Source organism: Streptomyces sp. MNU76, assembly GCF_020982545.1.
Lineage (GTDB): Bacteria > Actinomycetota > Actinomycetes > Streptomycetales > Streptomycetaceae > Streptomyces.
The window spans coordinates 56,643-171,469 of the sequence record NZ_JAJKLK010000030.1 but is presented as its reverse complement, the minus strand read 5'-3'; the positions used below and the strand labels follow the sequence as shown (position 1 = coordinate 171,469).

Annotated in this window: 90 protein-coding genes, 1 tRNA gene and 14 pseudogenes (2 of these 105 cut by a window edge); 29 read left to right on the top strand and 76 right to left on the bottom strand. The window is 70.7% G+C overall.

Annotation, left to right across the window (positions count from 1 at the left end):
• Window positions 1–286, top strand: the 3' end of a protein-coding gene (locus E4N62_RS44430) for an endonuclease domain-containing protein (RefSeq protein ID WP_230223949.1). 809 nt of this gene lie to the left of the window's left edge; 286 of the gene's 1,095 nt are visible here — the last part of the coding sequence; its start codon lies off the left edge, out of view; the stop codon is at window positions 284–286.
• A gap of 42 nt (window positions 287–328) precedes the next feature.
• Here the strand turns inward: E4N62_RS44430 and E4N62_RS44425 are convergent, their stop codons facing one another.
• Window positions 329–1,882, bottom strand: coding sequence for a cutinase family protein (locus E4N62_RS44425; protein WP_230223948.1), 1,554 nt, complete (start codon window positions 1,880–1,882; stop codon window positions 329–331).
• A 386-nt stretch (window positions 1,883–2,268) separates the two neighbouring features.
• Entirely contained in the window at window positions 2,269–3,219 is a 951-nt protein-coding gene (locus E4N62_RS44420) for a 5'-nucleotidase (protein WP_230223947.1), read from the bottom strand.
• Between the two features lie 166 nt (window positions 3,220–3,385).
• On the opposite strand from E4N62_RS44420, the gene E4N62_RS44415 reads away from it, so the two are divergent.
• Window positions 3,386–4,566 (top strand): IS3 family transposase gene (locus E4N62_RS44415; RefSeq protein ID WP_230215740.1). Its coding sequence is split into 2 segments (ribosomal slippage): window positions 3,386–3,650 and window positions 3,650–4,566, totalling 1,182 coding nucleotides; the frame shifts between segments, so codons are not numbered across the junction.
• A gap of 991 nt (window positions 4,567–5,557) precedes the next feature.
• Here E4N62_RS44415 and E4N62_RS44410 read toward each other — a convergent pair.
• The 4 genes from E4N62_RS44410 to E4N62_RS44395 all read right to left on the bottom strand — a co-directional run bounded on the left by E4N62_RS44410 (window position 5,558) and on the right by E4N62_RS44395 (window position 9,876).
• A complete protein-coding gene (locus E4N62_RS44410; RefSeq protein ID WP_230223944.1) occupies window positions 5,558–7,771 on the bottom strand; it encodes a DUF262 domain-containing protein in 2,214 nt (737 codons plus the stop codon).
• 33 nt (window positions 7,772–7,804) lie between these two features.
• The gene (locus E4N62_RS44405) at window positions 7,805–7,981 is read right to left on the bottom strand and encodes a hypothetical protein (protein ID WP_230223943.1); all 177 of its coding nucleotides are present in this window, start codon (window positions 7,979–7,981) and stop codon (window positions 7,805–7,807) included.
• 168 nt (window positions 7,982–8,149) lie between these two features.
• A complete protein-coding gene (locus E4N62_RS44400; protein WP_230223942.1) occupies window positions 8,150–8,287 on the bottom strand; it encodes a hypothetical protein in 138 nt (45 codons plus the stop codon).
• A gap of 155 nt (window positions 8,288–8,442) precedes the next feature.
• Window positions 8,443–9,876, bottom strand: coding sequence for a hypothetical protein (locus E4N62_RS44395; protein ID WP_230223941.1), 1,434 nt, complete (start codon window positions 9,874–9,876; stop codon window positions 8,443–8,445).
• Between the two features lie 146 nt (window positions 9,877–10,022).
• Here E4N62_RS44395 and E4N62_RS44390 point away from each other — a divergent pair.
• Window positions 10,023–10,379: pseudogene (locus E4N62_RS44390) on the top strand (IS5 family transposase); the annotation flags it as partial.
• A 22-nt stretch (window positions 10,380–10,401) separates the two neighbouring features.
• On the opposite strand, the pseudogene E4N62_RS44385 reads toward E4N62_RS44390, so the two are convergent.
• Both E4N62_RS44385 and E4N62_RS44380 read right to left on the bottom strand, forming a co-directional pair.
• Window positions 10,402–11,941 (bottom strand): annotated as a pseudogene (locus tag E4N62_RS44385) (ISKra4 family transposase).
• A 2-nt stretch (window positions 11,942–11,943) separates the two neighbouring features.
• The gene (locus E4N62_RS44380) at window positions 11,944–12,423 is read right to left on the bottom strand and encodes a hypothetical protein (protein ID WP_230223939.1); all 480 of its coding nucleotides are present in this window, start codon (window positions 12,421–12,423) and stop codon (window positions 11,944–11,946) included.
• Window positions 12,424–12,612: 189 nt separating this feature from the next.
• Between E4N62_RS44380 and E4N62_RS44375 the strand changes: the two are divergent.
• Window positions 12,613–13,095: pseudogene (locus E4N62_RS44375) on the top strand (IS5 family transposase); the annotation flags it as partial.
• A 21-nt stretch (window positions 13,096–13,116) separates the two neighbouring features.
• Here E4N62_RS44375 and E4N62_RS49980 read toward each other — a convergent pair.
• Window positions 13,117–13,410: a DUF6207 family protein gene (locus E4N62_RS49980; RefSeq protein WP_374117249.1), complete on the bottom strand. Its 294-nt coding sequence runs from the start codon at window positions 13,408–13,410 to the stop codon at window positions 13,117–13,119.
• A 24-nt stretch (window positions 13,411–13,434) separates the two neighbouring features.
• Between E4N62_RS49980 and E4N62_RS44370 the strand changes: the two are divergent.
• A pseudogene (locus E4N62_RS44370) lies at window positions 13,435–13,533 on the top strand (cell division protein SepF); the annotation flags it as partial.
• A 159-nt stretch (window positions 13,534–13,692) separates the two neighbouring features.
• Here E4N62_RS44370 and E4N62_RS44365 read toward each other — a convergent pair.
• The 6 genes from E4N62_RS44365 to E4N62_RS44340 all read right to left on the bottom strand — a co-directional run bounded on the left by E4N62_RS44365 (window position 13,693) and on the right by E4N62_RS44340 (window position 20,443).
• Window positions 13,693–14,130, bottom strand: coding sequence for a hypothetical protein (locus E4N62_RS44365; RefSeq protein WP_230223938.1), 438 nt, complete (start codon window positions 14,128–14,130; stop codon window positions 13,693–13,695).
• A complete protein-coding gene (locus E4N62_RS44360) occupies window positions 14,102–15,271 on the bottom strand; it encodes a nucleotidyltransferase (protein WP_230223936.1) in 1,170 nt (389 codons plus the stop codon). Before E4N62_RS44360 ends, E4N62_RS44365 begins: the two co-directional genes overlap by 29 nt.
• Entirely contained in the window at window positions 15,268–16,197 is a 930-nt protein-coding gene (locus E4N62_RS44355) for a CBASS cGAMP-activated phospholipase (RefSeq protein WP_230223934.1), read from the bottom strand. Before E4N62_RS44355 ends, E4N62_RS44360 begins: the two co-directional genes overlap by 4 nt.
• A 240-nt stretch (window positions 16,198–16,437) precedes the next feature.
• The gene (locus tag E4N62_RS44350) at window positions 16,438–17,598 is read right to left on the bottom strand and encodes an SAVED domain-containing protein (RefSeq protein ID WP_230223932.1); all 1,161 of its coding nucleotides are present in this window, start codon (window positions 17,596–17,598) and stop codon (window positions 16,438–16,440) included.
• 101 nt (window positions 17,599–17,699) lie between these two features.
• Window positions 17,700–19,436: a ThiF family adenylyltransferase gene (locus tag E4N62_RS44345; protein WP_230223930.1), complete on the bottom strand. Its 1,737-nt coding sequence runs from the start codon at window positions 19,434–19,436 to the stop codon at window positions 17,700–17,702.
• Window positions 19,433–20,443: a cyclic GMP-AMP synthase DncV-like nucleotidyltransferase gene (locus tag E4N62_RS44340; protein ID WP_230223928.1), complete on the bottom strand. Its 1,011-nt coding sequence runs from the start codon at window positions 20,441–20,443 to the stop codon at window positions 19,433–19,435. Before E4N62_RS44340 ends, E4N62_RS44345 begins: the two co-directional genes overlap by 4 nt.
• A gap of 170 nt (window positions 20,444–20,613) precedes the next feature.
• On the opposite strand from E4N62_RS44340, the gene E4N62_RS44335 reads away from it, so the two are divergent.
• Together E4N62_RS44335 and E4N62_RS44330 are read left to right on the top strand one after the other, a co-directional pair.
• Complete coding sequence (locus E4N62_RS44335; RefSeq protein WP_230223926.1) at window positions 20,614–21,387, top strand: hypothetical protein; 774 nt, start codon at window positions 20,614–20,616, stop codon at window positions 21,385–21,387.
• A gap of 24 nt (window positions 21,388–21,411) precedes the next feature.
• Window positions 21,412–21,960 carry a winged helix-turn-helix transcriptional regulator gene (locus E4N62_RS44330; protein WP_230223924.1) on the top strand — a complete coding sequence of 183 codons (549 nt, stop codon included), beginning with the start codon at window positions 21,412–21,414 and terminating at the stop codon, window positions 21,958–21,960.
• Here E4N62_RS44330 and E4N62_RS44325 read toward each other — a convergent pair.
• The 7 genes and pseudogenes from E4N62_RS44325 to E4N62_RS44295 form a co-directional block, all read right to left on the bottom strand.
• Complete coding sequence (locus E4N62_RS44325; RefSeq protein WP_230223923.1) at window positions 21,957–23,492, bottom strand: caspase family protein; 1,536 nt, start codon at window positions 23,490–23,492, stop codon at window positions 21,957–21,959. The genes E4N62_RS44330 and E4N62_RS44325 overlap by 4 nt on opposite strands.
• On the bottom strand, window positions 23,482–23,865 hold the full coding sequence (locus E4N62_RS44320; RefSeq protein WP_230223922.1) for a hypothetical protein: 384 nt from the start codon (window positions 23,863–23,865) through the stop codon (window positions 23,482–23,484). The genes E4N62_RS44325 and E4N62_RS44320 overlap by 11 nt, the downstream gene beginning before the upstream one ends.
• Window positions 23,866–24,256: 391 nt before the next feature.
• Window positions 24,257–25,048, bottom strand: a pseudogene (locus tag E4N62_RS44315) (helix-turn-helix domain-containing protein); the annotation flags it as partial.
• A gap of 361 nt (window positions 25,049–25,409) precedes the next feature.
• Window positions 25,410–26,914, bottom strand: a pseudogene (locus E4N62_RS44310) (ISL3 family transposase).
• A gap of 132 nt (window positions 26,915–27,046) precedes the next feature.
• The gene (locus tag E4N62_RS44305; RefSeq protein ID WP_230223921.1) at window positions 27,047–29,137 is read right to left on the bottom strand and encodes a serine protease; all 2,091 of its coding nucleotides are present in this window, start codon (window positions 29,135–29,137) and stop codon (window positions 27,047–27,049) included.
• Between the two features lie 79 nt (window positions 29,138–29,216).
• On the bottom strand, window positions 29,217–29,978 hold the full coding sequence (locus tag E4N62_RS49110; RefSeq protein WP_308186315.1) for a peptidoglycan-binding protein: 762 nt from the start codon (window positions 29,976–29,978) through the stop codon (window positions 29,217–29,219).
• A gap of 87 nt (window positions 29,979–30,065) precedes the next feature.
• Window positions 30,066–30,899 (bottom strand): BTAD domain-containing putative transcriptional regulator, encoded by an 834-nt coding sequence (locus E4N62_RS44295; protein ID WP_230223920.1) that lies wholly within the window; start codon window positions 30,897–30,899, stop codon window positions 30,066–30,068.
• Between the two features lie 291 nt (window positions 30,900–31,190).
• Between E4N62_RS44295 and E4N62_RS44290 the strand changes: the two genes are divergently transcribed.
• The 8 genes and pseudogenes from E4N62_RS44290 (at window position 31,191) to E4N62_RS44255 (ending at window position 39,426) form a co-directional block, all read left to right on the top strand.
• Entirely contained in the window at window positions 31,191–31,583 is a 393-nt protein-coding gene (locus E4N62_RS44290) for a hypothetical protein (protein ID WP_230223919.1), read from the top strand.
• Between the two features lie 170 nt (window positions 31,584–31,753).
• Window positions 31,754–33,304: a S8 family serine peptidase gene (locus E4N62_RS44285; protein WP_230223917.1), complete on the top strand. Its 1,551-nt coding sequence runs from the start codon at window positions 31,754–31,756 to the stop codon at window positions 33,302–33,304.
• Complete coding sequence (locus E4N62_RS44280) at window positions 33,301–33,621, top strand: hypothetical protein (RefSeq protein ID WP_230223915.1); 321 nt, start codon at window positions 33,301–33,303, stop codon at window positions 33,619–33,621. Before E4N62_RS44285 ends, E4N62_RS44280 begins: the two co-directional genes overlap by 4 nt.
• Before the next feature lie 2 nt (window positions 33,622–33,623).
• Window positions 33,624–34,700 carry a M14 family metallopeptidase gene (locus E4N62_RS44275; RefSeq protein ID WP_230223913.1) on the top strand — a complete coding sequence of 359 codons (1,077 nt, stop codon included), beginning with the start codon at window positions 33,624–33,626 and terminating at the stop codon, window positions 34,698–34,700.
• 12 nt (window positions 34,701–34,712) lie between these two features.
• Window positions 34,713–35,009: a hypothetical protein gene (locus tag E4N62_RS44270; protein ID WP_230223911.1), complete on the top strand. Its 297-nt coding sequence runs from the start codon at window positions 34,713–34,715 to the stop codon at window positions 35,007–35,009.
• Between the two features lie 29 nt (window positions 35,010–35,038).
• Window positions 35,039–36,922 (top strand): DNA/RNA non-specific endonuclease, encoded by a 1,884-nt coding sequence (locus E4N62_RS44265; protein WP_230223909.1) that lies wholly within the window; start codon window positions 35,039–35,041, stop codon window positions 36,920–36,922.
• 518 nt (window positions 36,923–37,440) lie between these two features.
• Window positions 37,441–38,693 (top strand): annotated as a pseudogene (locus E4N62_RS44260) (IS256 family transposase).
• A gap of 109 nt (window positions 38,694–38,802) precedes the next feature.
• Window positions 38,803–39,426, top strand: coding sequence for a TetR/AcrR family transcriptional regulator (locus E4N62_RS44255; RefSeq protein ID WP_230223907.1), 624 nt, complete (start codon window positions 38,803–38,805; stop codon window positions 39,424–39,426).
• A 254-nt stretch (window positions 39,427–39,680) separates the two neighbouring features.
• Here E4N62_RS44255 and E4N62_RS44250 read toward each other — a convergent pair whose 3' ends face one another.
• The 3 genes from E4N62_RS44250 to E4N62_RS44240 all read right to left on the bottom strand — a co-directional run bounded on the left by E4N62_RS44250 (window position 39,681) and on the right by E4N62_RS44240 (window position 44,997).
• Window positions 39,681–40,877: an MFS transporter gene (locus tag E4N62_RS44250; RefSeq protein ID WP_230223905.1), complete on the bottom strand. Its 1,197-nt coding sequence runs from the start codon at window positions 40,875–40,877 to the stop codon at window positions 39,681–39,683.
• Between the two features lie 212 nt (window positions 40,878–41,089).
• Window positions 41,090–44,311, bottom strand: coding sequence for a cytochrome P450 (locus tag E4N62_RS44245; RefSeq protein ID WP_230223903.1), 3,222 nt, complete (start codon window positions 44,309–44,311; stop codon window positions 41,090–41,092).
• A gap of 305 nt (window positions 44,312–44,616) precedes the next feature.
• Window positions 44,617–44,997, bottom strand: coding sequence for a hypothetical protein (locus E4N62_RS44240; protein ID WP_230223901.1), 381 nt, complete (start codon window positions 44,995–44,997; stop codon window positions 44,617–44,619).
• A gap of 646 nt (window positions 44,998–45,643) precedes the next feature.
• Here E4N62_RS44240 and E4N62_RS44235 point away from each other — a divergent pair.
• On the top strand, window positions 45,644–46,705 hold the full coding sequence (locus E4N62_RS44235) for a zinc-binding dehydrogenase (protein WP_230223899.1): 1,062 nt from the start codon (window positions 45,644–45,646) through the stop codon (window positions 46,703–46,705).
• A 427-nt stretch (window positions 46,706–47,132) separates the two neighbouring features.
• Here E4N62_RS44235 and E4N62_RS44230 read toward each other — a convergent pair.
• The 7 genes and pseudogenes from E4N62_RS44230 to E4N62_RS44200 form a co-directional block, all read right to left on the bottom strand.
• A pseudogene (locus E4N62_RS44230) lies at window positions 47,133–47,558 on the bottom strand (restriction endonuclease); the annotation flags it as partial.
• A 105-nt stretch (window positions 47,559–47,663) separates the two neighbouring features.
• Window positions 47,664–47,737: transfer RNA gene (locus tag E4N62_RS44225), tRNA-Met, on the bottom strand.
• Between the two features lie 62 nt (window positions 47,738–47,799).
• Window positions 47,800–48,373, bottom strand: a pseudogene (locus E4N62_RS44220) (transcriptional regulator).
• A pseudogene (locus E4N62_RS44215) lies at window positions 48,373–49,153 on the bottom strand (transcriptional regulator); the annotation flags it as partial. The pseudogenes E4N62_RS44215 and E4N62_RS44220, both read right to left, overlap by 1 nt.
• Window positions 49,154–49,334: 181 nt before the next feature.
• Complete coding sequence (locus E4N62_RS44210) at window positions 49,335–50,306, bottom strand: CoA ester lyase (protein ID WP_230223898.1); 972 nt, start codon at window positions 50,304–50,306, stop codon at window positions 49,335–49,337.
• Complete coding sequence (locus E4N62_RS44205) at window positions 50,296–51,513, bottom strand: CaiB/BaiF CoA-transferase family protein (protein ID WP_230223897.1); 1,218 nt, start codon at window positions 51,511–51,513, stop codon at window positions 50,296–50,298. The genes E4N62_RS44210 and E4N62_RS44205 overlap by 11 nt, the downstream gene beginning before the upstream one ends.
• Window positions 51,514–51,694: 181 nt before the next feature.
• Entirely contained in the window at window positions 51,695–52,621 is a 927-nt protein-coding gene (locus tag E4N62_RS44200) for a LysR family transcriptional regulator (RefSeq protein WP_230223896.1), read from the bottom strand.
• Between the two features lie 183 nt (window positions 52,622–52,804).
• Here E4N62_RS44200 and E4N62_RS44195 point away from each other — a divergent pair, with 183 nt between their 5' ends.
• The 3 genes from E4N62_RS44195 (at window position 52,805) to E4N62_RS44185 (ending at window position 57,317) form a co-directional block, all read left to right on the top strand.
• Window positions 52,805–54,259: a CitMHS family transporter gene (locus E4N62_RS44195; RefSeq protein ID WP_230223895.1), complete on the top strand. Its 1,455-nt coding sequence runs from the start codon at window positions 52,805–52,807 to the stop codon at window positions 54,257–54,259.
• Between the two features lie 194 nt (window positions 54,260–54,453).
• Window positions 54,454–55,848, top strand: coding sequence for a prolyl oligopeptidase family serine peptidase (locus tag E4N62_RS44190; protein WP_230223894.1), 1,395 nt, complete (start codon window positions 54,454–54,456; stop codon window positions 55,846–55,848).
• A gap of 197 nt (window positions 55,849–56,045) precedes the next feature.
• On the top strand, window positions 56,046–57,317 hold the full coding sequence (locus E4N62_RS44185) for a discoidin domain-containing protein (protein WP_230224225.1): 1,272 nt from the start codon (window positions 56,046–56,048) through the stop codon (window positions 57,315–57,317).
• A gap of 110 nt (window positions 57,318–57,427) precedes the next feature.
• Here E4N62_RS44185 and E4N62_RS44180 read toward each other — a convergent pair whose 3' ends face one another.
• Entirely contained in the window at window positions 57,428–57,889 is a 462-nt protein-coding gene (locus tag E4N62_RS44180; protein WP_230223893.1) for a carboxymuconolactone decarboxylase family protein, read from the bottom strand.
• Between the two features lie 68 nt (window positions 57,890–57,957).
• Between E4N62_RS44180 and sigJ the strand changes: the two genes are divergently transcribed.
• Both sigJ and E4N62_RS44170 read left to right on the top strand, forming a co-directional pair.
• Complete coding sequence (gene sigJ, locus E4N62_RS44175; RefSeq protein WP_230223891.1) at window positions 57,958–58,842, top strand: RNA polymerase sigma factor SigJ; 885 nt, start codon at window positions 57,958–57,960, stop codon at window positions 58,840–58,842.
• Between the two features lie 249 nt (window positions 58,843–59,091).
• Window positions 59,092–59,550 (top strand): carboxymuconolactone decarboxylase family protein, encoded by a 459-nt coding sequence (locus E4N62_RS44170; protein ID WP_215453210.1) that lies wholly within the window; start codon window positions 59,092–59,094, stop codon window positions 59,548–59,550.
• 196 nt (window positions 59,551–59,746) lie between these two features.
• On the opposite strand, the gene E4N62_RS44165 is transcribed toward E4N62_RS44170, so the two are convergent.
• Complete coding sequence (locus E4N62_RS44165; protein WP_230223890.1) at window positions 59,747–61,276, bottom strand: MFS transporter; 1,530 nt, start codon at window positions 61,274–61,276, stop codon at window positions 59,747–59,749.
• 374 nt (window positions 61,277–61,650) lie between these two features.
• Here E4N62_RS44165 and E4N62_RS49975 point away from each other — a divergent pair.
• Both E4N62_RS49975 and E4N62_RS44155 read left to right on the top strand, forming a co-directional pair.
• Window positions 61,651–63,151, top strand: a pseudogene (locus E4N62_RS49975) (MFS transporter).
• Between the two features lie 106 nt (window positions 63,152–63,257).
• Window positions 63,258–63,995 (top strand): gamma-glutamyl-gamma-aminobutyrate hydrolase family protein, encoded by a 738-nt coding sequence (locus tag E4N62_RS44155; protein ID WP_230223888.1) that lies wholly within the window; start codon window positions 63,258–63,260, stop codon window positions 63,993–63,995.
• Here E4N62_RS44155 and E4N62_RS44150 read toward each other — a convergent pair.
• From E4N62_RS44150 to E4N62_RS44140, 3 genes are all read right to left on the bottom strand, one after another.
• The gene (locus tag E4N62_RS44150) at window positions 63,959–65,149 is read right to left on the bottom strand and encodes an FAD-dependent monooxygenase (RefSeq protein WP_230223886.1); all 1,191 of its coding nucleotides are present in this window, start codon (window positions 65,147–65,149) and stop codon (window positions 63,959–63,961) included. The genes E4N62_RS44155 and E4N62_RS44150 overlap by 37 nt on opposite strands.
• 216 nt (window positions 65,150–65,365) lie before the next feature.
• Window positions 65,366–66,832, bottom strand: coding sequence for an FAD-dependent monooxygenase (locus tag E4N62_RS44145; RefSeq protein ID WP_230223884.1), 1,467 nt, complete (start codon window positions 66,830–66,832; stop codon window positions 65,366–65,368).
• A gap of 85 nt (window positions 66,833–66,917) precedes the next feature.
• The gene (locus E4N62_RS44140; protein WP_230223882.1) at window positions 66,918–67,856 is read right to left on the bottom strand and encodes an alpha/beta fold hydrolase; all 939 of its coding nucleotides are present in this window, start codon (window positions 67,854–67,856) and stop codon (window positions 66,918–66,920) included.
• A 161-nt stretch (window positions 67,857–68,017) separates the two neighbouring features.
• Between E4N62_RS44140 and E4N62_RS44135 the strand changes: the two genes are divergently transcribed.
• On the top strand, window positions 68,018–69,097 hold the full coding sequence (locus E4N62_RS44135; RefSeq protein ID WP_230223880.1) for a transposase: 1,080 nt from the start codon (window positions 68,018–68,020) through the stop codon (window positions 69,095–69,097).
• Window positions 69,098–69,154: 57 nt separating this feature from the next.
• Here E4N62_RS44135 and E4N62_RS44130 read toward each other — a convergent pair whose 3' ends face one another.
• From E4N62_RS44130 to E4N62_RS44055, 16 genes and pseudogenes are all read right to left on the bottom strand, one after another.
• Window positions 69,155–69,991 carry an NAD(P)H-binding protein gene (locus tag E4N62_RS44130; protein ID WP_230223878.1) on the bottom strand — a complete coding sequence of 279 codons (837 nt, stop codon included), beginning with the start codon at window positions 69,989–69,991 and terminating at the stop codon, window positions 69,155–69,157.
• Between the two features lie 34 nt (window positions 69,992–70,025).
• Window positions 70,026–71,501 (bottom strand): FAD-dependent monooxygenase, encoded by a 1,476-nt coding sequence (locus E4N62_RS44125; RefSeq protein WP_230223876.1) that lies wholly within the window; start codon window positions 71,499–71,501, stop codon window positions 70,026–70,028.
• Window positions 71,502–71,685: 184 nt separating this feature from the next.
• Window positions 71,686–72,768 carry a ScyD/ScyE family protein gene (locus E4N62_RS44120; RefSeq protein WP_230223874.1) on the bottom strand — a complete coding sequence of 361 codons (1,083 nt, stop codon included), beginning with the start codon at window positions 72,766–72,768 and terminating at the stop codon, window positions 71,686–71,688.
• A 149-nt stretch (window positions 72,769–72,917) separates the two neighbouring features.
• A complete protein-coding gene (pcaB, locus tag E4N62_RS44115) occupies window positions 72,918–74,357 on the bottom strand; it encodes a 3-carboxy-cis,cis-muconate cycloisomerase (protein ID WP_230223872.1) in 1,440 nt (479 codons plus the stop codon).
• A complete protein-coding gene (locus E4N62_RS44110) occupies window positions 74,354–76,408 on the bottom strand; it encodes an FAD/NAD(P)-binding domain-containing protein (protein WP_230223871.1) in 2,055 nt (684 codons plus the stop codon). Before E4N62_RS44110 ends, pcaB begins: the two co-directional genes overlap by 4 nt.
• 175 nt (window positions 76,409–76,583) lie before the next feature.
• On the bottom strand, window positions 76,584–77,339 hold the full coding sequence (locus E4N62_RS44105) for an MFS transporter (protein ID WP_230223869.1): 756 nt from the start codon (window positions 77,337–77,339) through the stop codon (window positions 76,584–76,586).
• Between the two features lie 141 nt (window positions 77,340–77,480).
• Window positions 77,481–78,281 carry a response regulator transcription factor gene (locus tag E4N62_RS44100; RefSeq protein WP_374117247.1) on the bottom strand — a complete coding sequence of 267 codons (801 nt, stop codon included), beginning with the start codon at window positions 78,279–78,281 and terminating at the stop codon, window positions 77,481–77,483.
• A 132-nt stretch (window positions 78,282–78,413) separates the two neighbouring features.
• Window positions 78,414–78,818, bottom strand: coding sequence for a GNAT family N-acetyltransferase (locus tag E4N62_RS44095; RefSeq protein ID WP_230223867.1), 405 nt, complete (start codon window positions 78,816–78,818; stop codon window positions 78,414–78,416).
• Entirely contained in the window at window positions 78,802–80,088 is a 1,287-nt protein-coding gene (gene purB, locus E4N62_RS44090) for an adenylosuccinate lyase (protein ID WP_230223866.1), read from the bottom strand. The genes E4N62_RS44095 and purB overlap by 17 nt, the downstream gene beginning before the upstream one ends.
• A 161-nt stretch (window positions 80,089–80,249) precedes the next feature.
• Window positions 80,250–81,767: a glutamine synthetase gene (locus tag E4N62_RS44085; protein ID WP_230223865.1), complete on the bottom strand. Its 1,518-nt coding sequence runs from the start codon at window positions 81,765–81,767 to the stop codon at window positions 80,250–80,252.
• Window positions 81,768–81,771: 4 nt separating this feature from the next.
• Window positions 81,772–82,575, bottom strand: coding sequence for an amidase family protein (locus E4N62_RS44080; RefSeq protein ID WP_230224221.1), 804 nt, complete (start codon window positions 82,573–82,575; stop codon window positions 81,772–81,774).
• A 45-nt stretch (window positions 82,576–82,620) separates the two neighbouring features.
• A pseudogene (locus E4N62_RS44075) lies at window positions 82,621–83,165 on the bottom strand (amidase family protein); the annotation flags it as partial.
• 57 nt (window positions 83,166–83,222) lie between these two features.
• Complete coding sequence (locus tag E4N62_RS44070; protein ID WP_230223864.1) at window positions 83,223–85,133, bottom strand: hypothetical protein; 1,911 nt, start codon at window positions 85,131–85,133, stop codon at window positions 83,223–83,225.
• Window positions 85,130–85,459, bottom strand: coding sequence for a 4Fe-4S dicluster-binding protein (locus E4N62_RS44065; protein ID WP_184903552.1), 330 nt, complete (start codon window positions 85,457–85,459; stop codon window positions 85,130–85,132). The genes E4N62_RS44070 and E4N62_RS44065 overlap by 4 nt, the downstream gene beginning before the upstream one ends.
• A gap of 288 nt (window positions 85,460–85,747) precedes the next feature.
• Window positions 85,748–85,894 (bottom strand): annotated as a pseudogene (locus E4N62_RS44060) (hydrolase TatD); the annotation flags it as partial.
• A gap of 202 nt (window positions 85,895–86,096) precedes the next feature.
• Entirely contained in the window at window positions 86,097–87,242 is a 1,146-nt protein-coding gene (locus E4N62_RS44055) for an inositol-3-phosphate synthase (RefSeq protein ID WP_230223863.1), read from the bottom strand.
• Between the two features lie 441 nt (window positions 87,243–87,683).
• On the opposite strand from E4N62_RS44055, the gene E4N62_RS44050 reads away from it, so the two are divergent.
• The gene (locus E4N62_RS44050) at window positions 87,684–88,769 is read left to right on the top strand and encodes an acetylserotonin O-methyltransferase (RefSeq protein WP_230223862.1); all 1,086 of its coding nucleotides are present in this window, start codon (window positions 87,684–87,686) and stop codon (window positions 88,767–88,769) included.
• Between the two features lie 171 nt (window positions 88,770–88,940).
• Here E4N62_RS44050 and E4N62_RS44045 read toward each other — a convergent pair whose 3' ends face one another.
• From E4N62_RS44045 to E4N62_RS44000, 10 genes are all read right to left on the bottom strand, one after another.
• Complete coding sequence (locus tag E4N62_RS44045; protein ID WP_230223861.1) at window positions 88,941–90,476, bottom strand: FAD-dependent monooxygenase; 1,536 nt, start codon at window positions 90,474–90,476, stop codon at window positions 88,941–88,943.
• Window positions 90,477–90,574: 98 nt separating this feature from the next.
• Window positions 90,575–92,062: an FAD-dependent oxidoreductase gene (locus tag E4N62_RS44040; protein ID WP_230223859.1), complete on the bottom strand. Its 1,488-nt coding sequence runs from the start codon at window positions 92,060–92,062 to the stop codon at window positions 90,575–90,577.
• A gap of 2 nt (window positions 92,063–92,064) precedes the next feature.
• Window positions 92,065–93,009 carry an aromatase/cyclase gene (locus tag E4N62_RS44035; protein ID WP_230223857.1) on the bottom strand — a complete coding sequence of 315 codons (945 nt, stop codon included), beginning with the start codon at window positions 93,007–93,009 and terminating at the stop codon, window positions 92,065–92,067.
• 29 nt (window positions 93,010–93,038) lie between these two features.
• A complete protein-coding gene (gene fabG / locus E4N62_RS44030) occupies window positions 93,039–93,827 on the bottom strand; it encodes a 3-oxoacyl-ACP reductase FabG (protein WP_230223856.1) in 789 nt (262 codons plus the stop codon).
• A 16-nt stretch (window positions 93,828–93,843) separates the two neighbouring features.
• On the bottom strand, window positions 93,844–94,113 hold the full coding sequence (locus E4N62_RS44025; RefSeq protein WP_184903541.1) for an acyl carrier protein: 270 nt from the start codon (window positions 94,111–94,113) through the stop codon (window positions 93,844–93,846).
• A gap of 47 nt (window positions 94,114–94,160) precedes the next feature.
• Entirely contained in the window at window positions 94,161–95,375 is a 1,215-nt protein-coding gene (locus E4N62_RS44020) for a ketosynthase chain-length factor (protein ID WP_230223855.1), read from the bottom strand.
• Window positions 95,372–96,643 carry a beta-ketoacyl synthase gene (locus tag E4N62_RS44015; RefSeq protein ID WP_230223854.1) on the bottom strand — a complete coding sequence of 424 codons (1,272 nt, stop codon included), beginning with the start codon at window positions 96,641–96,643 and terminating at the stop codon, window positions 95,372–95,374. Before E4N62_RS44015 ends, E4N62_RS44020 begins: the two co-directional genes overlap by 4 nt.
• Complete coding sequence (locus E4N62_RS44010; RefSeq protein ID WP_184903535.1) at window positions 96,640–96,969, bottom strand: TcmI family type II polyketide cyclase; 330 nt, start codon at window positions 96,967–96,969, stop codon at window positions 96,640–96,642. Before E4N62_RS44010 ends, E4N62_RS44015 begins: the two co-directional genes overlap by 4 nt.
• Window positions 96,970–97,245: 276 nt before the next feature.
• Window positions 97,246–97,941 (bottom strand): antibiotic biosynthesis monooxygenase, encoded by a 696-nt coding sequence (locus E4N62_RS44005; RefSeq protein WP_230223853.1) that lies wholly within the window; start codon window positions 97,939–97,941, stop codon window positions 97,246–97,248.
• Window positions 97,942–97,992: 51 nt separating this feature from the next.
• Window positions 97,993–99,408: an FAD-dependent monooxygenase gene (locus tag E4N62_RS44000; protein ID WP_230224219.1), complete on the bottom strand. Its 1,416-nt coding sequence runs from the start codon at window positions 99,406–99,408 to the stop codon at window positions 97,993–97,995.
• 220 nt (window positions 99,409–99,628) lie between these two features.
• Here E4N62_RS44000 and E4N62_RS43995 point away from each other — a divergent pair, with 220 nt between their 5' ends.
• Entirely contained in the window at window positions 99,629–100,135 is a 507-nt protein-coding gene (locus tag E4N62_RS43995; RefSeq protein WP_230223852.1) for a nuclear transport factor 2 family protein, read from the top strand.
• Window positions 100,136–100,255: 120 nt separating this feature from the next.
• Here the strand turns inward: E4N62_RS43995 and E4N62_RS43990 are convergent, their stop codons facing one another.
• The 6 genes from E4N62_RS43990 to E4N62_RS43965 all read right to left on the bottom strand — a co-directional run bounded on the left by E4N62_RS43990 (window position 100,256) and on the right by E4N62_RS43965 (window position 106,390).
• The gene (locus E4N62_RS43990; protein ID WP_230223850.1) at window positions 100,256–100,675 is read right to left on the bottom strand and encodes a pyridoxamine 5'-phosphate oxidase family protein; all 420 of its coding nucleotides are present in this window, start codon (window positions 100,673–100,675) and stop codon (window positions 100,256–100,258) included.
• A 42-nt stretch (window positions 100,676–100,717) separates the two neighbouring features.
• Window positions 100,718–100,861: a hypothetical protein gene (locus E4N62_RS43985; protein ID WP_159041017.1), complete on the bottom strand. Its 144-nt coding sequence runs from the start codon at window positions 100,859–100,861 to the stop codon at window positions 100,718–100,720.
• 34 nt (window positions 100,862–100,895) lie between these two features.
• Complete coding sequence (locus E4N62_RS43980; RefSeq protein ID WP_230223848.1) at window positions 100,896–102,413, bottom strand: condensation domain-containing protein; 1,518 nt, start codon at window positions 102,411–102,413, stop codon at window positions 100,896–100,898.
• 240 nt (window positions 102,414–102,653) lie between these two features.
• On the bottom strand, window positions 102,654–103,472 hold the full coding sequence (locus E4N62_RS43975; RefSeq protein ID WP_230223846.1) for a 4'-phosphopantetheinyl transferase superfamily protein: 819 nt from the start codon (window positions 103,470–103,472) through the stop codon (window positions 102,654–102,656).
• Between the two features lie 204 nt (window positions 103,473–103,676).
• Entirely contained in the window at window positions 103,677–105,440 is a 1,764-nt protein-coding gene (locus tag E4N62_RS43970) for an acyl-CoA dehydrogenase (RefSeq protein ID WP_230223845.1), read from the bottom strand.
• Window positions 105,437–106,390, bottom strand: coding sequence for an aromatase/cyclase (locus E4N62_RS43965; protein ID WP_230223844.1), 954 nt, complete (start codon window positions 106,388–106,390; stop codon window positions 105,437–105,439). Before E4N62_RS43965 ends, E4N62_RS43970 begins: the two co-directional genes overlap by 4 nt.
• A 426-nt stretch (window positions 106,391–106,816) precedes the next feature.
• Here E4N62_RS43965 and E4N62_RS43960 point away from each other — a divergent pair, with 426 nt between their 5' ends.
• Window positions 106,817–107,062 (top strand): DUF6059 family protein, encoded by a 246-nt coding sequence (locus tag E4N62_RS43960; protein ID WP_230223843.1) that lies wholly within the window; start codon window positions 106,817–106,819, stop codon window positions 107,060–107,062.
• Here E4N62_RS43960 and E4N62_RS43955 read toward each other — a convergent pair.
• The 5 genes and pseudogenes from E4N62_RS43955 to E4N62_RS43935 all read right to left on the bottom strand — a co-directional run bounded on the left by E4N62_RS43955 (window position 107,059) and on the right by E4N62_RS43935 (window position 111,551).
• Window positions 107,059–108,417, bottom strand: a complete 1,359-nt coding sequence (locus E4N62_RS43955) for a beta-ketoacyl synthase N-terminal-like domain-containing protein (RefSeq protein WP_308186374.1) — start codon at window positions 108,415–108,417, stop codon at window positions 107,059–107,061. The two genes, E4N62_RS43960 and E4N62_RS43955, sit on opposite strands and share 4 nt — an antisense overlap.
• Window positions 108,418–108,419: 2 nt before the next feature.
• Entirely contained in the window at window positions 108,420–109,691 is a 1,272-nt protein-coding gene (locus tag E4N62_RS43950) for a beta-ketoacyl synthase (protein WP_230224217.1), read from the bottom strand.
• Window positions 109,688–110,089, bottom strand: coding sequence for a hypothetical protein (locus E4N62_RS43945; protein WP_230224240.1), 402 nt, complete (start codon window positions 110,087–110,089; stop codon window positions 109,688–109,690). Before E4N62_RS43945 ends, E4N62_RS43950 begins: the two co-directional genes overlap by 4 nt.
• Window positions 110,090–110,228: 139 nt before the next feature.
• A pseudogene (locus E4N62_RS49090) lies at window positions 110,229–110,366 on the bottom strand (thioesterase); the annotation flags it as partial.
• A 363-nt stretch (window positions 110,367–110,729) separates the two neighbouring features.
• Window positions 110,730–111,551 (bottom strand): AfsR/SARP family transcriptional regulator, encoded by an 822-nt coding sequence (locus E4N62_RS43935; protein WP_230223842.1) that lies wholly within the window; start codon window positions 111,549–111,551, stop codon window positions 110,730–110,732.
• Window positions 111,552–111,841: 290 nt separating this feature from the next.
• On the opposite strand from E4N62_RS43935, the gene E4N62_RS43930 reads away from it, so the two are divergent.
• Window positions 111,842–112,087 (top strand): hypothetical protein, encoded by a 246-nt coding sequence (locus tag E4N62_RS43930; protein ID WP_230223841.1) that lies wholly within the window; start codon window positions 111,842–111,844, stop codon window positions 112,085–112,087.
• Between the two features lie 204 nt (window positions 112,088–112,291).
• A complete protein-coding gene (locus E4N62_RS43925) occupies window positions 112,292–113,368 on the top strand; it encodes an AfsR/SARP family transcriptional regulator (protein ID WP_230223840.1) in 1,077 nt (358 codons plus the stop codon).
• Between the two features lie 351 nt (window positions 113,369–113,719).
• Here the strand turns inward: E4N62_RS43925 and E4N62_RS43920 are convergent, their stop codons facing one another.
• Window positions 113,720–114,535 carry an AfsR/SARP family transcriptional regulator gene (locus tag E4N62_RS43920; protein ID WP_230223839.1) on the bottom strand — a complete coding sequence of 272 codons (816 nt, stop codon included), beginning with the start codon at window positions 114,533–114,535 and terminating at the stop codon, window positions 113,720–113,722.
• Window positions 114,536–114,784: 249 nt separating this feature from the next.
• On the bottom strand, window positions 114,785–114,827 hold the final stretch of the coding sequence (locus E4N62_RS43915) for a ScbR family autoregulator-binding transcription factor (RefSeq protein WP_230223836.1). Its footprint extends 569 nt past the window's final position; the window shows 43 of its 612 coding nt (coding positions 570–612); its start codon lies beyond the right edge, outside the window — the gene reads right to left on this strand; the stop codon is at window positions 114,785–114,787.

Genomic DNA, 114,827 nt, shown 5'->3' with positions numbered 1-114,827 from the left:
CGGCTGCCGCCGCGACAGGACCGTGCCGCCGCGCCACCACCCCGACATCATGCTGCAGACGTTCACGCTCGACCCGCATCGCCCGTGTGCGAAGCGGCCCCACTCCGCGTGGGGTTCGGTCCAGGAAGACGGATCGGTCCGTTTCCGGATGCGCTGCTGGGGGTGCGCATCCTCTCCCCAGTGGGAGCAGGTCGTTCCGGCCGTACAGGTCAGGCAGCTGGTACAGGAGTTCGTCGACAAAGCCCTGGCCGCCGAGGCTGACGAACCCGGCCAGGACTCCGCCTGAGACCCCCGCCCTTGCCTTGCGCTCTCCAGGACCAGCACCGGCTCAGTCGCTGCCGCAAGGCAGGGGTTGAGTCAAGGTCTCATCCCCAGCGATGTAGCTGTACACGGTGTCGTTGTCGTCCATGGCGAAGGTGATGACCTTGCCAGCGAACTGGGCTCCGTCCGGCCTGAAGACGAGCTCGTCGGTGTTCGCTTCTTCGATTTCGCCCGCGTATGTCTCTAGTACCTCCTCTCGTGTGCTGCCCCGGTGGATTCCGGATGCGGTCGCGATGGACGACGGAGCCAGAACGTACGTTGCGACGAGCCGGTCGTCGTTACTGAACCGCAGCAGCAATCCGTCTGGGCCTCCCTCGACGGCCAGGTCCTTGCAGTTGGGGCCGCCCGGCCCATCGGGGATACGGGCGCCGATCGCCTGCTCAGCTTCGCTGCGGGTCATGCCGATCTGCAGCGGGCCGATGCCGTTGACGGTGACACGTTGGGTGCTCAGATCGATCCGGCTGGGCCTGTGGGCATCGGTTGCGGACTCCTGCACGAACTGGCTGCCGTCCCAGCGCCAGGTGACGTGCCGCAGTATCGACGGGCCGTCGGCGTGGCTGTCTTCGGGCGCGTAGAACTTGACGTCTGCGAGCAGGCGCCCGCGGCTGAATCGCACGGTGTCCGGCTGGTACTGCGGGGGTAGTTCGTCCACCTGGAACGTGGGTGTGCGGCCCACTTCCCGTCCGTCAGCCGTGCGGTACACGCGCAGTTCTTGGAGAGCGAAATTGCTCGGCTGGGGGCTGCAGAAGAACAGCACGGCGGTCACATCGCCCAGACGCGGCACGGTGCCACGGCGGATGCGCTGAATCTGTACCTGCCAGCTGTCGTAGTCTCCGATCCCACGCCCTCGTGCGGTCCCTTGACCGTTGCGGACCGTGACTGGCACCGCTGTGTCGACGACGTCGTCGCATGTCAGACGATAGGTGCGGTTGTTGAAGTCGACGTTGACCCTGGAGGCCAGGAATTGCCCGCCCTGCACGGTGGACCGGCCGGAGTAGCAGTGAGGCGAGCCGGGGCACTTCACCTTCACGGCATCGGCGATCCGGCGACTGAGGTCGAGTGTCCCGGCCCGGTATCCAGTTCCGCAGATCGGATCCCGGTGGTTGCACAGGCTCTGTACCCGGTCGGCGGACGGCGGGTAACTGGTGCGCAGGCCGCGGCCAAGGATGACGGCCAAGCCCTGTCCTTTTCCGGGATCGTTCCACTGCGGGTCGCCATACAGTTGGGCGGCGAGCACCTGGGGCCGTCGGCGGGAGTCAGTGATGAGGAACTTGTCGACCACCCATGCGCCCAGGGAGTACCCGGTGAGCACGAATTTCGTCGTCCGGCATTGCCTGACGGCCCGGTCCATGGCGCGTTGGACAGCCTGGACGCCCGCGTTGACGTCCGGCTCCATGCCGTTGTGGCTCTGGCGCGTCCTGTCCAGGAATTCCTGCGTCGTCACCTTGGGGAAGCTGATGGCGTCCCGCTTGGGTCGGGCGGCCTTCGTGGCGACCGCGGACTCGAATGTCTTCCAGGTCTCGTTGACGGGCGGAGAGTGCAGATCGCTCTGTTCGTTCAAACCGTGCAGGCCAAGGAAGTGGACCGGGCATGCCGTAGCTGCCGCGGCAGGGGTGGGCGGCACGCTCACTGCAAGTCCGGCTAGCACCGCCAGCACCGCGGCGAGGGCGATTCGCAGGCAAACGCTCCGTGTCATGTCCGGTGACTCCGTGCGTGCGGTCGGGCCACCCCGATCTGTGGCCTCGGACTTTCCAGCACACCACGGTGCTCGGCGCTGTGCATCTCAAGGCATGCGGTTGCTAGGCCTGTTAGCGCGGCCTGCACGGTGCCCTCGTTCCGCGCGTCCTGTCGTCTGCCGCTGCTCGGAAGCGCTTGACCAGGCGCACTGGTGCTGAACGAACGTCTCGTCCGCCCTCGGCGGGTAGCCTGTCTGCGTCGGTTGGGGATCTATCCAAGGGCTGGCGCCGGGCCTTCGTTGATCTTGCCGAAGGGAACATGGACGCTGGGGGTGCTTTGGGAGGTCCCTGTCAGGTGGCTGACCTGATCGTCGAAGAAGATGTGGGGCTTGAGCACTTGCATGATGGCGCTTTTGTCTATGCCGCCGAGGAAGAAGGCGTCGTTGACGGTCACGCCCCATCCCTTCAGACTGCGCACCGCACGCTCATGGGCCGGCGCGTTGCGGGCGGTGACGAGTGAGACGTGAACGCGGATCTTGTAATCCGGGTTCTGGGTGCGTTGTTCTTCCTCGCGCCGCTGGAGCCGGTTGAGGCTTGCGAGGAAATCTCGCAGCGGGCCCGGGTCGTGCGGTGTGGCGGCGTTCATGATCTCGTGGGAACGGAAACCTTCGATACCGCCGGCTTGGAAGACCTGTTCGGAGGAGTCGTCAGCAAGAACGCCGTCGAAGTCGAAGGCGATCCGCAGGTCCTGGTCATCGGTGTCGTCGGCTGCGGCGGGACCAAGCACGCGGCCGGCCGGCAGGCCCAGGGCGACCGCCTCGCGGACGTCGGTCTCGTTCGCGGACAGGAACAGTGACATGTTCAGGGCGGGCATGAAGCGGTAGGGCGAGCGTCCCTGCATGAAGATGGCCCGGCTGATAGCCAGGCCGTGCGACTCGATGGACCGCATGACCCGCAGGCCGGTGTCGGGGTCGTTGCGGGACAGGACGATGACCTCCACCAGGGGGTCGTCGGGTGAGCTCAAGTCATTCAGGGACAGCAGTCTGCGAATGAAGGGAAACGCAACCCCCTTGCTCAGGGTGTCGTCCAGGTGTTCCTCCTGGTAGGTCCGGTAGGGCTCTTCTCCCTGTTCACGGAAGACGGTGTCCGCCTCCGCCAGGTCGAAGAGGGCACTGGAGGCGATCCCGATCACCAGGCGATTGGCAAGCTCGTAGGGCGGCACGGGGCCCTCCTATCCCAATTCAAACATGCGTCTCAATTATGACATCTAGGCGCACGGGTGACCGCCGCGCGTCGCATGGGCAGCCCGGCGGCCTGCCGGTGAGGGGCCACGAAGTTTCCGGACAGGCACCCAATAGGGTTGTCCTGAACAAGGAAACGAGGAAGAAGTGGCGCCACCCAGTAAGTACTCGCCGGAGTTCCGCGAGGAAGCCGTCCAGATCGCGTTGAGATCAAGCAAGACGATCTCCGAAGTTGCCCGGGAGCTTGAGCTGAACTCGGAGACACTACGCGGCTGGGTGAAAAAGTACCAGAAGCAGCAGGAACCGGCCCCCGATGCGGAACTGACGGTGAACGAGCGGGCGCGCCTGAAAGAACTCGAACGACGCAACCGCGAGCTGGAGATGGAAGTTACCTTCCTGAAAAAAGCCGCAGCGTACTTCGCGAAGGATCCCCGGTAGCAAGCAAGTACGAGTTCATCGACGAGATGCGGCTCGACACCGAGAAGTACGCATACAGCGTCGAGTTCATGTGCGGCCGACTCGGCGTCTCCAGATCCGGCTACTACGACTGGAGATCCCGCCCGGAATCCGCGACAGCTCAGCGGCGCGAAGAACTGAAATTGCTCATCGAGAAAGCCTTCGACATGTCCGACAGCACCTACGGGCACCGGCGCATTCAGGCCCAGCTGCACCGCTGGGGTGTCGCCGCAGGCGTGGAGCTGGTCCGCCGCCTCATGCGCGAACTGGGCCTGGTGCCATGCCTGCCACGGCCGAAGAGGTTCAACCTCACTCAGGCTGCGGCCGGCCAAGTGCCGGACCTCGTCGGCCGCGACTTCACCGCGGATGCGCCCGGCAAAAAGCTTGTCGGCGACATTACCTATATCGCGACCGGGGAAGGCTGGCTGTACCTCGCAACGGTCATCGACTGCTGCACGAAGGAAGTCATCGGTTACGCGATGGACGACCACTACCAAACCCCACTGATATCCAGGGCGATCCGTAACGCGGCACGGAACAGGAACCTCTCGGCCGGCGCGATATTTCACTCGGATCGCGGAAGTAACTACATGTCAGCCGAGTTCGGGAGGACGCTGGACCGCTTCGGGCTCCGCAGATCTGCCGGCCGCACCGGGATCTGTTTCGACAACGCCATGGCCGAATCATTCTTCGGCTCCCTGAAGAACGAGCGCGTATCAAGGGTGACTTACCTTACCCGCGAGGCGGCCCGGCAGGACATCACTCGCTACATCGAATTCTGGTACAATCGCAAACGCCTCCACTCGGCGGTGGGTTACCGCCCTCCGTGCGAAGTCCACGCCGAGTACGAGAAGTTGCGAATTACCGCGTGAAATAAACGGTCAGAAGCCTGTCCGGAAAACGCGAGGCCCCTCACGGAGACTGGTGGTTGAGGGCTTCGGTGTGGCATCGGCCCTGGAGGTCTGGATGCGGGCACATGATCATTGGTGAAACAGGTGTCAGCGCCGTACCTGCGGACCACGGCACTGCACGGTCCTGGGACCCGGCGGGCCATCCCCTCAGCCAAACAGCAGCCCGGGGCCAGGCACGGGACGCGATCCATGCGAGCACCAATGCCTTGGGTGTGGGGATGCACGCCCAGAAGCGCGAACAGCTTTCGAGTCGGGTCTTCCCTCTTACATGCATTGAACGCTCGTGCGGCTGCCGAAATACTTACGGTCGCCGTGTCCCGGCCGCAGGAGAGGGGCACACCGATCGGTGGGACAGAAGTCGAAGGCACAGCGCCAGCGGGACAACGCCCGTGCGCGTGCCCGCGCCTTCAGCGTTGCCGTGCACGCCTACCGGTCAGCGGCTCACGATGAGCAGGAAGTTGGCGGTGCCGAGGGCGTGGCGGATGAGGGCCTCGGCGAGGACTGCGAGCGGACGGCGGCAGTGGCGGGCTTGCGTGAGGTAGTGGCGAGGCGCAGGCCGACGCGCTGTGCGAGTTGTGCGCCGGCCCGGGCCGGGCACGCTCGCGCCATGACCCGCCCGCAGGGTGGATGAAAACGGTGTGCGACGACTGCCACCGGGCCTGGTCCGCCAAGGAGATCATGATCGCCAACGGTGCGGTCCGTCACCCCAGGCGCGGCCGGGGCGACCTAGCGGTCTCTGGTGGGGGCTGACACCACTGGGACGAGTCACCGTGCACGGTCGGAGTGAACTCGGCGCAGGTGATCCGTCATGAGGCCGGTTTTGACGATCTGAGCCAGGGTCGCCCGGCCAGTCTGAACCTCTGCCCCTGGCGACACGAACGAGCAGCGCTGTTGTTCCAGCCGCCGCGCCACCTCGACGTCGTCGAGGTGGCGCGCGACGTCACGACGATGGCTACAGGGAGCCGGAGGCCACCGCGCGATCGCGCAGGGTTCGCAGGCTGATACGTGCCCCTGCTTCGTCTTCGATGTGCCATTCGTTCATGCCTTGGCAGGTCTTGGTGCCGCGGGCGACAGCGCCAGCTTCGTCGGCCCGGCCGTAGGGGGTGCCACCGGTCGCGGTGAGGACGATGCCGCCGTCCTCGTCGATGGTGGCCCAGTGGTCGGTGGAGCGGTAGGTGAGCACGATCCGTGCGCCGGCCTGGAGGATCTGGGCCGCGACCATGCGGGCGACGTCGGTGCGACGGCGCCCGGCGGCTGGCCTGCGCCGCGCGGCGGTCGCAGGTGTCTGGGCCGGCGGCTCGTCGGCGCCGCCCGGTTTGCTGGGCGGGGTGGCCGGCAGGCCGAGGCGCTCGGGGTTCCAGATTTGTTCGAACAGGCACAGATACAGTTCCTGGCGGGCCTGGACGACAGAGGTCATCGTCTCCCGGGGGCTGAACGGCCTGAGGAGTTTGTCGAGCTTGTGGGTTTTGATGAACTCTCGCAGTAGCGGGTTTCGCTGGTCGTAGCCGGGGGCGATGATGCCCAGCAGGACGTTGCTGCGGGCGTAGTAGCCGGCCTTATCGATCAGGGGCAGGTCGTTGATGCTGGAGTTCTCGCGCCCCATGAGCAGGCCCAGGCCGCCCAGTTGGTTGCGGCGGCTGCGGAAGACGACGGGATCGGGGATGTCCTCCTTCACGCGGTAGTGGTGGTTGGCCCACAGGTGCTCGATGTGGAACCGGTCCCGGTCGAGGTAGGCGAGCACGTCGTGGGGGCGGTGGCAGGCGTCTTCGACGTAGGCGGTGGCCCGGGCCAGCAGGTAGCGGATCTGATGGGCGTTGTTGCCGCGCAGCCCGAGCGTGACCGCGTCGCGTATCGAGCCTGCGTCCTGGGTGACGAGGCCGCCGAGCGCGGCTGTGACATCGGCGACGGTGCGGCACCTGCGCAGAAGGGGGACGAGTGTGTCGTGGGCCAGGGTGTCGGCGTCGGCCGACTGCACCGGCAGGTCCTGCAGGACCCTCAGGGCGTACCAGCGGTCCATGTAGTCGGCGACGAGGCGGCCTTTGTCCTTGGCGTCGGAGGGCTGGTCGTCGGGGTCGATGGCGGCGAGGAGGGCGACTGCCTGGCAGCTGAGTCCGTTGTGTTCGTTGAAGAGGACCGCCTCCAGGCGGTCGCCGCCTGTTTTGAGTGCGCGGCCGGCGGCGAGGAAGGGCCTGTACAGCCTGGCTGTCTTCAGCAGGTCCCGCACGAAGTGCAGGAAGTTTTCCGGGTGTTCGGGCACCAGTCCCAGGTGTTCGGCGTGCTGTCTCACCCACACGTTGAGGTTGCTGTCGATCTGCGTGCGGTCCTCGGCGATGCCTTCGCGTGCGCAGCGGGCCAGCAGGAAGGCTTTGATGAAGCGGGAAGCAGCTGTGGAGTCCTCCCGGTCAGTGATCAGTTCCCGCAGCATTTCGTGCCATTGAGTGTTCAGCTGGTCTTCGTTCTCGCCGACGTGGGACAGCAGGTGGCTCTTGAGGAGGTCTACGGCGGTGAGTCGGGCGCCGCGGTCGTTCATCGTCTCGAACATCCGGTAGCCGTGGTCGGGGCTGGCCGCGCGGATCCCGACCAGGACAACCCGGTCCAGCAGCCACTCGGTGAACCGGTGGAGGTTCTCCGCGTCGAGCTCTTCCGCAAGCTGGGACTCGATCTGCTCACTGCGCGCCCACAGATTGCGGCGGGAGAGGGAATCCCCCACGCCAGTCTCGTAGCGGCGGGCCTGGGCCACTGCTCGCAGGACGGGCTCGTGATCGGTGATGCCGAGTGAGAAGTGCTCGCCGTCGGTCGTGATGACCCGGTTGAGCCGGTCCACGGCCCGGGAGTCTGCGCGCTCCTGCGCCGCCAGGCGCAGCTGCAGGAAGAGCAGGTGCAGCGTGACGAACCGCTGCTGCCCGTCGACGAGGTAGCGCCGAGACTTGGAGGGCTCGTAGTAGACGAACGGCCCCAGGAAGTACTGCGGTGCGGTGTACGGCCGACGCAGGTAGGACGGGTTCGCCGACCAGTTCCTGAACGATCCGCACAGATCCCGCAGCAGCGTGCGGACTTCGTCCTCGCCCCAGGTGTAGTCGCGCTGGTAGTAGTCGATCTCATAGGTCACGTCACGGAACAGTTCCTTCAGGCTGAAGCCCTGAGACCTGATCTCGTCCGACCCCATGACACCACTCCCCCACCTGCCCGGCGTATCGCCTTATGATCCCAACTCCCCCCTGGCCCCGTACAGACAGCGTGCGGGCAGCCCTATCGGGTTCCAGGCGAACCAGTCGAGGTTCGCGGCGCCCAGTTCCCACGGGGACTCCAGCAGCAGTCTCCAGGTGTCCTCAAGATCTGCAGTGACCGGGGCGGGAGCAGGGCCGATGCGGGTCATCCAGTCACCGCGCGTGTGCCGTAGTGGTCCCGTTGGGTCCCGATCCGGGGAGCGCCGGCAAAGACGAAGAGTCATCTGGCGGCAGTCTCCTCTCGAAGTGGCTGAACGTGTCGATGCGCTGCTTCACATGTTTCTTGATCTCTCCGAGAAATCCTCAGCCGAAGTCCGTCAGACTCCCTTGCGCATCCCGGCCAGACCATGTCCCGGTCCAGGAGCAGGGGGCTCCAGCTCATAGAGGCGGAACTGGTCGTCGGAGCCCAGGATGTCGAATGCCTGCCGGGTGAGCCAGGTGTTGCGAGCGAGCATCGTCCCGTCGTGCAATGCCTTGCGCCGATTGGTCGGCCGAAAGGCGTGCGCGTCCTCGATCGGACCGTTGCGCCACACTGGTGAGGCGACCCAGAACTCCTCGGCGGGTTCCGTCGGGGCAGTGATGGAGCGGAGAACCGTCCCGCCCGCCCTGGTCAGTCGGAAGAGACGAGCTGGTCGAGCCAGACGCGGGCTGCGCCGACTGCACGGCGGATGACCTGTTCGTCTGCGCCGACTCTGGTGATGACCCCGACTCTGCGGTTGAGGCGCGCGTTCACTTGCCGGTGCGTGGTGTCGGTCGCTTTGACCAGGTCATTGACCATGGCCGTCAGCCGGGCGTGGGGGTCCGGTCCAGTGTCGGCTTCCTCTTCGTGTTGACCGTCACACTCGGGGCCGGTGTCGTCCCACGAATCGTTCTTCGAGCAGTCGGTGCAGAACTCGAAGGCTCCGTCGACCTTCGCCTGCCCGCAACTCAGGCACACCCACCCGCCGCAGTACGCGCATGTCACCGAGGCTCCGTCCGAGTCGTGGCCCCAGGCGCGTTCCTGGGAAGTGCATGCGCTGGTGCAGGGCCGCGGCGTAGAGCTGAGCTTCGCCGCATGCCTTGGCACGTCTTCGACAGACTCGCGCGCAGCATGTTCTGCCTGCCAGCGGGCGTTGTATTCCTTCGTGGCCCGGGCGCGGGCTTGCTGGCAGGCTGCCCACTCCTCGGGTGTGAGGTGGGTGAAGCAAGCAGCTACCGGGGATGGCAGGTCGTCGAAGAGCGGCCATTCGGCAGCTGGGCGGCAGCATCGACGTCCAGTGGTCTTGCCGTATCGGGTGCACCCTGGCGTCCGGTCTGCACTCGAGCCCTCCCTGCTGAGAGTCAAGGTGGCTTCCTCGGCGCGGGTCTGAGCCGGCTGGTCGGGGGACGCTTCCGTGGCCAGCCTTGTTTGCAGGACCTGCCTCCAGTCGTCACCGATCTGGGGAAGCGCGGGTGCGGCGGTGACTCCGTTGATCCTCAGTCCATGCCGCCCCGCCACGTGCTCGAACACCGGCTGGATCGCTGCGATGACGTCTTCAGTGAACCGGGGAACGAGATAGGCCGGCACGATGAGGACGGCGTCTACGGAGTGCCCCGATCGGTGTCCGGGGCCGCCCAGTTCCACGTTTCCTACATCGGCAAGCAGGGCCGCAGCCTGGTTGTTGCCCTGCTCGTGCATCAGGAACGCCGTCTGGCCCAGAACCCGGTGCAGGGTGGAAGTGGCAGGCTCACCCGGCTGGAGTGCCGGGTCAGGAGCCGTGACGGCGACAGATACGTGCAGTTGCGTCGCCGAGCTTTCGGGCGCGGGATGTACGAGGGTTGGTGGTGTGCTCTGTACGACCGATTCGATGGTGACCTGGTGGTTGTGGACCTCCTCGATCGCTTCCTCGAGCACGGGGCGGGAGCTGGAGCTGCTGAAGTTGTCCAATGCGCCCTGATTGACCCAGGCCAGTATCAGCGTGGCACCGTCATAGGAGAGCACTCTTACGTTCTGACTCAGCAGAATCCAGGTGAACCGCCGCCGCTTCTTGGCTGCTTCCAGCACCTGCGGCCACAGCTCCTGCATGACCGCCGTCCTGTCCGCCATCCCGCCTCCCGCAACATACCCGCTCTGCAGCGCAGAAACAGGCACCGACAACTAGGGTTACAACGAGGGCCGTTGGCCCTAGGGTGCGTTTCAGAAGTGGATCTTGATGTGTCAAGATCCACTTTGTGGGACGGCATGATCTGACGAATGCGCAGTGGGCGAAGCTGGAGCCCTTGCTCCCGGTCGGCAAGAAGCCTGGCCGGCCACCGGTGCACACCAAGCGGCAGTTGATAGACGGCATACGCTGGCGCACCCGCGCAGGTGCTCCGTGGCGGGACGTGCCCGAGCGGTACGGCCCGTGGGAAACGGTCTACGGCCTGTTCCGGCGCTGGCAGCGGGACGGCACCTGGCACCGCATCTTCGAGCAGCTCCAGGCCCGGGCCGACGCCGAGGGACTGATCACCTGGGACGTCTCGGTGGACTCGACCATCGCCCGCGCCCACCAGCATGCGGCCGGTGCCCGCAAAAAGGGGATGGGTGCAGATCCAATGGGGGTGCTGTTGATCAGGCGGTGGGTATGACCCGGTCGCGGTAGCGCGTCTGGTGGTTGCGGATGAACTCCTGCTGCTGGTGCCAGGCCCAGTAGGCGTCGAAGTCGCCGTTGGCACGGACGGCACGCAGCTTGAGCACGGCTTCAGCTCCGGACAGGCCCCAGCGGGCGCCGGTGATGTCCAGGCGGTCTTTGACCAGGTGCCGGCATGCTCCCTCGATGATTCCGGTGGCGATCGGCCAGCCGCGTTCAAGGGCGGTGTCGTAGCGCAGGTGCTCGGCCTTGCCGGTCAGGTAGTTCACGGCCTCGTCGATGCCCTTGCGCTGGGCGTCGCGCAGTCCGGCGGTGCGGGCGGCTTCCTCGAGTGCGGCGGCGGTCTGCTGCACGCCGCCGCCCAGCAGGACGCGGGCGTGACGGGCGACCCAGGTCTCGGCGGAGGCATCGCCGCTGCAGTGCAGGCACCAGGCTGCTCGCCACAGATATTCGAGCACGTGGATGAGGTCGACGATGATGTGGACGTCCACGCCGCGCTGTAGTGCTTCGGCTTTGATGAGGTCGATCTGATGGCGGGCGCCGTCGACCAGGACGACCCAGCAACGGCGGTGTCCGGGGTCGCGGTGCTCCGCCTGATCGAACACGGCGGCCACCACCTGCGCGGCGGTGTCGTTCACCGAGCCGCACAACCACTTCGACCGGGCCTTCGGCCCCTGGCAGCGCTCGGGCGCCGCGCCGTGGCCGGCGTCTTGCCGGTCGGGGTCGGCGATGATGTCGTCGGCTGTGCGCGGCGCGGGTTCGGCATCGTAGACGGCTCCCAGGGTGGCCATCCGTTTCCTGCCGTGTTTCTCCCCGGACGCCAGCCGGGTCTTCATCGCGTTGCCGCCCTTGGCCGCCGCGGCCTTCGCGGTGTCCTCGCGCAGCGCTTCGGGCCTTATCACCACGCCCTTGCCGTCGACCGACAAGATCAGTGGTGTGGTGTCGGTGCAGGGGGGCGGGTACCAGGGCGTCGTAGAACGCGTCGATGTCCACCGCGGCGCTGACAGCGAGTTCCTGGACCTGCCGGTGCCCGATGCCGGAGCCGGTGTGGGCGTTGATCCGCTCGCAGGCGTCGGCGAAACTGCCGCGGGAGGACTCGATCGCGGCGAGCCGGGCCAGCCCGTGCGAGTGCATTCCGTCCGGAAGGTTCAGCACCGCGTCGGCCGGGTGCAGGTCCGCCACCCTGGTGCCGCGGTAGGCGATCCGGACCACGGTGACCTTGCCGAACACCGTGGCCAGCCTCCGACGTCGGTCCCGCTCGATCCTCGAGCGCTCGACACCGGTGGCGTCCACGACCTCCTGCCGACGCACCTCCTCCCTGGCCCGCAGGGTCAGATGGTCCTGGAACAACTGCCGGGTGACCTCGCGCATCCGCGCTCCCAGCAGATCCTCCAACTGCGCATGCGTCATCACCGCCGCCTGAGGAGCCGCCAGCTCCGCACACGCCGCGGTGAACAGACCCGCCGAGGCGGCGAAGGCGTCCTCACACTCCGCGAGCGCACCCCGGGCCGGCCCGACCACGCTCACCACCCCTGCTTCCTGCCGTCGACCTTGAACAGCCCGGACGAAGGTTCAGCCAGGATCCCGCGCTCCACCAGCCTCTTCAGCTTCGAACGAATCCCCTCGACATGCCGCGGCTCAATCCCCAGACCCAGGTGCCGGCAGACCTCTTTGCAGCGCATCGCCGCCCCCGAGGTTGCGAACAAAGCGATGATCTCCCGGTACTCCGGCGACATCACCGTCACGTCCAGCTCTGCCTCGGCCTTCACCAGCGCCACAGCGACCCCGCCGTCACCCCCACCCGCGGCGTCCGTGCCCGGCACCGGCGAAGACGGCGCGGCCAGCACCTCCTCCACCGTCTCGCGCGCGATCTGCAACCGCGCCAGCCGCTCCTCGGCCCGCGACAACTCCTCGGACAGACCAGCGATCTGCTCACGCAGCCGCTCGGCCTGGCCCAGCACCTCAGCCCGCCTGGACTCCAACGCCTCCATCAACGACGGCACACCACACCCACCCTCACTCAGCACCCGCACGCTTCACGGCGCGCTCGACCCCAGCGACGGTAAAAGTCGGCACAACCGGCCACATCCCGAACCCCCTGCGAATCACCCCAACGAGGCACCCTCAGAAGATCTACACCCAAAGGGGATCTGCAGATCGAGCCGCCAGGCGGTGTGTTCACCGAGCCCGACGACCACGGGCTCGGACGGTCCCGGGGCGGGCTGACCACCAAGTTGCACCTGGCGGTCGAGCAGGCCCAGAAGCCGATGGCCCTGGTCATCACGGCCGGCCAGCGCGGGGACTCCCCACAGTTCCAGGTGGTCCTGGGCCGTATCCGGGTGCCCCGGCTCGGGCCTGGCCGCCCGCGCACCCGGCCGGACAAGGTGCGTGCCGACAAGGCGTACGGCTCCCGCGCGAACCGCACCTACCTGCGCAAACGTGGCATCCGCTGCACGATCCCGGAGAAGCGCGACCAGATCGCCAACCGCAAGAAACGCGGTTCCCACGGCGGACGCCCGTGGAAGTTCGACAAGGACGACTACAAGCAGCGCCACGCAGTGGAGTGCGGAATCAATCGCCTGAAACGGCACCGTGCGGTCGCCACGAGATACGACAAGCTCGCCGTCCGTTACGAAGCGACGGTGCTGGTCGCAGCCATCAACGAGTGGCTGTGACCAGCACTTTCAAAACGCACCCTAGTCACCGACTCTGGAGTTCCTGACGCAGGTCCACTCAGCAGCGCACGCACACCGGCTCACCTGGTTGTCGTGGTGCCCTCGGATTCGTGCGGGTGTGACCCGCCTCCAGGCGATCGCATCCTGGAATGCGAGCGCCGTGTCGTCATCCAAAGCTGCGAGGTTCACCACGAGTGGACCCCGCTCTGACACAAGTACGTGCCTGACCCGTCTCACGCCCTGGGCAATGTCGCCGCATCCCGCAGGTTCCGTCTGCGTGGCATCACTCGGGCGGGCACTGTCCTGACCTGCCATGGTCGCGTTAGCCACCGAATCGGCCGGACCTACAACGAGGCCCGTACCAACGGGGAGCACTTCCGTGCGGGAACTCCGGTGATCACTCATTTGACTGGGATGGACGATAGCGAAGCGAATCGCCGACGCACTTCCTCGGGCAGCACCCGCACAGTGACGAGCATCTCGCGGCCGTCGTTGATGACGGCGGCACAGCTCTCATGGCGCTCCGGGACGAGCAACATCCGGAATGAGTACACGATCCTGCCGCAGTCCGGTGATCCGGCATTGGCGGTGGGGCTCTCACCGGTTGGCTGTGGGTGGCCAGGCTGTCGGGAGGGCGTGCTCTTCGCCGCTTCCCGTCCAGCGTCCCGTGATGAGCCAGAGTTCGTAGTGCAGGAGCCATGCCGAGGTCCACGGCAGGATGGTCTGGGAGAGGAACATGTGGTCGTTCCACTCCCCGGGCAGGTACAGGCACAGGTTGCCGCTGGCGTAGACGTGCGGGAGGTGTGTGGCGTCCGGGTGCAGTGCCAGTGGCGGGTCGATGACGCTGACGCGGGGGTTGCCGCGGTGGCGGTAGGCAATCCTGACCCTGTAGCGCCTGCTGACGGGGGTGGGCTGCAGAGTGAGGGTGCAGACGAGTTCGCCGCCGCGCAATGTGGCTTCGGCTGTGGGGACAGCCGCTTTGACGGCGGCCAGCTGCCGGGCGAGGTTAATCGCGCGCGTCGGTGTGCTGGCCATGGAAGGTCTGGGAACGCCTGCGCGGGCCAACGGTGGTGGTGGAGAGCAGCCCGGTAGCGCTCATCCGCTGCTGGGTCGCTGTGTTCTTCATGCGGTTCGCGTAGCGGGTGAAGGAGTGCTGAAGAGGGCCGGGGTCGAAGGACTTGACGAGTTGGGAGTAGACGGCGTCCAAGCCCTCGGAGTGCCTCAGGGACGGGTTGTCCATGGTCTCCGTGAGCTCGCGGAACCACGTTATGAAAGCCTGGCGCCGCTCAGGGTATTCATTCCACTTGTCGGTAAAGTTCTCCTCCTTGTGGGCGGGGTTGGCGACCCACCACTGGCCGTTGCGCCGTTCGACGAAGCCGGGGATGGCGGCGAGGACGTTACGCAGGGCGGTGAACAGGTCGTCCTCCCCGCGGTAGGCGCGGCCGGCGAGGGTGGTGAGGAGGATGGACGGCGGACGGTTGTCGGTGTCGTCGCCGAAGTAGGTCATGCAGTGCCACTTCAAGACCTGCACGAGGCGCTGGAGAGTACTGCGGATGTGCCAGACGGGCACGTCCGCGATGCTGGCGCGCTTCGCCAGAAGGGCGTGCGAGAGTTCGGAGCGGGAGCTGAACCAGTCGGCGTATCCGATCGGGTTGCCGTGCTGCCACTTGTACAGGTTCTTGTCGGTCAAGAGGATGCCGGTGGGCTGGTGTTCGTCGTCCGGGATGGCGGGCAGGACGTCGAGGTGGAAGCCGGCGTATCCCAGGGTCCAGCACCGGCGGCGGGATTCCAGGCTGCTGGGGCCGTCGCTGTGGCCCTGGCTCTGCTTCCATCGCCGGTACGCGACGAGCTGGTCGCCCACTCGCTGCTTGAGATCGTCCTGAGTGGTGCTGGTCTTGTGCAGCGGGATGCGGCAGACGAGATCGATGTCGTACTCGCCGGTGGGTGTCTGGGGGCGGACGACGGTACCGAGGAGGAAGGATCCCTGCGAGTAGATCTTGCAGTCCGCGCTCTCTTGCAGGCCGAGCCAGGCGCCGACATCCTGGTAACGGCGAACGGCGGTGTCGTAGAGGTCCGGGGAGATGTCGAGGGTTTCCACGGCGCCGTCGAGCAGCATGGACAGCATCTGTTCGAGGGAATCGGTGTCCGCCTCCCCCGTCGGGTTGAGCGTGTTCACAATTCCTCACGGGTGGGGTGGCAGGGCGTGTAGGCGGGGGCTCGGTGGTCGCAGAAGGCGCGGTGGACGGCCGGTGAGACGTCGCGGCTGACGTGGCCTGCCAGTCCGGAGAGGGTCTGGGTGTCGACGTTGTCGAGCGCGACGGCTCCGGTGGGAACAGTCGGGTTGAGGCGTAGGACGTTGTCCTTGCCTATGAAGTGGCGCACCTGTTTGGCGGCGCTTTCGCTCTGGGCCCGCATGAGGACCTCGACGGCGTCGCCGGCCCAGGGCAGCAGGCCGCCGCGGTCCAGGCGGCGGTGGCGGCTTCGGACGTCGGTGGTGGTGCCGAGGCTGAAGACCTTGATGGCTTCGAGGGGGACGGACAGCGGTCCGACGGCCTCGGTGAGCGCGACCATGGTGGGGTTGTTGGCCCACACGCCGCCGTCGACGAGGCGGGCTCCGTCCAGGGGCATGCCGGGCAGGTAGGTGGGTGCGGCGGAGGTGGCGAGCGCGACGTTGACGGCCTTTTCCCGCCAGTCCCGTTTGAGGGTGGGCAGGTGCGGGGTCCGGAATAGGTAGACGTCGTCGGCGGCGACGTTGTAGGAGGTGATGACCAGGCGTTTGGTGCTCTCCCCGAAGGTCCGCTCGCCGAAGACGTCGGTGAGCGCCGCCCGCAGGGGCTCGGTGCTGTACTTCGCGCGCACGAGGTGTCGCAGGCCGCGCATTCTGGAGCGGTCGCGGAAGATCCGCGGGCCGTGCTCGGTGTAGAAGGTGAGGATTTCGCGGGGGGTGAGGCCCAGGCCGAGGCCGAGCGCGATGATCCCGCCGGTCGAGGTGCCGGCGATCAGGTCGAAGTGGTCGGCGATGCGGATGTCGAGGTCTTCCTCGAGGCGGGCAAGGACCGCGGCGGAGAACATGCCGCGGAAGCCGCCGCCGTCCAGGGCCAAGATCTGAAAACGCTCGGTCAGTTGAACCGCCCCCGTTGTGCTGCTCGTTGTAGGATCGGCCCGGCTGGGCCAGATCTTCGCCGTCGAGACTACGTCCCCTGGTGATCAGAACGTCAGTTCATCGATGGCCTCGCGTCGTGGGCAAGTGAAGGCCGCGTAGAGCCCTTTGGTGACGCTGGCGGAAAACTGTTCGTGCCGGGGCGTCGGCGCTCCCTTCGAGAGCATCCCTTGCCGACGCCATCAGGAGATCTCCAAGGCCGTCGTGTACTGGCCGTCGGTACGGTCGTAGATGACCAAGGTGGGGTGAACGTTGGCATCGTGTACGCGGCCGAGTGTCACTGCGGCCGAAACGGGCACTGCGGCCAGCACATGCAGTTGTTGCATGCCCTTGTGGCTGGCCTCCAGCTCAGACAGGAGTTGCCGAAGGACGGAGGTGAACTCGTCGAGCGTGGAAGCCGAATTGATCACGTCAACGGATGGTGTGATGTCCTGGGGGCGGATCGTCCAGCGCGGAAGGTGAGCAAGTTGTTCGGGTAGCTCTGCTGCCTGGATCGATCCGGAAATGTTCAAGAGCAGCACTGCCTCCCGTGCATCAGGGTGAGAAGTGCGGGGCGCCTCGGTGACGAAGCGCCTCGGTGCGTCGCCGGGGTCGGGCCAGCACCATGATTCGGTGCTGCGGTGCCGCTGGTAGATGGAGACGGTGAAGGTGTCGTCCAGACGGGAGCCGAAGTAGATGAGCAGGGGCAGGCGGGCGAAGGCGAAGACGCTCACGTGGTGCACTGAATCTTCGCGCAGTGCTTCTGCCAGCTTGTGTTCGAGGACCCGGTCGATCTGCTGCTTGCACTGTTCCCAGTAGGCGGGTCCGGCCGTCTTTTCATGAGGGAAACGGCGCAAGTCCACCTCGAAGCCGTCGCCGTGGAGGCTGAGGGGGAACTCGGGGAAGCGTTCTTCAGAGCGGATGACCGCATCCGCGGCAGTCGGTTTGGTGAGTTCGACTTCCTGGCCGCGGACTTGTCCGATGAGGCGGATCACCACGGTGCCGGCCTCGGGTTTGAGGGCGGTCACTCGTCGGATCCATTCCTCTCGGTCGCGTTTGATGTGTCGCAGCCGTTCGACCGTCATGACATCGAACGATCCCTTGCGGTCGATTTCGTTGTGCTCGCCGCGGCACAGCAGCATGAGATTGTCGGCGAGGTCGCGTTCGTCCTTCGGCAGGGGGTCCATGCCCCGCGGTGACTTGGCAGTGGCCTCCTGTCCGACGATGTGGGCGAGTTCTCCCAAGGTGAAGTCCTGATAGGTCAGTCTTCCTTCGAGAAGGTAGGTCCCGCACAGTTCGCACCGTCCGCCGGCGCGGACCCACACCTTGAGTCGCTCGACTTCGGGGATGGACTTGCGTGCCACGGGGGCGGCTCCTTTGGGTTGCCTGGCGCAGGCTGGATTGGTCGTGTGCTGTCGTTGGGGCTTGTGGCTCGGTCGGGTGGGTGGCGCCGCGTGACAGCGGGTTAGGGGGTAGGAGGGACGTAGTGATGATGGGGTCCGCTGTGGGCGTGCGGAAGGGCGATCAGGTGGGTTCCTGACGTCGATGCCGCCATCTGCATGCCGAGGAACGTGGTGAGCGTGGCGGCGACGGCTGCGAGGTCGGCTGAGGATCCGTGGAAGGTGGGGACGGAGCAGCCACGGGTTGGTACGAGTTCGTCGCCGTGTTCTGATTCTTGCCACAGAGGGTGGTACAGCTCCAGTCGGTGGTCACCGAGGACGGAGAGGCCGGCCTGAGAGTCCAGGGCGTGGGGTCCTTGGAGGGTGTCCGGGGCGCAGGCGGTGAGGATACCCAGGGTTCCGGTGCGGGTGTCTGTGGCGATCTGGGCGAGGGTGGCCTTGCGGTCGGGTGTGCGCGCGAGGACGTCCAGGGCTTGCCCGATGGCCAGGCTGATGGTGGCGTCGATGACGAGGTCGGCCTGGTGCATGACCTGTTCGGCGTCGTCTGGGAGGATGCCTTTGGCGATGTCGACGGTCAGGTTGTCGTCGATGTTGCGCAGGCGGTCGGCGAGTGCGGCGGCCTTGGTCTCGCCGATGTCGGTCTCGAGGAAGTTCTGACGGACGAGCAGTCCGCCGGTGACGACGCCGGGGTCGCACAGCGTGATGTGTGCAGCTCCGGCCCGTGCGATGAACTCCGCGGTCCAAGATCCGATGCCCCCGCAGCCCCAGATGTGGACGTGTTTGTCCTGGTAGTTGTTGACGGGGCGGCTTGCGTCGCGGCGGGTGGTGACGGCTTGGCGTTCGTCGGACACGCGGCACCATTCGATCGGGACGGTCGGGTTGACCGCGCTGGGCGTGATCTTGTTCAGAGAACCGGGATGGCACTGTGCGAGGTCGCGTAGTTCGTCGGCGGCGGTTGCGGGGATCCGGCCCGCGATCAGGTGGGGTGGCCCTCCGGCGGGGTGGGGCACGGCCAGGAGGAAGTACTGCGGTGTGCCGTCGGTGTTTCTGACCACGCTGGTCACCAGGGAGGTCAGCACGGCCGGTGCGAACGGAGCGGCGGCGCTGCCGGGCGATGCATCGATCTGCTGCAGGAATTGGACGAGTGTGGTGCCGGCTCCCATCGGCAGAGGTGCCGGGGCGGTGATGACCGGTAGGCGTGCCGCGGGAGGCTCTCGAGGGATGAAGGTGAGGTCCAGGCGCTGAACGGTCCTGGGGATCAGGTATCCGGCCTGCACGTTCTTTGGGGGCACGGGTTCGCGCACGACGATGGTGGGAGCTGCCGCGGACTGGTGCAGGACGCCGCCCACCGCGTGATAGAGGGCGGTCGAGGCGTCAAACCGGTTGTCCGCGGCATCGCTGAGCCAGCCCCACAGGCGGTCGAGGCTGGAGCGGATACCGTCGGCCGGGTTCCACTCTCGGGCGGGGTCCAGGTACAGGCACAGCCGGTGGCCCTGCAGGACGTGGGGGTGTCCGAGGAACCGCGTATGGGTGACATCCACCTGCGGGGGCAGCAGCGCGTGGGGCGGGATACGCAGGACGAACTGCTCGCGCGGCTGGAGCGGGAGCCCGCCCTCCACCCAGACGGTTCCCTTCGTGTCGATCTCGATCGTAACCGCCACAGCGCCGTCATCCGTACGCTCCGGCGTCCCCACCACGCGCAGGATGTCCGGCTGCTCGGCGGCGATCGTGCGGAGATCTGCGAGCGCCTTCTTCTGCCACGAAGTGGGGGCGTCAGGCCGCCCGGAGTTGCGCCTGCTCATCCAGCGCGCCCCGACCGTCCCGTCGTCGTCACGGCGGCCACGGACGTGGTCGCGGCGGGGAACTTCGCGCTGCTCTGCTGCGTCTCGGGCTCCTTGAAGCCGCTGCCGAACAGGTCCTGCCACAGCTCGATGCTGGTCTCCTTGTCCGGCTCGTGGTACGCGTCCTCGATCTCTGCGGCGTGCACGCGGATCCGCTCGCGGAAGTATGCGTAGGTGGCCTGGGTCCACCGGTGGTCGAAGGTGACCCCCGACCCGGAGGGGTCGGCGATCGACGGCTTGGTGGGGTTGGCCTGCAGGTAGGTGTTCAGGTCCTGGACGAGGTGGAGCAGGGTCGTGGGCACGTTGGCGTAGTAGCCGGGGTCCAGCAGCTTCTTCGTCTCGCTGACCTGGTTTCCGAGCAGGGTCGTCAGGATGATCGACCGGGTCCCGGTGAAGGAGTTCTTGTGGTCGCGCAGGTACTTCATCAGCCGGATGACCTTGCGCAGGTTCCCACCGGTGATGCCATCCTGCTGGCGCATCCAGGTCGTGAAGCCCTCGGGGTCCGTCGCCTCCCAGCAGTTGTCGTCCCGGTTGACAATGACGCTGCGGCCGTCGCTGAGCTGCACGTAGGGAACGATGTCCACGTGCATCGAGTTCTTGTAGACCAGACGCACGCAACGGCACTTGCGCGAGTGCGGCATCTCGCCGTAGCGACTGTGCCGGTGCAGCGCGGCGTAGACCTCGTCGATATAGGTCTTGGGGCTGTCGTGCCAGTCCGGGTTCTCCTCCATCAGGAGGAGGAAGTCGGCATCGAACTCGTTGTCACCAACCGGGTCGATGATGGTCCTCTGCGCCCACGACCCCTGAGAAATCTTGTCGAGGACGAGATGCCCGATTTCCTCGTCGTCCTTCAGGGCCCGGTAGACCTTGTCCACTCGCTCGTCGAGCAGCTCGAGCTTGAACCGGCTCAGGTTGACCGTGTCCGTGAGGAGCGTGTTGAAGTAGGCCGTGAGCCGCACTGGCACCATCCCGCACATCGTCTTCATTGAAATTCGTGAAACCGTAGCACGGGGGTACGACAGACGGCCGCGACACGGCCGAACGGATGGCATGCTGGTGTGTCGTGTTACTTGAGCTGCCCGGCCGCCACCCCTTGCTGCGCGGCACCCCGCGCCTGCGAGACCCCTCTCGGCCCGGATTGGTCATCGACGCCCGCCGTCTGGAGTTCGCCAGCCCTCTGGATCTCGCCGCCGTGGCCGCGCTCGCCCACACGCGCGCGGCCGGCGGTGCGGAGATCGCCCTGCTCCTGCCGGAACGCCGTGGCGTGGCCTCATACCTGCAGCGCATGGACCTGCTGAAGCAGCTGCCGGAAGGGTCCCGCATCACGGGCGCTCTCCCCGAGGAAGAGCGAAACGATCACTCGACCAGTCTGGTGGAGGTCACCCGCCTGACGGGCGTGACGGTCCGTGACGTGAACCAGCGTATCGGGCTCGTCGCGACCGACCGCCTGGGCAAACGCTTCGGCAGACAGGCTTTCACGGGGCTGGGCGAGCTCATCGACAACGCGATCAGCCACGGAACCAGTGAGATGGGTGCCTTCATCACTGTGCAGGCTTACAGCGGCAGGACCACCGGCCGCAGGCGACTGGAGGTCTCGATCTGCGATACCGGAGTCGGAGTGCTTGATCACCTGCGCCGCAACCCGCAGCACTCGGACGTGACCGAGAGCATCCACGCCCTGCAGCGCGCGCTCAGTCCCCGTGTCAGCGGAACCGACGAGGACCGCGGCTATGGTCTGCCTGATGTTCTGGACGGGGTGAGGGAGACTGCGATCACGACCCTGATCCTGCGCAGCGGCGACGGCGCCGTGACCGCCAGCCACTACCGGGAGCACACCTTCACTACCTACCGGCGCACCCGCGAGCGGGTGGAGGGCACCTGGGCCTGGCTGAGAGTCTCGTTCCCTGGATGACCCCACTGTGCTTCAATGCGTTCAATGAAGGCGAAGAAGCAAAGGCTCACCTTCCCCGTCAGCGATCCGGGTACGTTTTTGTCCACCCGCGGCACGGGGGCATCCAAACGCGGTGAGCTGGAGAACGTACTCAGATCGGCCGGCCCCGTTCCCGTCCTGGACATCGACTTCACCGGCACCGAGGCCATGACTCACAGCTTCGTGGACGAGTTTCTGGGCAAGCTGTACGTGTCCCTGGCGGCTGGTGACGTGCAGGCTGCCGCAGTCCGGCTCGTCGGGCTGAACGAGGAAACACGCGAGTCCGTCGCCGTCTGCCTGGAGCGGCGCAAGCAGTTCGCCGTGCAGGGCGAGGACCACACGCTGCTGGGCGAGACCACCGTCATGCCGGGCACCTACGCCCAGGCGCGCCGCCTGGGTACCTTCCGGGCCCAGGAGCTGGCCGAAGCACTCGGTATCTCCGTCACCAACGCCAACAACCGGCTCAAACGCCTTGTCCAGGCTGGAGCCTTGAGCCGCAACCGCGCACCCGGCCCGGAGCGGGGTGGCAAGGAGTTCACGTACACCCTGCCCTAGCAGTCGTCAGGGAGGCCGGCCGCCTTGCATACGTCAGGCATTTCAGTGATCGTCTGTGTGCCCGCGTAGTAGCGGATGGCGTTGGGATACCTCTTGTCCTGCTCCCGGTAGATCAGAACCTGGCCTACCAGGGCGCTGATCTGCCATGAGTCGCCCATGGCAGTGGCTAGCAGGCGGAAGGCCTGATCGGCGCTGAGAGAGCCGTCCGGGAGGGCGAGCCGCACATGGTCAAGTTCGGTTTCCCAGGGCTCGATGCGGAAGCTGTAAGGAAGTTGGGCTCGTAGTTGCGCGGCCATCTTGTGCGCCGTCACCTTGCGGGCTGGGTCGTCGAAGCGAACAGGCCATGACAGGTCGATGGGATGGAGTACGTCGAAGTCGTCGCCGTTGCGCCGGCGGGAGTCCCTCATCCTGCCCGCGTCGTTGTTTCCGAAGCCGGTGTTGTTCCACTGCGGAGAACGTCCCTGGGCGTGAAGGTGCCGGAGCACGAGGCGCTCCGGGGCCAGGACACTGAGGTCGTCGTCCAGTTTGAGATAGCTGAACGAGAGGTCGCGGGCGTCGATATGGCAACGTCCGCTGATCTTTCGCAGGTGTTGGCCGAGACGGGCGGCGATCGATCGATCATTCCGTGCGACGTAGAGGATCTCCGGGGCATCGTGGGACTCCCGGTGCAGAAGGTAGACGCCGGGCCAGTCCTCCAGCTTCTCGATACTCTCAGCCGTGAGGTCGTGGTGCGGCTGTGCGGCGAGGAACCTGAGGAAGCGGTCCACGTGCTCCTGAGGGAGCAGCCGGAATCCGGTTCCGCCGGTGTACGCGACGTTGCGGCTGAAAGGATAGGACTCGACAGTGTCGGTCCCCCGCTGGTTGGGTTCCGGAAGACCACGTGCCTTGAGCGTGCTCTTGAGCTTCGGATAGATGTCAGTCAGAGCGAGCGCCGGCGGGGCGCCTGGGATGCCGCTTCGCACGACGTCGCACAGAACCTGGGTGAAGGACGTGCTAGCGGTCTCGTCTCGCGAAGGCGCGTGCGCGACCTGGTCGGCCGCTGTGAGCGTATAGACGCCGCGGATGTCGGTGCTGTCCACGAGTTGGCTCTCACCAGTGCCCGCCAGACCGTGGATGATCCGGCCCGAGTAACAGCAGTCGAGAATCACCAACTTCACCTGGGCCGGTGAGTCCAGGAGAGCGCTGCGGACCTTGTCGTACTCCAGGCCGGTCAGGTCGGGATAGCGCAGCTGACTATCGCCAGCGGCCAGGCACAGCGCACCGGACTTGCTGACAACCCCGTGGCCGACGAAGTAAATCAGCAGGGTACCCGTGGTTTCCTCGGCCAGGCGGTGCAGTTCCAGGGCCATGTCCGTGGCCCCGGCGGGGTCCTCCAGAACGTGCACCTGGTCCTCGGACCAGCCGCACAACTCGGGGCTGATCAGCAGCCGGTGCATCGCGTGCAGGCTATTGCGCGCAGCGGGCACGTCCAAAAGAGAGGGATCTCGGTAGCTGGAGACACCAATGAGCACGGCGGCGTCGTCAGACTCCATCGGCGTCCTCCCCCAGGAACCGCCGGATCAACGCCTCGGCCTCGGCGGCGTCACCGGTCTCGAGCTCCAGGGTGCGGTCGGCCCGGGTGACGGAGATGCGGATCTTGGTCGGGGTACGCCGATTCTGCAACCAGGTGGCGAGGGAACCGGCCAGGACGGTGGCGACTCCTCCGGAACCGAGGGATACCGTGAGCAAGTCGAGCCCGGCACCAAGCTCGTTCTCCGCAGGTGCGGCGGGCAGGACGTGCACGCGCCCCTGGAGGCCGCGTTCACCGCGGAGCCACCCGATCAGTGCCAGGCGATCGTCGAGTTCACTCGCCGAGTCGAGCCCGATCTGAACATCCGTCGCCCCGGTGTCCTGGGTGCCGTGCATCGCGTACTCCCCCGCTTGCTGCGCGCATCTGATGCCCAGGGCTCCCCCGGGCTGGTACGAGAAGTCACCCTACGGCGACACGTCCGGCCGGTTCGGACCAGGCCCGACGAAGCGTCACGCCACGACACTGGGCCGACTCGGAGCCTGCATGTCCGCGCCCCACGACCGCCACTACCGGCGACCTCTTGCCCCTGAGCAGCCAAGGCTCCTGTTGAGCAGGCCGCGGGGCCACCCCACAAAACCGCAGGTAAAGCCGAGTCACCGAGGCACACACTCGATCTCCGGCACCAACCCTACTTTCCAGTAACTTCTATCGGACTCCGCTCTCTAAAACTGAGCAAGTCCCTGGCTGGCGAGCAAGGGCTGCTCACCTTCAAGAGGGCCGCAACATCAGCTGCTTGATGACCTTGTGGCCCTCCGGGATCCGGCCGGCCAGACGCTCCTGCTGTGTAAGCGTGACGGGCAGGCCGTAGTGCTCGCACGCGGCCTCGGTCAGCACGATCAGCGGGTCGGCGTCCTTGCCCGGCCCGGACAACTTCGGCTGGCCGAGCCGCCCTTCGCGGAGCGTCCACTCCACCAGGGCCGCAATCGACTTCGCCGGTACATCCAGGACCAGGCCGCCGACGCAGTACGCCAGCGCCTGACCGTCTTCGACGTCGACGACCGCCAGCGGCCCGTTCTCGAACCGCGCATCGGCACCACCGGCTGGGGTGCCAGCGGGGGCGGCCTTACGCGCGGGCGGCCGACGCGACGTCGGCCTGGTCGTGGCCGCCGGATGCGGCACAGCGGCGGGGCGCAGTGCGGTGTTCTCAGAAGCAGGCTCTGGGATCGGGCCTGTGGGTTCGGTGCGGGCTTTGGCCGGTTCGGCTCCCGTTGACGCAGGAGCAGCTGGGAGGGCAGGCGTCTCGGGGATCGCCGTGTCCTCAGAGGGCACCGGGGCGTTGGCGGGGTAGAGCTGGGCGAGCTGCTTGAGCATGCGGGCGTATGCCTCGCGCTCCGGCGGCCGCGGCTCGGTCTTGCCGGCCTCCCAGCCGCTGACCGTCGCGCGCCGCACCTGCAGTGCGGCGGCCACCTCGTCCAGCGTCAGGCCATGCGCCTGGCGCAGCCGCCTGCGCTCCGCCGGGGGCGGCAACGGGGAGCGGGACGCGATGAGCGCGTCGACCGCGTCGAACAGCTCGGACATGCAGCACCTCCTGCCCCGACCCTAGCGCGAAGCGCACATTTCGCGTACCAAACACGTACGGATAGCGTTCACGTCTTGATCTCGTGTAGCGGGGCAGCGGCTAGGACTAGCAAGAGCTCGCCAAGAACCCGGCGGTGGTTGTTGCTTGGTGAGCCCCTGGCTTGGCAGCAGCGTAGAAGCCAGAGTTGGGCGAGGCTCGCGCAGTTGGCCAGCTCGCTTCGATGCTGGTGGGTGTAAGTCGTACCGCGTCCGCAGTAGCGTCTCCCCAACTGACGTCGCACCAACCTGGGGGTCTGTGTAGCGAACGGCTCTGTCCCGTAATCGGCTCTGTCCCGTAATCGGTGGTAGCGCTGTGTGGTGATCACTGGAGGAGGATGCGGTGGCGGAGCAGGGAGAACCCGGCTCGGCCGTGCATCTGCCTCATGATCTTCTTGGTTCGTGTGTTGACGCCTTCGGTGCGGCCGTTGTGGTACGGGGTGGTGAGTCCGGCGTCGACGGCTGCGCGGTCGAGCTCAAGGCCGTTCGTGAAGGAGTGCAGGTGGGGCAGGTCGGTGGAGCGAACTGCGGTGATCCAGACGGTGAGCTTGACGTCGTTGCCCTCGGCCGGGGTCAGCAGCTGCGCGAACTCGCCGGTCAGGCGGGCGAGTCCAGTCATCTCGGGGCAGGCTTTGGTGAGTTCCCGCAGCAGTGCGGCGTCCTTGTCGCGCAGGCTCTCGGGGCGGGTCAGGAGGAGGCGGGCGAAGCGCTGCGGGGTGGTGACGGGCTTGTCGCCCTCGGCCCGGCCCTGGGTGATGTAGCGGTAGAGCAGGTTGAGGCTGCCCGTGTATCCCAGCTCCTTGACCTCCCGGAACAGTTGCTTGACGGGGACGGCCGGGTCGGCAGCGCGACGGGCGCGGAGGTGGTCGCGGTAAGGGTCGACGAGCGTGGGCCGGTACCGGGGTGCGCGACGCTCGGCGGTGGGCTCCTTCATGCGGGCGTACCGCTTGACGGTGTTCAGTGCGACGTCGAGGCGGCGGGCGCATTCGAGCAGGCCGACACCCTTTTCGAGCAGGTCGTGGACCTGCTGCCAGCGTTCGCGGGTGGTCTGCTCGCGGACGCCCCCGGGCGGCGGGTTCACGGCGGTCGCCCAGCACGCGGCGGGGAGCGGACCTCGGCCAGGACCTTGCCGCACAGGTTGCTCCACAGATGCCACCTGTCGCTGACCTGCACTGCTTCGGGCAGGGCCTGGCGGATCGCCTCGCCATAGGTAGTGGAGCCGTCCCGGCAGACGTACTCGGCCCCGGGATGCTCGCGCAGCCACACCGCCAGGGTCTCGGCGGTGCGATCGGGCAGGACGTCGATCCGCTCGCCGGTCTCGGCGTCAATGATCACGGTGGCGTAGCGGTGCTTAGGCGCTTGAGGGCGAAATCGTCGACGCCGAGCACGCGCGGGACGCGCAGCAGCAGGACCGCCCTGCGCATGAGTATGCGCAGGGCGGTCGAGCGAGATCCAGCAGGCCAGCACGCGTGAGAGGCGTTCACCCGCCCGGCCCGCTAACTCCTTGACCACAGAGCCGAGTTGGTCGGCCAGACGGTTGGTCCGGCGCTGGTAGCGCTCCACGACGCCGGGAACCTGCTCGCGGAACGTCTGCCGCGAGCAGCCGAGCACCGGGCACACCAGCCGCCGCAACCTCACCGAGACGACGACCCGCCGTCCGTCCATGGGCACGTCCGCGACTCTCCGCCCGTGGAACCCGTGCACCCGCCCTGTCGGCGTGCCGCACTCGGGGCACGGCACCAGATCGTGCCGGGTCCGCGCCGTCACCCGGATCAGGCCGCCCTCGTCCGCCACACCCTCGATGACCAGCGCCGACAACCCCGAAAACACCACGCTCACAAGCTCGTTGACATCTCGCACACCATGCCAACGATGCCCGTCACTCGTCGTTACCACCGATTACGGGACAGAGCCACTCACCGTACAGACCCCCGTTGCGCGTGGTCGACTCGGCGGCGTCGGTCAGGGCCGGCGGAGCGCTCCGCCGATCTCGTCGGCGACGCCCTTGTGGGCGAGGTATTCGTTGATGCTGTGGGCCCGGTCGCGTGCGTTGGCGACGGCCAGGTGCGTGACCTTGCCCCAACGAGGGTCCTCGAACGGGCAGCCGATGGCGACCGCGTCGGTCGGGCACCAGGCGTTGAACCATTGGCGCGCCTTCTCGGGGCGGTGGGGCCCACCGGCGAGGAGGCGCTCGTTCACGGTGTTCATGCCCAGGGGGCTGCCCGCGGTGACGAGCAGGGTGAGATCAAGCGCGGCCGGAAGCCGGCTGATGAGGTCCACACCCACGACGGTGCCGAGGCTATGGGTGATCAACACCAGTTCTCCGCTGGTCGGCATCGTCTCCAGGACGGTGTCCAGCACCGTGTCGCGGACCTCGCGGTCGTTGAGGTAGCGGCTGACATCCCGGAAGACGGTGGCGATCGTCCACGCGTCGACATCGGTCTTGGCCGCCAGCCAGCTGAGGGACCGCTGGAATCTGCCGACCAGGGCGCTCCCGAACCCCTCGGTGGCGACGGGACCGTCCTGCGGCATGCCGGCCTTGTTCGCCGCTTCTACGAGCATCTGCTCGTAGAAGCCCGACGGTGACTCGGCGGCGAACCGCTCGGCGGCCGAGGCCGCGGTGAGATCCTCGCACTCGACGCCACCATGGGCAGCCTCCTTCGCCCCCATGAGGGCTGCCAGCCGGTCGCCGTAGTACGGGAACCAGACATCCGCCGGATCAACCGTGTCCGATCCCGCACGCGTAAGTCCCTGGTTCAGGCCCGCCGTCCACTCCCGACGAAGTGCCTTGGGATCCTTGCCCTGTTGACTCCTGCCGTGCAGAAACACCAGGTGTCGCCCACCGCCGTCGAACGCACTGCCCCGAGCCCGTAGTCCGACGGCCTGCTCGGCGGCAACAACAGTGGCCGTCGCGGCGGTCGCCTCCGGAACAGGTGTGCCGCGCCGACTCGTCGCGCCGGCGGTCTGCGCCGGGAGTGGTGGTACCGCAGCCTCCTTCGTGCCTGGCGGGATGCCCTGCCCGAGTGCCGAGTCCGGCCCCAGCTCGGCCAGTACCGCACGTCGCGCGGGGTCGAGACGCAAAGTGGCCAGGTGCTTCAGGACGGAGCTGATGCGGACGCCTTCGTTCGCGATCCAGTCGATCGCTTCATCCCCCTCGCCGCTCTGCCAGAGCCCGCCGTCCTTGCGCAGTACTCGTCCCTGGGCATCCGTTCTCGGCACGCCGCTGTGGTGCAGGGCCACGACTTCCCATTGGTCGTTGAAGACGGGGGAACCCGAGTTGCCGGGTTCCGTGTCGGTCGTGTAGTGGATGAACTCGTCCAGCCGCACCAGAAGGGTGTTGTCGCGCAGGGCGATCTCTTTGAGACGGCCGTTGGGATGGCCGATGATGTTCACGCGTTCGCCGATCACCAGCTTGCCGACCTGGGCACTGAGCCGGTTCCAGCCGAAGACCTCTCCCGGGGGGCGGCCGTCCATGGCCGGGGTCACAGCCACCAACGCGAAGTCCAGCCGCTTGTCCGCGGCGAAGAAGGTGTCCGGATCGAACTCCATCCTGATCACCGAGTCCGGGGCGTTGTCGATGGTGACCTGAGCGTTGAACTCCAGGAAGCAGCGGTCGGCGAAGCTCTCGTCGGGCAGCACATGCTGGTTGGTCATCAGCAGTCGCGGCGAGACCAGAAAGCCGGTGCCGTGGGGGAGCTCGCGCCCTGCGTGACGCATGGTGATCCGGGCGACGGTGCCGGCCGCCCGTGTACCGCGTGGCAGGAAGCTCCAGGCCTGGAGCTCGTTGGACAGGTTGATGATCCGCTCATTGGCCTCAGGAAGGCCCAGAGCTTCGGCGTGGATGCTCGACACCACGGCTGAGGAGGAGACTCCGCCCCGGTCGAGGATCCGCTCTGCGCGCATGGCCAGGGCTTCCGGGGCATCGGGGAACGATATCCCCGCAGCCAGCTGTTCCTCGACCCGCTCCCGCTCCGTGGTCGATTCCCCGTACCGCCGTGCTGCGTCGGCGGCTTGCCGTCGCAACTCCTCGCGTGCGGTTTCCGTCGCGGGCATGGTCTCCACCGTCCTGTCCGGGTCTGTCGGCAATGGGGCAGTCGATCGCCAGGAGTTGGCCGGGCGAGTCACCTGCCTGTCATGCCTCGGCGAGCTTTTTCCAGGTCTTGTTTCCGACGATGCCGTCCGCGGAGAGGCCGTTTCTTTGTTGAAACAATTTCGCTGCCGCTTCGGTCTTGGGGCCGAATGCTCCATCGACGGCAAGAGCAGGCGTGTGTCCGAGATCATTCAGGGGCCGTTGAATGTTCTTGATTCCTTCCGCCTTCGGGGATCCTCGTCTGGCGAATGGCTGGTCGGCCGCCTCGCGCTCGGTTCGAGTGGGGAATCTGGTCAGCCACTCGCTCATTTGACTCGGCAGGTCGTCCGGACCGTGGCTCTGTCCTTCGCGCCATCCCTCGATCCGTTTGATCTCCCTCGCGAAAACGGTCACCTGCTCGTCGCTCAGTTGGCTGACCGGCGTATCCGTACTCATGCCGAGGGCGGCGGAGATTTTCTGCGCGTAGACCTCGGGGTTGTTCGAGCCGTGTCCACTGGGGGCGTAAACCTCCATCATTTGCAGGATCGTTTTGTCTTTGCGTCTCAGGAGAAAACGCCGGATGGCGTCAAATCCTTGCGCTTCACTCGGGAAGACGGCGAAGATGTTGTTGCGCTTTCCCCGGTATGCGCCGTAACTCTCCGCTTCTCCGGAGCTGACGATGTTTCCAGGGTTGTTGTTGTTCCAGGAGACGGTCCCTCCCGTTCGCATCACTTCTTCATAGAACACGTGGTCAATCCCCAGTATGTTGACCACATCACCGGGTTCTATTTCTTCAGCGATTCCCCAGGGCATGGATTCCTCCACGTGTCATTCTTTCCTCGGGTTCGTCCTTCTGCCGGACGGCGCTACCACCTTAGGTTCCGGCCGTCATGCCGGCGTTCGCCGTTGCGTTCAGAAAGCGTCGCGGGCACGTGAGCCGCCGGCCTGTCCGCGCAGCCGGTCGGACACGGGAGTTGCCGCCTGCGGGGGCGCACTGTGCTGCTGCCTGTGACGGTCCGTTTGGAGGGACGGCAGCCCCCGCAGCAGATCGGTCATCTGCGGCGACGGGCTGACCCTGAGCTCCCGCTGGAGGTAGGCCTCGTACTGCCGGTAGCACTGGACCGCACTGGCGACGTTGCCCTCGCTGAGATGGATCTCGATGACGATGCGATGGGCGGTCTCACGGAAGGGATCGATCGCGGTGGCCGCCAACGCGGCTTGGCGAGCGGGTAGGTACTGCTGGGCCGTCAGCAACCGCTGAGCCAGCCCCTCCAGTGCGTACAGGCGCATTTGGTCCCAGCGCTCGCGGTCCACGTGCAACCACTCGTCGGGCCAGCCCGGCAGCAGTTCCCTGGTGAACTCATCTATGAGCGTCCCGCTGTCGCTGGGCAGCGCTGCCTGCCCGTCGACGATCTGCCGGGCCGAGTCGCGGATCCGGAGCAGATCGACCCGGACGACCGGCGATACCCGAAGGCGCTGCCCGACACAGTCGATCAGCGTGACACACCAGGTACGCCGCGCCTGGCACAGCGCCGAGCGCAGGTTCGCCGCGGCCCGATGCGACGGGTAGTCAGGCCACAGCTGCTCGGCCGCTGCCCTTCGGTGGATGCCGTCCGGTCTGAGACCCAGGAACGCCAGCAGCCGCTGAGCTCCAAGAGCTACGGGGACGCTGCTCTCGCCGGAGGTGAGCTCGAAGGTGCCCAGCAGCCCGAGCGATACCTCGTTCGAAGCTTCGTTTCCTAACACGCTCACTACTGTGCGGGGGACATGTGCAGGGCGCATCCGGTTGCTCCCCTCATTGCGCAGGTGACGTCGGTGCGGCCTCCTGCTCACATTCTTTTTCGATGTCCGTACCAGCCACCGTTTCCTGCGGCGACGACGAGCTGCTGATGCCCGCGAAACGCTTGGGCAACGCGACTGCGCCATCTGTCCCACGTCGTCCGAACAGGGGTGGGGGATGCTCGGGAGCGGAAGACCAAGAGGCTCCCTCCCATGCGAATGACGAATGGCCGGGAGCCGTTCCTGAAAGGACAGAAGATGGTCGACACAAAGGCACCGGCACGAGCAGCGGAAGCGGACGCCGACTACGAGGCGTACGAGCAGGTCGTCCAGCTCATGAGCAAGGGGATCTCGGACGGGATCCTCGAATCGCTCCGTACTCTCAAGGACCCGGACGCCTTCTCCGAACAGGTCAGGGAAGCGGCGGCCGCTCAAGGCGTCGCACCGGAATCCGTGCGCGACACAGAAGAGCTCTTCGAAAAGTTCTGGGCGCTGGCCAACGGCGTCGACATGGAACTTCAGTGGCGGAGCAACTCCGGCGTTCCCGTCCGCTCCGCCCTGATCGCGGAGTCTATCGCGCCGCCCGATGGTCAGGAAAGGTTCTCCATCGGCGTCAGCGCCTTCGGCATCGGCGTCGGAGTCAGCTGGTAGGCAGCCGAATACCCCTCCACTCTCGGCGACGATTCACCGGGAGACGAGGGAATCGGTTTCCGGAATTCCACCGAGCTTTCCGGGGTGCCGGAAAGCTCGGTGCCGGTACGTGGATATCGGGGGGCCTGTCGTCATCGGCCAGGCGATTCACCCGACATTGAAGAGGCGTCATGTCACGTCACTACTACCAGCGTGGTCACCTCGTCGAGGCTGAACAGATCGACGATGTGGTCGCGGTAAGAATGGGCAGGGCGGCCGTCGGCACAGAAGCCGCCGAGATCGAGGCGGAACTGGGGAGTAGCGCCCGCGAGCAGGTACGCGAGGCAGGCGTCGACGACGAGACGAGCGAGGCCTTCGCCCGCGCGAACTGGGTGTTCGTCCGACCGAACCAGCGGACCCGCGAAGCGTTCACCGCGGGTGAGGCGATCCCCGGGACGGAGGCCGCCGGACAGGTCATCCGGCGCCCCAACGGCAGGATCGGTATCGCGACCGACGAGCTGACCGTCCAGCTGCGGCCGACACTCTCGGAGGAGGAGGTCGAGCGCGAACTCGAGTCGCTGGGTCTGACCGTGGTCATCAGACTCGACTTCGCGAAGCACCTCTATGAGGTGCGCGCCTCAGCGTCGCGGGACGCCCTCGCGGCCTCCGTCGAACTCCACGACAACGACCACTTCGTCTTCGCCGAGCCGTCACTCGTCGAGCACGTCCCGGCCCGGTTCAGGCCCACTGGTGCCCGGTACCCCGAGCAGTGGCAGTGGAGGAACGCCGGCACGGGCGGTGGCACCCCGGACGCCGACGTCCATATCGAGTCGGCGTGGGACCGTACCTTCGGGACCGGGATGCGCGTCGCCGTTATCGACAACGGCTTCGACACGGAACACCCGGACCTCGCCTCCGGGTTGGACCCGATGTCGGGATTCTTCGACGACGTGGGAGGTGCGGTCCTCGTCCAGGGCACCGCGGGGATGCCTGACAGCAACCACGGCACCTTCTGCGCCGGCATGGTCGGTGCCCGGCTCAACAACGGTGCGGGCGGTACGGGCGCGGCGCCTGAGTGCAGCCTGGCGCTTCTGGCGTGCCTCAAGGACCAGGTCGGTACGCAGACGACACTCGCCCGCGCCGTGGCATACGCGGCCGTCCCCTCCACGGAGGTCCCTGGGGCCGCGCCTGGCAGTGGGGCGGACATCCTGGTCAGCAGTCTGGGCCCGAACAGCGCCGACTGGGATCTGACCGGCACCTTGGAACTCGCTCTCGAATTCGCCGCCACCAACGGCCGCCAGGGCAAAGGGCTGGCGATCTTCTGGGCGGCGAGCAACGGCAGGAACGTCGACGTCACCAAGGACGAAGTGGTCTCCCATCCGGATGTGATCGCCGTGGTGCGCTCGAACAACAAGGATCGGGAGGACAACGCGGCACGGGGCCCGGAGGTCGAACTGATCGCGCCCGGTGTGAAGGTCTTCAGCACCAAGTCCGGGGGCGGTTACGGCACCAGCACCGGCACCAGCTTCGCCGCTCCCTGCGCGGCCGGGTGCGCCGCACTGGCACTGTCGGTGAACCCCGACCTCAAGAGAGACCAACTGCGTGAGGTGATGCACGAGTCGGCCGACAAGATCGGCGGACCGGAGGTCCGGTACGACGCCGCCGGACACAACGACGACTACGGCTTCGGCCGGGTGAACGCGTCCCGGGCCGTCGCCCTCGCCGACGGGATGCGGCCATGAGCGAGAAACAGGACGTCTTCCGCTGTCACGTCGTCGCCGAGAACACCGAAGCGCTCAGGGAGTTCCTCCACGAGACACAGCCCGATGTCGGCTGCCGCGCCGTCGCGCGTGACACCCGGGCAGGCGTCGGACTGGACCTCTACTTCCGCCAGGAGCAGCTCGACCAGGCCAGAGCAGCTAGATCGGCACCCTTGGTGGACATCACCGAGATCGAGAACGTCACGGAGAACTGGCGCGGCCAGAAGGAGGAGGTCGGCGGCGGCGACCGCTTCGCGCACCGGGACGCCGTCCCCCACGGCCTCGGCCGGAAGGAGTGACCGTGTACCTCAACGTGGCCGAGATCGAATCGGCGATCACCGCTCTGCACGACTCCTTCCCCGACGCCTCAAAGGTCATCACTCCTCCCCATCCCACCCACGAGGGCCGGACGACACGGCTGTTGCGGGTCGGGACACGCCAGACCGACGAAGTCCCCGGGATTCTGCTGCTGGGCGGGATCCACGCCCGGGAGTGGATCCCGCCCGACGCGCTGATCTCTTTGGCGGCAGATCTACTGGAGGCACACGATCTGGCCACGGGGCTCGGGTACGGGGCGTCGACGTTCACGGCGGCTCAGGTCGCACAGGTCGTCGAGAACCTCAATCTGTTCTTCTTCCCGTGCGTCAACCCCGACGGCCGGGCCTTCAGCCAAACCACGTCCGCGATGTGGCGCAAGAACCGCCGGCCGGCACCCGCCGGGTCCACGAGACCCTCGTGCGTGGGCGTGGACCTGAACCGGAACTTCGACTTCCTGTGGGATCACACCTCGAAGTTCGCTCCGGACGCGGACGTCCACACATCGAGCGCACCGTGCCATGCGCAGGTCTACCGAGGCCCGGCCGCCGCGTCGGAGCCCGAGACCCGCAACGTGGTCTGGGCTCTCGACACCCACCCCCGGATCCAGTGGCTGGCCGACGTCCACAGCGCGGTCCCCGTGATCCTGCACAACTGGGGATCCGACCAGAACCAGTCCACCACCCCGACCGACAACTTCCGCAACATCGATCTCGACGCGGTTCGAGGGCGACCGGACGACGGCATCGGCGAGTTCATCCCCGAACGGGACCTGGAGATCGCAGTCGGCCTGGCGGAGCGGATGAACGACGCGGTACGTGGGGTGCGCGGAGTCGATTACGGGGTCGAGGCGGCGTACGGGCTCTACCCCACCTCGGGGACGATCGACGACTACGCGTACAGCCGGCACCTCATCGACCCGGCCGCCACCAAGGTGTTCGCCTACACCATCGAGTGCGGCGACAAGTTCCAACCGGCGTTCAGCGAGGCGGAACAGGTGATGCGCGAGGTCTCGGCCGCATTGCTGGCGCTCGCGCTGAACGCTCCCGAAACGGCTTTCTGAAAGGAGATCCTCATGCATGCGCACTGGGGCACGTTCACCAAGCAGGCGAGTCTCAAGACCGGCTTGCGCTTCGCGGAGTCGGCCATGAGGCAGCAGGGTTTCACGATCTGGGACCAGTCGGCCGACAACAACTACCAGGTGATAGGCGGGAACAGCAGCGTGATCGCCACAGTGGTCTGCGTCCCTCAATCGGGAAACCTGTGGATGACCGTGAGCGCCTACTCGACCGACTCCGGACTCGCCGAGCGCATCAGGAACGATGTGCGGGCGCACATCGTCAACGCGGTTCTGTTCGACGACCACCAATGACGTGTCGGCAGCCGCCGGCATCCGCCTCCGTGAAGGGACTTCCCATCGTGGTCGCCAAGAAGAAGCCCACAGCAGCGAAGCCCGCCTCCGAGCAGGCCGAACGTGTCGCCTCAATCCGGCAGTTCGTCCGTACCAAGGGGCAGAGCTACCTCACCGATCCGAACGTGACCTCCATCGGCATCGGCTACCGGCAAAAGGAGGGAGAGACGGTCAAGGAACTCACGCTCCAGTTCACGGTGGGCGTGAAGACCTCCCAGCCCGAAACACTGGAGGCCCTGGGAACCACTGTGCTCCCAGGCACGATCGAGGTGGGTGGCGTCGAGGTGCCCACTGACGTGATCGAGCGCAGCTTTACGACACAGTTCCGTGTCGTCGCCGAGGCGGAGGGGCCGATCCGCAAGCGACGCCTCGACCCGATCATGCCCGGGACGAGCATCGGGCACGTCGACGTATCGGCCGGGACTGTCGGCTGCATAGTCTTCGACAAGAACGACGCGACCCCCTACGCCCTCAGCAACTGGCATGTGCTGCACGGCCCGGAGGGCGAACTCGGCGAGACCGTCGTGCAGCCCGGCCCGCACGACGACAACCGCACCACCCTCAACCGCCTCGGCATCCTGAAACGCTCCCACCTCGGTGTGGCGGGGGACTGCGCGGTAGCGACGATCGAGGGCCGCCAGTTCGACAGGGACATCTTCGAGATCGGCGTCGCACCGGAGGAACTGGGCGAGCCCGAACTCGGCGACAAGGTCATCAAGAGCGGCCGCACAACGGGCATCACACACGGAGTCGTACGGCGCATCGACACCCTCGCCAAGATCGACTACGGAGAGGGCGTCGGCGAGCAGACCATCGGCTGCTTCGAGATCGGCATCGACCCCGACAACCCGCCCGCCGACGACGAGGTCAGCCGAGGCGGCGATTCGGGCTCCGTCTGGCTGTTCAAGACCGCGAACGGCCGACCCAGCAAGGTCCTGGCCGGTCTCCACTTCGGCGGCGAGACCGGCGACAGCCCGGACGAGCACGCGCTGGCCTGTCTGCCGAACTCGGTCTTCGAGAAGCTCCACATCAGTCTGCGGCCCCCGTCGGTCGAGGAAGCCGAGCTCGTCAAGGGATACGATCCCGACTTCCTGACACAGCGGATCGACGTCCCGAAGCTCAACGCGGCCATCAAGGGCGACGCGGTCCTGCTCGACAGCTCCGAGGTCATCCCTTACACACACTTCTCCCTGGCCCTGAGCAGGTCGCGGTGCTTCGCCCGTTGGGTGGCCTGGAACATCGACGGCGCCACACTCAAGCGACTCAGCCGTACCGGCATCAAGTTCGTCAAGGACTCACGCATCGACGACGCCGCCCAGGTCGGCAACGAACTGTACGAGGCCAACCGGCTGGACCGCGGGCACATCGCCCGCCGAGCCGACCTGCTCTGGGGGAGCCCGGCCGAGGCCACGAGGGCCAACCTGGACTCGTTCATCTACACCAACATCACCCCTCAGATGGACGACTTCAACCAGAGCAGCAGAGGCGGAGTGTGGGGCCGGATCGAGGAGGCCGTCTTCGCCGATGCCGAGGTCGACGATCTGAAGGTCAGCGCCTTCGGGGGGCCGGTGCTCCAGGACGACGACCGCAGCTTCCGCGACGTACGCATACCCCGTCAGTACTGGAAAGTCATCGCATTCTCCGAGAACGGCCGCCTCAAGGCCAAAGCCTTTCTCCTCACACAGAACCTCAACCAGTTCGAAGCCCTGGAACTCGACGAGTTCCGCGTCTTCCAGGTCAGCCTGAGCGAGATCGAAGAACGCTGCCACCTTCGCTTCCCCACCGCGCTGCGCACGGCGGACACCCTGTCCGTGCCCGAATCAGTGGCAGAGCGAGCACCGTTGGAGTCCCTTGCCGACATTCAGTGGCAGTAGGACGCCCTGGCGCGGGGCGCCCGGAACTTCAGCCGGGCCGGTTCACCCCGGGGCTCCGAGGCGCTCGGAGCCGGCCAGTCAGGCCGTGCCCTCCGCGTAGAGCTGGACAACGGCATCGCCCACCAGGCCCGGTAGGCCGGGCTTCACCGTGAAGCCGGCCTTGGTCTGCACGTAGCCGAGGTGGCGACCCTCGTCCATCTGGAGGACGACGCTGCCTGGGACCAGGTGGAGGACACCGTGGCAGCCGGGCCCTCCCCGGCGGATCCTGAGCGTTGGATCACCGCGGCGTGGCTCCTCATGTCCTCCCTCGCCCGACTTCCTGGAAGCTGGCCACACCTACGCCGCGCGTTCACCGACGACGCCGGCCTGTGCCATGCCGTGATCGACCGACACGTTGCCGACCCCGGAGGCCATCATTCCTTGCCCCATGGCCTTTCACAGACCGCGTTTGAGATCTCGTTCCGTGCCCCGGGTCTGTACGGTGAGCCGTGTAACTCCCGTTCCTACTGGGAGAGTTGATGCCGGAGGCGGCAGCGGCCGGACTGGACATGGAGCTGGTGGGCCGGCTGATGGAGCAGGTCCGTTCGCAGGGGCTGGAGCTGACCGGCGAGGGCGGTCTGCTGCAACAGCTGACGAAGGTGTTCCTGGAATCGGCCCTGGAGGGCGAACTCACCGCTCACCTGGGCCATGAGAAGGGCGAGCGGGCCGAGGGCGGCAGGAAGAACTACCGCAACGGACACGGCGAGAAGACCGTGAACACCGATTCCGGCCCGGTCCGCATCGCGGCCCCCCGGGACCGGGCGGGCAGCTTCGAGCCGCAGATCGTGAAGAAGCGTCAGCGCAGGCTGGGCGGGATCGACGAGATCGTCCTGTCGCTGTCCGCGAAGGGCCTCACCCATGGTGAGATCAGCGCTCACCTGCGGGTGATCTACGGCATCGAGGCGTCGAGGACGACGATCTCCACGATCACCGACAGCGTGATGGCCGACATGGCGGAATGGCAGAGCCGCCCCGCTCGACCCGGTCTATCCCGTGGTGTTCATCGATGCCGTGAACGTCAAGGGTCCGCGACGGGCAGGTCGCCAACCGGCCGGTCTGCATCGCCCTGGCGGTCACCGCGGACGGGCAGCGCGACATCCTCGGACTGTGGATCGGCGACGGCGGCGAGGGGGCGAAGTACTGGCAGCAGGTCCTCACCGAGATCAAGAACCGCGGCACCCGCGATGTGCTGATGCTCGTCTGCGACGGCCTGTCCGGACTGCCGGACGCGGTGAACAACGTGTGGCCCCGCACTGTGGTCCAGACCTGCGTGGTTCACCTCCTGCGGAACTCGTTCTCCTACGCGGGCCGGCAGGACTGGGCGAAGATCGCCGCCGACCTCAAGCCCGTCTACACCGCGCCGACCGAGGACGCGGCCACGACACAGTTCTTGCAGTTCAGCGAGAAATGGGGGACGAAGTACCCAGGCATCGTGCGCCTGTGGGAGAACGCCTGGGCCGAGTTCGTCCCCTTCCTCCAGTTCGACGTCGAGATCCGCAAGATCATCTCCACGACCAACGCGATCGAGAGCGTCAACGCCCGGATCCGCAAGGCCGTCCGAGCCCGCGGACACTTCCCCACCGACGCAGCAGCTCTCAAGTGCGTCTACCTCGCCGTCATGAGCCTGGACCCCTCCGGCAAGGGCCGCCAACGCTGGGGCCGCCGCTGGAAGCCCGCCCTGAACGCCTTCGACATCGCCTTCGACGGCCGCCTCACCGCAGCCCGCGACTGACCACCACCAAACCGAGTTCCACGGAAGCCTTCAGACCCCGGCCTTCGGTTCGGAAATCGTGACCTGATCGAACGATTCATTCACTGGACTGAGTCGCTATTATGTCTTCATGGCTCACGTTTCCGCGGCAGAGCGCCGTCCTCAGCTGATCAAGGCCGCCATCGCCCTCATGACGAGGGAGGGCGTGGCTGCCGGAAGCACCCGTGCCATCGCCGCCGAGCTGGGCGTGGCCCAGGCAACGGTGCACTACACCTTCGGCACCAAGGAAGACCTGTACCGGGCCGTCATGGAGCAGCTCACCCATGATCTGATCGCACAGGTCGAACGGGCGGCGCCCGCGGACGCCGGCTTCGAGGAGACGGTCGCGGCACTCGCCGCCGCCCTGTGGCAGACCCTGCGCGAGCAGCCGACCACCCACCAGCTGCTCACCGAACTGTCCATGCTCGCGCTCCGGACACCACGGCTGCAGGAGGCCCTCGATGGCCACTACCGCGAGGTGACGGCCGTGACGACGAAGCTGGTGACCGAGGCGGCCGAGCGCACCGGTCACCGGCTCGCCCAGCCGGCGGAGACCCTCGCCCGGTTCTTCCTGGCCGGCTTCGACGGCCTCTCGGTGCAGCATCTCTCACTGCCCGACGAGGAGGCCGAGCTCACCTGTCTGCAGGCCCTGGTCTCCGCTGTCGTCGCTCTCGCCGGAGGCCGAATGGAGCTCGTGCCCCTGCCGAAGAGCTGACAGCAGGGCGGAACGGGCCGGCCTCGCCCTTGTCGCGGTTACCCGGCGATGAGCCGCGGACGTCGGCCGGCCGGAAGGTGCCAGGATCCGCGGTGCGGGGCCGGTCGTAGACCTCCGGTCCGGCGGCGTCATCTCTTCGCCGGAGCAGCGTCTGCGCCCCGTGGCCAAGGCAACCGGTCCTGAGCGCCCAGGCAGCCGCTGCCCCTGACATCGGTCAGGGGCAGCGGCCGTTCCGCGAGGTCGGGACGGTGTCTTCAGACCGTCGGCACGCGCCTGGGCTGCGGTTCGTTGGTGGCCTCGCCACTGGCCACCGTCATCCTCAGCAGGGGCAGCGAGGCGAGGAAGGTGCCGATCGCCAGGACGGGACTCAGTACGCCGGCCCCGGCACCGTCGAGAATGGCGCCGACGGCCAACGGTCCGACACCGGTGCCCAGCGCGCCCGCGCCGCTGAGGGAGGCGACCAGGCGGCCGGTCGGGTCGATGAGTGCCGCGGCGGCGAGCATCTGCACCAGGACGGCCAGTTGGCAGGCCTGCCAGAGGACGGCCGCGACGGTGAAGAGCACGGGGTCGTGGGTGACGATCAGGACCGCCATCGCGAGGGCCTGCGCCGCGACGAAGACGGCCATCGACCGCATGCGTCCGAAGTGCCGCGCGGCGATGGGTCCCACCGCGGCGCCGACGAGTGCCACCACGCTGGAGATCGCGAGGACGGCCGACACGGCGGAGTGCGACATGCCGGTGTGCTGGCGGCCCAGGACCGAGGCGTACGACCACGCGCCCTGGGTGACGGCCCACAGGAGCCCGGTGCCGGCGAGCAGCACGGCCGACGGTCTCGCCGGGGCCGCCCCTCGCGTACCGGCGGAGGCTGTGCCCGGTGCCGTGGGACCGGCGGGGCCGTCGGGGAGTCGGCGCAGCAGCGGCCAGGCGAGCAGGCAGCACAGCGCCATGAGGAGGAAGCCGGTGCCCTCCCCCAGGTCGTGGTTGGCCGCGGGGACGCCCATGATCAGCAGTGCGGTCACGCCGACCACGCCGCAGATGGTGACGGCGGAGGCCTTGTCGGCGTCGTCGGTGGCGGCGAGCGCGGCCGTGGCCGCTGCGTAGACCGTGCCGAGCCCCGCGCCGATGACCAGGTTGGCCAGGACCAGGGTCACCGGGCCGGTGGCCGCCGTCGCTCCCAGGAAGCCGGCTCCCGCGAGCGCCAGACCGAAGCGCGTCATCAGCACCCGCCCCGGTCGTGCGGCCCGCTTGGCCAGCAGCAGGGTGACGATGGCGGTCGCCATCAGCTGGGTCGCGGCGACGAGTCCGGCGGCGGAGTCCGACAGCGCGAAGCGTGAGGCGAAGTCGTCGACGAAGACGGGCATCACGTTCGCTCCGCCGTTGCCGAGGGTGACTCCGGCGATGAGGGCGACCGCCACGCCGAAGGTCAGGGCGGAGCCGCTGCGCGCGTTCACCGGCCGCTCCTCTGCGGGGAGTTGGGGACTGCGACCGTTCCCCGGCGGGGTGCCGAGTGTGCGACAAGCATGAGGGCCTCACGAGTTCAGGAGGGGCGGGAGACGTTGCGAAGGAGACAGGGCCACGGACGTGGGGAGTGGGTGTCCGTGGCCCTGTCGGTCAGCGGGGTCGGCGGGGTGTGCGGTGGCGTGGGCCACCGCACACCGGGTGGTCAGCCGGCCCAGACGTCCTCGACGTAGGTGCCGGACTCGATCAGGGCGCTCAGCCAGGCGCCCGCCTCGTCATCACCGCTGCCCGTGCGGTCGCGGTAGATCGCCATGAACGCCTCCCGCACCGCCGGGGCCATGCGGCGGCCGTCGCCGCAGATGTAGACGCGTCCGCCGGCCTCCAGCACCGCCCAGACCTCGTCGCTCTCCTGGGCGATGCGGTCCTGGACGAAGCGGGCACCGTCCTCGGGGGCGCAGGAGAAGGTGGGCCGCAGGCTGACGGCTCCGGCGGCCTCGGCCGTCTCGAACTCCGCGCGGTGGAGGTAGTCGACGTCGGGGTGGTCGCAGCCGAAGTAGCACAGCAGGGTGCCGGTCGACCGGGTGTGGTGACGGTCGAGGACCGCGCCGCGGAAGGGAGCAAGGCCGGTGCCCGCGCTGACCAGGATCACCGGCACCGACTCGTCCTGCGGCAGGCGGAAGGCCTCACTGCAGGGCAGCACCCGGGCCTGGACGGTGTCGCCCGCGTGCACGGTCTGCAGGTAGTGCGAGCCGATGCCGCGGAAGATGCCCTCACCGCGGCGGTGGGGCGCGGCAAGCAGCGAGACCATCAGGTCGACCTCGCCGGGAGAGGCCGCGGCGGAGGAGGAGATCGAGTAGTGGCGCGGGCGCAGCACGGGCAGCAGCTCCAGGAAGACCTCGAACGGCAGCTCGCAGGCGCGGTAGCGCTCCAGCAGGTCCAGGAGGCTGTGTCCGGCGGCGGTGACCTGCGCGTGGAAGGTGTCCGCGTCGGCCGCGGCGAGTTCGGCCAGGGGGCGCTTCTCGGGCGGGCAGGCGGTGTGCTCGGCGAGCACGGCGACCTGCTCCTGGGTGGCGGGGTCCTGGAGTTCGACGAAGTCGGTGAGCAGGCGGCGCAGGCTCAGCGGCCGGTCGACGGGCAGGGCGCTCCGGCTGCGGCGGCGGGCACGCAGCCGTACGGTGCGGTCCAGGTCGAGGCCGAAGCGGTCGGCCACCCGCTGGACGAGGTCGTGCGGGTTGCTCGGCAGGACGGCGATGTGGTCTCCGGTGCGGTAGGTGACGCCCTCGGGCAGCCGCAGCCTGAGGAAGCGCTTGGAGCGGCCCAGCTCATGCTCCATGTCGACCAGTTCGTAGGCGTCGAGGACCTCCATCGGCTGCACGCCGTGGCGTGCCGCGAGCCCGCCGATGACCGAGTCGGTGGTGTCCTGAAGCTCGTACAGGCCCGTCTCCTGGTCGGCGGCCGGCTCGGTCTCCTGTATGTCTGCGGCGGTCCCGTACTGCTCCAGCAGGGCGGTCCACAACTCGCCGGTCCAGCGGTCGACGGTGCCGGCGAAGTCACCGGCGGCGTCCGCGGCGCCGCGCTCCAGCAGTGAGGTGGCGCCCGCGGCGGCAAGCCGCTCGTCGATGAGGGTGGGGACACGCTGGTAGGTGGCGGCCCAGTTGCGGTCGCCGACACCGAGTACGGCGTACTGCAGGCCGTCGAGCGCACCGGGCTCCAGCCCCTCCAGCCAGGCGACGAACTCCGTGGCGTCGTCGGTGGGGCGGCCGTTGTAGGAGGCCGCCACGATCACCACCGGCCCGCCCCCCGCGGAAAGCTTGCCCACGGCGTCGTCGAGGGACGCAACAGACGGGGTGAACCCGCGCTCGTCGCCGTCCTCGGCGAGGTCGCTGGCGATGCCCGCGCAGGTGCCCAGGTTGGAGCCGTGCAGCAGGGTCAGCGCGGTTCCGGTGGCACGCCGGACGGCGGGCCGGTCCTGACCGGCGGGGGCGTTGCCCGCGGCGAGGGCCGCGGCGGCGGGCAGGCGCCGTTCCCCGCTGGTGCGCCGGGCCAGGTTCAGGGTGAACTCGTCGGGCTTGAGGGTGAGCGACTGCTTGATCTTCAGCTGGTAGTTGGTGTGGTCGATCAGGCGGTAGCGGTGGATGACCAGCGCGAGGACCAGGGTGGCCTCGTGCAGCGCGAACTGGCGTCCGATGCAGGCGCGTTCGCCGTTGCCGAAGGGCTTGAACAGGTGGACGGGCCGCTGCTCCTCCCGCTCGGGCAGGAACCGGTCGGGGTCGAACAGCTCGACGTTCTCGCCCCAGGCGGGGTCGCGGTGCAGCTGCGGGATGAGGATCTGGATCGACTCGCCCTTGCGCACGGCGTACTTCCCGCCGATGACCGTGTTCTCGATCGGCTCCACCGCGAAGGCGGGTGCCGTCGGCCACAGCCGCAGGCTCTCGTTGAGCACCTGGCGGATGTACGTCAGCTTGCCGATGTCCCCGTAGTCGGGCTCGGGGGTGTCCGAGTCGCCCCACAGGGCGTCGACCTCGGCCTGGGCGCGGGCCAGGACCTCGGGGTGCTTGGTCAGGTAGTAGAGGGCGAAGGACAGGGCGCCACTGGTGGTCTCGTGGCCGGCGATGAGGAACGTGATCGCCTGGTAGCGGATGTTGACGTCGTCCAGGGGCTCGCCCGTCACCGCGTCACGGGTGTGCAGCATCCGCCCGAGCAGGTCGTCGGTGCTGGTGTCGCCGGACGCCCGGCGCTGCCGGATCACATCGTCGACCAGGCCCTCCATCAAGGCCACGTCCTCGCGGAACTGCTCCGCCTGCTTCCACTTGAACAACTCCGCGCCGGGAATGGACTCCCCCTTGTCCTGGGCGAAGGCGAGCGCCCGCGACAGGGCGGTGATGAAGGGGTGCGGCTCGTCGCGGTTGAAGGACTCGAAGTCGTAGCCGAAGCCGCACAGGCCGATCGTGTCGAGGGTCAGCCGGGTCATGTCGTCGGCGACGTTCACAGCCTCCGCGCCGGCGGCCTGGTCCCACTTCCCGATGAGCTCGCGGGCGACCTGGAGCATCGTCGCGTGGTAGCCGCGCATCGCGCCGAGCGAGAACGCCGGCATCAGGACGTCGTGCGCCTTGCGCCAGTTGGGCTCGTCGTTGAAGGCGGTGAAGAGCCCGTCGCCACCGATCCCCCGGAGGATCACCAGGTCGGGGTGGACGTTCTTGCGGAACCGGCTCTCGTCCGCCAGCTCGGTGACCAGGTCGAGGCCCGAGGCGAAGTTGATCTCGTTGCCGAAGACACGGAGCTTGAACAGCGGCCCCAGCTCCTTGGCCTCCTTCATCACATAGAGCAGGCCGTCGGCGCCGCTGGGGATGTCGAACGCGTGGCCGACCAGGGGCAGGGCGGGACGCTGGGGAATCGGTTCGGTTCCGCGCAGGGTCTCGTGAGTCATGAGCTTGCCTTTCGTTCCGCACAGGCTGTCGCTGGGCAGAACCATACGCGCGACATTGTCGTCCGACAATGTCGCTCGATTGTTGCATCTGACACAGTCGACTGAGGGAACGTTCGGAGGCCTTGAAACGTCAGGCCGGACCAAGGCCGCGGGAAACGCCTCTCCACCCACCGGACCGCCACAGGGCACGAAGCCCCTCCCACGACTCCGCCGTCGCCGGAGGGCCTTCTCAGACCTTTGCCGGACCACGTCGACGTCCGGACCCGTTCGATCGAACCGTGGCCCTGGGCCGGCGTCAGCGGGCATCAGGAGGTGAGCACGGACCGGATCGGGCCGCCGGTCTTCTTCTCCAGCCGGGTGACGGCGTCGGCGGCCTCGGCCGGCGGGATGTGGGCGGTGATGGACGGGGCCAGATCGATCCGTCCGGCGCAGGCCAGGCCGATGAGCTGTTCCACGTACTCGAACCCGGAGCCGTGGTGGCCGCGGATCCGGTTGCCCCGGAAACTGAACCCGGTGCCGTCATGGACGACGATCGACTCCGGAGTGAGCCCTGCGAGAACCAGGATTCCGCCGGCCCCCAGCGCGGCAGCCGCCTGAGCGCGAGCGGCCGGCACGCCGGCGAAGTGGGTGGGGCGCGGCGGTCGCAGGCTGAACACCGCCGTGGGGCGGGTGTCGTGCGGTCCCACTCGCCCTGAACCCGTACTGACGATCGCGATGGGTCATGCCGCTGAACGGCCGCCCGCAGGCCACGACCAGTTCGACGGGCACCGAGTATGTGGTGCCGGTGTCCCCGCCGCCGGAGCCTGGCCCGCCGGCGTCCGGGACATATCGGCTCGGCCGGTGACGCCGGCAGCAAGCAGCACGAGCCAGGCGGCTGGTGCCCACTTTCGGCGCAGGTGGGGTGTGGTGACCCAGGCGGTGAGGCGGTGACGCAGGACAGCCGGCCAACTCCCCGGGACGGTACGGGGCTCTATCGCGCCTGAGGGCAGGCGTGCGCCGACAGGGCCGTCGGCGCGAGAGCCGATCGGCCTCCCCGGCATCGGGGAGGCGCGGACGCAGGTGGTCGCCTCACTGGATGCCGACGTCCGGCGGCTCGCCGGTGACCCTCCGGCCTGCCGGGAAGGGGAAGCGTTCACGCAAGCGAGTCGACCAACTTAATCAAAGGACATTGTCGAATGACAATGTCGGATGTATGTTGGCTTCATGCCGCCACGTCCTGCGGGCACAAAGGCAGACCCGTGATCACCGAGGCCTGCCTTCCCCAGTGCGTTACCGGGGTCATGGCGACCTCGCGGCCCTGCCCATAGACATCCAAGAAATCGAGGTCACACCATGCACACCATGCTCGCCGGACGTCTCCACCTGGACACTCAGACGTTTGCAGTGGAGGAGGTGGCCATCCCCGTTCCCGGCCCTGGAGAGGTGCTGGTCGAGGTCAGGGCCGCCGGAGTCTGTTTGTCCGACGTCCACCTGATCGACGGCAGCCTCAGCTCGTCCTTCCCTGTCGACGAGGTGGTCCGCTCGCGTGCGGTCACCCTCGGGCACGAGGTCGCGGGCGTTGTCCACACCCTCGGCCCGGACCTGATGGGGGATTGGGCCCCCGGCATGCGTGTCGCTCTGCAGGCCGGGCAGGCGTGCGGCCAGTGCGACGACTGCATGCGGCGCTCATCGTGCCGGATGCCGCTGACCCGTGGAGTCGACTACGACGGCGGCTGGGCCGAGTACGCGATCGCCCGCGAGGACACGCTCGCCCCGATCCCCGACCACTTGCCGTTCGACCAGGCCGCGATCATCCCCGACGCGGTCTCCACCCCCTACGCCGCGATTGTCGGGACGGGTGCTGTCCGCCCGGCGCAGGCCGTCGGCATCTGGGGTGCGGGCGGCCTGGGCGCGCACGGCATCCGGCTCGCCCGCCTGGCCGGGGCGACCCCCGTCATCGCCATCGACCCGCTGCCGAAGGCCCGCGAGCGCGCCCTCGCCTTCGGCGCCGACTTCGCGCTCGACCCTGCCGCGGCGGACTTCGCCGCTGCCGTGGACCTCGCCACTGGTGGCCGTGGCCTGGACGCCGCCTTCGACTTCGCCGGCGTCCCCGTGGTCCGTGAGCAGGCCGCGGCCGTCCTGGGCCCCGGCGGGGTGCTGGTACTGGCTGGACTCACCCCCAAGCCCCTCACCGTCACCGACAGCACAGAGTTCTGCTTCCGCGGCAACCAGATCCGTGGCCACTACGGCTCCGGACCTGAACACGTGACCCAGCTCATCGGCCTGGCTTCCACCGGCCGGCTCGACCTGGCCCCCTCCATCACCGCCCACATCCCGCTGGCCGAAGCCGCCGACGCCGTCAGCCGGCTGGAGAAGAAGATCGGCGACCCGATCCGGTTCGTGCTCACCCCTTGAGCCTCTGCCCTACGTGCCGAGCGGGGGCCCGGACGATCGGAGCACAGGGTCGGTGGTGCCCAGAGCTCCACGTACCCAGTACTCACCGCCGTCCGATGGCTACACGGATGAGCCGCAGGAGAGGAATGAGCCTGTGCCCGTTCCCCCACCGAGTGCCCGGATGGTGTCAGGCCGGCACACCGACGTCGACCAGGAGAGTCGAGAGTCACAGGCCGAGCAAAAAAAGACGATACGGCCCCCGAAGAGTCCGGCGCGTACGAGCCCTCATCCCCCGCAGGCACGGACGAACACGCCCCTGCTCCTGTCCCCAACCAGGAGACAGGAACGGGTTCAGCGGTTCGCCCCGCAAGAATCCGCGAACGCGCGCGCTTCTTCATGCGGCCCTGCGCAGGGGCGTCTTGCGAGCCGCGGGCAGCCGCAGAAGGTCTTACAGGGGCGTGCCATGTTCGGCCCACCGGCGCAGCCGGTCCCGGTCGACCCAGTGCACCTGGTGGCGTTCGCCCCATGCTCTGGCGTCCCGGGTGAAGGAGCCGTTGGTGACCACGACTGCGGTGTCGGCTCCGTGCGCGGGGCCTGCGGTGCCTTTGACCTGGTACATCACTGATGAGCCGACCTTGCCGGCGACGGTGGTGTGCTTGGCCTGCAGGACGATTCTGCCGCGTTGGCGGTCCTCGCCGATGACGTCTGCGGCCTGGTCTCCTTGTCGGCCGACCTGTCGCGCGTTCCAGCCGTCCCGGAGGAGCAGGTCACGCAGCGCGAACTCGAAGGCCCGGTCGTCCATGGCGTCGAGCTGTGCGAGCGTGATCCGCAGCCGGGCCAGCGTCTGGGCCCGCACCTTCCGGGCCCGTACCTCGCGCATGACTTTCCAGGCTGGCGGCGCCCGGCCGAATCTGGGGGTGGGATCGTCCAGGAAAGGTGAGAGGGCCCGGATCGTGTTGATCCGGGCCCTCTTCGGCAGTAGCGGGGACAGGATTTGAACCTGCGACCTCTGGGTTATGAGCCCAGCGAGCTACCGAGCTGCTCCACCCCGCGTCGGTGTCCCCCACCGTACGCCATCACAGCAGGTACCGAAGACCACCTACCGGCGCAGGGCTCTATGCGGCGAAGCCGACGTTGGTGACGTACTCGTACTGGCCCCACTGCGAGCCGAGGTCGACGATCGTGTCCTGCCACGCTGCGTCGAGGCTCTGGTGGTCGCCGGCCGCCCAGGAGCCGACGATGCGGTCCCAGCGGCGTACGTTCATCGTCCGGTGCTCCACCACGCGCTGCAGTGGCCGCGGCACTCGGGACTGGTCGAGCGGGTGGATCTCCACCCGGGTGCCGCGTCCGTCGCGGTTGAGGCGCTTGAGGAGGTAACGGGCGACGTTGTGGCGGCGCACCGCCCGGTAGACCTGGTCGATGCGTTCCAGGTTGGTCTTGGAGGGGCGGCGTTTGCCCTCCAGCCAGGCTTTCAGCGTCCGGGGGGGGCACGGTGAGTCCGGCGTCCTGTGCGGCTTTCAGGGTCTGGGGCGACTTGGTCAGGTAGTGCAGGCGCGCCATCCAGCCGCGTCGGGCGGTCACGGGGGTGGCGATGCCGCCGGCGAGTTCGTCGAGTTTGCGGGCGACGGCTTCGCTACCTTTGACGCCTTGGGCGCCGAACTTCCCGAAGTCGATGTTCTTCTGCGGCACTACCCCCCCTCGCCCGCGTGCTCACCGGCGTCGGTTCCGGCGGTGTATGTGTCTTTGACCTTGACCTCGGTGACACCTCGGCCTTCGGCGAAGACACGGCGCCAGTCGCCGATGACGTGGAGTTCGTCGGTGCCCATCGCGCGGACGACGGTCAGGCCCTCGTCGTGGGCCTTGAGGGCCTTGAGCCACAGGTTGACGAAGGCCTGGCTGCGGATGAGGTGCATCCAGTCCGGGCGGTAGAGCTCCCGGTCGTAGTTGGACTCCCCCATCGTGGAGACGAACTTGGAGTACATGGCCTTCACGTACTCCAGTGTCACCGTATCGCCCTGTTCGATCGCTGTGCCGCGGGCGTCCTTGAGCGCGATGCGGAACTTCTCCAGCAGGTTCTCCGTGGCGCCGGAGGTGTACGACTGGTGGATCTGCGGAGGCTCGCACAGTTGGTGTTTCGGGCCGGACAGGCGCAGCAGGAGGCGGAGGGTGGGCTCGGTGACCCACAGGGGCCGGGTTCGTCCCGCTGGCCGAGCGGGTTGGGCAGCACTGCCTGGTGCGGCCACTCGGGCGGGTGATCAGGTGGACTCAGCGCGGCGGCGGTCGTGGGTGGGGTGGGTGGAGTGCTCGAGCCACCCAGGGGAGGTGTGTCTTGAGGGCGGAGAGGTAGGCGCCGTTGATGTCGAGGGCGGTCACGTCATGGCGGCCGGGCGGCAGTTGGTGGCGGGTCCACTTGGGGCGGGCCTCCCAGATCTGGTCGGCGCCGCGTGCGGTCTGCTTCTTGAGGATGTCGCGGGCAGAGAACGCGTCGGTGCCGAGAGGAGCATCCTGCACACTCTCGAGCGCTACCGGACCCGCATCGAGTGGTTCGACCGCGAAGCGCTCCACACCCGCTTCGACGCCGACCGCGCCCACGGCGAAGAGGTCTGCAACCTCGACCTGCGACGGCAAGATCTTCGACGGCAAGGTACAACTACGGCATACGCGCCACGCGAACCTGCGCCCGGTGTCGTTCCAGAACAAGGCGGGCCGTGCGGGCCATGGCCTCGTCGACCATCTCGCCCTGGAACGTCACGGCGCCGGTCCCTTCTCTCTGTGCCGCCTCGACGGCCGCGATCAGCTCTGCGCAGCGGGCGAGTTCGGCCAAACCGGGAGAGAACACCTCGTTGATCACGGGGACATGGGAGGGATGGATCGCCATCATGCCCTCGTAGCCGAGGGAGCGGTTCTGTTCGGCGAAGGCGCGTAGTCCCGGCAGGTCGCCGATGCGCGTCCACAGTCCGCTGACCGGGCACGGCACTCCGGCTGCCCTGGCGTCCAGCAGAACCCGGGAGCGCAGTGCAGCCGTTTCGGTTCCCTCAGGGCTCCAGCGGTAGCCGACGGCACGTTCCGCATCGCCGCCGGGGGCGGTGAGAGCGCCCAGGTAGGCGATGCGCGTGGCGGCTCGGGCGATGTCGTAGGCCTCGCGCAGGCCGCGCGCCGTCTCCAGCAGGGGCACCAGGGCGAGCCGTCCCGGTGGCAGGCCCTGTTCCTGTTCGCACCAGGTGAGCAGCCGGTCGGCAAGCCTCACGTCCTGGGCGCAGCGGACCTTGGGCAGCACGATGCCGGCGAGCCCGGGCGTGACGACCGCGCGCAGTTCCTCGGCCCCCGCCCAGCCGTCCAGCGGGTTGACGCGGACGAACAGCGCCATCCGTCCCGCCTGTTCGGCCGGCGTGGCGGCGGCCCGTGCGACGGCGTCGGCCACCTGTGCGCGGGCGGCGTGCTTGTCCGCGGCGGGCACCGCGTCCTCCAGGTCGAGGATGGCCGCGTCGGCGCCCGCCGCCCGGGCCTTGGGCAGCCAGTGGGTTCTGGTGCCGGGGACGAAGAGCAGGGAGCGCAGCGGCGGCCGGCCGGCCGCTTGCGCGTCCGCCTCGGCAGGGCTCGTGGAGGACTCCTCAGATGACATGGCTCTTCTCCAGGTCGGCCAGCTCGTCCGCGCCGAGCCCGAGCCACTGCCCGTAGACCAGGTGGTTGTCCTGCCCGAGGGCGGGCCCTGTCCGCCAGACCCGCCCGGGGCGCTGCCGGAAGTGCGGGATCACCGCCTGCATGCGCACCGGACCGAGATCGGGGTCGTCGACGGTGACGATGTCTTCGCGTTCGGCGTACACGGGGTCGGCGGCGATGTCCGCGGCGTCGAACACCCGCGAGGCCACGACTTCGGCACGGGCGAACTCCTGCAGACACTCGCCGGTGACGCGCTGCGCCACCCAGTTCCGCAGGTTCTCGTCCAACTGTTCGCGTCGGTCGTACTGTTGCCGAGCCGTGATGAACTCCTCCTCGGGAAGTCCCAGCAGGCGGGCGATGTTGCGGACCGATCGCAGCGTCGCGGAGGTCACCGTGATCCACTCGCCGTCGTGGGAGCGGTAGGTGTTGATCACAGCCCCCGGGGCGACCGCCAGCCGGTTGCCGGAGCGTTCGGGTACTGCTCCCAACTGGTCGTGGACGATGACCTGCCATTCGACCAGACGGAACAGGGACTCGAAGAGAGCGAGGTCGATCCACTCGCCGTCGAAGGCGGGGTCGTGGTCGCGGCGGTGGAGGGCGGCGAGGACGGCGTAGGCGCCCATCAGGCCGGTCACGGCGTCGCCGTGCGAGAAGCCGGTGTGCACGGGCGGGCCGTCGGGAAAGCCGGTCAGGTGCACGGCTCCGCTGCGTGCCTCGCCCACCTTGCCGAAGCCGGGGGCGTCCGCCTGTGACGAGGTGGCGCCGAAGCCGGAGATCTGCAGCAGCACGGCCCGGGGATTGATCCGGTGCACGGAGTCCCAGTCGAGTTCCCAGCTGCGCAGGCGTCCGGCGCGCAGGGTGACGATGACGACGTCCGCCCAGGCGACGAGCCGGTGGGCGAGGAGCCGGCCGGCCTCGTGGTGCAGATCGAGGGTGACCGAGCGTTTGTTGCGGCCGGCGACCTTGAACCACAGGGGGACGCCGTCGCGTTGGGGCCCCATGGCGCGGGCCGCGTCTCCGGCGCCGGGGGGCTCGACGTGTACGACGTCGGCCCCTTGGTCGGCGAGCATCGAGCCCGCCAGCGGACCGGCCACCACATGGGCGAACTCGACCACTTTCAGGCCGTGCAACTGCCCGCTTCCGGTGGTGTTGCGCTCGTCGTCCGACACCGCTTCAGCTCCCTTGCCATGGCCGTTGCGCGTGGGTCCCCCACAGCGTCGTCCGCGTCGGTGCGGCACGGCCGTCGCCGTTGTCTTCAGACTGCCGGAGCGCAGAAATGCCTGTCGAGCAACAGAAGGCCATGAATCAATGCAACAAACGCATGAATCGAGGGGTGGTCGGTCAGTGGTCTCACGCCCACGAAACCCCGGGCGGGAGCGGGCGCCCCTGGAGGCGGAACTCTTCGAGCGTCTGAAGGAACCGCTGCGTGACGGCCGGGAGCGTTCGCCGAGCGCGCAGCGCGATGTCCAGGCGCCGGTCCACCACAGGGTCCACCAGAGGACGGCAGACGACGGGCCCGGCCCCCATCAGCGGGAGCACCAGGGCGGGCATCGCCGACACTCCGAGGCCGGCGGTCACCAGTCCCCCCACGGTCGCGATACCGCCCGCCTCGGCCGCCGGTTGCGCACGCGCGTCGATCTGGGCGAACGCCGCGTCCGTGAGCCGCCGCACGCTCGAGTCGCGCCCGACGGCCAGGAACGGCTGACGGGCCAGGTCCTCCCAGGCGATCTCCTGGCGGTCGGCGAGCGGGTGGCCTTCCGGCAGCACCGCGACGAAGCGGTCCCTGACCAGGGGGCGGTGCTCCAGCTGCTCCGGCGGGCTGGCGACGGTGGTGATCGCGAAGTCGGCGTCACCGGACAGGACCCGCTCCAGTACCGGCCGCTCCAGGCCGTCGAGGAGGCGTACCGCCACCTGGGGCCGCCGCTCGCGGAAGTCGGAGATCACCTGTGGCAGGAGCACCGCCGCGACGGAGGCAAGGGTGGCCACCGCGACCGTTCCCGACTCGCCGAGCAGGTATCGCCTGAGCTCCTGCATGCCCGCCCGGTGAGCGGTGACGATCTGCTCGGCCACACGCAGGGCCTCGACACCCGCCGCGGTCAACTGCACGTTGCGGGTGTCCCGTTCCAGGAGTCGGACGCCGAGCTGCCGCTCCAGGTCCGCGACCGCGCGGCTGAGCGAGGACTGGGACACGTGCATCTGCGCGGCGGCCGCGGTGAAGCTCGCGGCCCGGGCGACGGCCGCGTACGCCGCCAGTTGACGCAAGGTGGTGGCCTCCATGGCCGCCGAGCATAGGCGCCCCGGCTCGGATTGATGCGCTTAACGCATGGACAGATCTCGGTTTGATGCTGGACACCGATCCGCCGCTGCTCCGAAACTCTCGCGTAACGCCTCGGTCTGCTCCCTCCGCCCAGCTCCAGCCCGCCGCCGCCGAGGGCCGTCCCCGAGAAAGCGAGCGCCGCCATGCCGGCAGCCCTGGGCTTCGCCACGATCGCCGTCCTCCTGCTGCTCACCATGACCAGGCGCGCCTCGGTGCTGGTCGCTCTGATCCTGCTTCCGGTGCTGGCGGCGCTCATCGGCGGATTCGCGGGCGATCTGGGCGAGTTGATTCTCGGTGGGCTGTCCAGGGTGGCTCCCACCGGCATCATGATCGCCTTCGCGGTCCTGTACTTCAGCCTGATGGTGGACGCCGGGCTCTTCGACCCCCTGATCCGCGCTCTGTTGCGCGTGGCGCGTGGCGACCCGTTACGGATCACCGTCGCCACGGCCGTTCTCACGCTGTGCGTGGCCCTGGACGGAGACGGTGCCTCCACCTTCCTCATCACCGTCTCCGCACTGCTGCCGGTCTACCAGAGGCTCGGTATGAACCCCCTGGTGCTGTCCGGAGTGGTCTGCCTGGGCGCGGGCGTGATGAACATGGTCCCCTGGGGCGGCCCGACGGTACGCGCCATGGCCGCGCTGAAGCTGGACAGTTCCGAGGTCTTCAACCCCGTGCTGCCTGCCATGGGTTTCGGCGTGGCCTGGGTGCTGGTGGCCTCGTATCTGCTCGGCCGCCGGGAGCGCAACCGTCTCGGTGCGCTGTCCCCGGGAGGTCCGGCCCCGGACGTGCGCACGGGTGAGGGCGAGGGCGAGGGGTGCGACCGCGAACCTGCCTCTTCGGCGTCTGCCGAGTCTGCCGAGTCTGCCGAGTCGAGTCTGCGGGCCACTCCCCGACGGCCGACGGGCAGGTCCGTCCCCCTCCGGCCCCTCCGGTCCCCGGGCGACGGGCCCGGCACCGTCCGGGTCCCCCCGCCGCCGCGGACCTGGCTGACCGTCTTCAATCTCCTGCTCACCGTCGCCCTCGTGGTCTGCCTGATCCTGGAAGTGATGCCGCTTCCGGTGCTGTTCGTCCTCGGGTTCGCCATCGCGCTGCTGGTCAACCACCCCTCCTGGGAACAGCAACAGGCGCTGCTCGACAAGCACGCCAGGAGCGTGGTCCTGGTCACCACGATGATCTTCGCGGCCGGCGTCCTCACCGGGATCCTCACCGGCACCAGGATGATCGACGAGATGGCCGAGGCGCTCGTCTCGGTCGTCCCCGACTCCTTCGGGTCGCATCTGCCCGTCGCGGTGGCCCTCACCGGCATGCCGTTGAGTCTTGTCTTCACCCCGGACGCCTACTACTTCGGGGTTCTGCCCGTACTGGCCGAGACCGCGAGCGGGTTCGGCACGGAGCCGGCCCAGGTCGCCCGCGCCGCCATTCTCGGCCAGATGACCACGGGCTTCCCGCTCAGTCCGCTCACCGCGTCCACGTTCATCCTGGTCGGCATGAGCGGTGTGTCGCTCGGAGAGCACCAGCGCTTCATCTTCCGCTGGGCCTTCGCCACCACCCTCGTCATGACCGCCGGCGCCCTGCTGACCGGAGCCTTCCCGCTGTGACCGTGTCCCGTGCCCGGGTGCGACCGGTGGCCCGGGCCCGAGCGGAGTCCCCTCCGCGGACGCCCGGCAGCCACCGCACATGCCGCGTCATGGCCCCCGAAGTGCCGCCCGGCTCCCGCACGTCGGGAGCCGGTCGACCGGATCCACCCGCACGGCACCCGGTCCGGGTGCCCCACCGACCGAGACGAGGACCTATGAGATCGATCCCCAGACGTACGGTGCTCGCCGTCACCGCAGGTGCGGTCGCGGCGCCGGCGGTGAGCACGGCGACCGCTGCGGCCGCCGACGCCACGACAGCCCCCTCCGAAGGACGGCAAGCGGCCTCCGGAGCGAATCCGGTCCTGCGGACGGACCTCCTGACGCACGTGACGCCGAGGAACAACTGGCTGGTGACGGCCGTCGCCATCCAGTACGCGCATCGCATCGACCTACGCGGCGGAACGGTCCCGCCCACCGCCTTCCAGGTGCGGGCCACCGTGGGCGGACAAACGGCGGCTCGCACGGTGACCCGCATCTACTCCAGCACCTCCGCCGAAGTCGACGACCGCTCCCACCCCGGACGACGAGGGGACCGCCTGATCATCGAACTCGATCCGAACGACCCCAACGCACGGGCCGCCGGCACCGACCCCCTTCCGCTCGACCGCGCCTACTGCGTCAGACAAGTGGCGGACGTGCGCACCCCCGAAGGCGAACCCGTGCTCAGGGCCGGCCCGTTCGCGAGCCGGAACGACGACGTCATCACTGCCGTCGTCGACGACTTCGCCGCCGGTTCCTTCACCGACCTGGCAGGTTTCGAACTGGACTTCCGGCTGTACCGGCCCGAGGGATTCCTGCGGAACCCGCACACGCGCAAGCGGTACCCGCTCGTCGTCACCCTGCACGGCGGCGGCGAAGTCGCGGACAACAACATGACCCAGCTCACCTCCAACCGGATCGCGGTCACGTTCGCCAAACCGGAACGCCAGCGCCGCGACCCCGCGTTCGTCCTCTCTCCGCAGATCCCCCTGCCCCGTCCCATGGACGGACCCGACGGCACGGACTGGACCGATGCCAAGGTCCAGGCCGCTCTGATCGAACTCATCGACACCTTCGTGAGCGAGCACGCCCGCAACGTGGACACAGCCCGGCTCTATCTCGTCGGCCTGTCCTCGGGCGGGCGCGGTATCTACAGCCTGCTGGCGAAGCGGCCCGACGTGTTCGCGGCCGCCCTGCCCACGGCCGGCTGGGGCGAGAGCGCCGCCATGGACCGGATCACGCACATCCCGATGTGGGCCGACCACTCCGTCGACGACCCGGTCGTCCCCTACCGGGAGGGCCGGTTCGGCAAGCCCGGCACCTGGACCCTGATGAACGCCCTGGAGAGCGCCGGTGCTCGCGTCACCCGTGGGCAGTGGGCCAACGATCTGCCGAAGGCACAGTTCGAGGCCCGGTCCCGGGCGCTCCTACGGCAGGCCCGGGCCACGCGCAGTCACGTCCTGTTCACGAGCTACACGGCCGGAACGACACCGGTGAACCCACACCTGTCATGGGCCCAGACGTACGAGAACGACGTGGTCATCGACTGGCTCTTCGCACAGTCCCGGTAGCCGCCGCACGCGGCGCCCCTTCCCTTCCCTTCCGCACTGTGAGACATCGTCTCCCGGCGAATCCGAACAGCCCTCACAGCGCGGGCGCACCCCGCTGTCCGGTTACCGCGCTCCCACCGCTATCCGGAGGTAAAGCAATGCGTCCATCACGTCGTTCCACCCGCACGACCGTGCAGTTACCGGCCCGCCCCCGTGCCATGACGGCACTGATCTGCCTGGCGACCGTCATCGCTCTGGCGCTGACTGTGCTGACAGCGGCCGCCCCGCCGGCCGCCGCCGCCGACCTGCTGTCCCAGGGCAGACCCGCGACCTCCTCCTCCACCGAGAACGCGTCCACTTCCGCGTCGGCGGCGGTGGACGGCAACACCGCAACGCGCTGGTCGAGCACGTTCGGCGATCCGCAGTGGCTGGCAGTCGATCTGGGCGCCACCGCCACCATCAGCCGCGTGGTGCTGCGCTGGGAGGCCGCGTACGCCCGCGCGTTCCAGATCCAGACCTCCGACAACGGCACCGCCTGGAGCACCGTCTACTCGACCACGACCGGCACCGGCGGCGTGCAGAGCCTCGACGTGAACGGCAACGGCCGCTACGTCCGCTTCCACGGCACCCAGCGCGGCACCGCCTACGGCTACTCGCTGTGGGAGTTCCAGGTGTACGGCTCCGGTGAGGGCACCCCTCCGGGCAACGAGATCCCGGACCCGACGACCGCTTTGCTGGAGGCCGCGGGCGGGCCGCTGACCACCGCCACCTACACCGTTCCCAGCCCGAGCGGGTACGGCTCCGGCACGGTCACGTATCCCACGAGCAGTGGCTCCTACCCGGGCGTGGTACTGATGCCGGGCTATCAGGGCACCCAGCAGAACCTGCAGTGGCTCGCGCCCCGCCTCGCCTCCTGGGGCTTCGTCGTCATCAACGTCGGCACCAACACACTGACCGACAATCCCGAGTCGCGCGGCCGCCAGATCACGGCCGCCGGTACCCAGTTGCTCGCGCTCGGCAACGTCGCCGGCAACCCGATATCCGGGAAGGTCAACGGCACGCTCGGCGCGGTCGGTCACTCGATGGGCGGCGGTGGCGTCATGGCGGCCCTCCGGGACGACGCGCGCTTCAGGGCGGGCGTGCCCACGGCCCCGTACTACCCGAACGCGAACTTCTCCGCAGTCACCGAGCCCACGTTCTTCCTGACCTGTCAAAGCGACCCTGTCGCCCACGGCAACGACTACGCGGTGCCCTGGTACAACTCCATGTCCGGGGCCGAGAGGTTCTACATCGAGGTTCCGGGCGACCATCTGTGCCCGATGACGGGCTACGGCAACAAGGCCAAGCAGGGCAAGTGGATCGTGTCGTTCCTCAGCCTCTGGCTGCGTGCCGACACCCGTTTCAGCCCGTTCCTGTGCGGTCCCGTGCGTGACGCCGACAAGAACAACACAGCCCTGGTCACGCGCTGGATGGACACCTGCCCGTACTGACCGGCTCGCTCGGAGCGCTCCGCGGCCCGCCGGCGCAGCGCTCCGAGCCGAGGTGATGCCGCGGGGGAGTGCCGTTCCGGCACTCCCCCGCGGCAGTCGGGAGGCAGGTGTCAGCCCCAGGAGGCGCCCGCGGGCTCCTCGATGGTGGTGTTGATGCGGTTGAAGAAGTTGGTCAGGCCGATCATGAGGATGATCGCGGAGAGCTGTTCCTCGTTGAAGTGGTCGGCCGCCTGGTCCCAGATGGTGTCGGGGACCGCCTTTCCGGAGCGGTCGGCGATGCGGGTGGCGGCCTCGGTGAGTTCCAGTGCCGCGCGCTCCTCCTCGGTGAAGAAGGGGGCCTCGCGCCAGGCCGCGACCGCGTGCAGGCGCTCGTCGGTCTCTCCGTGCTTCTTCGCGCCCTCCACGCCCGCGTACAGGCAGGCGCTGCAGGCGTTGATCTGGCTGGCGCGCAGGTGGACCAGTTCCAGCAGCTGCGGGGAGACTCCGCCCTGGTACATGGCCTTGTAGATGTTCTGGATGCCCTTCATGGCGTCCGGCAGTACCACGGCGGGGTTCTTCATACGAGCGTTCATCTCGGCTGTCCTTTGCATCGGTTAGCGTCCCTCACCAGTACGACGGACGCCGACGCGAGGGTGTGACAGTGCGGGAAGAGAAAGTTCTGGCCGAGCGGTTCGAGGCCGAGCGGGTCCGGCTGCGGTCGGTGGCCTACCGGATGCTGGGGACGATCTCCGAGGCGGAGGACGCCGTTCAGGAGACGTGGCTCAAGCTCAGCCGCAGCGACGTCGGCGAGGTGAGGAATCTCGCCGCGTGGCTGACGACCGTGGTGGGGCGGGTCTGCCTGGACATCCTGCGCTCCCGTGCGGCGCGGCGGGAGGATCCGCTGCCCGAGCAGGACGGCCGGGTGCGGCTGCCCGATCCGGTGATCAGCGGGCTCGGGGCGGTCGATCCGGAGCAGGAGATCATGGTCGCGGATTCGGTCGGGATCGCGCTGATGGTCGTCCTGGAGACGCTGTCGCCGGCGGAGCGGCTGGCGTTCGTGCTGCACGACATGTTCGACGTGCCCTTCGAGGACATCGCGTCCGTGCTGGGGCGCACGCCGGCCGCGACCCGGCAGCTCGCCAGCCGGGCGCGGCGGCGGGTGCAGGGGGCCGCCCCGGCCGCCGACACGGACACGGTGCGCAAGCGTGAGGTGGTGGACGCGTTCTTGAACGCGTCGCGCGGGGGTGACTTCGAGGCGCTGATGGCGATCCTCGACCCGGATGTGGTGGCCTGTTCGGACGGGGGCGGGCAGGTGGCGAGTCTGCTGCGGCGCGGGGCGGCAGATGTCGCCTCGCAGGCGGTGGAGTTCGCCAGGTTCGCCCAGGACGCCCGTGTCGTGCTGGTCAACGGATCGCCCGGGGTGGTGTCGTTCGCCGGCGGGCGGGCGATCTCGGTGCTGTCGTTCACGGTCCGGGGCGGGCGTATCGCGGCGATGGACGTCCTGACCGACCCGGAGCGGCTGCAGGCGTTGGGGCTGGTTGCCTGACGGCTCGCTCAAGGCCGGCTCGAGGACCGCTTTCCTGCTGGTGGAGGGGCACTCCGGGTGGGCCGTCGGGGTGCGGGAGGTAGGGCATGGTGGTTCTCGGTCTCCTGCGGACGCAGGCCGGAAGGGGGCGACGCCGGGGCACGTGCCGCAGGGGTTGGGCGGCATGTGCCCCGCGGGCGCCGCCGTCACTCGTCGTGGTCCGGCTCGTCGGTGCGGAGCAGCAGGCACCCTGTGAATTTTGGAGGAACCATGACCGCCCGTATCCCGAATCCCGCCATCACCGCCGGCCCGGACGTCCTTCCGGCGCTGATGGGAGTGGCGGGGGCCGTGAACAAGACCGGGCTGCCGGAGACGACGCTCCACCTCGTCTACCTGCGGGCCAGCCAGATCAACGGCTCCAGCTGGAACGTGAACAAGCACGCCTTCGACCTGAAGGCTGCCGGTGAGAGCGACGAGCGTGTGAACACCGTGGCAGCCTGGCGCGACGCGCCGTTCTTCACGGACGCCGAGCGTGCGGCGCTGGCCCTGGCCGAGGAGGCGACCCGTCTGGCCGGCCCCGACCCGGTGTCGGACGACGTGTGGGCCGAGGCCGCCAAGCACTACAACGAGCAGGAGCTCGCCGGTCTGTTGCTGGCGATCGGCTTCAACAACCTGTGGCACCGGCTGATGCCGACCACCCGTCAGCCCGCGCAGTCGCTGGCCGGCTGACCGTCCCCGTCCGTTCGTGTCCGGCCGGGCACGGAGCCGCTTCGCTCGCGGCTTCCGTGTCCGGCCGGACTTCTTTTCCGCCCGCCGGACTTGGTTGGCACGGCCGGCCGGACTTCTCTTCCGGGCGGCGTGGTCCAGGTATGAAGGGGCCCCGCCGCTCCTGGAGGGAGGCGGCGGGGCCGGAGGGGGCGGGGCGTCAGTGGCGGCTGTCGGTGGCGAGGACGGCGGCGGCCGGTGCCGCCTCCGCGGCGGCCTCGGCGGGCTCGGGGGTGGTGGAGTTCGCCGGCTTCTGGCCGCGCGGCATCAGGAAGGTGACGACGAGCAGGGCGACGAAACCGAGGACCGCGGCCGACAGGAAGGCATGGTGGTTGGCGGTCTCGTAGGCCTTGGTGACCAGGCCGGGGTCGCCGTTGGCGGAGGCGAGCCTTGCGCCCATGCCGTTGTAGGCGATGGTGGCGATGACGGCGAGACCGAGTGCGCCGCCGGCCTCCTGGCTGGTGTTGATCATGCCGGCGCCGACGCCCGCCTCCTCGCCGGAGACGCCGACGAACGCGGCGATCTGCAGGGTCACGAAGACCATGCCGCAGCCCAGGCCCAGCAGGATGAACGGGGCCAGCAGGTCCACCGCGTAGTGGCCGTCGGCCGGGGCGCGCACCAGCAGCAGCAGGCCGGTGACCGTCAGGGCCAGGCCCAGCATCACCACGGCGCGTGCGGCGACCTTGTTGACCAGGCCGGAGGCGATACCGGCGCCGACGGCCACGGACACGGCCAGCGGCACATAGGCGAAGCCCGCCTTGAGCGGGGAGTAGCCGAAGACGTCCTGCATGAAGAGGCTGGCGAAGAAGAACAGGGCGCTGAAGGTGCCGAAGACCAGCACCGCGGAGAGGTTGGCGGTGCGCATGGTCTTCAGGCGGAAGAACTTCAGCGGCATCATCGGGGACTTGACCTTGGACTCGATGACGAGGAAGGCGGCGAGCAGGGCGGCCACGGCGACGAGCGAGCCGATGGTGCGCAGGCTGTCCCAGCCGACGGTGGTGGCCTCGCCGAGCGTGAAGATCAGCAGCAGCAGGCCGCCGGTGAGGGTGGCGGCGCCGAAGGTGTCGAACTGGCCGCGGGTCTCGGCCTTGCTCTCGGGGATGATGCGCGGCGCGAGCAGGGCGGCGCCCAGGCCGATCGGCACGTTGATCCAGAAGATCCACCGCCAGCTGGCCGCGTCGGCCAGCACGCCGCCGAGGATGACGCCGAGGATGGAGGCGATGCCGGAGAGGGATCCCCACAGGCCCAGGGCCTTGTTGCGCTCGGGGCCCTCGGTGAAGGTGTTGGTCAGGATCGCCAGCGCCGCCGGGGTGATCATGGCGGCTCCCAGGCCCTGGACCGCGCGGGAGATGATCAGTACGTCGCCGCTCTCGGCGAGACCGGAGGTCAGCGACGCCAGCGCGAAGATCGTGAAACCGATCTGGATCATCCGGCGGCGGCCGAAGGTGTCGGCGAGGCGTCCGCCGAGCAGGAGGAAACCGCCGAGAACCGTCGCGTAGGCGGTGACGATGTAGTTCAGACTGACATCGGACATGTCGAGCCCGCTCTGGATCGACGGCAGAGCGAGGTTCACGATCGACACGTCGGTGAAGACCATGAACTGGCCCATGCACACGAAGGCCAGGATCGCCCCGGGGTTGAATCCCGCCCCGAGGCCTGGTCGGCTCGTGGTTGAGTCGGGGGCAGCCATTGTGAACTCCTCAACTGTGCAGGATCGGGTCGTCGGAAGCGGTCCTGGACGAAGGAGCCGCCGGGTGTGCCGTAACTCCCGTTCGTCGGTGACAAGGTCACGAACGTGGCGTGGAACCCTGTGGCCCGAAGACGGGTCTCGGAAAGTACACAGGCCCCCGGCACAGAACGGCTCGAGAGTGACTTGAGCCTGTCCTCACGCCCGGACGGCCGGTCCGGCGCCCGCGCACACGGGCTTCGGCGGCTGTGCGGGTCGAGGGCCGACGCAAGCCTCGTGTGCGGGGCTTGAGCCCAGCTCAAGAAGGTGTCCAGTGCGGCGTGATCGGTTGTCGGCAGTCGTGTTACGCCCGACCGCCGCCGCGAAGGACACCCGTCATGACGACCACACCTCCCACCCGGCCGGACACCGTCTCCGTGCCGGGGCCGTCCGGCACGCGGGCGGCCGGGCCCGATCCGTTGCGCTGGTGGGCGCTGGCGGTCGTCGCCCTGGCCCAGCTGACCGTGCTGCTGGACGGCACGATCGTGAACATCGCGCTGCCCTCGGCGCAGGCCGATCTGGGCATGGGGGACGGCGGCAGACAGTGGGTGATCACCGCCTACTCCCTGGCGCTGGGCGGGCTGTTGCTGCTCGGCGGGCGCGTCGTGGACCTGGTGGGACGCAAGCGGGCGTTCGTCGTCGGACTGCTGGGCTTCAGCGTCGCCTCCGCCGTGGGGGGTGCCGCGACGACTCCGGTGATGCTGTTCGCGGCGCGGGCCGGGCAGGGGGCGTTCGCCGCGCTGCTGATGCCGACCGCCCTGTCGCTGGTGGTGACGATGTTCACCGACCCCCGGGAGAGGGGCCGGGCGTTCGCGGTGTTCGGGACGGTCTCCGGTGTCGGCTCGGCCGCCGGGCTGATCCTCGGTGGACTGCTCACCGAGTACCTGGGCTGGCGGTGGTGCATGTACGTCAACGTGCCGGTCGCCCTGGTCGCGATCGGTGGCGGGCTGCGGGTGCTGCGCGGGGACGAGCGGGGCCCGGGTGGGGCGCGGCTGGACGTGGTGGGGGCGTTGTGGGGCTGCGGCGGGGTGACGGCGGCCGTGTACGGCTTCAGCGCGGCCGAGGGGCGGGGCTGGGCCGACACGTCGGTGCTGGGGTGCTGGCTGCGGCGGTGGTGCTGCTCGTGGTGTTCGCCGCGCATCAGGGCCGGGTGCGTGATCCGCTGCTGCCGCTGCGTGTCGTGCGTGAGCGGGTGCGGGCGGGTGCGCTCGGGATCGCGGCGCTGGGGCAGATCGGCACGTTCGCGGTGCTGCTGTTCGTGACGTACTACCTGCAGGTGGTCCTCGGGTTCTCGGCGGTCGCCGCGGGTGTGGCGTTCCTGCCGCTGACGGTGGGGATGACGGCCGGGGTGACGCTCGCGGCACGGCTGGCTCCGCGGTCGTCGGCGCGGTCCTTGGTCACGCCGGCGTTGCTGGTGGCGGCGGCCGGGGCGCTGCTGCTGACGCGGGTGGGCACCGGCTCCTCGTACGCGGCGGTGGTGCTGCCGGCGCTGGTGCTGTGCGGGTTGGGGCTGGGCGGTGCGGCGATGACGGCGATGACGGTGGCGACGGCGGGGTGGCGCCCGCGGACTCGGGGGCGGCGTCCGCGGTGTTCACCGCCGCGCAGCAGGTCGGCGGGTCGGTGGGTACGGCTGTGCTGAACACCGTGGCGGCGTCCGCGGCGGCCGATCGGCTGGCCGGGACGCCGTCGCGGGGGGCGCGGGCCGAGGCCGCCGTGCACGGGTTCACCGTCGCGTTGTGGGCGGTGGTGGCGCTGCTGGTGGCGGGTGCTGTCGCGGCGCTGCTCCTTGGGGCGCCACGCGGGGCGGGCGGGGTGCGCGGGCGGGCGGGGGCACGGTGAGGCCGGTGGGCCGTCGGGGGTGTGCGGCGGTGCGCGAGTGAGGGTCCAGGGGCGTGCGGTGGGCTGCCTGTGGGGACGTCGACTCAGTGAAGGATGTGCATTGCCCATGAGCGGACCGGTGGTGGCCGTCACGGCCGATACGAGCATGCTCAGCTGGACCATCTGGAAGGACGTGCCCGCGGCCGTCCTGCCCCTGGCCTATCTGGAGAAGGTGACCGGTGCGGGCGGCTCGCCGGTGCTGCTGCCGCCGTTGCCCGACGCCGTCGAGGAGGTGATGGAGCGGGTCGACGCGCTGCTGATGAGCGGGGGGCAGGACATCGAGCCCGCCCGTTACGGCGCGGTGCCGGGGCCGTACGCCCTGGCGCCGGACCCGGTGCGTGACGAGGCGGAGCTGCGGGCGCTGGCCGTGGCCGAGCGGCGGGGCATCCCGGTGCTGGGGGTCTGCCGGGGCCTGCAGCTGATCTCGGTCTCCCGCGGCGGCACCCTGCACGAGCACCATCCGCGGCACTCGCCGAAGATGCCCGGCCGCTACGACCGGCGCACCGTGCGTCTCGCGCCGGGCTCGCTCGCCGGGCAGGTGATGGGAGCGTCGGCTGCCGTGTACTGCCATCACCACCAGTCCGTCGACGTGCTGGGCGCGGGACTGGTGGCCACCGGCTGGGCCGAGGACGGGCTCGTCGAGGTCGTCGAGGATCCTTCCGCCCGGTTCGTGGTGGGCCTGCAGGCGCACGCCGAACTGGGCGAGGACACGGCGGGGTTGTTCAGGGCCTTCGTCGACGCCGCCCGCGCCGTGGGCCCCGCGCGGGGTCACACCCGTGCGGCCAGGTCCGCCTCCACGTCGTAGGACTGCGCCAGGGCGACGTCCCGGACCAGCTGCTGGACGCCTCCGCGCGGGGCGTCCGGCGCGCTCGGCGGGGTGGACAGGCGCTCGGAGCCGCCGCCGAGGGAGCTTTGGCGTACGCGGCTGGTGTGCGCGAGGCGCAGGTTCTCGTAGCGGGCGAGGGCGGCGGCGGGCGCGTTCGGGCCGTCGCCGCTTCGGGCGAGGCAGGCGGCCAGGGCCACGGCGTCCTCCACGGCCTGGCTGGCGCCCTGGCCGTGGTGGGGCAGCATCGGGTGGGCGGCGTCGCCCAGCAGGGTGGTGCGGGCGGTGCTCCAGCGCGGCAGGGGTTCGCGGTCGTACAGGCTCCAGTGCCCGGCTTCGGTGGCGGCCTCGAGGAGGGTGCGGGCGGCCGGTTCGGCGCCGGCGAACGCGGCCCGCAGCGCGGTCAGGTCGGCGGGGCGGCTCCAGGAGTCGCCGGACGCGTCCCCGTCGGGGACGACGGCGACGAACGCCCAGGCCCGGTGGGAGCGCACGGGGTGGGCCAGCAGCCGTCCGGCCGGACCGGTCCAGGTGAGCAGGGTGCCTGCGGGCAGGCCGGTGACGTCGCCGGCGGGGACGACGGCCCGGATCGCGGCGCTGCCGGAGAACACCGGCCGCTCGGGGCCGGCGAGCGCGCGGCGCAGCACGGAGTGCACGCCGTCCGCGCCGACGACCACGTCCGCGCGGCAGGCGGCACCGTCGGCGAAGCCGATCGTCACGCCGCCGGGGTCCTCGGTGACGGCGACCGCGCGCCTGCCGAGGTGGATGTGGGCGGCGGGCACCTGGGCGGCGAGCAGGGCGTGCAGGTCGGCCCGGTGCAGGGTGTAGTGGGGGCCGTCGAACCGGTCCGCCCACAGCTTGCCCATCGGCTGGCGCACGAGGACGGCGCCGGTGTCGAGGGCCCGTACCTCCATCGCCGCGGGCTGTACGGCTGCGGCGTGCAGTGGGGTGCCGAGGCCGAGGCGGGCCAGCAGCCGGCTGCCGTTGGGGGCGAGGTGGATGCCGGCGCCGATCTCGCCCAGCGCGGGCGCCTGTTCGTAGACGTCGACGCCGATGCCCAGGCGGCGCAGGACTATCGCGGTGGTCAGTCCGCCGATGCCTGCTCCGATGACGGCGACGTGCAGCGGTCGTGTGCTCATGTGGTGCCTTTCGGCTCGCGCGTCCTGGTGCCCCGCGCGGCGTGCGCACCGCCGGTGTCCGGGTCTTCGCCGGTCCGGCACGGCGGGCGGGAGGCGGCGGCCGGGGGCGCGTGTGCGCCGCGTCCAGGTCCCTGCCGCCGCCTCCCGGGTGGCGCCCTGGGGCGCCTTCGACCCTAGGGCCGCCCGGCTGCCCGGGGCGGCCCTGTGGATCGGTCCTCAAGCGGCCCCGAACCAGCGCCTGAGCGCCTGCGCGAGGTCCGCCTCGTCGGGTGCGGCCCAGGCGATGTGCCCGTCGGGGCGCACCAGCAGGGCGTGCGGGGTGTCCGGATGGCCGTCGCCGTCGAAGTCGGCCGTGACGACGTCGACCCGGTCGGCCCAGGGTGCGGCGGTGGTGCGCAGGGTTTCGCCGTCGTGGGCGGCGGAGGTGACGATCAGGACGCCGCGGGCGGTGTGCAGCAGGTCGGCGACGCGGCCGGGGTTGCCGTTGGCGTGTTTGAGCGGCAGGTCGGGGCGCAGTCTCAGGCCGAGGCGGGGGTGGGAGCCGGCGCCCATGTCGTAGCGGATGTCGAGGCCGCTGACCTGTCCGGCGAGGTGGCGGGCGACGTCGGGGTCGGCGACGAGTTCCTGCATGACGGCGCGCAGCGGCTGCATGTCCTCGCCGCTGAGGTAGAGCTTGGTCTGGGCGCGGGTGTTGCGCATCAAGAGCCGGCCGACGGGGTGGCGTTCGGTGTGGTAGGTGTCCAGGAGTTCTTCGGGGGCGCGGCCGTTGATGACGGCGGCGAGTTTGAAGCCGAGGTTGGCGGCGTCCTGTACGCCCACGCTCATGCCCTGGGCTCCGGCGGGCATGTGGATGTGGGTGGCGTCGCCGGCGAGGAGGACGCGGCCCTTGCGGTACCGGGCGGCCTGGCGGGTGGTGTCGGTGAAGGAGCTGATCCAGCGCACTTCGGCGTCGTGGATGCTCTCGCCGGTCATCTCCTGCCAGGCGTCGGCGATCACGGAGAAGGTCAGGCCGCTCTTGTCCTCGGGCGGGCGCAGGGACTCGTTGTGGATGACGATGCGGGTGACACCGTTCTGGAGGTTGAAGGACATCACCATGCCGCCGGGGACGCGTTCGCCGATGGGCCGGTGGGGGATGTCGGTGTTCACCAGGTCGGCCATGTACATCCCGCGGGTGGCCTCCCAGCCGGGGAAGTCGATGCCGGCCATCCGGCGCACCAGGCTGCGGGCGCCGTCGCAGCCCACGAGGTACTGGGCGGCGAGCCGGCCGGGTCCGTCGGGGCCCTGGTAGTCGACGACGACGCCGTCGTCGCTCTCGTGGTGGCCGAGGACCTCGTGCGAGCGGCGGATGTCGACACCGAGTTCGTCGAGCCACTCGCACAGGATCTGTTCGGTGCGGTACTGCGGGATGCCGCGCACGCTGAAGTGGTTGTCCTCCAGCTGGGAGAAGTCGATGCGTACGCCGCCGAAGTGGCCCTGGGCCCATTCGACGTCGCCGAAGCGGGCGAGCAGGCCGCGCTGGTCGAAGACTTCGGCGGCGCGGCGGGTGAAGCCCACGCCGCGGGATTCGCCGCTGGGGGCGGGCAGTTTCTCCAGCACGGTGACGTCGGCGCCGCCCAGGCGCAGTTCGCCGGCGAGCATCAGCCCGACCGGCCCGGCGCCGACGATGATCGCGCCCTTTGGCATGTCGTACTCCTTCACGCAACTGGCCGCCGCAGGCGGGCGGTTGCCAGGTCGGCTGTGGTCAGTCGGGTCAGAACCGGGTCAGTGGTCAGTGGTTGGCGGTCAGTGGTTGGCGGTCAGTGGTCGGTGGTTGGCGGAAGAAGTCCAGGAGGTGGTGGGTGATGAGCTCGGGTTCTTCCTCGGGGAAGTAGTGCACCGACTGCTTGACCCGTTCCACGCGCACGTCGTCGGCCAGCGTGGGCAGCGTGGTGCGGAAGTGGTCGTGGGAGAAGCGGGAGCCGATGCCCAGCAGGGGCGCGGTGATCTTGGGGTAGGTCTTCAGGTCCGCGATGTCCTGGTGGTAGGCCTGGTACCAGGCGCAGGCGGCGCGGATGCCGTCGGGGCTGTCGTAGGCGGCGGCGTAGACGGCGCGGTCGCGGTCGCCGATCAGCGACTGGTCGTCCAGGGCGTGGGTGAACAGCCAGTCGATGACCTGGCGCATACGGCCGGCGTACAGCACCTGGGGCAGGTGCTGGACCTGGTTGAACGCCCACCACCAGCGGGTGATGCCGGTGCCCGGGCGGGCGATCAGCCGCAGGTCGTAGTAGCTGTCGTCGGGGTGTGCGGTGTCCAGGATCGCGACCTTGCGGGTGGCTTCGGGGTGGTTGGCGGCGAAGGCGAAGGCGACCATGGCGCCCATGTCGTGGCCGGCGATGTGGACGTCGTGGTGGCCGAGGTGGCGGATCAGCGCGTGGATGTCGGCGGCCATCGTCTTCTTGTCGTAGCCGTCGGCGGGCCGGGCGGATCCGCCCATGCCGCGCAGGTCGGCCGCGATGACGGTGAAGTGCCGCGCCAGGTCGGGCAGCACCTTGTGCCAGGCCCACCAGGTCTGCGGGTAGCCGGGCAGCAGCACCAGCGCATCGCCGCTGCCGCCGGTGACGTAGTGCAGCCGGGTGCCGTTGACGTCGGCGTGGTGGCTGGTGAAGTCGCCGGGCAGTTCGCGCGCGAGTTCCTCGTCGGTCGGGGTGCGGCCGGCTTGCGCTGTCATCAGGGCCTTCCTTCGTGGATGCCCCCGGCCTCAGCCGGAGGAGGAAACGAAGCTCCTGCGGAGCAAGGCACGGGTGGCCGGTTCGCCGCCAGGGCGGACCGGCGTCCACCGACCACCGGACAACACCCTTCACTCACAGGGGAGTTGATACGATGTGAGGCATGACGCTGCAGGTCAAGCGGGCGTTCAAGTACCGCTTCTACCCCACCGACGAGCAGGCAGGCGAGCTGTCCCGCACGTTCGGCTGCGTCCGCCTCGTATACAACAAGGCGCTGGAGGAGCGCACCCGGGCCTGGTACGGCGAGCAGCGCCGCGTCTCCTATGTGCAGTCGTCGGCCGCGCTGTACAAGTCGCGGAAGAAGTCCCGGGCGTCGGCCGAGTACACCCGCAGCGCCTTCAAGTGGCGCGACGGGCAGCTGACTCTGGCCAAAACGGCGGAGCCGCTGGACATCCGCTGGTCGCGTCCGCTCCCCCAGGGGGCGGAGCCGACGACGGTGACCGTGTCCCGTGACGGCGCCGGGCGCTGGTTCGTCTCGATGCTCGTCGAGGACACCGTCGCCTTGGCCCCTGCCACGAATGCGGCGGTCGGCCTGGACGCCGGGATCTCCTCCCTGGTGACCCTGTCCACCGGGGAGAAGATCGCCAACCCGAAGCATGAGCGCCGGGACCGCACCCGTCTCGCCCGCGCTCAGCGGGAGCTGTCCCGCAAGGCCAAGGGCTCCGACAACCGGGCCAAGGCCCGCGTGAAGGTCGCCCGCGTCCATGCCCGGATCGCCGACCGGCGCCGGGACTTCCTGCACAAGCTGTCGACTCGTCTCGTCCGTGAGAACCAAACGGTCGTGATCGAGGATCTCACCGTCCGCAACATGCTGAAGAACGGCAGGCTCGCGCGTGCCGTGTCCGACGCGTCGTGGACGGAGCTGCGCTCCATGCTGGAGTACAAGTGCGCCTGGTACAGGCGCGAACTTGTCGTGATCGACCGTTGGTTCCCCAGCTCCAAGCTGTGCGGGGCCTGCGGCAGGGTCGCGGCGAAGATGCCGCTGAACGTCCGCGAGTGGACGTGCGACTGCGGCGCCGTGCACGACCGCGACGTGAACGCCGCACGCAACATTCTCGCCGCCGGGCTGGCGGCGTCTGCCTGTGGAGACGGTGTAAGACCTCAACGGGAGTCCTCCCGGACGGGGCGGTCGTCGGTGAAGCAGGAACCCCAGCGGGCGACCGCTGGAATTCCCCGCCATTAGGCGGGGGAGGAAGTCAAGTCCCTCTTCTCCGTGCTGCTGCGGGCTGCGGGCGGTTCGTCAGGGGGCGAAGGCGGCCGCGTTCTGCTCCGCCCATTCGCGGAAGGGGCGGGCGGGGTGTCCGGTGAGCATCTGGACGTCCCCGCTGAGGAGGACGGGCCCGGTGGAGAGCGACCACAGCTCGATCAGGGCGTCGGCGATGTCGTCCGGCATCGAGTCGGGCTTGTGGGCGCGCCACACCGCGGGCGGGATCGGCTGGACGGGGATGTCACGGCCGGCGGCCTCGGCGATGACGGCGACCTCCTCGCGGAAGCTCAGCGAGGCGGGGCCGGTGAGGTGGTAGGAACGGCCGCGCGTCTCGGGGCGGGTGAGGGCGGCGTAGGCGCACTCGGCGATGTCCCGCTCGTCGATCGGGTCGGCGTAGCTGTCGGGGAAGGGCAGGGTGACCGTGCCGCGGGCCCGCAGCACGTACGCCCAGGAGGCGGCGTTGGAGGCCAGCGCTCCGCAGTTGAGGGTGGTGACGGTCAGCGGGGCGGCGGCCAGCGCGCGTTCGACCGCCAGGTGCGGGGCGGCGATCGGGTTGGTCTCGGCGTCGGCGCGCAGCACGGCGTCGGCGGACATCACCACGACGTGCTCGACGCCCGCGGCGACGGCGTCGGCGGTGAACCGCTCGATGTGGGTGGGGTCGCAGTACAGGAACACCGAGGTGACGCCGTCGAGGGCGGCCGCGAACGTGGTGGGGTCGTCCAGGGCGAGCCGTACGGTGGGGACGCCGTCGGGCGGGGTCAGTTTCTCGGGGCTCGCGGAGGCGGCTGTGACGGGTACGCCGTGGTCGGCGAGGAGCCGTACGAGCAGCGATCCGACCTTGCCGCGGCTGCCGGTGACGAGGACGGTCATGACGGGTTGCCTCTCCTAGGGGGTCGCGGGGCCGTCAGGCGGCGGGGCGGCCGAACCAGCGGTGCAGTGCCACGCGCAGGTCCCCGCCGTCGGGGTCCGTCCACACGATGTGGCCGTCGGGGCGCACCAGGACGGAGGTGGGCCGCTGTTCCGGTGCGGTGTCCTGCGGGGCCCAGGTGCCGGTGACGACGTCGACGCGGTCGGCCCAGTCGGCGGCCGTCTTCGCCGCGGTCTCGTCGTCGCCGGTGGCGATGAGCAGGCCGCGGGCGCCGTGGAGCAGTTCGGCGACCTTCGTCCGGCTGCCGTCGGGGCGTTCCACCACCTGGTAGGGGGCCAGGCGCAGGCCGAGCTGCGGGTGGTCGCCGGGGCCGACGTCGTAGCGGATGTGCAGGCCGCTGACGCGTCCGGCGAGGTGGCGGGCGACGGGCTCCAGTGCGACCAGTTCGCGCATGACGGCGCGCAGCGGCTCCATCTCCTCGCCGCTGAGGTAGAGCAGCGACATGGCGTGCACGTCGGCCATGAGTTTCTCGCCGATGGGGTGCCGTTCGTCGTGGTAGGTGTCCAGGAGGTCGTCGCCGGCGTGGCCGCGCAGGACGGCGGCGAGTTTGAAGCCGAGGTTGACGGCGTCCTGGAGGCCGACGCTGACGCCCTGGGCGCCGAGCGGGGCGTGGTCGTGGGCGGCGTCGCCGGCCAGGAGGACGCGGCCCTTGCGGTACCGCTCGGCGAGGCCGGTGGCGTTGGTCAGGGCGCACATCCAGGTGGCGTCGGCGTGGTGGATGTCCTCGCCGGTCAGCCGCTGCCAGGCGTCGGCGATCTCGGTGAAGGTCGGTTCGCCCTCGCCGTGGTGGGGGCGGACGCCGGGTTCGTGGATGACGATGCGGTCGACGCCGGGTTCGAGGGTGACGGACAGGACCATGCCGCCGCCGGGGACGCGTTCGCCGATGGGCCGCATCCGCAGGTCGGCGCCGACCACGTCCGCCAGGTACAGGCCGCGGGTGGCCTTGCTGCCGGGGAAGGCGATGCCGGCCAGGCGGCGCACGGTGCTGTTGCCGCCGTCGCAGCCGACGAGGTAGGAGGCCGTGTCCTGAACGGGGCCGGCGGGGCCGGTGAAGTGGGCGACGATTTCGCCGTCGGTCTCGGTGAAGGAGGTCAGCTCGTGTCCGCGGCGGACCTCGACACCGAGTTCGGCGACCCAGGTGCCGAGCATGTCCTCGGTGACCGACTGGGCCAGGCCCATGACGCCGAAGTGGCTCTCCTCCAGCAGGGAGAAGTCGATACGGACACCGCCGTAGTGGCCCTTGCTGCCCCAGCGGATGTCACCGAGGCGTTCCAGCAGGCCCCGCTGGTCGAAGACTTCGGCGGTGCGGCTGGTGAATCCCAGGCCCCGGGACTCGCCGCTCGGGGCGGGCAGCCTGTCGTAGACGACGACGTCCGCGCCACCGAGGGCGAGTTCGCCCGCGAGCATCAGACCGGCCGGGCCGGCTCCCACGATGATCACGCCGTGTGGCATGTCGACTCCTCGGTACAGGTGGATGCAGATCAGGAAAGCCCGCTGGTCTCGACGGGTGGTGCAGTCCGGCTCAAGTGGTGCGGTGGCAGCAGGAGTCGGGGCACCGCGGGCGGCGCAGGCTGCCGGGCCGGGATGGGGCGGCCCCGTCGGGCGGGGAATGCCGACGGGGCCGCGCTGGGGAGGGTCAGTAGCGGACCCGGACGAGCTGGCCGTCCGTGCCGTGGGCGTTGTTGGTGACGTACACCTGGTCGCGGGGGCCGACGGCGAGGCCGGTGGGCTGGTTCAGCTGCCCGCCGGTCGGGATCTCGGTGACGGTCCTGCTCCCGGTGTCGATCTTCGACAGCTTCGCCGGCAGCGGCGGTCCGGCCTGGAAGCCCTCGGTGAAGGACAGGGCCAGCAGGTCGCCCCGGCAGTCCACCGCCAGGTCGATCAGGTTCGTCAGGCCGGTGACGAGCACCTCGGGCTGCTTGCCCGGCGCGGCCTTCCAGATGCGGGCGGAGCCGGCGACCATGCCGCTCATGTCGGCGAAGTACACCGTGCCGTCCTTGGCGCGGACGATGCCGGTGGGTACGGCCTCGGCGGTGCGCACGGGGGTGACGTTGACGGGCACCAGGAAGTCGGTGGAGGTGGTGCCGTCGCCGTGGACGCGGACGATGTCGTTGGAGCCGGCGTCGGTGACCAGGAAGCCCGGACCGCTGCGGATCAGGCCCCACGGGTTGGCGTGCACCTCGCCGCCGTCGGGGTTGAGCCGGGTCTCGTGGGCGGCGAGGTCGCCGAGGACCTTGCCGTCGCGGGTGCGGAAGACCGTGCCCAGGGTCGCCGCGTCGGGGCCCAGCGACGCCCGGTAGTCGGTGGTGCCGCCGAGGTTGCTGACGACGTCGTAGCCGCCCCGCGGGTCGGGCACGGCGTCGGTCGGTCCGCTCGCGCTGACCGGGGCGCCGGCGGCCACGCCTTGCGCGTGGGAGGCGAGTCCGCTCACCACGCGGCCCTTGGAGTTGCCCTTGACCTTGTAGACGCCGCCGGTACGGCCGACGCAGCTCTGTCCCTCGGCGCAGCCGGGAAGGCCCTCGCCGGCCTCGGCGACCAGGATCGTGCCGTCGGACAGGACGGTGATGCCGCGCGGGTTCTTCAGGTGGTCGGCGACGACCTCGATCGTGGCCGTGGTGCCGGCGTGCGCCGCCGGAGCGGTGAGCACGGGGGCCGCGACGACGGTGGCGGCGGCCGCCGTCATCAGGCCCGTTCTCCAGGACCTGCGTGTTATCGACATGATTCTCCCTAGCTCGCTCTTGGCTCCCGCTTCTTCCGGAGCAGCTGTGCAATCTGCGCCAGAATAGGGGAGAAATAGTGTTCACATAACCGAGGAAAAACAATTCCAGGGCGTATTGAATTGAAATTCGAGTGATGCTCCAGGGATATTTATTTCGGTGTTTTCAGTGCCCGGTCCACCAGCGCGGCGGCGGCTCCCGTGTAGTCGGCCGGATCGAGCAGCCGGGCCAGCGCGCGGGGCGTGAACAGGCGCTGGACGTCGGGGTGTTCGGCGAGGATCTCGGCGAGCGGCCGGGCCGTGTCCGCCGCCCGCAGCGAGGCGGCGGCCAGCAGCTGCCCGGCCGCCGCCCTGCCCAGATGCGGGGCGAGGGCCGCCGCGATGCGTTCGGAGACGAGCTGCCCGCCCGTCGCCGCCAGGTTGGCGCGCATCCGCTCCGGACGGACGGTCAGGCCCCGGACCAGCTCGACGGCGGTATGGGCGGCGCCGCCGGTCAGCCGCAGGCATTCGCGCAGGGGCTGCCACTCCGCGTGCCACACACCCGCCGAGCGTTCGTCCTCGGCCGGCAGACACTGCGCCAGGACGGTGGCCAGGGCGGGCACCTGAAGAGCGGCGGAGCGGATCAGGGTGGCCAGGACCGGGTTGCGCTTGTGCGGCATCGCCGACGACACGCCGCGGCCCTCGGCCGCCGACTCGGCCACCTCGCCGATCTCGGTGCGGGCCAGCACCAGCACATCCGCGGCGATCTTGCCGAGGGCGCCCGTGGTGCAGGCCAGAGCGGCTCCCAGGTCGGCGACCGGGGTGCGCAGCGCGTGCCAGGGCAGGGCGGGCACGGCCAGCTGCGTCTCCGCGGCGAAGGCGGGCAGCAGCGTGTCCAGCAGGCCGGCGGGGTCGGTGTCCGCAGCAGCAGGGCGTCCGCCGCCCCCGTACGGCGCATAGCCCGCCAGAGTGCCGGCCGCGCCGCCCAGGGACACCGGCAGCCCCTCCCCCAGCACCCGCTCCAGGCGCTCGACGGCGTCGAGCACCAACTGCCGCCAGCCGGCCGCCTTCAGCCCGAACGTGGTGGGCACGGCGTGCAGGGCGAGGGTGCGTCCCGCCATCACCGTGTCCCGGTGCTCGGCGGCGAGCGGCGCGAGGGTGCCGGCCACCGTGCGCAGGTCGGCGGTGATCAGCCGCAGCGCCCGGGCGGCCACCAGCATCGCGCCGGTGTCGAAGATGTCCTGACTGGTGGAGCCCCGGTGCACGTACTCCACGGCGTGCGGCGCGTCCCGTGCCACCGCCGCCGTCAGCGCCGCGATCAGGGGGACGACGGGGTTCGCCGTCTCCCGGGCCGCCAGCGCCACCTGCCGTACGTCGAGCCGCTCGGCGCGCGCCGCGGCGGTGATCGCCGCAGCGGCCCACGCCGGAACGGTGCCGCAGCGCGCCTGGGCGCGGGCCAGGGCCGCCTCCGCGTCCAGCATGGCCTGCAGCCAGGCCGCGTCGCCGACCGCGGCCTCGACGGGGGTGCCGGCGCGCACCGGGGAGAGCAGCCCGGCGTCCGGATGGGCCGTCGGCTCCCGTTCTCCGAGCGGCTGTTCATGCGTCGTGGTCATGCCGCGCTCCTCTGCGTCGCCGGCACCGCCGCCGCGGCGGGGGTCGTGGTCGTCGTCCCGGTCGTCGCCGGGGCGGTGTCGCGGGTCGCGGGGGCCGAGCGGAGCTTGGCGGGGGCCCGGGTCAGGGCCGCGGGCAGGGCGAGCACCGCGCCCGCGATGGCGTCGGAGTCCTCCAGCGTGACCGAGCCGACCCCCGGCCTGATGCCGGCCGCGGTCACCCAGTGCACGGACTCGGTGGGCACCCCGTAGGCGAAGCGCCGCGGATGCGGCACGTCCCGGGCGTCCAGCAGGCGGTAGGGCCGCTCGGTCACCGCCAGGCCGCCGGTCTCGTAGCCGCCGCCGGCGCCGGGGACGCGATGGGGCCGGCACCCACCGGTGCGCAGCAGCTGCCGCATCAGCGGGTCCGCGGTGCGCCTCAGGTCGATCTCGGGCAGCCGCGCCTCGATCAGCACCCCCGCACGCACCCGTACGTCCTCGATCTGCGTGGAGGTCGCCACGAAACAGGAGCCCTCCGCGTCGGTCTCGATCCGGATGCCGGGGCCGGTGACCTGGAGGATCCCGGCGTCCATCAGCGCGGCCATCTCCTCGATGCGGGAGGCGGGCGGGCCGATCGACAGGTAGGCGTTGAGCGGCGTGTACCAGCCGTCCAGCTCCGCGCGGTGGGAGTCGGCGTCGAGCCCGGCGTGGTCGACCGCGAGCCGCACCTCGTTGCGCAGGTCCCGCAGCACGTCCAGGGCCGCCTTGACGGGGCCGCTGACGTTGCCCTGGCGGGCCAGGCGCACGTCCTGCTCCAGGTGGCCGCGCAGCCACACGCCGAAGGACTGCGCGTCCTCGAAGCGGCGCTCGCCCCAGGGGCGGGTGACCAGCCGCCAGTCCCAGCGCTCCTCGGGCGCGATACCCGCCTCCTGGAGCAGCAGCTCCTCCTGGCGGCCCGGCGCGCAGGCGAGGAAGCGGCGGGCGAACTCGGCGATACGGTCCGCGTCCTGACGGCCCGCCAGCAGCGTCTCACTGTAGACGCACGCCACCTCCTTCGCGATCAGCGGCCACAGGTCGGTGCCGAAACGCAGCGGCCGCCGGCCCGGCGCGCGCAGCGCGGCGAGGTACTCCTCGGTCAGCAGGCGCGGGAGGTAACGGCCGTGCGCGCCCTTCTCGTTGTCGCCGCGCGCCTGGTACGGCACGCCGCGCCGCGAGCCCGCGTACAGGCGCGGTTCGCGGCCCGAGGGGCGGTAGACCAGGCGGCCGTCGGCGGCGCGTTCGAAGACGCCACCGCGGGCGTGGGTGAACAGCGCCATGTAGTCGAAGAAGTTCAGGCCCAGACCGCGCAGCAGGACGTTCTCGCCCGGCGCGACGCCCGACAGGTCCACGTCGGCGGGGTTGGCGGGCAGGACGTAGGTCAGGCCGTGGCCCTCGGCGAAGGCCGCCAGGCCGGCTTCGGTGTCCGTCGGTGCGACCGGCACATGGCCCTGGGCCAGCACCACCGCGGACAGCCCGGTCAGCCGGGTGCCGTCCTCCAGCACCACGGTCTGGGGGGCCGCGGCCGGCTCGGCGCGGGGGTCCTCCTCCAGGGCCACGGCCCGCTGGGGGTGCACTGTCACGGTGACGTGGTCCGGTGCGCCCGCGGTGACCTGGTCGAACACCCAGGTCAGGTAGTGGCCGTACAGGGCGCGGGTGGGGTAGCCGTCCGGGCCGAGGCCGCGTGCCTCGGCGAGGATCTCCTCGCCCGGCGGCAGGCCGGTGCCCGGGATGAGGGCGCCCGGGCCAAGGGCCGCCGCCCACTCGTACAGGCTCGGGCCCTCCTCCAGCGGTCCGTCGATGCGGACGCTGGCGTCGGTGTAGAGGGTGACCTGCGAGGCGACGGTGTTCATCAGCAGGTGCCGGGACTGCGAGGGCCGCCACACCCGGCCCGGTCCGGCCGGGCCGGGGTCGACCACGTGCACGGTGAGTTCGGCCCAGCGCGGGGAGCTGCGTTCCTGGGCGCACAGCCGTTCCAGGACGGACAGCCCCCGCGGTCCGGCGCCGACGAGGCACACTTCCATACGTCCGCTGCTCACAAGGACAGACCTCTCCTGAGGGTTCCGGGCGGAGCGGGGCGCGTGTGTGCCGTCGGCGACGTCTGCCTGCTCCGCCGCCACGGTCGGCCGAGGCGCTCAAACGAGGGTGGGACGGTGGTGGAGGCAGCGATGCCGGGAAGACGTCAGACGGCGGGGAGGCCGGACAGCAGGGAGGTCAGCCGGCCGAGGGCGCCGAGGAGCAGCTGCACCGCGCCGTCCACGGCCGGGGCGGGGGTGGTGCGGGCGCGGGTCGTGAGGTGGACCAGGGCGGTGACGGCGAGCAGCAGCAGGGCCGCGCGGCGGTAGTCGCCGCAGGCCCTGTCGTGAAGCGGCGGGGCAGGGCCGCGGCCGGGGCGAGGGCCAGCGCGCCGAGGCAGACGGTGGCCCAGGGCACCCACAGGTGGGTGGCGAGCGTGACGTCGGCCAGGCGGCCGGTGGACAGGGCCAGTACGGTCGCACCGACGAGGGTGGCCAGGTACGGGCCCCGTTCGCGGGCGGGCAGGCGTTCGGCGAACAGCGCCACCACGCCGGCCGTCGCCCCGCCCGTCCCCAGGCCCTGGACGACACGTGCGGCGAGCAGCGGGCCCGCGTCCCGGGCGGCGGCACCGAGCAGCGTGCCCGCCACGAGGAGGGCGAGGGAGCCGATCACGGCGCGGCGGCGGCCGTGCCGGTCGGCCAGGGCCCCGAGGGCGGGCAGGGCGGCGGCCGTCACCAGCGGGGCCCCGGTGGCCGCCCACGACGGACCGCCGCGCGCCGCGGACACGTCCAGCTGGCAGAACAGGATCGCCAGGACGAGCGGGGGCAGCAGCAGACTCACGGCGTGGCGGCGCACCACGGGCCCGGCGCGCCGTACGGCTGCCGTCGGCGCAGTGCGCCGTACGGCGGCCACGAGGGGTGTGCGCGGCGTGGCTGTGGCGTCCTTGGGGTGCATGGCGGGCTCTCGTGCCGGTCGCTGAGGCAACCGGACCCACCCCCTCTCCCCCGGCTCGTCGTCGGCGCCACCGCGCGCGGCAGGCAGTACAGCAAGGGCCGCTCAAGGGCGCGTCGAGGCCGGGTGCAGGCGGGGCGGGGTTCAGCCGTGCCCGAGTTTGAAGCCGACCCCGCGCACGGTCACGATCCAGCCGCTGGCGCCGAGTTTGCCGCGCAGGCTGCTGACGTGGGTGTCCACCGTGCGGCGTGACCATGTGTCACCCCAGACCCGGTGGAGCAGCTGCTTGCGCGGGATGACCGTCTCGGGGTGCGAGGCGAGCAGGCACAGCAGGTCGAACTCCTTGCGGGTGAGGGTCACGGCGACGCCGTCCACGGTGACCTCGCGGGAGTTGACGTCGATGCGCAGCGAGCCGTGCCGGATCTCCTCGACCGTGCTGGGCTGCCACCGGGTGCGGCGCATCACGGCCTCGATGCGGGCCATCAGCTCGCGCATCCCGTAGGGCTTGGTGACGTAGTCGTCGGCGCCGGCCTGCAGGCCCAGGACACAGTCCAGTTCCGAGTGGCGGGCGGTGACGATGATGACGGGGACGCGGCTGGCCGAGCGGATGGCGCGGCACACCTCCAGCCCGTCCAGGTCGGGCAGTTCCAGCGCGAGCAGCACCAGGTCGGCGTCGCCGTAGGCCTGCAGCGCCGCGCCGCCGCGGGTGACGCCGACGGGTTGGTGGCCGTGCCGGCGCAGCTGGGCGATCAGGGGGTCGCCGAGGTCGGGGTCCACCACCAGGACGCGCACCGCCGTGCAGACCGGGGCCGCGGCGGAGACCGGGGCGGCCTTGGAGGCCATGGAGGCCATGGGGGCCCCGGGTACGCCGTCGGCCGGGCGAACCGGCTGCGGGGCGGGTGTGTCAATCTCCGGCAGCGTCTGTGCCGTCGTCATCTGGCTCATGCCTCCCCCAAGGGTCCTGCGCGGCGGTCCGCTCCCGACCGTAGGCACCGGCGGTCGAGTCCGGCTGAAGCCCGGATACGGGGCCGCGTCCACGCGGTGACGGGTGGACCGGTGGACCGGCCGTCCGTGGTCCTACGGGTTCAGCACCCACGCCGAGGTGTGGGCGGTGAAACCGATGTGCGGGTAGTACTCCGTTGCGGCCGGCGCCGACAGCAGCACGATCTTCGCCGTCGGGGCCTGCTTGCGGGTGGCGTCGATCAGGGCGCGGCCGATGCCGGAGCGCTGGCGGGTGCCGGCCACCGCGATGTCGGACAGGTAGGTGACGTAGGAGAAGTCGGACACGCTGCGGGCGATGCCGACGAGCGTGCCGTCGGATTCACGGGCGACCAGGACGAGGTTGGCGTTGCGCACCATCGCCGCCATCCGCTCGCGGTCGTCGGCCGGGCGCCGCTCGCCCAGGCCGGAGCAGCGGTACACCTCCAGCACCTCGTCCAGGTCCAGGGCGGCGCCCTCCACCCGCTCAATCGTCCAGGTCACGAAGGATCTCCAATCGGCTGCGCACCACGTCGTGGTGGGTGAGGAAACGCTCGGGTCCGAGCGCGGGGAGGTCGATGCCCTCGTGGGCGAGCGTGGCGGAGAAGTGCTCGCCGGTGGCGATCGTCCGGTTCGCCGCGGCCTGCACCGAACGGTAGGCCCGCTCGCGTTCGACGCCCTCGCCCAGCAGGTCGGCGAGGACGGGCGAGGAGTAGATCAGGCCGTCGGTGGCGTCGAGGTGCGCGCGCATGCGTTCGGGGTGCACGGTCAGCGCCTGCACCAGTTCGGCCGCCTTCGTCGCCTGGAAGTGGCCCACGCACAGGCTGTCGGGCAGGACGACCCGTTCCACCGACTGGTGGGCGAGGTCCCGCTCGTGCCACAGCGCCACGTTCTCCAGGGCGGCGGAGGCGTAGCCGCGCAGCAGGCGGGCCAGCCCGCACAGCCGCTCGCTGGTGGTGGGGTTGCGCTTGTGCGGCATGGCGCTGGAGCCCTGGTAGGCGCCGGCCCGGGGCTCCTCGACCTCACGGACCTCGGTGCGCTGCAGCAGCCGCAGTTCCAGGGCGACCTGTTCGACGCAGGCGCCGAGCGCGGCGACCGCCTGCAGGAGCTGGGCGTGCCGGTCGCGGGCGACGACCTGGCTGGGCACGGGCTCCACGCCCAGGCCGAGCGCCCGGCACACGTGGGCCTCGACGGCCGGGTCGATCAGGGAGTAGGTGCCGACCGAGCCGGAGACCGTGCCGACGGCCACGGCCTGGCGGGCGGCGGTCAGCCGGGCCAGGGAGCGGTCGGCGGCGAAGGCGTAGCCGCCGAGTTTGTGCCCGAAGGTGGTGGGCTCGGCGTGGATGCCGTGGGTGCGGGCCACCATGACGGTGTCCCAGTGTTCCAGGGCCCGCGTCGCCAGGACGCGCCGCAGCCGCCGGGCGGCGGTGACGAGCAGGTCGGTGGCGCGGGCCAGGGTGTGGCCGAGGGCGGTGTCGACCAGGTCGTAGCTGGTCATGCCGAGGTGGACGTAGCGGGCGGAGTCCTGCGGGATCGGCTCGCAGTAGGCGGCGAGGAAGGACAGCACCTCGTGGTCGCGTTCCTTCTCGATCTCGGCGACGCGGGCGGCGAGCGGGACGGGCGCGCGGCGCATGTCCTCCAGGGCCTGGCGGGGTACGCGGCCGAGTTCCACCTGGGCCTCGGTGGCGAGGATCTCGACCTCGACCCAGGTGGCGTAGCGCGACTGGTCGGTGAACAGGTCGGCCATCTCGGGCAGGGTGTAGCGAGGAATCATCGTCGGCCTTCGTCCGGGGGTGGTGGGCAGAAGGGGCCAGGGCAGGAGTCCGCCGCGCGCTGTTACGCCGTCATAGGTGGGCGGGGAAGGGGTGTGGGGCTGGGGCCCGGTGCGGGGTGTGTCCGCGCCCCCGCACCGGGCCCGGCTTCGGCAGCGTTCCCTCAGTACGCTCCGAAGTACTCGCGCTGCTCCCACTCGGTGACCTGGCCCGGGGTGGGTGCGGCGTGTGTGGTCCAGGCCTCGTAGCGACGCAGTTCGCTCTCCTTGAGCCTGGTCAGGCAGGCGGTCAGCGGGGCGCCCAGGAGTCGGTCGGCGCGGCCGCCGGTGAAGGCTTCCAGGGCCTCGCGCAGGTGCTGGGGCACCACGTGGCCGGGTCCGTCGTCCGGCCCGCCCCCGGCCCCGGCACCGGTTTCGGGCGGGGTGGCGGTCAGGCCGGTGAGGCCGGCGAACAGCTGGGCGGCGATGTTGAGATAGGGGTTGGCGCACGGCTCGCCCATGCGGTTCTCGATGTGGGCGCCGGCGCCGCTGCCGACCAGGCGGAGCATGGCGGTGCGGTCCTCCACGCTGCAGCCGACGCGGGTGGGGGCCAGGGCGTGCTCGGCGGCCAGGCGGCGGTAGCCGTTGACGGTGGGCACCGACAGCAGGCACAGCTCGCGGGCCCAGGACATCAGGCCCTCGGCGTACGCCTTGCCCTGCGGGGACAGTCCGCCGGAGAAGCCCTCGGCGGAGAAGACGTTGCGGCCGGTGGCGCTCTCCACGACGGACTGGTTCAGGTGCCAGCCGCTGGGGTCGGCGGCGGCCAGCAGCGGCTGGGACATGAAGGAGGCGTGGTGGCCGCGGCGGGCGCAGAACCGCTTGGTGTGGGTGCGGAACAGCAGCATCGCGTCGGCGGTGTCCATGGCCGTCATGGGGCTGAAGGTGGTCTCCACCTGGCCGGGGCCCGACTCGTGCTCCATCGAGCGCAGGGGCAGGCCCAGGGCGAGCAGGTCCAGGGCGAGCGGGTCGGTGACGGGGGCGACGGTGTCGTAGGCGGCGTCCAGGTTGAACTGGTAGCCGGCGTTGACGGCGCACACGCGCGGGGCCCGGCCCTGCAGGCCGAAGCCGTTGCCCTCGTTGCCGGCCTCGTCGTCGAGGCGGCGGGTGAGGTACCACTCGACCTCCAGGCCGAGCACGGGGGTGAGCCGGCGGTCGGTGTAGGCGGCCAGGACGCGGCGCAGGACGGCCCGCGCGGACAGCGGGTGCGCGGTGCCGTCGCGCAGGTACTCGTCGCCGATCACCCAGGCGGTGCGCGGGCCGGGGCCGGGCAGCACCTGGAAGGTCAGCGGGTCGGGCACCAGGACGAAGTTGCCGGCGCCGGTGATCTCGTCGACGCCGATGCCGTGCTCGCCGCGGAAGTCGACGGCGACGGCGTGCCCGGTGTCGAACAGGAACGGGCCGGGGCTGAAGTTCATGCCGCCCCGCAGCACGCCGCGGAAGGCCTGCGCGGTGAGGGTCTTGGAGCGGGCGAGGCCGTGCGGGTCGGCGAAGGCGACGCGCACGAGGTCGACGTCGTCCAGGGCTGCTTCGAGGCGTTCGGCGGCGTCCTGCTGGGCGGCGTCCCACAGCCCGTGGTCGGTGACGAACGACGGGCGCCCGGCGCCGCCTTCGGCGACGGGGACGGACCATGACCTGGCATACATGGCTTCAGAGCGTCCTTTCGCCGGTGACGGCGGGGGTGAGGTCGGGCACGGGCGGGCGCGGCAGCGGCGGCAGCATCGCCTCCAGGCGGCGGGCCACGGTCAGGACGAGGTCGTCGGCGCCGACCGGGCCGACGAGCTGGAGTCCGGCCGGGAGCCCGGAGCGGGTCGGTCCGGCGGGCAGGGACACGGCCGGCTGGCCGGTCATGTTGTACGGGTAGGAGGCGGGTGCCCAGGCCAGCCACATCAGGTCGCGCGGGTCGGCCGCCCAGGGCGGTCCGACGGCGTCGGCCGCGAACGGCTCGACGGGCACGGTGGCCATGGCGAGCAGGTCGTAGCGGTCCATGACCGAGCGCAGGGTGGCGCGCAGGTTCTGGCGCACCTCCTCGGCCCGGATGACGCGTACGCCGCTGAGGGTGCGGCCGTGGCGGACGATCTCCAGGCGGCCGGGGTCGCAGAAGGACTCGATCTCCGGCGGGGTGCCGGCGGCCTCGGTGGCGGCGAGGATGTCGACGACGGCCGGGTAGAGGTTCTGGCAGCGCACCTCTACGTCCTCGACGCGGTGCCCCTCGGCCAGCAGTGCCTGTCTGCCCTGTTCGGTGACGCGGCGGATCTCCTCGTCGGTGCCCTCGTACTCGATCCAGCCGATCCTGAGGGCCCGCAGGTCGCGCGGGGAGTCCAGGGAGCCGAGTCCGGAGTCGGGGTCGGTGGGGTGGGGCCGGCGATGACCTGGCCGAGCAGGCGGCGTCGGCGCCGGCGGCGAGGGGCCCTGGTGGGCGAGGCGGTCGGCGCCGTTGGGCCAGTAGGGCACCCGGCCGTAGGAGGGTTTGTAGCCGACGACGCCGCAGAACGCGGCCGGGATGCGGATGGAGCCGGACCCGTCGGTGCCCAGCGCCCCCTCGCACAGTCCGGCGGCGACCGCGGCGCCCGCGCCTCCGCTGGAGCCGCCGCGGTCAGCCGCGGGTCGTAGGGGTTGCGGGTGGGCGGGGCGACGCGGCCGACGGTGCAGGCGCTCCAGCCGAACTCGGAGGTGGTGGTCTTGCCGACCACGACGGCGCCGGCCGCGCGCAGCCGGGCGACGGCCGGGGCGTCCTCGCGGGGCCGGTCGTTGGGCAGCAGCGAGCCGCGGGTGGTGGGCAGGTCCCGGGTCTGCAGCAGGTCCTTGACGGAGACGGTGACGCCCAGCAGCGGCTGCTCCCACCATGCCTCGCGGCCGCGTTCGCGGATACGGGCGTCGGCCTGCTCGGCGGCTTTGAGGGCCTCCTCGCCGCCGACGGCGACGTAGGCGCCCAGGGTGTCGCGTTCGCGGATGTCGGCCAGGACGGAGCGGACGTGGTCGACGACGGTGAGCTCTCCTCGGGAGAGGAGGTCCTTGAGGTGGCTGATGCTGCGGGCGGTCATCGGACTGTCCTCGAAGAGCGCCGGGGTCCGGGGAGCGGGCGGGGTCCGCCGTGCGGGTCAGGACGCACGGCGGACCTGCCCGGCGGCGGTGGCGTCGGTGCCGCCCGCGATGGCCGACCAGTGCCACGGGGAGTCGAACGCGGTGACCTCGACGGGCCGGCCGGCGACGGCCATCGCGGCGGCGAGGCTCGTGGCGCGGGCGACGAACGCCGACACGCGGTGCGCGGCGAGCAGGTCCTGCTCGTCGAAGGGTTCGCCGGCGCAGCGCAGCAGCCTGAGGTCCATGAAGCCGTGGAAGCGGTGTCCGTCGACCTCGACCGTCTGCGGGGTGCGCAGCGCGAACCGCACGTTGTTGTTGACGTGCCCGTGGTGGTGCTGGTCGGAGTGGAAGGAAATGTCGGGGAGGGTGGGGGGCACGAAGTGGTCGCGGGCCCTCACCTCCGGTTCGCGGGGCAGGTTGCCGGCGATGAAGTGCCAGGAGTTGTACTGCATGCGCGAGGACATGGCCCAGGCCGCGTCGGCGAGGGCGGCCTCGGAGCCGCCGAAGTGGCGGCGTGCCTCGGGGTCGGGGACCACGCAGCAGAAGAAGCGGGTGATGTCCCAGTCGCAGATCTCCGCCCAGCGTTCCTCGCGCAGGGCGAAGATCAGTTCGGGCAGCGACCGCATGCCGCGGCTCATGGTGAAGTCGGCCTCGAACGCCTCGGTGGTCGCCGCGACCGTCTCGTAGACGAGGGATTCCAGGCCGGTTTCGAAGTCGCCGTGCGGGTCGGCGAGCCAGTCGGGGGATGCGGCGAGATGGTCGCCGAGTTCGGCCAGGGTGGTGCCGGCCAGCGGGAGTCTCTCGGCCAGCCGGGTGCGGACGGCGTCCTCGCGGGCGCGGGCCCGCTGCCCGGGGGCGGCGGCCACCCGCTCGATCTTGTGCATGAGCGCGCCGTGGATCTCGCGGTAGAGCTGGGCGCCGCGCTGGGTGGCGGGGCGGTGTGCGCGCAGGGCGACGGCGAGGGCGTCCAGCGCGCGGATGTCCTGTGAGGCGGCCGGCGCGATGGTCTCGCCGCCCAGCACGCTGTTGTAGCCGCGGCGGATCCGCTCCAGCATGTGGGCGACGTGGCCGACGGTCAGCTGGGTGCCGTTGGCCTCCTCCACCCGGCCGGGGCCGGCCGAGCGGATGAGCAGGGTGAGGCAGACCAGCAGCTGCACCTCGCTGTCCGACCACAGGTCCAGCGGCCTTTGCTGAAGGTCGCTCAGGGTGCAGTCGGGGTGGCCGGGCCACAGGGTCTTGCCGGTGAGATTGTTGGGGCCGCGGAAGTTCGTGTACAGCTTGTCCTGCTGGTACAGCACGAACGGGGCGGTGCGCAGGGCCGCTTCCTTGGCCTGCTCCAGCAGTTCCTGCCGGCCCTGTTCGCCCTGCTGGTGCAGCCAGGTGCGGCAGTCGGCGGCCGAGCGGTCCTCGCGTGCGGCGGCGTGCCGCAGCAGCTCCTGGTAGGTCCGCAGGGTGCGGGACGTCCACGGCACCTGCCGTGGCCGGCCGACCAGTTCGGGCCGGGCGAGCGGCTCGCTCCCGGGCACCCGCACCCTGATGCGGCCGCCGGTGGACAGCCCGATCTCGCCGAGGAAGGCGGCCTCCCGCCCCTCCCGCGGGGCCGGCGCGGGGGTGTTCTCCTCGCGCCAGGACAGGGAGCACAGTGCCTGCAGCGCGGCCTCCTCGGCGCCGCCGAGCGCGCGCAGCTGCACGTCGGCGGGGACGTGGCCGTCGAGACTCAGCAGCACCTCGACGAACGAGCGCAGGTCGGCGGCCTGTTCGGCGCGGTGCCAGGTGTCCTTCAGCAGCCCGGGGAAGCCGGCGTCCGGGTCGAAGGCGTGGTCGGGTGTCTGGGTGCCGGCCGGGATGCCGAGCCGGCTGGGGCGGCGGCTGATCCGTTTGCGGGCGTTGGCGGCGCGGCGGGACTCGGCCCGTTCCTGGCCTCTCATGGGGTTTCCTCGGCGGTCAGCCCGATGTGGTTCCACATCGCCTCGTCGGTCGGCGTCCAGTCCTCGTCGACGTAGATGCAGTCGACGGGGCACTCCAGCACGCACGCGGGGCATCCCGAGCACAGCTCGGGGATGATCACCACGTCCAGGCCGCGGTCGAAGATGGCCCCGAACTCCGCGGGGCAGCTGCGCAGGCAGGTGTCGCAGGTGATGCACTCGGACTTCTCGATGCGGCGGGGCGGCTTCTTCCAGTTGTCGGGGCGGGCGCGTTCGGTGATCCGTTCGGCCCGCCCGGACAGCGCGGCCGACGAGGCGATCTTTTTCACGGCGGAGACCTTTTTCGTGAGTCGTCTTGACCACAGCCGGAGTCGGACGCCCTTGATGTTCCGGGACGTATCTAGACCGGTCCCTGAGCTGAGTTAAAGACCGGGTCGAGCCCCGGGGAGGGGCTGCTTCCGGTCAGGCCCGCCGGCTGGAGCAGCAGCCCGTGGCGGAGGCGGTGCGCAGTGGTCGCCGAGGAGGGCCAGGACGCCGTCGAGGTCCTCGGCGGGGTGCGCGCCGGTGCGGTGGGCGAGGTGGACGGCGCTGCCGTCGTGGCGGAGGGAACACACCGTTCACCGCCCGGCGGGGATCGGGCGGGCGGGTGTGCCGCGCAGCACGGAGTTGCCCTGGTGGGTGGGTCCGGTGGCGGTGAGGCAGAGGTCGAGACGGCCGGAGAGGGAGTAGAAGGCGACCGGGCTGCGCCACAGCACGAGGTCCACGGTCAGGAGCGCCGGGAGCCTGAGCGGGTCGGCCCAGGCCCGCACGGTGTCCCCGGCCGCGGGGCGGCCGGCGGGCGGGTGGCCGCGAGGCGAGCGGCGAGCGTGCGGGCCGGCACCGGCCCGCACGCCGGCCAGGCCGCCGGTTCCGCCGGTTCCGCCGGTTCCGCCGGTTCCGCCGGTTCCGCCGGTTCCGCCGGTGTGTTCAACGGGGGTCCTTCAGGCGTTCGGCGAAGGCGAGCAGGCGGGCGTACTGCTCGGCCAGGGAGGCCGGGGCGCCGGGGTCGGCGTCCTTGAAGTAGAAGGCGAGTTCGGGGCGTGGGCCGGACAGGCCGCGTTCGTGGGCGCGGGCCAGCAGCCGGGCCAGGTCCAGGACCAGCGGGGCGGCCAGGGCGGAGTCGCAGCCCTGCCAGATCGTCTGCAGGACCATGCGGGTTTCGAGGAAGCCGTCGAAGGCGACGTGGTCCCAGGCGGTCTTCCAGTCACCGAGCGCCGGTACGTCGTCGATGTGCACCTGGCCCTCGGGCGTCGTGCCGAGGGTGTCGGTGAGGACCCGTTCCTTGCCGGCGTTCTTCGCGGCCGCCGCGGCCGGGTCGGCGAGCGAGGCCCCGTCGCCGCCGCCCAGCAGGTTGGTGCCGGACCAGGCCCGCACGGCGAGCGCCCGCTGGGCGAACATCGGCCCGAGGACCGAGCGGAGCAGCGTCTGCCCGGTCTTGCCGTCCTGGCCGGCGTACGGCAGGCCCGTCACCGGCGCGGTCACGGCGAGCTGGGGGTGGCGCAGCCCGGTCGAGGGCGTGAAGTTGACGTAGGAACAGCCCACGCGCAGGGCGGCTGCCGCGTACAGGGAGCTGGCGGGCCAGCCGCCGGGCTCGGGGGCCGGTTCGGTGGTGGCGACGTTGACCACGACGGTGCGGGCCGCGCCGGTGGTGTGCGCGAACTCCCGCAGGTGTCCGGCGAGGACGCCGGTCAGTTCCTCGTGGCCGCGGCCGTCGCCGGGCAGGGGCACGCCGGGGCGGATCCGCTTTTCGGCGGCGGCCAGTTCCTCCCGGACCGAGGCCGGCATCCAGTGCGGCAGCACCCCTTGGGCGGCGAGGTCCTCCGCCCGTTTGGCCAGCGGGGTGGCGGCCGTGTCGTGGCCGCCGAAGACCAGTGAGGGCAGCGGGGGCAGGCCGCTGTCGGCGAAGGCGTCGGTCTCGGTGACCAGGCCCGTGGGCGGTATCAGGCCGGCCGCCAGCGCGGCGCAGCCGGCGATCGCCGTCGTGGCGAGCGATCCGCGCGCCCCGATCAGCCACACGCCGGTCGGCGCGGGGCGGCAGGAGTCTTCGGGTGAGGGGACACAGGCAGCCTCCATGAGGGTCGGTCGGGGCGGGGCGGCAAGCGGATGCCCGGTCAGAATGCCGAGCGGCCCGGCGGGCGGGCGTCGTTCTCCGGCGCGCGTCGAGCGGGCCGCGAGCCGCTCTGCGCCGGATGTGATGCGCGCCCGGGGCGCTCCCCGCTGATCCCGGCGTCGCGGCGGGCGTGGGGCCACGGCCGGTGGGCCGGGGCGCTCTCCATGGGAGCGGGGGCGCACTGTGGTCGGGGCGGAGCGGAGGATCCCGTTCATGGCCGCCGGGAAGGGCGGTGCCGCCCGTGCGGGCGGGGTCCTGGGGCCGTTGTCAAACCGGTGCGCCGGAACTCCAGCGGTGTCCGAGTCGCTCTCCAGGGCTGCGCCAAGGCCTGTCCCTACCGTGGTGGCCGGGTCCCTTCCGGCGGTTGGGACACCTTTTTTCCCGCCCCTGTCTGGAGGAATCTGATGCCCGAACTGCCGCCCCCGCACGTCGTCCGGGAAGCGGAGAAGGCCCGTGCGGATCTGCAGCGGCGGAGCCGTCAGCTGGCGCCTCCGCCGTTCGCCCTGCTGGAACTGGCCATGGGGTCCATGGTCACGCAGGCGCTGTATGTCGTGGCACGGCTGCGGGTCGCCGACGAACTCGCGGACGGCCCGCTCGGTGTCGAGCACCTCGCCGAGCGGACCGGCGCCGACGCCGACGCCCTGGGCCGGGTGCTGCGGCTGCTCGCCTCGCACGGTGTCTTCGCCGCGCGTGCGGACGGGACCTGGGAACTGACGCCGATGGCCGACGCGTTGCGTGCCGACCACCCCATGACGATGCGTGACATCGCCGTCCTGATGGGCCACCCCACGCACTGGGAGGACTGGAGCGGTCTGCTGGACTCGGTCGTCACCGGCGAGCCGAGCCCGCCCAAGCACCGCGGGATGGGTGCCTTCGAGTACCTGGAGCAGAACCCGGAGTACGGCGAGGTGTTCATCCGGGGCATGGGCAACATGTCCGACACCGAGACCGGACCGGTCGTCGCCGCCTACGACTTCTCGCGCTTCGGCACGGTCGTCGACTTCTGCGGCGGACGCGGCGGGCTGCTCTCGGGCATCCTGCGGCAGGCACCCGGGGCGCGGGGCATCCTGTCCGACCCGCGGGTGGAGGGCAACGGCGCGGCCGAGTTCCTCGCCGGGCAGGGGGTCGCCGACCGCTGCACCACCCACGCCGGCGGGCTGTTCGACCCGGTGGTGGAGGGCGGGGACGCCTATGTGCTCAAGCACATCGTCCACGACTGGCCCGAGGAGCAGGCCCTGCAGATCCTGCGCAACGTCCGGTCCGCGATCCGGCCGGACGGCCGTCTGCTGCTGGTGGAGATGGTGATCCCCGAGGAGGGCGAGGAGCCGCACTCGGGCAAGCTCGTCGACCTGTGGCTGATGCTCCTGGTCGGTGGCAGGGAACGTACCGCCTCCCAGTACGCCGACCTGCTCCTGCGCGCCGGCTTCCGCCTGGAGCGTGTGGTGGAGACGGCCTCGGCGGTCTCGATCGTCGAGGCGATCCCGGTCTGACCGGCCCCCGGTACGCCGCAACGGCCCCCGCCGCGCCTCAGTGAGGCGCGGCGGGGGCCGTTGCGGCGTACCGGGGGTGTCCCCCGCGCGGCGGGCCGTAGGCGCGCCGGAGCGGGGCGCCCCGTCACCAGGTGCCCCGCTCCTCGCTCCCCGCTACCCGCTACCCGCCGGTCAGCGGGCCGGGCCGAACCAGTGCCGCAGCGCCGGCTCCAGGCCCGTCGTCGTGGCACCGTCGGACGCCCAGGCCACGTACCCGTCGGGGCGGATCAGGACGGCCGTGGCGGCGGCCAGCGGGTCGGGCCCGTCGGCGGGCTTCAGTGTCGCGGTGACGACGTCGACCCGGTCCTCCCGGCCGGTCACCGCACGGCGGGTCTCCGCGTCGTCGGCCAGGTCCAGCAGGACGCCGCGTCCGGTGTGCAGCAGCTGGGCGACACGGGCCTCGCCGGCGGCGCCGATCAGCAGGCGCGGAGGCATCCGGCGGCCCGTCAGGGGGTGGGCCGGTGCTTCGGGTTCGCCGGGCACGGACAGGTCGTAGTGGATGTCGAGGTGGCTGACCAGGCCGGCCAAGTGGCGTTTGACGTCGTCGTGGGCGATGAGTTCGGTGAACAGTTCGCGCAGCGGCTCGGACTCGGCGCCGCCGAGGTAGACGGTGCCCTGGGCGCGGGTGTTCATCAGCAGGCGGCGGCCGGCCGCGTGGCGTTCGTCGTGGTAGGTGTCCAGCAGTGCCTCGCCGGCGTCGCCGCGGAGCACGGCGGCCAGTTTCCAGCCGAGGTTGGCCGCGTCCTGCACGCCGGTGCTCAGGCCCTGGCCGCCGGCGGGCAGGTGGATGTGGGCGGCGTCGCCGGCCAGGAGGACGCGGCCGCGCCGGTATTCGGAGGCCTGGCGGGTGGCGTCGGTGAAGGAGCTCACCCAGCAGGCGCTGCCGGCGCTGATGTCCTCGCCGGTGATGTGCCGCCAGGCCTGGGCGACCTCCGCGTAGGTGACGGTGCGTTCGCGGTCGTGGGCGGGCTGGCCGTCGGGGCAGACGATGATGCGCCAGACGTCCTCGGTGAGCGGGGCGGACATCACCATGCCGCCCGGGTAGCGCTCCCCCAGGTGACGGGCGCGCAGGTGGACGCCGGTGATGTCGGCGAGGTACATGCCGCGCCGGGCGTCGCTGCCGGGGAAGTCGAAACCGGCGGCCCGGCGCACCCGGCTGGCGCCGCCGTCGCAGCCCACCAGGTAGGCGGCGCGCAGGGTGCGGTCCTCGCCCGCGGGTGTGCGGACGGTGATCTCGACGGTGTCGCCGTCGAGGTGGCCGTCGGACAGGGACACGAACTCCCAGCCGCGCCGGATGTCGGCGCCGGTCTCGGCCGCCCAGCCCTCCAGCACCGCCTCGGTGTCGCCCTGGGGGATGCCCCGGGCTCCGAAGTGGGCGTCGGGCAGCACGGTGAAGTCGAAGACGGTGCCGCCGAAGTGGCCCATGGGGCTGGTCTCCAGGCTCTCGCCCTGTCCGAAGCGGGGCAGCAGGCCGCGCTGGTCGAACGTCTCCATGGCACGGGCGGTGAAGCCCAGGCCGCGGGACTGCCCGGTGGGAGCGGCGAGCTTCTCGATCACGACCACACGAGCCCCGCCCAGGCGCAGTTCACCGGCGAGCATCAGTCCGGTCGGGCCCGCCCCGACGACGATGACGTCGGTGTCGGTCGTGGTGCCTTCCACGGGTTCCATAGGGGTTGTTTCCTTCCTGGCGACGGGATCATGTCGGGCCCGGCAAGGGGTGGCGGTCACCGGCAGGGCAGGGCGGGGAGAGGGAAGGGGCGTGGGGCTCAGTACTCCAGCCGGCGCACCGGCTTGGGCGGGCCGAACCAGCGGGTCAGGGCCTGCTCCAGCCCGGCGTCGCCGGCGTCCCGGCCGGCCCAGACGATGTGACCGTCGGGGCGCAGCAGCACCCGGTCGGCGCCGTGCAGGAGTTCACGGTCCTCCGCGCGGACCGACACCGCGCTGACCCGGTCGGTCCAGCCGGCCGGCGGTTCGCTGGACGCCCCGGCGCGCAGGTCCACCAGGACGCCGCCGCCGGTGCGCAGCAGGCGCGGGGGGTGGACGCGGCCGTGCGCGGTGTGCAGGTCGGTGTGCGGCATCCGGGCGCCGAGCAGCGGGTGGGGGTCGCCCTCGATGTCGTAGCGCACGTCCAGGCCGCTGATCATCCCGGCGAGGTGGGTGCGGACGTCCTGCTGTGCGATGAGTTCGGTCAGCAGGGTGCGCAGCGGCTCCACCTCGGGTCCGCCGAGCAGCAGTTGGGCCTGGGCCCTGATGTTGGCCAGGACCCGCCTGCCCACCGCGTGCCGTTCGGTGTGGTAGGTGTCCAGCAGGTCGTCGCCGATCTTGCCGCGCAGGTGCAGCGCCAGTTTCCAGCCGAGGTTGAAGGCGTCCTGCAGGCCGAGGTTGAGGGCCTGGCCGCCGATCGGCATCTTCTGGTGAGCGGCGTCGCCGGCGAACAGGATCCGGCCGTGCCGGTAGTGGGTCAGCTGCCGGGAGGCGTCGGTGAAGGCGTTGACCCACAGCGGGGTGCCGCCGCTGATGTCCTCGCCGGTGACCCGCTTCCAGACGGTGATGATCTCCTCGAACTGGGCGCCTGCGGAGCGCCGCCCGGCGTCGGAGCCGAACTCGTGCACCATCACCCGGGTCACGCCGTCGGGGCGGCGCGCGGCGATGGCGAGCCCGTGCTCCAGGCGTTCGAAGCGCCGGTCGGGGATGTCGATGCCGGCGATGTCGGCGCGCAGCAGTTCCCGGCGGGCGTCCTGGCCGGGGAAGTCGGCGCCGATCAGCCGGCGCACGGTGCTGTCCTCGCCGTCGCAGGCCACCAGGTAGCGGCAGCGCAGGCGCAGGACGCCCTGGTCGCCGAGGGCCTCCAGTTCGACCCAGTCCCCGACCTCGCCGACGGCGACCAGCTCGTGCTTGCACTTCAGCTCCGCGCCCGAGGCCAGCGCCCACTCCTCCAGGACCGCCTCGGTCTTCGTCTGCTGCACCTTCCACTGGCCCGGGTGGGTGCTGGGCAGGGTGAGGTCGAGGGGGATGCCGCCGAAGTGCCCGCGCACCTCGTTCGGCGGCTCGCCGAGATCGGGTATCAGGCCCCGGCTCTGAAAGATCTCCATGGTGCGGGCGTGCAGGGTGGAGGCCCGCGACGTGGTGTCCGGGGCGCGCCGTTTCTCCACCAGCACCACGTTGACGTCGCGGGCCAGTTCACCGGCGAGCATCAGCCCGACGGGACCGGCCCCGACGACCACCACATCAGCCGTCAGGCGCTCCGCTGTCACGGTCAGGCCCGCTTCTGCTCGGCGTGGGCCTTGGCGTACGACAGCGTGGCGCAGCTGTTGGTGGACAGCGCCGTGTGCACGTACTCGCGGGCGTCGGCGACGGTGGCGTCGGGGCCGAGGATGCGCGCGATGTTGTCGGTGTTGAGGGTGACGGTGTGCTGCGAGGAGGCGGCGGTGCCCTCCTCGGTCTCCGTGAACGTCCACTCGCCGGTGTGCAGGGTCATCAGCGCGGGCAGCGTGACCTGCTTGTAGGCGATCCTGTGGTGCGGGAAGACCACCCGGTAGGACCTGGTGGTGTGCACCGAGCCGTCCTTGGCCCGGGTGTCCATCTGAAGTTCCTGCAGGCCGGGCGTCTCCTCGGTGAGGCGTACGACGGCCACGTGCGGCAGTCGCTCGGCCCACCGGTCGGCCTCGTTGACGAAGTCGTAGACGTCCTTGGCGCTTGCGGCGACGTGCACCGTGTCGGTGAAGGAGAAGGTCAGTTCCTCGGTGTCGGCGGCGTGCGCCCGCTCGACGTTCTCCTTGAGCGCGGCGAGTTCCAAGGTGCTGTTCTTGTCGACCGCCCGCTCGATCCACAGCAGGTCGTGCGGGTCGTCGCCCAGGGCGCTGTAGTCGTGCAGCAGGCGCACCCGGGAGCGCGCCTCGCCGAGCGGTTCGATGATCCAGGTGCCGCCCATGTGCTTGACGGGCGGTGCCGGGATCTCCTGGCGGAAGGTGATGGTCAGGTTGGCGGGGTCCAGGGTCCGGCGCGAGGTCCAGTCCTTGGGCTTGCCGTTGGCGGTGGCCCAGATCCGGATGCGCTCCTCGTCGGCCTGTGTCTGAAGCCGGTCGACGTGGATGGTGGGCGGGAAGATCCGCGGCCAGTTGGTCACGTCCGCGAGCAGTGCGTAGACGGCGGCGGCGGGGGCGTCGATGCCGATCTCGTGCTCGACCTCACGTGTGGTCATGAGGTTCTCCTCGAAGAAGGTCGGGTCGGTCAGAAGTTGCCCAGGCCGCCGCAGACGTTGAGGGCCTGGGAGGTGATGGAGGCGGCGGTGTCGGAGGCCAGGTAGCCGACCAGGCCGGCGACCTCCTCGGGCGTGGAGTAGCGGCCGAGCGGGATCTTGGCCTGGAACTTCTCGAGGATGGCGTCCTCGGAGGTGTCGTAGGCGGCGGCGTAGCCCTGGCGGACCCGCTGGGCCATGGGGGTCTCCACATAGCCCGGGCAGACGGCGTTGACGGTGATGCCGGTGGGGGCGAGCTCGTTGCCGAGGGCCTTGGTGAAGCCGACGACGCCGTGCTTGGAGGCGGAGTAGGGCGCGCCGAGGACGACGCCCTGCTTGCCGGCGGTGGAGGCTATGTTGATGATGCGGCCGCGGTTCTTGTGGCGCATGCCGCCGGTGGTCAGTGCCGCGCGGGTCATCCGGAAGACGCTGGTGAGGTTGGTCTCCAGCACGTCCTGCCACAGGTCGTCGGTGAGGTCGGCGGTCACTCCGCCGCCGGAGCGGCCGGCGTTGTTGACGAGCACGTCGACGGTGTCGAAGCGGTCGACGGCGGCCTGGACGAAGGCGTCGACGGAGGCGCTGTCACGGACGTCCACGACCGTGCCGTCCACCTGAAGGCCCTCGGCCTGGAGGTCCTTGACGGTGGCGGCGACGTTGTCGGCGTCGCGGGCGCCGATGAAGACGCGGTGGCCGGTCAAGGCGAGCAGGCGTGCCGAGGCCAGGCCGATGCCGCTGGTGGCGCCGGTGACGACGGCGACCTTCGCGGTGCTGTTGTCGCTCATGTCGCAGGTGCTCCTTTCAGGCGGCCTGGGCGGGCGCGAGCTGCGCGTTGACGACGTCGATGAAGGCGCGCGGGGTGTTGGCCTCGCCGACGGCCTCCTCGTCCAGGCAGATGCCGTACTCGCGTTCGATGAGGCTGCCGGTCTCCAGCAGGGCCAGGGACTCGTAGCCGATCACCTCGAACTCGGTGTCGAGGATGTCGGCGTCCAGGTCGACGCCCTCGGCGACCCCGGCGGCCTCCCGCAGGGTGCGCTTGAGGTCGGCGAGGGTGAAGAGCTTGGCGGTCATGGGTGGGTCCTTTCGTCGGAGGGGGTCGTTGGTTCGCGTCCGGTGGGTCATGCGGGGCGGCGGACGACCATGGCGGAGTTGAAGCCGCCGTTGCCGCGGGCCAGGACCAGGGCGGTGCGCACCTCGGCCGGGCGGGGCCGGCCCAGGACGAGGTCGAGCCCGTAGTCCGCACACGGGTCGATGTGCACCGTGGGCGGGAGGACCGCGTCCTGCATCGACAGCAGGGCGGCTGCGAGGTCCAGCGGCGCGCCGCCCGAGTACAGGCGGCCGGTCATCGTCTTGGGCACGGTCACGGGCACGCCCCGCTCCCCGAACACGTCGTTGATCGCGCGGGCCTCGATCAGGTCGCCGGCCGCGTCGCCGGCGCCGTCGGCGAAGACCACGTCGACGTCACGCGCGTCGGCGCCGGCGTCGGCGAGGGCGATCTCGACGGCCTTGCGCAGGGCGGGCGGGCGTCCGCTGCCGGGCCGGGGGTCGATCGTGGCGCCGTAGCCGGTGATCTCCCCGTAGATCCTCGCGCCCCGCGCGCGGGCGCTCTGGGCGTCCTCGGTGATGAGGATGGCGCCGCCCTCACCGGGCACGTAACCGCGGGCGTCGCGGTCGAAGGGCAGGTAGGCGCGGGCGGGTTCGTCGCTGGTGGACAGTCTGCCCGTGGTCAGCTGCGCCACCCAGCCCCAGGGGCAGATGGAGGCGTCGACCGCTCCGGTGACGATCAGGGAGGTGCCCTTGCGGATCTGCCGGCGTGCCTGCGCGACGGCGTCCAGGCCGCCCGCGCCCTCGCTGACGACGACCCCGGCGGGGCCCTTCATGCCGTTGCGTATGGAGATCTGGCCGCTGTTGACGGCGTAGAACCAGGCGAAGGACTGGTAGGCGGAGACGTACTGGCTGCCGCGGCTCCACAGGTTCTGCAGTTCGCCCTGGCCGAACTCGAAGCCGCCGGCGGCGGAGGCCGTGATGACGCCCATGTCGAACTCGGCGAACGCCGCGGGGTCGGCTCCGGCGTCCTTCAGCGCCCAGTCGGTCGCGACCAGCGCCAGCCGGGTGACCCGGTCGGTCTGCGGCAGCAGCCGGCTGGGCAGATGGTTCTCGGCCACGAAGGCGGGGATCTCGCCCGCCAGTCGGCTGGGGTAGTCCGAGGGGTCGAAGCGGGTCACCCGGCCCAGTCCGTGCTTGCCGGACAGGGTGGCCGACCAGTAGTCCTGCACTCCCAGGCCGTTGGGCGCGGCGACGCCCAGGCCGGTCACCACCACGGAGGCGGTCATAGAAGGCTCCTCTCCGGGCTGGCGAGCACCATGGCGCTCTGGAAGCCGCCGAAGCCGCTGCCGACCGTCAGGACGGCGTCGATGAGTTGGTCGCGGGCGACGACGGGCACGTAGTCGAGGTCGCACTCGGGGTCGGCGTGGTGGAGGTTCGCGGTCGGCGGGACCACGTCGTACTCCATGGCCAGCGCGGAGGCGGCGATCTCGATGGAGCCGATCGCGCCGAGCGAGTGGCCCACCATCGACTTGATGGAGCTGACCGGGGTGCGGTAGGCGTGCTCGCCCAGGCTGCGTTTGAACGCGGCGGTCTCGTGCCGGTCGTTCTGCTTGGTGCCCGAGCCGTGGGCGTTGACGTAGTCGATCGCCTCCGGGTTGAGCCGTGCCTCGGCGAGGGCGAGGTCGATGGCCTCGGCCATCTCCTTGCCGTCCGGGCGCAGGCCCGTCATGTGGTAGGCGTTGGAGCGGGTGGCGTAGCCGGCGATCTCGGCGTAGATGTGCGCCCCGCGTTCCTGGGCGCTTGCCAGCTCCTCCAGGACGAAGAACGCGGCGCCCTCGCCGAGGACGAAGCCGTTGCGGGTCTTGTCGAAGGGCCGGGAGGCGCACTCGGGTTCGTCGTGCCGGGGTGTGGTGGCCTTGATCGCGTCGAAGCAGGCCATGGTGATCGGTGAGATGGGCGCGTCGGAGGAGCCGGCGATCACGACGTCGGCGGAGCCCTCGCGGACCAGCTCGACGGCGTAGCCGACGGAGTCGATGCCGGAGGTGCAGCCGGTGGAGACCACCGTGGAGGGGCCCTCGGCGCCGACGGCCCAGGCGACCTCGCAGGCGAAGGAGCTGGGCACCATGTAGTCGTAGAGCTGCGGCACCGCGTAGGTGTGGTCCAGCACGTCGAGGCGGCCGCCGTCGCTGACGACGCGGTACTCCTGGTCCAGGCCCATGGTGGCGCCGACGGCGCTGCCGACGGTGACGCCGACGCGGTGGGGCTCCAGCGCGGCCAGGTCGATGCCGCTGTCGGCGACCGCGCCGCGCGAGGCGACGACGGCGAACTGCGCGGCCCGGTCCAGGCGGCGGACCTCCTGGGGGCTCAGGCCGTGCTCGTAGGGGGCGAAGTCTGCCTCGGCGGCCACCCGGGAACGGAAGGGGGAGGGGTCGAAGAAGGTGATGCCGCGGGTGGCGGTACGGCCGCTGCTGAGCAGCTGCCAGAAGTTCTCCCTGCCCACACCGCCGGGGGCGATCACCTCGATGCCGGTGATGACAACGCGACGTCGGCTCACGCGGACGCCTCCCAGTGGTAGAAGCGGGTGGCCATCGCGTCGGCCGGGGAGCGCCAGGTCGCGGGGTCGTAGGCCTCGATGAAGGGCTTGAGGTCGGCGCTGATCCGCACGAAGCGGGGGTCCTGCTTGGCGGCCTCGATCAGTTCGCCGCCGTTGTCCTCGTCGAAGTCCTGGAGGTGGAAGTACAGGCCCCGGTAGGAGAACAGCTGGCGGCGCCGCGTTCCCATGCGGTGGGGCATCTCGGTCCGGTCGAACTCGGCGAACAGCCGGGCCACGTCGGTGCTCGAGGTGGCTGTCATCCGGGCGACAATGAGCGTGCTGTGCATAGGTTTGGCTCCTCGGCGTGTGCGTGGAGGGGTTCGCTTCGTTCGCTTCGCTGGCTTCGGCGCTGGCTCTCCAACGCCTCGACAGTGCGGCCCGGCGGTAGCGCCCGGCCCGCGCAGCGCCTGAGTCCGGCCGGAGCCGGTGACGGCGGGCACGGACCCGGGTGCGGACCCGGGTGCGGGCATGCGTACGCCTCCGGACGGACCGGCACACCGTGGGCGGCCGGGCAGTCCGGAGGCGTGCGGGCGGGGCGGCGCGTCACGAAGGACGCGCCGGGTTCACTCGCCGGCGGAACGGGTGTGGACCACCTGGTAGGTGTTCACGTCCGCGGAGGTGGCGACCGCGCGCACCCGGCCCACGGCCTTGGCACGGCCCTCGGGCCACTGCTCGGCGGGCTGGTCGCGGTAGGCCTCGAAGGCCTCCTTGCTCTCCCACTGCGAGTAGGAGACGACGAACAGACCGTCCAGGCCGCGGGCGCGCAGGCCCTTGAGGACGACGTGCGAGACGAAGCCGGGCACGTCCAGGAACCACCTCTGGCCCTCGCCGAGCGCGTCGACGAGCTCGTCCTGGTCGCCTGCCTCGACGCCGAAGACGCCGATGACGGTGTAGTCGTCGCGGTGCGGGCCGATGTCGGCGACGCCGCCCTGGCCGGGCTGGGTCAGCACGAAGCTGACCTCGTTCTGCAGCAGGCGGATGGAGGTGGTGATCTCGCCGAAGACCGGCAGCGTGCGGTGCTTGAACTCCTCGCCCGAGTACCGCTTCTCCAGGTCCTCGCCGCTGCGCCACTGGATGAAGTTGGCGGTGCCCGGGCTCTGGACGCCGGCGTGCACGGTGGAGGACATCCAGCCCTCGTACGTCGCCGCGTCGACGATCTTCGTCATCTCCTCGATCAGCTTGTCCTGCTTCTCGGGAGCGTCGGTGGTGAACAGGTTGAGGACGGTCAGGTGCTTGTCCTCGACGGAAATCTTGGGCATGGGTCCTTCGCTTCCTTTGGATACGGACGAGTTGCCGGTGCGCGGCTGTTGTCAGCCGGCGGAACCGAACCAGCGGGTGAGGGCGTCGGTGAGGCCGTCCGGGCCGGTGCCGGCCGGGCCGACCCAGGCGACGTAGCCGTCGGGGCGGACGAGGATGCCGTCCACGGGCACGTCGCAGTCGAACTCGACGGCGACGGTGTCGAGGCGGTCCTGCCAGCCGGCGGCCGCGCGGGCGAGGCCGTGGTCCCCGCCGAGTTCGAGCAGCACGGGCCGGCCGGGGTGCAGCAGGGTGGTGCTGGAGACCTTCTCGCCGGCGACGACCAGGTCGCGCTCGGGCAGCCGGCGGCCGAGCAGCGGATGGTCGGCGCCGCCGACGTCGTGGCGGATGTCCAGGCCGGTGACCATGCCGACCAGGTGGCGCTGGACGCCAGGGTGGGCCTGCACCAGTTCGGAGAAGACCTCGCGCATCGGCTCCATGTCGCCGCCGCCGAGGTAGAGGCTGCGCTGGGCGAGGGTGTTGGTCAGGATGCGGGCGCCGACCGGGTGGCGTTCGCTGTGGTACGTGTCCAGCAGCCCCTCGGGAGCCTGGCCCTTGATCTCCAGGGCCAGCTTCCAGCCGAGGTTGACGGCGTCCTGGATGCCCGCGCTCATGCCCTGCGCGCCGATCGGCAGGTGGATGTGGGCGGCGTCGCCGGCCAGGAAGGCACGGCCCTTGCGGTACTGGGCGGCCTGCCGGCTGACGTCGGTGGTGGAGCTGACCCACAGCGGGGTGGCGCCGCTGATGTCCTCGCCCGACAGCCGCCGAAACGCCTCGGCGACCTCCTCGAAGGTGATCGGGCCGTCGGCGGTGCGCACGGGCTGCGCGGCGTCGTAGTAGATGACGCGGCAGCGGTCCGGGCCGAGCGGCATCACCATGACCATGCCGCCGGGCACGCGTTCGCCGCTGAAGCGGGGGCGCAGGCTCACGCCGGTGATGTCGGCGAACCGCAGCTCCAGCGTGGGCTCGGTGCCGGGGAAGTCGATGCCGGCGGCCCGGCGCACCAGGGAGCGGGCGCCGTCGCAGCCGACCACGTAGCGGGCACGCAGTGTGCCGGCGCCGTCCGCGCCCTGGACGGTGACGCTCACGCCGTCGTCGTCGAGGTCCACGCCGGTGACCTCGACGCCGCGGCGCACATCGGCGCCCAACTGCGCCGCCCAGCCGCCCAGGACGCCCTCGGTGCGGGCCTGCGGGACGCCGCGGGCACCGTAGGAGCCGCCCTCGATCACCTGGTAGTCCAGCGGCACGCCGCCGAAATGACCGGCCGGAATGACGCCGACCTCACCGAAGCGGGCCATGAGTCCACGCTGCGCGAACTCCTCGATGGTCCGCGCCGAAAATCCCAGAGCACGTGATTCACGAATCGGCTCGTCCAGCTTGTCCAGCACGGTAACCGAGACTCCATTGAGCCTCAGTTCACCCGCGAGCATGAGTCCGGTGGGACCCGCCCCCACAACAATGACATCCGCGTCGAAGAAATTCATTTGTCCTCTTCTCACTGGTGTACGGCCAGTATCGCGAGGGCTTTCGACGGCGGTAAATAGCCATAGGTACAGGTCTTCTGCAAGGAATGCCAGAAGAACGTCGGGAACGTCAGATCTTTGTCAAATGTACTTGCCGGGCGGGGGTATATCGGCGGCATTCTCAGGCATGAACTCCACTCGGACCATCGATGAATCCACTCGGACCGGAGATCACCCCACCGACGTCGGCGAATCCCGCGCCGACGTCGCCGACCTTCTCGCCCGCTATTTCGTCTCCCTCGACGACGAGGAACTCGACGACGCCTGGGCGGCCGGGCTGTTCACCGAGGACGCCGTCGTGGCGTTCCCGATCAGCCGGCACCAGGGCGCCCGGGGCATGGCCGCCTACCACCGTGCGGCACTTGAGGCGTTCGCGGCCACCCAGCACCTGGGCTCCCCGCCCGTGGTGACGGTGGAGGGCGAGCGGGCCGTGCTGCGCGCCAACCTGATCTCCACCCATGTCCACCATGCGCACCATGCCCGCCCGCAGGGGGAGTTGGAGCCGCTGTTCGCCACGGGGACGTTCGTCGACGGCGAGGCCCGCCGGACGCCCGGGGGGTGGCGGCTGAGCCTGTTGTCGTTCCGGCTGCTGTGGGCCGACGGCACCCCGCCGCCGCCGACGACGACGGGGTGAGCCCTTCGTTCGGGTTCGGCCGTGTTCGGACGGGTTCAGGGGGCGGCACCGGAGGTGTTCCGCCCCCCCCCGCCCGCGTCCGCCGTGTGTTCCCCGGGTGGTGTTCAGGTGTTCAGGTGTTCAGGTGTTCAGGTGCAGGACGCGGTCGACCGCGATCTCGATGACCACCCGGCCGGGCGGGTTGGGAGGGGCGGACCAGTACCGCTTGGCGTAGAGCCCCGCGCCCAGCGTCACCCGCGCGGGATCGTCGACGACCGTGCCGGTGCCCTCCAGGGTCACCCAGGTGAACCCGTGGACCTGGCACAGTGCCACCCGGCTCCCCGGCGCGGCCAGCAGATTCCTCGCCTTGCGCGAGGAGGCGACCGTCATGACCCGGGCCAGCCCGGCGGCCGGGTCCCAGGTGAAGCGCACCGGCGCCACGTGGAGCGAACCGTCGGGGCGGATCGTCGTGAACGCCGCGACCTCGGCCGGGTCGTTCAGGAACGCCTCGGCCGCGGCGGGCACCCGCACCGCGGCCGGGCGCTTGCTCGACAGCGACATGTTCCTTCTCGTCCTCCCCCTCGAACGGGCCCTGGATCGTGTTCAGTCGATGCTGCGGACGATGGTGAGGAACTCGTCGTCCTCGTCGTCGGCCCCGGCCAGCCTGAGCAGCGGCGCCACGCCCACCGGAACCATCCCGAACACCGCCATGTCGATCTCCCGGAACTCCTCAACGCGCTCGCTCATGGGCGCCTCCTTCGTGGTCGGTCGCCTCAGGGTGTCAAGACTCGCTCGGGGCCCGGTCGACGCCGCCTTTGGAACCCGTGGGGCGCGGCCGGAGCCGCACGGTGCGCCGGCTGTGGCGCGGCGGCGCGATGACGGGCGGCATGTCGGAGCCGAGCGCGGACAGCACCTCGCCGACGGTCTCGCCGCCCGTGGTGACGGGCAGCAGGCGCAGCAGCCGGGCACAGTGCGTGGCCAGCAGGCGGGCGTCCCGGTCGGAGACCCGGGCCCGGTCGTGGACCACGCTCAGGCGCAGGGAGCCGTCCGCGCTCCGGTGGGCGAGGAGGGCGACGGGTACGGCGGGGTGCGCGCCGTCGGCGTGTTCCATCTCCAGGCGTACTCCGGCCGCGCCCAGTTCGGCACGCAGTCCGGCGGGCGGACGGGGCCCACCGGCCACGGCCACCAGACTCTCCACCAGCTTTCCGCCGGTCGCGGCGCGCCCCGTCCACTCGTGGATCTGCCCGATGGCGACCCATTCGTAGGCCGCCATGTCCAGCGCCCGGTCCCGCAGGGCGGCCAGCAGCCGGCCCAGCGGCTGCTCGGGGTCGACGGTCACGACCATCGGCAGGCTCGTGCGCAGGGGCCCCACCAGTCGCTCGACGCCGTCCAGGGGGATGCCCCGCCCCGAGACGGTGACGCCGAAGCCCACCGGCAGGCTTCCGGGCACCCGTTGCGCGCGGTGGATCAGCAGCGCCCAGACGGCCTGCAGGGTGCTGGAGTCGGGCAGGGCCCGGGCGGCGGCCCAGCGGTGCAGCCGCCCGGCCTCGCCGACGCTGAGCCGTACCTCGGCGCGGCCGCAGCCGGTCTGCCGGGTGTCGGGGCCGGGCAGCAGCGGCAGGAGCGCCGGGTCGCCGGCGGGCACGGTCCGGCTCCACAGCTCCCGGGCCGGGGCGGGGTCCTGTCCGTCGAGCCAGCGTGTCCAGTCCCGCAGGTCCGGCCTGCGCTCGCCGCCGGGCAGCACCCCGTCGGCGAGGTAGGCCCGGCAGAACTCCTCCAGCAGCACGAAGACGCTGCCGGTGTCCAGCAGCGCGTGGTGGAAGGTCAGCAGCATCCGCGTCCCGGACGGCGCCGGCCCGGATGTGCCGCGGCCGGGCACGTCGACGAGGGTGACGCGCAGCGGGCCGGGGCGGCGCAGGTCGAAGCCGCGCAGCCGGTCCTCGGCCAGCAGTCGGGCGAAGTCGACGCTGCCCGCCGGATGCCGTACGACCTCGATGCGGGCCCGGTCGTGGACCACCAGGCGGGGGGTCGGGCCCCAGGCGAACGACGAACGCAGGACGGTCTCGCGGGCGATGACGGACTGCCAGGCGGCGGCGAGCCGGTCGGGGTCCAGCGGTCCCTGCCAGCGCCACGTCAGCTGCTCGACGTGCCTGCCGCTTCGGGCGTGGGCGAGGGAGTCGAGCAGGACGTCGTACTGCTGCCGGGTCACGGGCAGCGCGGTGCGGGTGGGGCGGCCGGAGGGGGCGGTGCCGCCGCGGACCCGGTCGCGCCCGGAGCGCGGGCGCCTCGGCCTCGCCATGGTTCCCCCTCCCCGGCGCGGCGGCCGGTCCGGTGCGGGCCCCGCCCCCGGGGGCCCGGGAGCCGCCCGAGGGCGTATCGCTCCGGCAGCAAGCGTGCCGGGGCGTACCGCCGCACGACTGACACCGCGCCGACACCGCTCCAGGCCCGCCGGAGCATCCCTCGACATGTGCCGGGGGACACGTGCTGAGGTCGTACGCGTGCCGGGGGCGTGAACCCGCGATGAGCCGTCAAGAGGGTGTCAGCGCTCCTCCGGGGCCTTGGGCTGCATGGCGGAGAGGAAGCCGTGGTCGAGCATGGTGTGCACGGAGGTGTCGTCGGCGGTGTTCAGGCCCGCGTCGTGACAGGCCACGCTCAGCAGGTAACGGTCCATCACCGGGTGCGTGGCGAAGTCCCACTCGCCACGGCTGGCCGCGCTTCCGTCGGGGGCGCGCAGCCTGCCGCCCGGGCTGAAGCCGAACTCGTTGAAGCCGAGCCGCAGTCCCTGGCCGAGCGCCTTGCTGTAGGCCTCCTTGAGGGTCCACAGCCGCAGGATGTGGGCGGTGCGCCGGTCCTCGGACATCGCGGCCACCTCGCGCGCCTCGGCGGGGGTGAGGATCTGCTTCTGGAGCAGGTCCAGCCGCACCAGGCGGTCGGCGGGCTCCACGTCCACGCCGATGCGGCCGGTGCGGCTGAGCCCGACCGCCATCAGGTCGCCGGTGTGACTGAGGCTCAGTTCGATCTGGTCGAAGCCGCGCAGATACGGCCGCCCGCCCAGGCGGTAGGCGATCTCCAGGTACTGCGGCGGGGTGACCAGGGCCGCGGCTGCCGTGTACTTGATGAGCAGCCGCGCGGCGGCGAACCGGTAGCGCACGGCGGCGTCGGGCGTACGCCGGTAGCGGTGCCAGTCACGGCCGAGCAGTTCCCGCAGCCGGGGGGTGGTCAGGACACTGGGCAGCCACTCGCTCCACGTCGTGTACACCAGTGCGTTGCCGAGCCGCGCGAGGTCCTCCTGCACACCGCGCCAGGGCCCCGCCGGCCGCGGCACATGGAGGGGTACCGCACATCTCACCCGGTTCATCGTCGTCTCCCTGCGTGTCGTGGTCTCCCGGCCCGCCCGCGCAGAACAGGGAGGCGGTCATGGGGGCGGTGACGGGGGCACGCCCGCGCCGTCGCAACCCGGACGGCGTCGTCGCGCCCGGCGTCCCTGGCCCGGCGCCCGGCGCCCGGTGCCGGTGCCGAGGGGGCGAGGCCCCGGCGTAGGTGCGCGTGGGGCCGGGCCGTCTCAGCCGGCCAGCTGGGTCGCGTACAGGTCCAGGCTGTGTCCGTCGCGGCAGCGTTCCAGCAGTTCGGCCAGGACGGTGTGCTCGGCCTGGGCCGGTACGTCGGGCACGTCGGCGCCGAGTCTGCGGCCGATGCGTCCGAGGGCGAGCACCGCCCAGGCGGGGTCGGCCAGGAAGGGGTCACCGCCGTCCTGGTGCTCGAAGACACCGAGGCAGGCCGCCGCGGCCAGGACGAGGGCGTAGCGGTCGGCCAGGGCGCAGGCCTGCGGGTCGAAGGCGGTGCCGCCGGCGGCCGGCAGGGCGGCGCACCGTGCGCGCAGCACCTTCAGCTCGTCGACGAACGCCCGCGCCAGGGCGGCGAGAACACGCTCCAGCGGGCCACCGCCGGTCCGGGCCGAGAGTCGTTCGGCGGCGCCGATCAGGGACGCGGTGAGCAGGTCGTCGGTGCCGGAGTGCGCGAGCCGGCGGTGGTCGAAGACGGGCAGCGGCGCCCCGGGGGTGAACAGGGCGGCCGGCGGCTCCGCGGACCGGAACCACGTCGTACGGGCCAGTGTGGGAAGTTGGGGCACGAGCACCGCCTGGCACACGGCCGTGCCCGAGTGCCCGAGTCCGGCCACCGGCAGGTCGCGCGCGAGTTTCTGGAAGCCGCCGTAGAGCGGGCCGCGGTCGTAGCCGCGGGCGCCGAGCACGGCGGCGAGCTCCTCCAGGTTCTCGCGCAGCAGGTCCGGCATCGTGTACTTGACGGCCGCGGCGAGCAGATAGGCGTCCTCGGGCAGGAGGCTGAGCGCGCGCAGTCCGGTGACGGCCATCGCGTCGCAGGCCAGCAGGTCGGCGAAGACCCCGGCGAGCGCCCGCTGCCGACGGCGCGAGGGCCGGCGGTCGGGGCGGTTGACGGTGGCCGCGCGCACGGCCTGGCGCAGGACGCTGTCCACGCCGGCCAGGACGGTGCCGGGGATGAGGCAGTGGCTGATCTGGAAGCTGCGCAGCGCCAGCGACACCCCGTCGCCGACCTCGCCGACCACGGCCATGGCGGGCACGGGCACGTCGATGAGTTCCAGTCCGCAGAAACGTGCTCCGCGCATGCCGGGCGTGTGGACCCGCTCCAGCCGCCGTACCTGTCCGGAGGCCGGCGGTTCGGGCCCCAGCAGCAGCACCGAGTGGCTGTCGGGGCCGTCCTGGGCGGAGGTACGGGCGTAGGCGACGAAGGTGTCGGTGCGGTCGGCGTTGATGACGGCGTCCTTGCGGCCGTTGAGGAGGAACCCGCCGCCGGGGGCGTCCACGGCCCGCAGTTCGTGCCGGAGGATGGCGTTGGCGTGCGCCACCTCGCGGTGCACGATCGAGATCCGTCCGCCGCCGTTGAGCACCCGGGCCAGGGTGCGGCGCTGGGCGTCGTCGCCCGCGGTCCACACGGCCGAGGCCGCGAACAGCGAGGTGATGCCGAAGCCGTAGCCGAGTGCCAGGTCACGGCGGAACAGCGGGCGCAGCACCCGTGCCAGCCGTTCCAGGTCCCGAAGGTGCCCGCCGAGGTCGGTGGGGACGAACTCGGCGGCCAGGCCCGCGTCGGCGAGCAGGGTCTCGGTGGCCTCGGGCACCTGGCGGGCGTCGTCGGCGCGCAGCAGCGCCAGGTGGCCGTGAGGGTTGGCGGGGTCGAAGGGGTCTGCGAGCGCGGCCTCCAGGCGGGCGGCGCGCTCGGGTTCGCCGCCGCTCCGGCGCGCGGGGCGGGACACGGCCGGCAGGCCCGCGGTCGGCTGTCCGGCGGTGGTCACAGGACACGCACCGCGCCGACGGCGTACTGCGTGGCGTACTGCAGCACCAGCAGCCCCGCCTGCCCGATCCGGTCGCGCACGTGCCGGGCGGCCTGTGCCGCGTCCGCGTCCGGGCCCAGGACGGCCGCGATGCCTCGCTCGTCGAGGAGCACGTTGTGCCGGGCGGTGAGGTTGACGCCCCGCTCGTCGGGTTCGAGCAGCCATTCGCCGGTGTGCGCGGTCAGCAGCGGGGAGGTACGGGTCTGCTTGTAGACGATCCGGCCGGCGCCGGGGAAGCAGATCCGCACCGACTCCGTCTCGTGGGCGGTGCCGTCGACGGTGAGGCTGCCCATCGACATCACCTGCACACCGGCGGCCTTCTCGGAGACCTCCAGGGTGCGCACGTGCGGCAGTTCGGCGGGCCATGCCTCGGCCCGGTAGAGGAAGTCGAAGATCAGCTCGGCGGGCGCCCTGACGTGCACGGTGTCCTCGAAGGACAGGGTGAGGTCGTCCAGGCGGGTCCAGCGCTCGGCCAGGAAGGCCAGCCGGTCGAGCTGGGCGCGGCTGTTGGCGGCGGTGACCTCGCGCACCCAGGACACGTCGGCGGGCGCGTCGTCGGCGACGGTGAAGCTGTGCTCCAGGGTCACCCGGCAGCCGTCGCCGAGCGGCCGGACGGTCCACACGCCGCTCATGGAGGTGAGGGGGGCCTCGGGCAGGTCCTGGGTGAACTGAACGCGCAGGGCGGCCACGTCCAGGTGCCGGCTGGAGACCCAGGAGCTGACCTTCTCCCCCGCGACGGCCCACAGGCGCAGCCGCTCCCGGCTGCCGTCGAAGTCCAGTTGCTCCACGTGGACGCAGGGCGGGAAGAACAGCGGCCATTGCGTGGCGTCGGCGATCAGCCCGTACAGCACGCCGGCCGGGGCCGAGGCGGTCACGTCGCTGACGGCACGGTGCACTCGCGGTTCGGGCATCGTCCACACCCTTCGTTGTTCGAGGCGGCGCCGCCGCGCCGGTGGGAGGTTCCCGGCCGCGGGTCCCGCCCGAGCGGCGGTCCCGCGCCACACGGGCGGCATCCGGGGGGTGGCCCCTCGTTTCGGCGTTGCCGGCGGCCGTGCCTTCGACCCTGTCCGGAACCGCTCGTGATCCGCACGTGCCCCGCTCGACCTCCACTGGAGCCCGGCCGGGGCGGCGCAGGTCGCGGGCTCCGGCCCGGTCCGTGTGCCGAGCCCTCGACGCGCCGCCACCAGGCCGGTGGCGCCGGCCCGCGTCGTCCTGCCCACCGGCGCGCCCGGTCGCCGCACCGGCGCGCCCGGCCCCGCTCCACCGGGAGGCGGCGCGCGCTCAAGGACCGCGGCGGACGGTGGCCACCCGAAGAGCGACGCCCGAGGAGGCCCACGGTGAAGCCCCTGCGTCCCTGTCTCCGCCTCGTGCGCAGCCTGTGGGACGGCCTCGTGGTCTACGGACTGCTGGCGGTGTGCGGCGAGACATCGGCGTACGAGGCCTCGGCCCGTCGGGCCCCCCTGCGGAGCCTGCCCCCCGGCCATCCCGAACGCCTGCGCACCGGCCTGCCCCTGTCTCCCCTGGAACGCCGCCTGGCCCGCGAGCTGGCCGGCCTGGAGCCCGGCCACCGGGAATCGGCCTAGGGCCGCACGCGCCGTGCGGTGCCGTGGTGTCCGGGCCGGGCGGGGCCGGGCGCCGTCACGGCGGGTGTCCGGTCCCGCCCGGCCCGGCTCACGCGCCGGGCGCCCTCAGTACGGCTGCCGCGTTGAAGCCGCCGCGGCCCGGGCCAGGACCAGGGCGGTGCGCAGGCCGGGCCGGGGGCGGGGCGGTCGACGACCAGGTCGACAGGGCAGTCCGGGGCGACGGGGCCGGTGCCCGTGGTGGGCGGGATGACCTCGTCGCGCAGGGAGAACAGGGCCGCGGCCAGGTCCAGGGACGAACCCCCCGCCGCCAGGCGGCCGGTCATCGTCTTGGGGACGGTGACGGGCACCCCGTAGGGCCCGAACAGTGCGCACAGCACGGCGCTCTCGGCGAGGTCGCCGGCCCGTTCGCCCGCGCCGTCGGCGAAGACCACGTCGATCTCCCCCGGTGTCACCCCCGCGTCGTTGAGGGCGAGTTGGGCGGCCTCCCGCAGCCGGGGCGCGTCGGGCCCGTCGAAGGTGGCGGCGCAGCCGGCGACGATGCCGTAGCCGGTCGCCCCGCGCCGCGCGGCGGCTTCGGCGTCCTCCACGACGAGCAGCGCCCCGCCCTCGCCCACCACGTGGCCGTCGGCGGCCGCGTGGAAGGGCCGGTAGGCGCGCAGCGGATCGGCGGTGCGGCTCATGCGGCCGTCGGCCAAGTGCGCCGCCCAGCCCCACGGGCACAGGGTGGAGTCCACGCCGCCGGTGACCATCAGCTGCGTGCCCTCGCGGATGCGGCGCCGGGCGCGGGTGAGGGCGTCGATGCCGCCGGCCTGTTCGCTGATGATGGTGGAGCCGGTGCCGCGCAGCTGGTGCCGGATGGCGATCTGCCCGGGGCCGGCGCCGTGGAACCAGCCGGAGGACTGGTAGACGCTGACGTTGCGGGCGCCCTTGTTCCACAGCGCGGCGAGCCCGCGCTGGCCGAACTCGGTGCCGCCCGCGGAGCTCGCGGTGATCACACCGGCCGCGTAGCCGGGCAGGCCCGCCGGGTCGGCGCCGCAGTCCTCGATGGCTTCCCTGGCCGCGCAGAGCATGAGGCGGGTGGCCCGGTCGGTCTCGGGCAGCAGTCTGCTGGGGACGTGGTCGGCGTCGACGAAGTCGTGGATCTCACCGGCCAGGCGCACCGGGTAGCGGGAGGCGTCGAAGCGGGTCAGCGGTCCGATGCCGCTGCGGCCCCGCAGCAGGGCCTGCCACCAGGCGTTCGCGCCCAGCCCGTTGGGGGCGGTGACCCCGATGCCGGTGACGAGCACGTCGGCCGTCGGTCCCCCGCCCGGCTGCGTCGGGGCTCCGGCCGGGCCGGTCGCCGCGTTCTGGCCCATCGTCACACCGCCTCCTTCAGCTGTGGCTGGGTGAGCACCGTGGCGCTGTGGAATCCGCCGAATCCGCTGGCGACGCTGAGCACGGTGCTGGTGCGCATCTCCCGCGCGATCAGCGGTGTGTAGTCGAGGTCGCAGGTCGGGTCCGGTTCGCGCAGGTTGGCCGTGGGCGGGACGGTGTCGTGCTGGATGGCGAGCGCGCTGGCCACCACGTCCAGGGCACCGGCGGCGCCGAGGGCGTGCCCGATCATCGACTTGATGGAGCTGATGGGGATGGAGCGGGCGTGCTCGCCCAGACCGGCCTTGATGGCATGGGTCTCGTGCCGGTCGTTGGGCCGGGTGCCGGCGCCGTGGGCGTTGACGTACTCGACGTCGACCGGGTTGAGCCGTGCCTCGTCCAGTGCGGCCCGGATGGCGGCGGCCATCTCCTGTCCGCCCGGGCGCAGCCCGGTCATGTGGTGGGCGCTGTTGAGGGCCGCGTACCCGGACAGTTCGGCGTAGGCGCGGGCGCCGCGGTGCCGGGCGTGCTCGAGTTCCTCCAGTACGACGACGGCGGCGCCCTCGCCGAGCACGAACCCGTCGCGGGTGCGGTCGAAGGGGCGCGAGGCCGTGGCCGGGTCGTCGTTGCGGGGGCTGGTGAGCCGCATACGGTCGAAGCAGGCCATGGTGATCGGGGAGATGGGCGCCTCCGCGCCGCCCGCGACGACGATGTCGGCGCTGCCCTCGCGGATCAGGTCTGCGCCGTGGCCGATGGCGTCCAGGCCGGAGGTGCAGCCGCTGGAGACCAGGCCCACCGGGCCCTGCGCACCCACGTCGCGGGCGACGACGGCCGCGAGCGAGCTGGGCACGAGGTAGTCGTAGAGGAATTCACCGGCCCTGGTGTGATCCACCGTCCAGGTGCTGCCGAAGTCGCTGAGGATGGCGTACTGGGTGGCCATGGCCGTGGTGCAGCCGATCGCGCTGCCCAGGCTCACCCCGGTGCGCAGCGCGCGGGCGTCCCCGGCGTCGCCGAGCCCGCTGTCGGCGATCGCCTCGCGCGCGCTGACCAGCGCGAACTGGGCGACGCGGTCGAGGCGTTCGGTGTCGGCGAGGGTGAAGCCGTGCGCGGCGGGGTCGAAGTCGACCTCGGCGGCGACCTGGGAGCGGTAGCCGGAGGCGTCGAAGAGGGTGATGCCGCGGGTGGCGGTGCGGCCGGAGGTGAGCAGCGACCAGAAGTCGGCGGTGCCCACCGCGCTGGGTGCGACGACCCCGATGCCCGTGATGACGACGCGCTTCATCGCTGTCCCCTCGGCGCCGGCGTGGCGACGCGGTCGCGGCAGGCCAGCCCGACCAGGTGCGGCAGGTCGGGGGAGTCGGCGAAGAAGTGGTCCCCTGTGACGGTGTGGCTGACGATGGGGCCGGTCGCCCACCGCTGCCAGTGGTCGAGCGTCTCCGGCTCGGTCAGCGGGTCGTCGCTGCCGGCGAAGACCAGTACGGGGCAGGTGACGGGACCGCCGGTGGCCGGGTCCAGGGCGGCGGCGCGCAGCGAGGCGGCCAGGCGCAGGTCGTCGCGGAGCACGGGCAGCACGCTGCGCCGCCACAGCCCGCCCGGGGAGGCCGAGGTGCCCTGCGGCAGTGAGCCGAGGTGGTCCAGCAGGGGCAGCAGTTCGACGTCGGGCAGGTCGGCGGCGCCCACCAGGGCGGTGCTCGTGTGCGGTGGGGGCAGGCGCCCACGGCGAGGAACAGGGGCGGCGGGGCTCCGGCGTCGGCGAGGGCCGGGTGAGGGTGTAGGCGACGAGGGCGCCCAGGCTGTGCCCGTACAGCGCGTAGGGGACCGAGCGGGCCGCGGTCAGCAGTTCGGGCAGCAGGTCGGCGAGGAGGGCGGCACGGTCGGTGACACGTGGCTCTCGTCGGCGGTGGTCGCGGCCGGGCAGCGGCAGGGGCGTCACGTCGACGGCCGTTCCCGCCGCCACGGGCCAGCGCCGGTAGCTGGCCACTCCCGCGCCGGCGTGGGCGAGGCAGTAGAGTCTGACCCGCCCGTCCCCGCCCCGTCGTCCTGCGTACGGGAAGCCATCCGTCGCCCTCCTGAAGAAGTCCTGGAGCCGCGCAGGGGTCTGCTGCGGCCTGGTCGCGGTGCGGTGCCCGCCCGCGCCGGCGCGGACTCCACCTCCAGAGCCTGACGTGTGCGACTCGGGCGGCGCTCGACCGGCACCGGCTTCCGCGGGCCCCCGCCCCCTCGGTGTGCGTGCCGTGTCCTTCCCGCCGTCCCGGCACCAAAGTTGCGGGTGTCGCGTCCGCTGCCCCGGCAGGCCCGGGTCCTTCGGCGGTACGTCCGCTCAGGCGGCGTACAGGTCGAAGGTGGAGGTGCGCCGGGGGCCGGAGAGGACGTCCAGGCGTGGGTCCACGGCGAGCATCGCCTGGTGCATGCGCTGCAGTTGCGGGGAGGGCTCCACGCCGAGTTCGTCGATGAGCCGCTGGCGCAGTCGGCGGTACACGTCCAGCGCGGCGGCCTGCCGCCCGGAGCGGTAGAGCGCCAGCATGGCCTGCGAGTGCAGTCCTTCGTGCTGGGGGTGACGGGCGATCAGGTGGGTGAGTTCGGCGATGAGCTCGACGTGCCGGCCGAGTCTGAGGTCGGCGTCGATACGGCGTTCCTGGGCGACCAGGCGGCTCTGGTCCAGGCGCATGACCTCGATCTCGAGGATCGGCCCGACGCGGACGTCGACGAGGGCGGGGCCGTCCCACAGCTGCAGCGCCTCGCGCAGGAGCGTGGCGGAGCGTTCGTCCTCGCCGTCCTCGAAGGCCTGTCGGCCCTCGGCGAGAAGCCGCTCGTAGCGGTAGACGTCGACGGACTCGGCCGGTATCTGGAGCAGGTAGCCGCCGTAGCGGGTGGCCAGGACGTCCTTGGCGGTGCCCGGGGCGCCGGGACCCATGGCGGTGCCGAGCATGCGGCGCAGCTGGAGGATGTACGTCTGGAGCGTGGTGAGCGAGCTCTGCGGCAGGTTGGTGCCCCAGATCTCCTCCATGAGCGTCGGTACCGGGACGACCCGGCCCGGGTAGAGCGCCAGCAGGGCCAGGATCTGACGGGGCTTCCCCGCCGTCGGAACGATCGACATTCCATTGACTTCGGCATTCAACGTGCCCAGAACTTTTATCTCCATGATTCCTCCGAGCCAAGTCGTCCTTCGGTTACGCGTTCGGTTTTCGACTCTCTGAATAGTGTCCTGCCGCAGCAGTATTTGTCATTGCCGACAGGCACAGGCTAGAGGAACCTGACCTTCTTCCGAGCCGCTCGCCAGGCAGGCTCGAGAATTTCTCGAGTCCTTTTGCAGCCGGATCGTTCATCCATACTGACGTCCGGCTGATAAACCGCTGACATCGTGTTTCCGGGGCGTCCTGGCGGTGGTGAACCCCTGTCCCGGGGCGGGCAGGTGCTGTTAGTTTTCCGGCCATGGCGAAGGAACCGCGAGGCACGTCTCCCGGTCGTGGTGCGGACCCGGTCACCCGGGAGGTGCTGAGCCGTCTCGCGAAGCCAGCGGGGTCCGCGCCCCCGGACCCCGCCGGCTTCGGTGACGCGCCGCAGGGGTACGAGTTCTTGCCAGACGTACCCGGCAGAGCGCTGCTGACCCTGCTCGGCGCCCACCATCGCCGCACCCTCCAGGTCGGCTTTCCCGATCTGGAGGTGGATGCGGCCTGAGACCCTCTTGAGGAAGCCTGCACAGACCCCTGAAAACAGCTGGTGAATCCGGCGGAGCGACCGCCGGGCAACTAGCTTCACCCGAGAAGAAAGCCCCCGGACATTGCCGCCGAGAATTTCTCGGAGATCGTTTCCGGCGGGCGATTCGGTCGCCCGAATCCGGGTCCGGCCGCCGTTTCACTGGTTTTCTCGGGGCAGGGCTAAATGGAATTTCAGATTCTTGGTTCGGTCCAGGTCCACGACGAGCGCACCGGTGTCCTCATCGTGCCCATGGGTGCGAAGCAGCGTGCGCTGCTCGGCACCCTGGTGGTACGGGCCGACCAGCTGGTGCCCACCGAGCTCCTCGTCGACGAGCTGTGGGGCGAGCACCCGCCGGCCAACGCGGCCAATGCCCTGCAGGCCCATGTGGGCCGGCTGCGGCGGCTGTTGCCGGGGGGAACGCCGGGCTCGGGCGAGCAGCATCACGAGTTCCTGGTGACCCGTCCGCTGGGTTATGTGCTCAGTCTGGGGCACGCCGAGACGGACGTGCGGTGCTTTCGCCGTCTCGCGCAGGAGGGGCGGGCGCTGGCCCCCGGCGACCCCGCCGGCGCGGCCGAGGTGCTGCGCCGGGGCCTGGCGCTGTGGCGCGGCCCGGCCCTGCAGGGCAGCGGACGCGGCCCGGTCTGCTCGGCCGAGGCGGCACTGCTGGAGGAGATGCGGCTGACCGCTCTGGAGCGGCTGTACGAGGCCGACCTGCGGACGGGGCGCGGCCGGGAGATCACCGGCGAGCTGGAGGAGCTGACGGCCGCTCACCCGCTGCGGGAACGCTTCTACGAGCTGCTGATGACCGCGCTGCACCGCTGCGGCCGGCAGGCGGAAGCACTGGGCACCTACGACCGGGCCCGCCGCGCCCTCGTGCACGACCTGGGCATCGAACCGGGCCCGGCGCTGCGCGCCTGCCTGGAGACGATCCTGCGCCAGGACCCCTGGTCACCGGCCCCGGACCTGTCACCGTCCCCGGCGCACACGCCCGCTCCCCACGGAAACGAACCGCAGGCGACGCCGCTCTTGCCCCGCACCGATCCGGTGCCGGGACCACCGGCCGCGACGGCGGCCGCGCGTCCGGCGGGCGACGCGCCGGGCGTACGGGTGCTCTACGAGGAGTTGCTCCGGCTGCGCGGCCACATCGAGCGCCTCACCCGCGAACAACGCGCCCTGGCCGAGCGCCTGGACCACGTGGACCGTGCGGGCCGTGCAGACCGCGTGGAGCGTGTAACAGCACCGCGGGCGGTGGGCCGCTGAGGCCCAGTGGGCCGGTGCGGCCACTGCGGCCGGTGCTGCCGTCGTGCGGGAGTCGGTGAGGCCCGGGCGGGTTCGGTCCCCGTCCCGGACCGCGTCCCGGTGACCGGGGCCGGGGCCGGGGCCGGGGCCGGGGCCGGCCCGGCGCTCGGCACCCGGCGGCCGTCGCGCCGGGAGGTGCCTCTCGTTCCGCCTGCTCGCCGCCCCGGGCCGCCCACCGTCTCCTCACCGGTGAGCCGCGCGTACGGCGGCGCCGTGCCGGGGCCACCCTGTCCTGCCCTCCCCGGTCCCGCGGCGGAGGCCGCCGGTCAGCGTCGAAGTCGCCTCAGCGGCCTGCCAGTTCGGGGCCGCGGGTCATGAGGCGGCCTCCCGCGGCGCCGGCCGGGGCGGGGTCGGCGACTCGGGGCGGGCCATGAGGACCGAGCGCTGGAGGCGGCTGAGCGCCGTGGAGGGCTCGAGTCCCAGCTCGGCCACGAGGGTGGCCCGCAGCCGCTGGTAGACGCTCAGCGCCTCGCCGCGTCGGCCGGAGCGGTGGAGCGCCAGCATGAACTGGCCGTGCAGGCTCTCGTGCATGCGGTACTGCTTGACCAGCACCGTCAGTTCCGACAGCAGCTCACGATGGCGGCCCAGACGCAGATCGGCCTCGATGCGCTGGTCCAGCGCGCACAGCCGCGACTCCTCCAGCCGCCGGATCTCCATGTCGATCTGGCCGCCGGCCTGGATGTCGGTGAGCACCTGGCCCTTCCACAGCGAGAGCGCGTCGGCCAGACGGCGCGCGGCTCCGGTGTGGTCCTCGGCGTCCATGGCCCGGTAGCCCGCTCCCGCGCGCCGCTCGAACTCCCGGAAGTCCACGGTGCCGCCCCGGCTCTGCAGGCGGTAGCCGCCGGGGACGGTGGTGAGGATGTCCTTGGCGGTGCACCGCTCGTTCTCGTCGTGCGCCAGCGCCTCGGCTATCAGCTCACGCAGCTGCAGCACATAGGTCTGGAGCGTGGTGCGCGCACTGCGCGGTGGGTTCTCGCCCCACAGTTCCTCGATGAGCGTGGCCACGGAGACCACTTGGTCGGCGTTGAGCGCAAGGAGGGCGAGGACCTGCCGCGGCTTGGGCGCCGTTGGGACGACCGACACTCCGTTCTCGCGCACCGACAGCGCACCCAGCACTTCGATGTCCACGTTCTCCCCCTGGAGTCAGGCTTCAGGACCGATGCATCTCGACCTGTGAACTCCATAAAAAAACAGCACGGATGGTTTGTCAATACCAGACCACCCGTGCTGTTTGCGGCAGACCCCCGAGAGGCACTCGCGCTAAGAAACCTAACAAAATACTGCAATATCCCCTAAGTTACCGACGGAAAGCTGCGAGGAAGGCGCCCGGAAGTCGACCGGACGCCCAAGAGGGCGAATAAAAGAGACCATCCGGTCTTATCCGCGAGTTCCGCGGGCATCCAGGGCGGTGAGCAGCTCC

Bases quoted from the DNA above. Each gene is read 5' to 3' on its own strand.
- E4N62_RS44325 (WP_230223923.1), bottom strand. From the start codon at position 23,492: ATGGAGTCTGACGACGCCGCCGTGCTCATTGGTGTCTCCAGCTACCGA.
- E4N62_RS44135 (WP_230223880.1), top strand. From the start codon at position 68,018: ATGACGCTGCAGGTCAAGCGGGCGTTCAAGTACCGCTTCTACCCCACC.
- E4N62_RS44345 (WP_230223930.1), bottom strand. From the start codon at position 19,436: ATGAGCAGGCGCAACTCCGGGCGGCCTGACGCCCCCACTTCGTGGCAG.
- E4N62_RS44105 (WP_230223869.1), bottom strand. From the start codon at position 77,339: ATGCACCCCAAGGACGCCACAGCCACGCCGCGCACACCCCTCGTGGCC.
- E4N62_RS44330 (WP_230223924.1), top strand. From the start codon at position 21,412: ATGAAGGCGAAGAAGCAAAGGCTCACCTTCCCCGTCAGCGATCCGGGT.
- E4N62_RS44130 (WP_230223878.1), bottom strand. From the start codon at position 69,991: ATGACCGTCCTCGTCACCGGCAGCCGCGGCAAGGTCGGATCGCTGCTC.
- fabG (WP_230223856.1), bottom strand. From the start codon at position 93,827: ATGAGCGACAACAGCACCGCGAAGGTCGCCGTCGTCACCGGCGCCACC.
- E4N62_RS43955 (WP_308186374.1), bottom strand. From the start codon at position 108,417: ATGGGCCAGAACGCGGCGACCGGCCCGGCCGGAGCCCCGACGCAGCCG.
- E4N62_RS44270 (WP_230223911.1), top strand. From the start codon at position 34,713: ATGCATGCGCACTGGGGCACGTTCACCAAGCAGGCGAGTCTCAAGACC.
- E4N62_RS43935 (WP_230223842.1), bottom strand. From the start codon at position 111,551: ATGGAGATAAAAGTTCTGGGCACGTTGAATGCCGAAGTCAATGGAATG.
- E4N62_RS43965 (WP_230223844.1), bottom strand. From the start codon at position 106,390: ATGCCCGAACCGCGAGTGCACCGTGCCGTCAGCGACGTGACCGCCTCG.
- E4N62_RS43980 (WP_230223848.1), bottom strand. From the start codon at position 102,413: ATGGCGAGGCCGAGGCGCCCGCGCTCCGGGCGCGACCGGGTCCGCGGC.
- E4N62_RS44235 (WP_230223899.1), top strand. From the start codon at position 45,644: ATGCACACCATGCTCGCCGGACGTCTCCACCTGGACACTCAGACGTTT.
- E4N62_RS43990 (WP_230223850.1), bottom strand. From the start codon at position 100,675: ATGTCGCTGTCGAGCAAGCGCCCGGCCGCGGTGCGGGTGCCCGCCGCG.
- E4N62_RS43985 (WP_159041017.1), bottom strand. From the start codon at position 100,861: ATGAGCGAGCGCGTTGAGGAGTTCCGGGAGATCGACATGGCGGTGTTC.
- E4N62_RS44005 (WP_230223853.1), bottom strand. From the start codon at position 97,941: ATGCCCAAGATTTCCGTCGAGGACAAGCACCTGACCGTCCTCAACCTG.
- E4N62_RS44045 (WP_230223861.1), bottom strand. From the start codon at position 90,476: ATGGAACCCGTGGAAGGCACCACGACCGACACCGACGTCATCGTCGTC.
- E4N62_RS44020 (WP_230223855.1), bottom strand. From the start codon at position 95,375: ATGACCGCCTCCGTGGTGGTGACCGGCCTGGGCGTCGCCGCGCCCAAC.
- E4N62_RS44410 (WP_230223944.1), bottom strand. From the start codon at position 7,771: ATGGGGTCGGACGAGATCAGGTCTCAGGGCTTCAGCCTGAAGGAACTG.
- E4N62_RS44140 (WP_230223882.1), bottom strand. From the start codon at position 67,856: ATGACAGCGCAAGCCGGCCGCACCCCGACCGACGAGGAACTCGCGCGC.
- E4N62_RS44400 (WP_230223942.1), bottom strand. From the start codon at position 8,287: ATGCTCGCTCGCAACACCTGGCTCACCCGGCAGGCATTCGACATCCTG.
- E4N62_RS44025 (WP_184903541.1), bottom strand. From the start codon at position 94,113: ATGACCGCCAAGCTCTTCACCCTCGCCGACCTCAAGCGCACCCTGCGG.
- purB (WP_230223866.1), bottom strand. From the start codon at position 80,088: ATGATTCCTCGCTACACCCTGCCCGAGATGGCCGACCTGTTCACCGAC.
- E4N62_RS44155 (WP_230223888.1), top strand. From the start codon at position 63,258: ATGAGCGGACCGGTGGTGGCCGTCACGGCCGATACGAGCATGCTCAGC.
- E4N62_RS44150 (WP_230223886.1), bottom strand. From the start codon at position 65,149: ATGAGCACACGACCGCTGCACGTCGCCGTCATCGGAGCAGGCATCGGC.
- E4N62_RS43950 (WP_230224217.1), bottom strand. From the start codon at position 109,691: ATGAAGCGCGTCGTCATCACGGGCATCGGGGTCGTCGCACCCAGCGCG.
- E4N62_RS44340 (WP_230223928.1), bottom strand. From the start codon at position 20,443: ATGGTGCCAGTGCGGCTCACGGCCTACTTCAACACGCTCCTCACGGAC.
- E4N62_RS44055 (WP_230223863.1), bottom strand. From the start codon at position 87,242: ATGGAGGCTGCCTGTGTCCCCTCACCCGAAGACTCCTGCCGCCCCGCG.
- pcaB (WP_230223872.1), bottom strand. From the start codon at position 74,357: ATGACCACGACGCATGAACAGCCGCTCGGAGAACGGGAGCCGACGGCC.
- E4N62_RS49980 (WP_374117249.1), bottom strand. From the start codon at position 13,410: ATGGCAGGTCAGGACAGTGCCCGCCCGAGTGATGCCACGCAGACGGAA.
- E4N62_RS44245 (WP_230223903.1), bottom strand. From the start codon at position 44,311: ATGACTCACGAGACCCTGCGCGGAACCGAACCGATTCCCCAGCGTCCC.
- E4N62_RS44125 (WP_230223876.1), bottom strand. From the start codon at position 71,501: ATGCCACACGGCGTGATCATCGTGGGAGCCGGCCCGGCCGGTCTGATG.
- E4N62_RS44305 (WP_230223921.1), bottom strand. From the start codon at position 29,137: ATGCCCGCGACGGAAACCGCACGCGAGGAGTTGCGACGGCAAGCCGCC.
- E4N62_RS44210 (WP_230223898.1), bottom strand. From the start codon at position 50,306: ATGTCATCTGAGGAGTCCTCCACGAGCCCTGCCGAGGCGGACGCGCAA.
- E4N62_RS43975 (WP_230223846.1), bottom strand. From the start codon at position 103,472: ATGAACCGGGTGAGATGTGCGGTACCCCTCCATGTGCCGCGGCCGGCG.
- E4N62_RS44405 (WP_230223943.1), bottom strand. From the start codon at position 7,981: ATGACCCGCATCGGCCCTGCTCCCGCCCCGGTCACTGCAGATCTTGAG.
- E4N62_RS44085 (WP_230223865.1), bottom strand. From the start codon at position 81,767: ATGTATGCCAGGTCATGGTCCGTCCCCGTCGCCGAAGGCGGCGCCGGG.
- E4N62_RS44255 (WP_230223907.1), top strand. From the start codon at position 38,803: ATGGCTCACGTTTCCGCGGCAGAGCGCCGTCCTCAGCTGATCAAGGCC.
- E4N62_RS44185 (WP_230224225.1), top strand. From the start codon at position 56,046: ATGACGGCACTGATCTGCCTGGCGACCGTCATCGCTCTGGCGCTGACT.
- E4N62_RS44320 (WP_230223922.1), bottom strand. From the start codon at position 23,865: ATGCACGGCACCCAGGACACCGGGGCGACGGATGTTCAGATCGGGCTC.
- E4N62_RS44000 (WP_230224219.1), bottom strand. From the start codon at position 99,408: ATGCTCGCGGGTGAACTGAGGCTCAATGGAGTCTCGGTTACCGTGCTG.
- E4N62_RS44165 (WP_230223890.1), bottom strand. From the start codon at position 61,276: ATGGCTGCCCCCGACTCAACCACGAGCCGACCAGGCCTCGGGGCGGGA.
- E4N62_RS44195 (WP_230223895.1), top strand. From the start codon at position 52,805: ATGCCGGCAGCCCTGGGCTTCGCCACGATCGCCGTCCTCCTGCTGCTC.
- E4N62_RS44170 (WP_215453210.1), top strand. From the start codon at position 59,092: ATGACCGCCCGTATCCCGAATCCCGCCATCACCGCCGGCCCGGACGTC.
- E4N62_RS44280 (WP_230223915.1), top strand. From the start codon at position 33,301: ATGAGCGAGAAACAGGACGTCTTCCGCTGTCACGTCGTCGCCGAGAAC.
- E4N62_RS44290 (WP_230223919.1), top strand. From the start codon at position 31,191: ATGGTCGACACAAAGGCACCGGCACGAGCAGCGGAAGCGGACGCCGAC.
- E4N62_RS43925 (WP_230223840.1), top strand. From the start codon at position 112,292: ATGGAATTTCAGATTCTTGGTTCGGTCCAGGTCCACGACGAGCGCACC.
- E4N62_RS44010 (WP_184903535.1), bottom strand. From the start codon at position 96,969: ATGCACAGCACGCTCATTGTCGCCCGGATGACAGCCACCTCGAGCACC.
- E4N62_RS44285 (WP_230223917.1), top strand. From the start codon at position 31,754: ATGTCACGTCACTACTACCAGCGTGGTCACCTCGTCGAGGCTGAACAG.
- E4N62_RS43995 (WP_230223852.1), top strand. From the start codon at position 99,629: ATGAACTCCACTCGGACCATCGATGAATCCACTCGGACCGGAGATCAC.
- E4N62_RS44120 (WP_230223874.1), bottom strand. From the start codon at position 72,768: ATGTCGATAACACGCAGGTCCTGGAGAACGGGCCTGATGACGGCGGCC.
- E4N62_RS44395 (WP_230223941.1), bottom strand. From the start codon at position 9,876: ATGCAGGAGCTGTGGCCGCAGGTGCTGGAAGCAGCCAAGAAGCGGCGG.
- E4N62_RS43930 (WP_230223841.1), top strand. From the start codon at position 111,842: ATGGCGAAGGAACCGCGAGGCACGTCTCCCGGTCGTGGTGCGGACCCG.
- E4N62_RS44180 (WP_230223893.1), bottom strand. From the start codon at position 57,889: ATGAACGCTCGTATGAAGAACCCCGCCGTGGTACTGCCGGACGCCATG.
- E4N62_RS44190 (WP_230223894.1), top strand. From the start codon at position 54,454: ATGAGATCGATCCCCAGACGTACGGTGCTCGCCGTCACCGCAGGTGCG.
- E4N62_RS44050 (WP_230223862.1), top strand. From the start codon at position 87,684: ATGCCCGAACTGCCGCCCCCGCACGTCGTCCGGGAAGCGGAGAAGGCC.
- E4N62_RS44200 (WP_230223896.1), bottom strand. From the start codon at position 52,621: ATGGAGGCCACCACCTTGCGTCAACTGGCGGCGTACGCGGCCGTCGCC.
- E4N62_RS44100 (WP_374117247.1), bottom strand. From the start codon at position 78,281: ATGAGCCAGATGACGACGGCACAGACGCTGCCGGAGATTGACACACCC.
- E4N62_RS44145 (WP_230223884.1), bottom strand. From the start codon at position 66,832: ATGCCAAAGGGCGCGATCATCGTCGGCGCCGGGCCGGTCGGGCTGATG.
- E4N62_RS44365 (WP_230223938.1), bottom strand. From the start codon at position 14,130: ATGGCCAGCACACCGACGCGCGCGATTAACCTCGCCCGGCAGCTGGCC.
- E4N62_RS44035 (WP_230223857.1), bottom strand. From the start codon at position 93,009: ATGACCACACGTGAGGTCGAGCACGAGATCGGCATCGACGCCCCCGCC.
- E4N62_RS44070 (WP_230223864.1), bottom strand. From the start codon at position 85,133: ATGAGAGGCCAGGAACGGGCCGAGTCCCGCCGCGCCGCCAACGCCCGC.